Genomic DNA, 114,051 nt, shown 5'->3' with positions numbered 1-114,051 from the left:
GCCCTCGGGGGTGCCGGTGAGGAGGACGTCACCCGGCAGCAGCGTGAACGCCTGCGACGCGTGCGAGATGAGCTGCGCGACGTCGTGGATCATGTCGGACGTCGGCCCGTCCTGCATCACCTCGCCGTCGACGCGCGTCGTCACGCGCGTGGCGGACGGGTCGAGCTCGGTCTCGATCCACGGCCCGAGCGGGCAGAACGTGTCGAAGCCCTTGGCGCGCGACCACTGGCCGTCACTCTTCTGAAGGTCGCGGGCGGTGACATCGTTCGCGATCGTGTAACCGAAGACGACCTTCTTCGCCTCCTCGACGCTCACCTTCTTGCACATGCGCCCGATGACGACGGCGAGTTCGCCCTCGAAGTCGACGCGCTCGCTGATCGACGGCATGACGACGGGGTCGTTCGGGCCGACGACGGCGGTGTTCGGGATGAGGAACATGAGCGGTTCCTTCGGCGCCTCGCCGCCCATCTCACGCGCGTGCTCGGCGTAGTTCTTGCCGATGGCGACGATCTTGGAGCGCGGGATGACGGGCGCGAGCAGACGCACGTCGTCGACCTGGTGGACGGCACCCGTCAGCTCGATCTTCGTGTAGAGCGGGTCGCCCGTGATCTCGGCGATCTTCTCGCCCGCCCCGTCGACCAGACCGAACATCGGGTCATCACCCGTCGTGAACCTCGCGATACGCATGTGTCCATCCTATTTCGTCGTCGCCGGTCCGCTGACGGGGCGGTGCGGTGCGGCAGCAGGCTGTGGATCGCAGCGCCGTGGGTCGAGTTCTAGGATCGACGGGTGATGGAGCAGGTCGAGGTGATGACGCCGGCGCAGTGGCGCGAGGCGGTCGCCGCCCACGAGGCACGCGTGGCCCCGCACGTCGAACCGCATCTCGGACGTCGTAAGGAGCACCGCAAGCATCCCGTCGAGGATTTCCTCTTCGTCTACTACTCCTACTCCCCCGGCAAGCTGCGGCGCTGGCACCCGGGCGCAGGCGTCGCGTTGCTCGTCGACGAGCGCGGTCGCACGCCCATCACCGACGACCGGTCCACCCGCCGCATCACGACGGCCGTGGGAGATGCCGACGTCCTCGACCTCGAGGCGTTCGTCGAGGCACGCGACCGTACGATCGCGTTCGTCAGGTCGCTGCTCACCGCGACGCTCGCGCGCGCACCGCACCTGGGGTGCTTCGGGATGCACGAGTGGGCGATGGTCTACAAGCTCGCGCCGGGCGAGCAGCGCCACGAGCAGTTGCCGCTGCGCCTGAGCCAGGCCGCGACGGACGACGTCGTCGAGGCCGCCGACATCCGCTGCACGCATTTCGACGCGTACCGCTTCTTCACGCCCGACGCCGTCGAACTGAATCGCGAGCGCCCGACGCGCGAGCGTCAGGTCGAGTTCGAACAGCCTGCGTGCCTGCACGCAGGGATGGATGTCTACAAGTGGGCGCACAAACTCGCGCCTCTCGTCCCGAGTGACCTCGTGCTCAACGCGTTCGAACTCGCCAAGGAGATCCGCACGCTCGACATGGAGGCCAGCCCCTACGACGTGCGCGGCCTCGGCTACGGCATCGTCCCCGTCGAGACGCCGCGCGGCCGCGCCGAGTACGTTCGTCGTCAGCGCGAGTTCGCCGGGAGTTCGCAGGAGTTGCGACGACGCCTGCTCGACGTGCTGGACCGTGCCGCCCCCGCGCCCTGACACATCTGCGACTTACGTCCACTTCTGGAACCGTTCTCAGCCTGGTCGATGAATCGCGAATGTGAACGTAAGTCGCAGAGGGGGACGAGATTCGCCGACGTGAACAGGATTAGCCGCTGAGGATCAGGGGTGGGAATCGAGGGTGAGGCGGCGTTCGAGGTAGCGGGCGACGCCGTCGGCATCGTGGGGGCCACAGGTGTCGTCGGCGATCGCGAGCACCTCGTCGTGAGCGTTCTCGACAGCGACGCCGCGCCCGGCCCATGTCAGCATCGGGATGTCGTTGGGCATGTCGCCGAAGGCCCACGCGTCGTTCGCGTCGATGCCCCGCTCCCCGCACCAGGCCTCGAGGCGGGCCGCTTTCGTCACGCCCGGGGCGCTGATCTCGGCAAGCCCTGCCGCTCCTGAGTATGCCAGCACTCCACGCCCACCGAGGCACTCCGTCAACGCCTCGACGAACGCATCGCCGCGCCACGCCTCGTCGCGCAGCAGAATCTTGCCGACGACGACGTCGGGCGGCAGCGCGGTCAGCTCACAGTCGCGGACGCCGGCGTCGTGCGCCGGCATGCCGGCGTGGGCGTCCGGGTAGGCGGCGCTTCGGAACATGCCACGATCGGTCTCGACGGCAGCTCCCGCATCCGGGAAGCGTCGCCGCAGATGCTCGACGACGGCGAGTGCCTCATCCGCGGTGAATCCGTCGGCCTCGATGACGCGCCGTGTCGCGAGGTCGTAGACGAACGCCCCGTTCGCGCAGATCGCCAGGGTGTGGGCGCCGACATCGTCGGCTGTCGACTCCGGCGATCCGGCAGCACCCACGAGTTCCGCGAGGTGATCGAGCCAGCGCGGTGGCCGCGCGGTGACGACGATCGTCTCGATGCCGCGCGCACCGAGCCCCGACCACACCGCGCGGGTGCGCTCGCTGACGCGTCCGTCGGCGTCGAGCAGCGTGCCGTCGAGGTCACTCGCGACGAGACGCGGCATCGGCCCGGCACCCGTCGCGCGGGATGCCGGGCCGTCGAGGCCAGCAGATGTCATGGGACGTGGCCCGCGGTCAGACGAGGCGCGTCATCCAGCCGCGCGTGTCCTCCGCGGTGCCCTTCTGGATCGCGAGGAGTGCCTCGCGGATCTTCGTCGCGTACGGGCCGGCCTCGCCCTCGGGTCCGGACGTCACCTCACCGTCCGTCCACACGAGACGCCCCACGGGCGTGACGACGGCGGCCGTGCCACACGCGAAGATCTCGCTGATCGTGCCGTCGTTGCAGCCCTCGATCCACTCCTCGATCGTCACGCGACGTTCGACGGGCGTGAGGCCCAGGTCCTTCGCGAGTTCGAGGATCGAGTCGCGCGTGACGCCCTCGAGGATCGTGCCGGTGAGCTGCGGCGTGACGAGCTCACCGTCCTTGGTCACGAAGAAGACGTTCATGCCGCCGAGCTCCTCGACGTACTTGCCCTCGACCGAGTCGAGGAAGACGCTCTGGTCGCAGCCGCGCTCGTTCGCCTCGATCTGTGCGGCGAGCGAGCTCGCGTAGTTGCCGCCGCACTTGGCGGCGCCCGTGCCACCGACGCCGGCACGCGAGTAGTCGCGCGACAGCCACAGCGACACCGGCTTCACGCCGCCCTTGAAGTACGCACCCGCGGGCGAGGCGATGACGCAGTAGGTCACCTCGCGGCTCGGACGCACCCCGAGGAACGCCTCGGACGCGAACATGAACGGGCGCAGGTAGAGGCTCGCCTCGCCGGCATCGAACGCGGGCACCCACGACTCGTCAGCCTTGACGAGCGCCTTCAGCGACTCGACGAAGTCGTTCTCGTCGATCTCCGGCAGCGCGAGACGGTTCGCCGAACGGTTGAAGCGCGCCGCGTTCTTCTCGGGGCGGAACGTCCAGACCGAGCCGTCCTCGTGACGGTAGGCCTTCATGCCCTCGAAGATCTCCTGCGCGTAGTGCAGGACGGCCGCCGCCGGGTCGAGCTGGAACGGGCCGTACGCCTTGACCTCGCCGTCACCCCACCCGGAGCCCTCGCGCCAGATCGAGACGACCATGTGGTCGCTGAACTTCTGCCCGAAACCGGGGTTGCTCAGGATCTCGGCGCGCTCCGCGTCAGCGCGCGGGGCGGGGTTCGGCGTCATCGGGAACGTCAGGGCCATGGTCTTCTCCAAGTTGGCACAAAAGTGGGATGCGTCACTGTGTGGCCCCAGGTTAACGCCGAAGCAGCACGGCGGGCGTCATCGGGTCCGGGGCGAGCGCGGAGCGTCGACGATGTTGCCCGGGTTTCGCGGCACCCTCGCCGCGAAACCCGGGCAGCATCGGGAAGATGTCAGAGGCGGGCGCCGATCGCGTCACCGATCTGCGACGTCGAGCGGGTGGCGTCACCGCGTGACGCGAGATCCTCGGCGACGGCCTGTTCGACGCGGCGTGCCTCGTCGCCGCGCCCGAGGTGTTCGAGCAGCAGCGCGGTCGACAGGATCGTCGCGGTCGGGTCGGCCTTGCCCTGGCCGGCGATGTCGGGGGCCGAGCCGTGCACGGGCTCGAACATGCTCGGCGCATTTCCTTCGGGGTTGATGTTGCCCGATGCGGCGAGCCCGATGCCGCCGGTCACGGCCGCGGCAAGGTCGGTGACGACGTCGCCGAACAGGTTGTCGGTGACGATGACGTCGAAGCGCGAGGGATCGGTGACGAGGTAGATCATCGCCGCGTCGATGTGCGCGTAGTCGTGCGTGACGTCGGGGTATTCGGCACCGACCTCCTCGACGGTGCGGCGCCACAGGTGGCCCGCGTACGAGAGCACGTTGTGCTTGTGCAGCAGCGTCAGCTTCTTGCGCTCACGCTTGTTCGCGCGCTCGAACGCGTCGCGGACGGTGCGCTCGATGCCGAAGCGGCTGTTGACGCTCACCTCGGTTGCCATCTCGTGCGGCGTGCCGACGCGCAGCGCACCACCGTTGCCGGTGTACGGGCCCTCGGTGCCTTCACGGACGACGACGAAGTCGATGCCACCGCGCGCAATGTCCTCACGAAGCGGCGTCGAGACACCCGGCATCAGCTTGCTGGGGCGCAGGTTGATGTAGTGGTCGAGCTCGAACCGGATGCGCAGCAGCAGCTCGCGCTCCAGCAGGCCGCTCGGCGCGCTGGGGTCACCGATCGCCCCGAGCAGGATCGCCTCGTGGCCGCGGATCTCCTCGAGCACCGAGTCGGGCAGCGTCTCCCCCGTCGCGTGCCAACGCTTGGCACCGAGGTCGTACTGCGTCGTGCTCACCCCGCCGTCGGTCACGGCGTCGAGAACCTTGAGGCCTTCGGTGACGACCTCGGGGCCGATTCCGTCGCCTGCGATGACTGCGAGATCGATGTTGCTCATGCCCCGCAGATTAGCTGCTCGTCTTGCCATGCGAAACGCTGGTCTCGCGATACGAACCGCGCGGCAGGGCGCAACCGTCAGGCGCTCGCCACCAACGCAATCCCTGCGAGTACGACGAGCGCGCCGACGAGCTTGCGCGCCACCCCGCTCTCCTTGAACATCCACGCCCCGAGCAGCGCACCGACGACGATGCCGCTCTCCCGGGCCGGTGCGACGAGGGCCACGGGCGTCGACTGCATCGCGACGAGGACGAGGACGTACGCGAGCGGCGACAGCACGGCGATGACGGCGGCCTCCCGCCACCAGCGCCGACAGATGGGGGCGACCTCGGCGCCCGCGCGGCGCGAGCGTTCGAGCCCGGGCGTCAGCAGGACCGTCTGCCACGCGGTGCCGAGGGCGAAGTAGACGACCGGGTCGAGGCTCAGGTGCGTGACGCTCACGTCGTCCCACAGCGTGTACCCCGCGATCGCCGCGCCCGTCAGCGCGCCCCACTTCAACCCGTCCGCGACGCTGTGATGCCGCTCGCCACCCCGCGCGCTCGCGACGACGACGGTGCCCGCGATGATGACGAGCCCGCCGAGCAGCGCGGCCGGCCCGGGCCGTTCGCCCCCGAACACGACGGCGACGAGCATCGTCAGCAACGGTCCGACGCCGCGCGCGAGGGGGTAGACGACGCCGAGGTCGGCCCGGTCGTAGGCGGTCTGCAACCACAGTTGGTAGACGATGTGGATGACGCCGGAGACGATCGGCGCCCACAGCAGCGACCACGTCAGCGGCCACCCCTGGGAGGCGAGGACGGCCAACCCGATCGGCAGCCACACGATCGCCGACAGCACGTCGTAGAACCAGACGAAGACGTATCCGTCCCCCACGACGCGTTTCGCGGCGATGTTCCACACGGCGTGCAGGAGTGCTGCGGTCAGCACGAGAGCGAGGCTCGTAGCGCTCATGAAGTCCTTGCCATCACGCAGGTCCGCGCCGGAGCGGACATGCGAGGAGCCGACGAAGGCGCCCGCCGGGGCGAACCGATCGGTTCGGCGCGGCGGGCGTCGCCGGGGAGGGAAGTGGTCAGTCCACCTTGCGCGCGGCGCCCTTGTCGGCGCTCTGCGCGAAGCGCGCGAAGATCTTGAGTGCCGCCGAGACGGGGCGGTGACGGTCGACGGGCTCCCAGCCGCGCTCGTCCTGCTCGGCGCGACGGCGCACGAGTTCGGCGTCGTCGACGAGCAGGTTGACGCGACGGTTGGGGATGTCGAACTCGATGACGTCACCGTTCTTCACGAGACCGATGGCGCCACCGGCCGCAGCCTCCGGCGACACGTGCCCGACGGACAGACCCGAGGAGCCCCCGGAGAAACGACCGTCGGTGATGAGGGCGCACTTCGGGCCGAGCCCGACGCCCTTGAGGTAGCTCGTCGGGTACAGCATCTCCTGCATGCCGGGGCCGCCCTTGGGGCCCTCGTAGCGCACGACGACGACGTCGCCGGCGTCGATCTCGCCCTTGAGGATCATCTCGACGGCCTGCTCCTGGCTCTCGGCCACCTTGGCCGGGCCGGAGAAGTTCCACTGGTGCTCGGGCACGCCGGCCGTCTTGACGATGCACCCGTCGGGGGCGAGGTTGCCGCTGAGCACCGCCAGCCCACCCTCGCTCGTGTAGGCGTGCTCGACGGAGTGGATGCAGCCGTTCTCCGGGTCGGTGTCAAGGCTCTTCCAGCGGTTCGTCGAGCTGAACGCCTCCGTCGTGCGCACCCCGCCCGGCGCGGCGTGGAACAGTTCGGTGGCCTTCTCGGTGGCTGAACCCGAGCGGATGTCCCAGTCCGCGAGCCACTGCTCGAGCGATGGGCTGTGCACCGAACGGACGTCGCGGTTGAGCATGCCACCGCGATCCAGCTCACCGAGGATGGCGGGGATGCCACCGGCGCGATGCACGTCCTCCATGTAGAACTGGTTGCTGTTCGGCGCGACCTTGACGAGGCACGGCGTGACGCGCGAGAGCTCGTCGATGTCCTCCTGGTCGAAGTCGACACCCGCCTCCTGCGCCGCGGCCAGCAGGTGCAGGATCGTGTTCGTCGAACCACCCATCGCGATGTCGAGACGCATGGCGTTCTCGAACGCCGGCTTCGCGGCGATCGCGCGCGGAAGCACCGAGTCGTCGTCGCCGTCGTAGTAGGTGCGGCACAGGTCGACGACGAGTCGGCCCGCGTCGAGGAAGAGTTCCTTGCGCGCGGCGGCCGTCGCCAGCGTCGAACCGTTGCCCGGCAGCGACAGACCGAGCGCCTCCGTCAGGCAGTTCATCGAGTTCGCCGTGAACATGCCCGAGCACGAGCCGCACGTCGGGCATGCGCTCTGCTCGATCTTCGTGATCTCCTCGTCTGAGACCGTGTCGTCGACCGACTTGATCATCGCGTCGATGAGGTCGAGACGCGTCTCAGCCGTGCCGTCCTCCCCGATGACGGCCTTGCCGGCCTCCATCGGCCCGCCGGAGACGAACACCGTCGGGATGTTGAGACGCAGCGCGGCGAGCAGCATGCCCGGCGTGATCTTGTCGCAGTTGCTGATGCAGACGAGCGCGTCGGCCTGATGCGCGTTGACCATGTACTCGACGGAGTCGGCGATCACCTCGCGACTCGGCAGCGAGTACAGCATGCCCGAGTGACCCATCGCGATGCCGTCGTCGACGGCGATCGTGTTGAACTCACGCCCGACGCCGCCGGCCTCCTCGATGGCGCCAGCGACGAGCTGACCCATGTCCTTGAGGTGGACGTGACCCGGCACGAACTGCGTGAAGCTGTTCGCGATCGCGACGATCGGTTTACCGAAGTCGCCCTCCCCCATGCCGGTCGCGCGCCACAGGGCACGCGCACCCGCCATGTTGCGTCCGTGAGTCGTCGTGCGTGAGCGAAGTTCAGGCATGCGTTCAGTCTCCCAAGTTCGAGCAAGCGGTGCGAGAGGCGTTCAGAGAATGACCGAACCCGGCCACCTCGAAGGGTGTCCGGGCCCGGCTCAGCAGCGGCTAAGGCTTCAGGATCAACGGCCATCTTCTTTCGGCCGCTTCGTCAACGCTCGCTCCGGCAGGATCCTCACTACGTTCCGGTCCTACCGCCGCTCGCTCGATCCTCAGCGGCCAGCCGAACCCTCGACATAGTCCGAATCCGTGTCCGAGTCCTTCAGCCACGACATGAGGCCACGCAGTTCCTTGCCCGTCTTCTCGATCGGGTGCGAGGCGCCCTTCTCGCGCAGCTTCTTGAACTCCGGCGCGCCAGCGTCCTGGTCGTCGATGAAGCGCTTGGCGAAGTTGCCGTTCTGGATGTCGGTGAGAACGGCCTTCATGTTCTCCTTGACGCGCTCGTCGATGACCCGCGGGCCCGAGACGTAGTCGCCGAACTCGGCCGTGTCGGAGATCGACCAACGCTGCTTCGCGAGGCCACCTTCGACCATGAGGTCGACGATGAGCTTCAGTTCGTGCAGGCACTCGAAGTACGCGACCTCCGGCTGGTAGCCGGCCTCCGTCAGCGTCTCGAAGCCGTACATGACGAGCTGGCTCGCGCCACCGCACAGGACGGCCTGCTCACCGAACAGGTCCGTCTCGGTCTCCTCGGTGAACGTCGTCTTGATGCCGCCGGCACGCAGGCCGCCGATGGCCTTCGCGTACGCCTTCGCGAGATCCCAGGCCGAACCCGAGGCGTCCTGCTCGACGGCGACGATGACGGGCACGCCGCGACCGTCGACGTACTCACGACGCACGAGATGGCCGGGGCCCTTCGGCGCGACCATGACGACGTCGGCGTCCGACTCGGGCGTGATGTAGCCGAAGCGGATGTTGAAGCCGTGGCCGAACAGCAGCGTCGTGCCGGGCTTGAGGTTGGGCTTGATGTCGTTCGCGTAGACCGTGCGCTGCACCTGGTCGGGCGTGAGGATGACGACCACGTCGGCTTCCTTCACCGCGTCGGCGACCGAGAGAACCGTGAGGCCCTCGTTCTCGGCCTTCTGCTTCGACTTGCTGCCCTCGGCGAGGCCGATGCGCACGTCGACGCCCGAGTCGCGCAGGTTGAGCGCGTGGGCGTGGCCCTGCGAGCCATAGCCGATGACGGCAACCTTCTTGCCCTGGATGATCGACAGGTCGGCGTCGTCGTCGTAGAACATGTCAGCCACGGGAGAAACTCCTCTTCATCACGTCCGCCGCATCGAAGCGGCGGCCTGTTCGGTTCGATTCTGCCCGAGCACTCACTCGGGCGGAAAGTTCAGTTCTTCTTCTTGTCGCGCGCCGAGATGGCCTTGGAGCCGCGACCCAGACCGACGACGCCGGACTGCACGAGCTCGCGGATCCCGAACGGCTCGAGCGTCGTGAGCAGCGCCTCGAGCTTCGTGAGCGTGCCCGTCGCCTCGATGACGACCGACTCGTTGGTCACGTCGATGATGTTGGCGCGGAACATCGTCACGAGATCGATGATCTGCGAGCGCGTCGCGGCGTCAGCCTTCACCTTGAACAGCACGAGCTGACGTTCGATGGCGCTCGCGTGGTCGAGTTCGACGACCTTGAGCACCTCGACGAGCTTGTTGAGCTGCTTGACGACCTGCTCGAGCGCGACGTCGTCGGCGTCGACCGTGACCGTCATGCGCGAGACGTGCGGATCCTCCGTCTCCCCCACGGCGAGGGAGTGGATGTTGAACCCGCGTCGCGAGATCAGCCCGGAGATGCGCGCGAGCACACCCGACTTGTTCTCGACGAGCACGGACAGGATGTGGCGGTTCGTCGTCATCGCTGCTGCTCCTTCGTCTGCGCGGCGTCGGCTGTGGCAGCGCCATCCTCGCGGGCCGCTTCGACCGCCTCGTCCTCGTCCGGGATGTTGACGTCGTCGGCGTCGTCCTCGTCGCGATCCCAGACGGGCGTGATGTCGCGCGCCATCGTGATGAGGTCGTTGCTCACGCCGGCGGGCACCATCGGCCACACCATCGCGTCGCGCTCCACGACGAAGTCGATGACGACGGGACGGTCGTTGATCTCGAGCGCCTGCTTGATCGTCGCGTCGACGTCCTCGGGCCGCTCGCAGCGCAGGCCCACGCAGCCGTAGGCGTCGGCGAGCTTGACGAAGTCGGGGATGCGGCTGCCGCCGTGCGAGGTGTGCAGGTCGGTGTTCGAGTAGCGCTCGTTGTAGAACAGCGTCTGCCACTGGCGCACCATGCCGAGGCTCGAGTTGTTGATGACGGCGACCTTGATCGGGATGTCGTTGATGACGCAGGTCGCGAGTTCCTGGTTCGTCATCTGGAAGCAGCCGTCGCCGTCGATCGCCCAGACGGTGCGCTCCGGCTCGGCGGCCTTCGCACCCATCGCGGCGGGCACCGAGTAGCCCATCGTGCCGAGGCCGCCGGAGTTGATCCACGCGTTCGGACGGTCGTACGTCACGAACTGGGCCGCCCACATCTGGTGCTGGCCGACGCCGGCGACGTACGTGCCCTCGGCCCCGGTGAGCGCCGAGATGCGTTCGATGACGTACTGCGGCGCGAGCTTGTCGTCCTCCGGCGTCGCGTAGCCGAGCGGGAACTGCTCCTTCCACGACGCCGTCGTCTCACGCCACGTCGCGTAGCGCGAGGTGTCGACGTCGTCGAGCGCACGCGCCAGCTCGAGCAGCACCTCGCGCGCGTCGCCCACGATCGGGACGTCGGCGTATCGGTTCTTGCTGATCTCGGCCGGGTCGATGTCGGCGTGGATGACCTTGGCCTCGGGCGCGAAGCTGTCGAGCGCACCGGTGACGCGGTCGTCGAAGCGGGCGCCGATCGTGATGAGCAGGTCGGCGCGCTGCAGCGCCGTCACGGCGGGGACGCTGCCGTGCATGCCCGGCATGCCGAGATGCAGCTCGTGGCTGTCGGGGAAGGCGCCGCGCGCCATGAGCGTCGTCACGACGGGGATCTGCGTCTGCTCGGCGAGCGCCTTCAGCTCCTTGCTCGCCTCGGCGCGGATGACGCCGCCGCCGATGTAGAGCACCGGGCGCTCCGCTGCGCGGATCATCTCGGCGGCCGCCTTGATCTGCTTGGCGTGCGGCGTCGTGACGGGGCGGTAACCGGGCAGTTCGAAGCGCGGCGGCCACGAGAATGTCGTCTTCGACACGAGCGCGTCCTTCGTGATGTCGACGAGGACCGGGCCCGGGCGGCCGCTGCGCGCCACGTGGAACGCCTCGGCGATGGCGCGCGGGATGTCGGCCGGGTCCGTCACGAGGTAGTTGTGCTTCGTGATCGGCATCGTGATGCCGCGGATGTCCGCTTCCTGGAACGCGTCCGTACCGATGGTCTTGGAGCTGACCTGGCCGGTGATGGCGACGATCGGCACGGAGTCCATGTACGCGTCGGCCAGGGGCGTGACGAGGTTCGTCGCGCCGGGGCCGGAGGTCGCCATGCAGACGCCGACCTTGCCGGTGGCGGCGGCATAACCCTGCGCCGCGTGACCGGCGCCCTGCTCGTGGCGGACGAGGATGTGGCGGACGGAGACCGAGTCGAGCAGCGGGTCGTAGGCCGGCAGGATCGCACCGCCGGGCAGGCCGAAGACGGTCTCGACGCCCTGCGCCTCGAGCGCGAGGACGAGGCTCTGCGCGCCGGTGACGCTCACCTGCTCGCCTGCGCGCTTCGCCGCGACGTCACCCGGGGTGGGTGTGCGATCGGTCGTCGCCGTATCGCTCATCAGTACTCACCACTTTCACCTGGAGGTCGTGCACGAGGGTCTGGCATCAAAAAATCCCCCAGCCTGTGCGGCGATGAGGGATCAGCGTGCGTCGTGTCGGTCGAACCGATCAGAACGCACGCTGCGTGAGTACGAGAACCTGTGCCATGTCACATAGTTTTGTCGCGGGGTTACTCATGGGTCAACATCGTGAGACGCGCATCTCACGATGCGGTCAGCGAAGGGCGGCGTTCGGTGTCCGCGTCAGCCCGCCGTCCCGGGGCGAGCGGTGGTGAGGCTCGCGCCGCCGGGCAGGAACGAGGTCCACGCTCCGGTGGTCTCGAGCACGGCAGCCGAGGCCGGCACGAATCCGCGCGTGACGACATCGATGTCCGCGCCCTCGCCGGCACACAGGTCATGGGCAAGCTGCGGCAAACCCGGCGCGTGGCCGACGACGATCGCGCTCGTCGCCTCGGGCGCCGTCGCGTCGAGTTCGTGGACGACGGCCAGCAGCGCCTGCGTGTCGGCTTCGCAGACGGCGGGCTCCATCGTGATGATGACGCCATGGCCCGTCTCGTCCTGGATGGCGGCCCACGTCTCGCGGGTGCGCAGCGCCGGCGAGCACACGACGACATCGCCGAGCAGCCCCTCGTTCTTGAGCCACCGGCCGACGGCGCGGGCCTCGCTCACGCCACCGTCACTGAGGTGGCGCGCTTCGTCACCGTCAGGGCCGGCCGGTTCGGCGGTGGCGTGACGAAGGAGTACGAGACGTCGGGTGGTTTCACTCACCTGCTCATCTTCGTCGCCGCGTACGCCTCACGCCAAACGCGGCCACGCGGCCCGCATGAGGCCTCGACGCTCTGGCCGCCATCGTCGCTCGGCGTGGCCATCGACGATCGCATCGGCGTCGGCCGTTCGGCCTTCGGTCGGAGGTCCGTGCCGGACCGATCTCAGGCGGGGCTCGCCCAGACGACGAAGTTGTTGGTGTGGTGCTGCGCGTTGGCCCAGCCGCTCGAGGAGTCGCAAGTGACGAGTGCGAGGACCGGGGCGGCGCTCGCGCCCCACACGCGCGAGTCGTTCTGCAGCGCGTTCTTGTCGACGCTGGCCTTCGAGGTGATGACGAAGTCCTTGTGCGTGCCGTCGGCGTAGGAGATCGTGACCCGGCCACCGACCGGGGCGCTCGACAGCTTGTAGAACACGTCGGGCCCGTTGTAGGTGACGTGGCCCGCGAGCACACTGATGCCCGGCTTGCCCGGGGTCACACGCCCGTATCCGGTGAACTGCTGGATGACGCCGCTCGGCGGGTTCAGCACGCCCCCGTTGAGCCCGCCGGGCACGATGCTGTGATCGAGCCCGATGCTCGGGATCGAGATGTTGACCGCGGCGGACCTCGGAACCGCGACGCTCGCGCCACCGCTTCCTCCGCCGGGTTTGGAGACGCCGCTCGATGCGCTCGCACGCGGCGTGGCCGAGCCGCTGGGACGACCGGCTGACGATGGGCCGCTGGTCTGAGGGGCCGGGGCAGCCGACGACGACGCGGCCGACGTGCTCGACGCTGCCGTGCCCGACGGCGAGGGCGCGGAGCTGGACGACGTGACCGAGACGGACGACGGCGATGTCGACGATGCTGAGACGGAGACGGACTTGTCCGAGCTTCCCCCACCGCTACCACACGCACTCAGACAGAGCGCGACCGAGACCGCGCCGACACACTTCCCCAAGGTGTTCTTCATGGCGTCAGTCTAGGTCGCCCTGGACGCGGTGACGCCGGGATCCGTCGAGGACCCCGGCGTCACCGTGCATCGCGAGACGCTCGTCAGCGGCGCGCGCGACGCGCCACGACGAGCCCGCCACCCGCGAGGGCGAGGGCGCCCAGGCCGGCCGCGGCAGCGGTGGTGTCGTTCTGGTTCGTGACGACGCGGTCCGTCTCGACCTTCGGGCCCTGACCCGTGGTGGTCGGGGCCGACGTGGTGGGAGCCGGCTTCGTCGGCGCGGGCTTGGTCGGAGCCGGCTTGGTCGGCGCGGGCTTGGTCGGGGCCGGCTTCGTCGGGGCCGGCTTCGTCGGGGCCGGCTTCGTCGGCACCGGCTGCGCGGTGGGCTTGCCTGCGGCGGACCAGTCCGTGAACGGAAGGACAGTGGGCAGGCCGGCACAGCTCGACGGAACGCGACCCGAGACGCTGAAGGAGGAACCGGTCGAGGCAGCGTGTGCCGTCACCGTGATCGGCTTGCCTGCGTAACCCCCGACGGCGTAGACGGTACGGCTCGCCGTGTAGGGCGAGACGTTCTTCGTCACGAGCGGCTTGAAGCCCGAAGCCGTGAACGTGACCTGCGACTCCGTCTTGTTCAGCGTGCGGTAGCCGAATGCGAAGTTCGGCTTGCCCTTGTCGCACCAGTAGGTCATCGACGTGTACTGCAGGTTACCGCTGATGTGCGTCTCAGCCGCCTGCGATGCGCCTGCACCTGTGAAGGCGAGCGCGCCGACGCCGACCGCTGCGAGACCAGCAAACTTCTTCATGATGGCACCTTTCGAGATTTCCTTTGGACTCGGCGGTGCGTCATGCTCTGCGCGGCCCCCGCAGGGATCGCGGTGAACGCTGACCCCTCCCCGCCTGTGATTCAGCTAAGCACAGGCTGGGAGGATTGTCAGTGGTACTGCGCAGTAATGCAGGTGAATCATCCGGAAACGGGTTTCGTCCACACGACGAAGTTGTTGAGGTGGTGCTGGCCGACGAGCTTGGATTCGGCGTCGCACGTGATGAGCACGAGGCTGGGTGTGCTCGAGGAGCCCCACACGCTCTGGTCGGTGCGTAGGGCCTGCTTGTCGACCGACTTCTCCCGCACCACGACGAACTTCTTCGACGAACCATCGGCGAACCCGACGCTGAGCTGATCGCCGACCTTGACCTTCTCGAGGTTGGCGAACACGTCGGGGCCGTCATAGGTGACGTGCCCGGCGATGACCGAGATGCCGTTCTGGCCCGGGCTGACGGTGGCGTTGTACCACTGCGTCACGCCGGGGGGCGGCGAGATCTCGCCGTCGTCCGTGAGACCCATGCCCGTGAGCTTGCGGTCGAAATCAATCGACGGGATCGTCAGCTTCACCGGCACGCTGCCGCCGCCCTTCGACGCCTTCGCGGTCGGCGCCACGGACGTCGTGGGCACTGAAGCGGTGTGGTCCGACGACGAGCCGCCCGAGCCACCCGATGAGCACGCCGTGGCGCCGAACAGCGCGGCGCCGGCTACCGTCAGAAATCCTCGACGATCCATGGGCGTCCCTTCGTCCGTCACATGCCCGCTCGCGCTCAGGCCTGTCCGAGCTGGGTCAGGATGATCGTACGGGCCTTGGCCGCGTCGGCCTGGCCCTTCATCTCCTTCATCACCTGGCCGATGAGCGCGCCGGCGGCCTGCACCTTGCCGTCACGCACCTTCTGCGCAACGTCTGGGTTGGCGTCGATGACCTTGGCGACCGCGGCCTCGAGCGCGCCGTCGTCCTGCACGAGTTCGAGGCCGCGGGCATCGGCCACCTGGGTCGGCTGACCCTCGCCGGCGAGCACGCCTTCGAGCGTCTGACGGGCCATCGAGTCGTTGAGGCGCCCCGACGTCACGAGTCCGTCGAGCTCGGCGATCGTCGCCGGCGTCACGTTGCGCTCAGTGGCGAACTCGACGAACGGCAGGCCGGCCTTGTTGGCCAGGCGGGCGATCTCGCCCGTCCACCACTTGCGGGCACCGGCCGGCGTCGCGCCGGCAGCGATCGTCTCCTCGATCGTCTCGACGGCGCCGGCGTTGTAGACGTCGCGCATCTCGAGGTCGGAGAAACCCCACTCGCCCTGCAGACGCTTGCGGCGCTCCGCGGGCGGTTCGGGCAGCGTCGCGCGCAGCTCCTCGACCCATTCGCGGCTCGGCGCGACGGGGACGAGGTCGGGCTCGGGGAAGTAGCGGTAGTCGTCGGCGTCCGACTTCGGGCGCCCGGAGGTCGTGACGCCCGTGTCCTCGTGCCAGTGGCGCGTCTCCTGCAGGATGGAGCCACCGTCGTCGAGGATGGCGGCCTGGCGCGTGATCTCGTAGCGCACCGCGCGCTCGACGGAACGCAACGAGTTGACGTTCTTCGTCTCCGTGCGGGTGCCGAACTCGTCGGCGCCCTTGCGCATGAGCGAGACGTTGGCGTCGCACCGCATCGATCCCTGCTCCATGCGGGCGTCCGAGACGTCGAGGGCGCGCATCAGCTCACGGATCGCGGCGACGTACGCCTTTGCGATCTCGGGCGCGCGCTCCCCCGCTCCGACGAGCGGCTTCGTCACGATCTCGATGAGCGGGATGCCCGCGCGGTTGTAGTCGAGCAGCGAGTGGTCGGCGCCCTGGATGCGACCGGTCGCACCACCGACGTGCAGCGACTTGCCCGTGTCCTCCTCCATGTGCGCGCGCTCGATCTCGACGCGCCACGGGGTGCCGTCCTCGAGCTCCACGTCGAGGTAGCCGTCGAACGCGATCGGCTCGTCGTACTGCGACGTCTGGAAGTTCTTCGGCATGTCCGGGTAGAAGTAGTTCTTCCGGGCGAAGCGGCACCACTCGGCGATCTCGCAGTTGAGCGCGAGACCGATGCGGATGGCCGACTCGACGCCCTTGGCGTTCACGACAGGCAGCGCGCCCGGCAGACCGAGGCAGACGGGGCACGTCTGCGTGTTGGGCTCGGCGCCGAACTCGGTGGCGCAGCCGCAGAACATCTTCGTGTTCGTGTTCAGCTCGACGTGCACCTCGAACCCCATGACGGGGTCGTACGTCGCGAGGGCCTCGTCGTAGTCGAGGACGGCGTCCATCAGTTGTTCTCCTTCAGTGCCGGAGCCTTCGCGAGCAGCGGCCCGCCCCAGGTCTTCTCGAGTGCCTTCTCCAGCGCGGCCCCGACCTCGTACATGCGCTCGTCCTTCGTCGCGGGTGCGAGGATCTGGAAGCCGACGGGAAGCCCGTCGTCCGACAGACCGGCGGGCAGCGACATGCCGGGCAGACCGGCGAGGTTGGCGGGGATCGTCGCGACGTCGTTGAGGTACATCGCCATCGGGTCCTCGAGCTTCTCGCCGAGCTTGAACGCCGTCGTCGGGCACGTCGGACTGACGAGGACGTCGGCCGTCTCGAACGCCTTGGCGAAGTCGCGTGCGATGAGCGTGCGCACCTTCTGCGCCTGGCCGTAGTAGGCGTCGTAGTAACCGCTCGAGAGGGCATAGGTACCGAGGATGATGCGTCGCTTCACCTCGCTGCCGAAGCCCGCGTCACGGCTGGCGGCCATGACCTGCTCGGCCGACGGAGCCTCGACGCCCTCGGGCGAGACGCGCAGGCCGTAGCGCATGGCGTCGAACTTCGCGAGGTTGGAGCTGACCTCCGACGGCATGACGAGGTAGTAGGCGGCGAGCGCCTGTTCGAAGCTCGGGCACGAGACGGTCACGACCTCAGCGCCGGCGTCGACGAGGGCCGCAACTGCCTCGTCGAAGCGCGCTTTGACGCCGCTCTGATAACCCTCACCGTCGAGCTGCTCGATGATGCCGATCTTCATGCCGGAGACGTCGCCGCGCTTCGCCGCCTCGACGACGGGCGGGACGGGGGCGTCGATCGACGTCGAGTCCATCCCGTCGTGCCCGCCCATGACGTCGTGCAGCAGCGCGGCGTCGAGGACGGAACGGGTGCACGGGCCGGCCTGGTCGAGCGAGCTCGCCATGGCGATGAGGCCGTAACGGCTGATGCCGCCGTACGTCGGCTTCGTGCCGACGGTGCCGGTGACGGACGCGGGCTGACGGATCGAGCCGCCCGTGTCGGTGCCGACCGCAAGGGGCGCCTCGAAAGCCGCGACGGCGGCGGCCGAACCGCCACCGGAGCCGCCCGGGATGCGCTCGAGATCCCACGGGTTGTGCGTCGGACCGTAGGCGCTGTGCTCGGTCGAGGAACCCATCGCGAACTCGTCCATGTTCGTCTTGCCGAGGATCGGCATGCCGGCAGCGCGCAGCTTCGTGACGATCGTTGCGTCGTACGGCGGGATCCAGCCCTCGAGCATCTTCGAACCGGCCGTCGTCGGCTGGCCCTTCGTCGTCACGACGTCCTTGACGGCGACGGGGACACCGGCGAGGGGGTGCAGCGTCTTGCCGGCGGCGCGGTCGGCGTCGACCTGCGCGGCCGTGGCGAGCGCCTCCTCGGCGTTGACGCGGAGGAAGGCGTGGACGTCACCGTCGACCGCCGCGATGCGGTCGAGGTGGGCCTGCGTCAGCTCGACGGAGGTGAGGCTGCCGTCGGCGAGCTTGCTCGCCATCTCGGCGGCGCTGAGGCGGATGATGTCGGTCACGGTCGAACCCTTGCTCGTCTCGTCGGTCGTGTCAGCACTCATGGATCAGTCCTCGCTGAGGATGCGCGGCACCGCGAAGCGCTGCTGCTCGCTCGCCGGGGCCATCGCGAGCGCCTCCTCGGCGCTCAACGACGCTCGCACCTCGTCAGCACGCGTCACGTTCGTCAGGGGCAGCGGGTGCGACATCGGCGGGATGTCATCGGCCGCGACCTCGCTGACGCTGGCCACGAAGCCGACGATCGAGTCGAGCTGGCCGGCGAACGTCTCCAGTTCGTCGTCCGAGAGCTGGATGCGGGCCAGGCCGGCGACGTGCGCCACCTCATCGCGGGAGAGAGAAGACATGGGCGTCATCCTATGTGGTGTGTGGATCGGCGTGCTCGGGTGGGCACTCAGCCCACGAGCGCCTTCTTGACCAGGGCCGGGTCGGGGTTGGTGTGGGGACGGCCGTCGATGACGACGGTGGGCACGACCTCGTTGCCGTCATTGACCATCGCGACGAACTCGCGAGCCTCCTCGTCCTCCCAGATGTTGCGCCACGTCGCGCGCGTGCCGTCGGCGCCCAGCGCGCGCTCGAGGCGGGTGCAGAACGGGCAACCCGGCCGCCAGTAGATCGTCACGTCACTCATCGTCAGGTTCCTTCGTCGTGGTGTCGGCCGGTGCGGTTCCACCGTCCGTGGTTTCATCGTCCGTGGCGGCGGGCTCCGGATCGACCGGAGCGTGAGCTTCTTCGAGCGCGTCGTCGACGGCAAGCTCGGACACTTCGTCACCCGCTGCGCCTTCGTCGTCGCCCACTCCGTCACCGAGAGCGGCCGCGCCGCCCTCGAGCAGGCGCGTGAACTGGGCCTCGTCGAGGATGCGCAGACCCAGCTCCTCGGCCTTCGTCGCCTTCGACCCCGCGTTCTCGCCGAGCACGACGTAGTCGGTCTTCTTGCTCACGCTGCCGGATGCCTTGCCGCCGCGCGCGATGATCGCCTCCTTGACGCCGTCACGCGTGAAGTTCTCGAGCGAACCGGTCGCGACGATCGTCAGACCGGCGAGGGTCTGCTCTATCGACTCGTCGCGTTCGTCCTCCATGCGCACGCCGCTCGCGGCCCACCCGGCGACGATGTTCTCGTGCCAGTCGACGGCGAACCACTCCTTGATCGAGTGGGCGATGACGGCGCCGACGCCGTCGGTCGCGGCGAGCGTCGCCTCGTCGGCGTCACGGATTGCGTCGATCGAACCGAACTGGGTCGCGAGCGCGCGCGCCGCCGTCGGGCCGACGTGTCGGATCGACAGGGCGACGATGACGCGCCACAACGGTTGCGTCTTGGCGACTTCGAGGTTGGCGAGCAGTTTCTCCCCCGTCGCCGAGACGATGCGTCCGTCGCGCACCTTGGCCTCCGGGTCGCTCTTCTTCGCGACGCGCGTGTAGAGGGGCACCCGGGCGAGGTCGTCGTAGGTGAGGTCGAACAGGGTGGATTCGTCCGTCAGCACCCCCGATTCGAGCAGCGAGATGGCGCCCTCCCAGCCGAGGGCCTCGATGTCGAAGGCGCCACGGCTTGCGAGCGAGAACAGGCGTTCACGCAACTGGGAGGGACAGGTGCGGCCGTTCGGGCAGCGGATGTCCTTGTTGCCCTCACGTTCGTAGGCGAGCTCAGTGCCGCAGGCCGGGCAGTGCGTCGGCATGACGAACTCCCGCTCGTCGCCCGTGCGCGCCTCGACGACGGGCCCGACGATCTCTGGGATGACGTCGCCCGCCTTGCGCAGCACCACGGTGTCGCCGATCAGCACGCCCTTGCGCTTGACCTCGAACGCGTTGTGCAGCGTCGCCATCGACACCGTCGAGCCGGCGACCTTGACGGGCTGCATCATGCCGAACGGGGTGACGCGGCCGGTGCGTCCGACGTTGACCTCGATGTCGAGCAGCTTCGTGTTGACCTCTTCGGGCGGGTACTTGTAGGCGATGGCCCAGCGGGGCGCGCGTGACGTCGCGCCGAGGGCGCGCTGCACCGCGATCTCGTCGACCTTGACGACGACACCGTCGATCTCGTGCGTGACGGAGTGCCGGTGCTCCCCGTAGTGGGCGACGAACTTCTGCACCTCGTCCATCGTGTCGAGGACCTCGGCGTAGGGCGACGTCGGCAGCCCCCAGTCGGCGAGCAGTTCATAGGCCTCGCTCTGGCGGGTGATGTCGAACCCGGTGCGCGCACCGATGCCGTGGACCAGCATCCGCAGCGGCCGCTTGGCCGTCTTCGCCGGGTCCTTCTGTCGCAGCGAGCCCGCCGCCGCGTTGCGCGGGTTGGCGAACGGCGACTTGCCTTCTTCGACGAGTGAGGCGTTGAGCGCCTCGAACTCCTTGACCGGGAAGAACACCTCACCGCGGATCTCGACGAGCTGAGGTAGGTCGTCGCCGTGCAGTTCGAGCGGGATGCCCTGGATCGTGCGGACGTTGAGCGTGACGTCCTCGCCCGTGCGCCCGTCGCCGCGCGTCACGCCGCGCACGAGCTTGCCGTTCTCGTAGAGCAGGTTGATGGCGAGCCCGTCGATCTTCAGCTCGCACAGGTAGTGGAAGCTCGTGTTGGCCTCGCGCACGACGCGGTCGCCCCATTCCGCGAGTTCCTCCGGGCTGAACGCGTTGTCGAGGCTCAGCATGCGCTCGACGTGGTCGACGGCCGTGAACTCCGTCGAGTACGTGCCCCCCACTCGCTGCGTCGGCGACTCCGGCGAACGCAGCTCGGGGTAGCTCTCCTCGACGCCCTGCAGTTCGCGCAACAACTCGTCGTACTCGCCATCGCTGATCGTGGGCGCATCCTTCACGTAGTACGCGAACTGGTGGCCGTCGATCTGCTCGGTCAGTTCCGCCGCGCGGTGGCGCACCGCGTCGGGTACGTCGGTGCGCAGCGTGTCCGCCTTCGCCTGGCGGCCCTTCCTGGGCGTCGTCTCGCTCACGTGCTCCATCCTGCACCACCGGCACGACAACCCCGGAATTCCGCGGCTGAGGCCACGCGAGGCCGGTGTGCTGCTTGCGTCAGGTTCGACGCTCTCGTCGGCAGGACGAGCTATGGCACCAGATGCGTCGACGACGTCAGCCGACGCTTTCTCGCAGCATCGTGGCCGCTTCGATCGCGAGGCGCTGAATGCGAAGGGCGTCCTTGGGCGGCAGCGTCGCCAGACCACACGCGGGGGTGACGACGAGACGGTCGAACTCCTCAGCCCCGAATCCGATGCGGTTCCACATCGCGAGGAACCGTTCGACGTGGACGCGCGGGTGACGCTCGGTCGACGTGGTTGGCACGAGCCCGGCCCACAGCGTCATCCCGCCGTCGATCGCCTCACCCAGGGCGTCGAACTGGGGCTCGGCGACGAGCGACGTGTCGAGCGCGACACCGTCGAGGCCCGCGCGACGCAGGAGCGCGATCGGCGCGTCGGGCGCGCAGCAGTGCGCCGTCACGCTCGCCCCGCTCGCCCTGACCGCGTCGACGACGTCGCGCAGAACCTCACCGGCCCGCCCCTCGTCGACGGGATGCAGCCGGCGCATGCCGGACAGCGAGCGAATCGAGCCGGCGAGCACGGCGGGCAGGCTCGGTTCGTCGAGCTGGACGACGACGTCGGCGCCGGGCACGAGACGTCGCAGGTGCTCGACGTGGCCGACGGCGCCCGCGGCCAGCGACTGTGCCAGATCTCGCGACGCCCCGGCGTCGCTGACGACGCGTTCCCCGCGGGGCAACCACAGCGACGCGGCCAGCGTCCACGGACCGCACACCTGCGTCTTGAGCGGTCCGACATAGCCGTCGTAGGCCTCGGCGACCTCGTCGAGATCCTGTTGCAAAAACCCTTGAGCGCGGCGCAGGTCGCGCCCGCGAGCCGAGCCCGGGGGCGTGAGGCGCCAGCCACTGGGCTGCAGGTCGACCGGCATCTCGACGAGCAGGTCGGCAGCTCGGCCGATCATGTCGGCGCCCGGCCCACGCGCCGGTTGCTCGGGAACGTACGGGATGCCGAAGCCGTCGGGAACATCCCCGACGAGCAGGTCGCGCACCTGCCGCACGGCGTCGCGCGACCCGACGTCGGGCAGCGAACCGACGCCGCTCGTGCGAGGCCCGAGAAGATCTGCCACGGCCTACTCACTCGCCCCCGACGCTCGGGGAACCGTCAGAGCTTGTCGTCGAATCTCCCACCGTAACAACAGAACTCGACTGACGCGGCGCACGTGACGTAGCGGTGATCGTCGCCGACCCGACGACGCGCGTGCCCTCGTACAGCACGACCGACTGCCCCGGCGCCACGCCGCGTGTGCGCGCGTCGAGCCGCACGACGACGCGGTCATCGTCAGCGGTCACGGTCGCAGGAAACTCCTCGCCGTGCGCCCGAAGCTGCGCGCCGAGCCGCACCTCACCGACGGGCGGCGGGCCGGGCCAGCGGGCGTGCAAGCCTTCGATGACGTCGACGCCGAGCAGATCGGCCGTTCCGACGACGACGGTGTTCGTCTTCGGCTGGACGTCGACGACGTACCGCTTCGCGTGGTCGTCGCGCGGCACCTTGAGTCCGAGCCCGCGACGCTGACCGACGGTGTACGCGTACGCGCCCTCGTGCCGGCCGACGACCTCACCGTCGGTGTCGACGATGTCGCCGGGCTTCTCACCGAGCCGCTTCGTCAGCCACGCCTTGGTGTCGCCGTCGGCGATGAAGCAGATGTCGTGGCTGTCGGGCTTGTTCGCCACGTAGAAGCCCTTGGCCGCGGCCTCCTCACGAATCTGCGGCTTCGTCGTGTCGCCGAGCGGGAAGAACGAGTGCGCGAGCTGCTCGGCGTCGAGCACCCCGAGGACGTACGACTGGTCCTTCGCCATGTCGACGGCCCGATGCAGCTCCTTGCCGTTCGGGCCCTCGACGATCTGCGCATAGTGACCGGTCGCGACGGCGTCGAAACCGAGCGCGAGCGCCTTGTCGAGCAGCGCCGCGAACTTGATCTTCTCGTTGCAGCGCAGACACGGGTTGGGGGTACGTCCGGCTTCGTACTCGGCGACGAAATCCTCGACGACATCGGCCTTGAACCGCTCGGCCATGTCCCACACGTAGAACGGGATGCCGAGGCGATCAGCGACGCGGCGCGCGTCACCGGCGTCCTCGATCGTGCAGCAGCCGCGAGCGCTCTCGCGCAGCGTGGCAGCGGACTGGGACAACGCGAGGTGGACCCCGACGACGTCGTGGCCCGCCTCGAGCATGCGCGAGGCGGCCACGGCGGAATCGACTCCACCGCTCATCGCGGCGACGACGCGCATCACGACACCTTCCTGGTAGCTTCCTGGGCTCTGCGGGCGCGTTCGGCGACGGCCGGCAGCGCCTCCAGAAAGGCGTCAACGTCGGCCTGCGTCGAGGTATGCCCGAGGGTGAGGCGCAATGCGCCGCGCGCTCGTTCCTCGGGGATGCCCATGGCGAGCAGGACGTGGCTGGGACGCGGCACGCCGGCCTGGCACGCCGAGCCCGTCGAGCACTCGACGCCCGCGGCGTCGAGCAGGTAGAGCATCGAGTCGCCGTCACAACCGGGAACACGCAGGTGGGCGTTGCCGGGGAGCCGTGACGTGCTGTCGCCGCGCGTCCAGGCGCCGCTGATCTCGATACCGAGGTCGAGCGCGAGGGCGCCGTCGATGAGGGCGTCACGCAGGCCGACGAGACGCACGGCCTCATCTTCGCGTGCGGCACAGGCGAGTTCGACGGCGATGGCCAAGCCCCGGATGCCGGCGACGTCGAGCGTTCCGCTACGCACCTGACGCTCCTGGCCGCCGCCGTGGGTCAGCGGGTCGAGCTTCGCGTCGCGGGCGAGCAGCAGCGCTCCGACGCCTTGTGGCCCGCCGAGCTTGTGGCCGGTGAGCGCGAGCATCGTCGTGTTCGATGCGGCGAAGTCGACGTCGACGTGGCCGATCGCCTGCACCGCGTCGGTGTGGAACGGGATCGCGAACTCCGCGCAGACGGCACCGATCTCGGCGATGGGCTGCACGGTGCCGACCTCGTTGTTCGCCCACATGACGCTGACGAGCGCGACGGTCTGCGGCCCACCGTCAGCCTCGATCGCGGCACGGACGGCTGCTGCCGTGATGACACCGTCGCTCGTGGGTTCGACCCAGGTGACGGCCGCACCCTCGTGCGCGACGAGCGCCTCGACGGCGTCGAGGACGGCGTGGTGCTCGATGCCACTGACGACGAGCCGGCGCCGCGCGTCATCGATGCGGCGCGTCGCGCGGTAGGTGCCCTTGATGGCCATGTTGTCGCTCTCGGTGCCGCCGGAGGTGAAGATGACCTCCGACGGACGCGCCCCCAGAGCCGCTGCGATCCGCTCGCGCGACTCCTCGACGACGCCGCGCGCATTGCGGCCACTCGTATGCAGGCTGGACGCATTGCCCACGATTGCCATCTGTTTCGCCATCGCGTCGATCACCTCGGGGTGGATCGGCGAGGTGGCAGCATGGTCGAGATACACGCGATTCGGCACCCGCCAAGCTTAGTCCCGCCCGCCGACAGCGCCATGTCGCGCCCGATGAGCCTGGTGAACGCCTGGCGCGCAGGCCCGGTGTGGTCCCTGGAAATTCGGATGCATGCGGCGGACCTCACGGGTCACACTGACGGCGATGACCACCTCACCTGAATCCTCAGTCGGCCTCCACGACGCCATCACGACCGCTGCCCTGCGCGACGTCCACCCCCGATTGCGCGACTGGTACGACGAACCGACGCTGGCCACGAACATGCGGGCCCACCTCGCCGAAGGTGCCGAGTGGGTCGGAGACGAGGAGTTCGGCGCCGCCTACCGCGACGGCGTCGCCGTCATCGACGTGCCCGATGCCGTCGACTGGGCCAATCGCCTCCTCACCCTGCCCTGCGGTGGCTGGGCCGTCACCGGGATCCGGTTTCGAGGTCGCGACCTCACCAAGCCGTTCGTGGAGATCGCGGCGCACGACGTCGGCGACGCGTCGTCGGGCGATCACTGGCACGCCATGGCCGACGAGATCGCGCGGGCCTACGCCCCGTTCGCGCCCGGGAGGCTCCAGGTCTTCACGTCGTCGCCGGACTCGGCGCGCGTTTCCCTTGAAGCCTTCGGGTTTCAGACAGAGGTGGACACCTACCTCGTGGCCGGTCTCATTCGCGAGTTGCGAGAGCGTCCTCGGAGCACGAGGTTCGACGACGTGACCCTCGCGCCCATCTCGGCATCGGCGGCGTCGCGGCTCGCGGAGCGGGTCCACGACGATCTGGCGGAACAGAACCCCGAGACGCGTCTGTGGTCCACGCCCCAGACCCTGGAGGAATTCGACGAACACGCCGCGGCGGGAACGCTCTTCGGCATCCACCTCGCCGGCCGACTCGTCGGGATCATCGCCGCCTTTCGCTGGAACGCCCATGGCATGACGGGATTCACCGTCGCCGAGAACGTCATCGACGCGCCGCACCGCGGCCAAAAGCTCGCCCCCGCTGCGATGCAGCACCTCTTCGAGATGCTGCCGGCCGCCGACGGCGACGTGCTGTGGGGCACCATCCACCCCGACAACACACCGTCACTGCACAACGCGTTGCGCGTCGGCCGCGAGATAGTCGGGGCTCACCTATGGCTCACGCCGGCGGGGTGGCCCGGCTGGTGACGCCGCCCCGACATCACCCTGCGCTCTCAGCATCGGGTGCCGGGATGTTGCGTACGGCATCTGAGAACGTCCCAACGGCTGCCGCGAGCAACAACAGGACGGCCACGCCCCCGGCGAGCGCCTCGAAGCCTGCCCAGTCGAGCACCAGACCGGACAATGCTTGCGCGCTGGAGCTGAACACGAGAGAAGCGAGGCCCGCGGCCGTCAGCACGCGTCCCCGCAGCTCGTCCGGAATGAGGCCGAGCAGGTAGGGCTGCGCCGCCACAGCGACGGTGGGCACGGGCATGAAGAGAAAGAGTGCGAGACCCACCATCCACCTGAAACTATGCGTGACGGCGAGAACGCTGGCGATCACCGCCATGGTGAGCATGGCTCCTGCTATGAGTTCACGAGCCGGCCAGCGTCCCATGACCCGGTGGGCGAGCATCCCGCCCAGCACGAGGCCGATTCCAGCGACGCCGTCCACCACACCCACACGCCAGGCGCCCTGACCCGTTGCCTGCAGGTGCAGGTTGAGCCCGATGGCGAGTGAGATGACCGCGCAGTTCCCGATGAGCCCGAGTAGCAGGAGCGTCTGGGCCGCGCGAACGCCGCAGCCACCCGAACCCTGCGAACAGCGCGGCACGCAGAGGCTCGGTGGGCCGCTCGCGGTCAAGTGTGCCGAGCCGGCGAGGCAAGCGCGTCGTGAATGCCCACTCCATTGCCGAGAGCACCATGTTGGACACGAACGGCACTACGGGCCCGATGCCGTAGAGCACACCACCGAGGGGCGGGCCGAGGGTGGCGATCACCGCGTCCCTCGTCTGCATGCGCGCGACGGCCTCTCCTAATTCATCCTCCTCGACGAGGTCAGGCAGAACGGTGTGGCGCACCGAGCCCAGTGCCCCACTGCACGCGCCTTGGATGACGGCCAGCGCTGCGAGCAGCCCGAGACTCAGCACGTCGGTGACGATGAAGGCAGCGAGCACGCCGTAGAGGAGCACCTCTACCCCGGCGTCGAGGAGGAGCAGGCTGCGACGGTCAAGGCGATCCGAGATCAGCCCGCCCGGTAGCACGGTGACGATCTGAGTGGCGGTGCGCAATGCACCCACCAGCGCCGCGGCCCTGACGTCGTGCGTCACGGAGTAGGCGAGGAGCGTCCACCCAAGCATCGCCAAAGACGTGCCCAGCTGCGACACGGTCTCGCCCGCGAACCACAGGGAAAAAGCAGAGCGACCTTTGGTAATCGTCATAGAACAGCTTCCCCGAGGACACTTTTGCAGACATCGATCGACAGTCTTCTCAGCGACAGGTCGAGGGCGCCAAGCCCATGCTCAGCCCCCCATACTCCGCGAGCCGTATGCGCAGGGGAGGACGTTCCCAAATCCAAGCGGCGGCCCAGCTGCGCGCGGTTGGCGGCGAGCCACGCCTGCGCGCTCGACGCATCGAGAGTTCTCAGCAAACCCGCCAAGCCGGCGTGCCACCCGAGACTGTGACTGTAAACGGGTCGAGAAAGACGATTTCGGAACATATCCAGACCGTGACTCACGCGGCGCCCGCCCACCTCAAGAGCTTTGGCGGCAAGAAGGAGGCCAGCAGCTCCCTCGACGAGATGAGGACTGCGCGCATCTGCCTGAGCGATAGATGGGAGTGAGTCTTGACTCACATTCAACATATTCAAACGACGCGAGACGTGGCGCGTGCAGGCGTCCAAAACATCATTCGTGAGCCGGCCGACGATCGGTGGGTTTGCCGGAAGTAGAGAGCAGACAATCTTCTCTTCACCCTGAGCCTCGAAACATGTATTTTCCAACCAGAAACCGGCAGCCCCTCGGAACTGCCCCAGTAGTCCCACATGGGCACCCCACCCCACGACGCGAGCCCCACCGCTCCAAATCAGTGATCCGACTCGGTCTGGATCAGAAGCGAGCTGATCACTGAGAAACAGGTCTTACTCGGGTGCCCTTCAGCGCGTCGACAGTCGGCGCGGACTCGATGGACTGCATTTCAATCGGTTGTATGGTGCTCTCCCAGAGTTTACACAATGTCAACTCTGGGAGGCTTGACTTCCTTGAGTATACTCGTAGAACTTTTCAAAGTTCGCTTTATGAGGCAGCCAGTTCTCGCGGTCGGCAGCGAAGCACGGTTCGCTGATCGTCGGACCCCCGCCGCGCGAGGCAGACCCCGGCAAGGATGAGTCAACGCTCGACGCCCCCGGTGTCGCACGTGTCGACGATCAGGCGCCTCGCGTTCTGGAAGGTGCAGCGACGACCAGCGAGCACTCCCCCGGCGACGAGGGTGGATCATGTCCCAACAGCGATCAGCAACCCACCGGGTGATGCCGCACCGGCGGCCCAGGACGGACCAAACGGCTCGCGGGCAACGGTTGGTATGACGAAGGCGCCCGGCCTCCCTGATGGGAAGCCGGGCGCCTTCGACGCGCGAGAGGTGCGTCAGGTCAGTTGTTGGCCTTCGCGACGGCCTCGGTGGCCTGCGGCAGCACGTTGAACAGGTCGCCGACGACGCCGAAGTCGACGAGCTCGAAGATCGGCGCCTCCTCGTCCTTGTTGACGGCGACGATCGTCTTGGACGTCTGCATACCGGCGCGGTGCTGGATGGCACCGGAGATGCCGGCGGCGACGTACAGCTGCGGCGAGACCTGCTTGCCCGTCTGGCCGACCTGATTGGTGTGCGGGTACCAGCCAGCGTCGACGGCGGCGCGCGAAGCACCGACAGCCGCACCGAGCGAGTCGGCGAACGCCTCGACGGGCGAGAAGTCACCGTTCGTGCCGCGACCACCGGAGACGACGATGCGCGCCTCGCTGAGCTCGGGACGACCCGACTTCTGCTTCTCCTTGCGGTCGGTGATCTGGGCGCTCTTCGCCGCGTCCGAGACGGACACGGTGACGGCGACCGGAGCAGCCTGCGACTGCGACGCCTGCGGCGTCGCCGAGTTCGGCTTCACCGTGATGATCGACATCGGCGTCGTGGCCTGTGCCTTGAGCGTCCAGGAACCGGCGAACACGGACTGCGTCGTCACCGGCGCACCACCGTCGCCGGCCTCGACGTTGACGGCGTCCGTCGTCAGACCTGAGTTGGTCTTGACGGCGAGGCGCGCCGCGGCCTCGTTGTTCGTGCCCGACGAGGGCAGCAGAACGGCGGCCGGCGAGGCCTGCTCGACGACGGCGGCGAGCGCCTCGGCGAGCGGGGCCGGGTGACCGTCGACCTCGGCGGAGTCGATGACGTAGACCTTCTCGGCGCCGAACTGCGCGAGACGCGGGCGTGCGGCGTCGACGTTCGAACCGACGAAGACGGCGGACGGCGTGCCGAGGCTGCGCGCGAGCGTCAGCAACTCAGCGGTGACCTTGCGGACCTGGCCATCGACGTGGTCGACCAGGACGAGAACTTCAGCCATGGTGTGTTTCTCCTCAGTCAGAAAGTGTCGGTGGCGATCAGATGAGCTTGGCGCCGGAGAGGAACTCGACGAGCTTCGTGCCGCCGTCGCCCTCGTCGGTGACGATCTGGCCCTGCTCGCGCGGGGGGCGCTTCGTCGTGTCGAGCACCTTGGTGGCCGCGGCGTCGAGACCGACCTGGCCGGCGTCGACACCGAGGTCGGCGAGGCTCATCTCCTCGACCGGCTTCTTCTTGGCCGCCATGATGCCCTTGAAGGACGGGTAGCGCGGCTCGTTGATCTGGTCGGTCACCGACACGACGGCCGGCAGCGACGCGACGACCGTCTCGGACGCGACGTCGGAGTCACGACGACCCGTCGCCTGAGCGCCGGAGACCTCGAGGGTCGAGACCTGCGTGAGCTGCGGCAGGCCGAGGCGCTCGGCGACCATGGCCGGGATGACACTCATGCCGCCGTCGGTCGAGGCGAGACCGAACATCACGATGTCGGGCTGGCCGACCTTCTTGACGGCCTCGGCGATGACGAGCGACGTCGCGAGGGCGTCGGAGCCGGCGATGGCGTCGTCGCTGATGTGGATGCCCTTGTCGGCGCCCATCTGCAGCGCCTTCTTGACTGCTTCGGCTGCGTCGGCGGGGCCGACGGTCAGCGCCGTCACCTCGCCGCCTTCGGACTCGACGATCTTGAGTGCTTCTTCGACCGCGTACTCGTCGAGCTCCGACAGGAGGCCGTCGACGTTCTCGCGGTCGGTGGTGTTGTCCTCGGAGAAGCCGCGCTCGCCCTGGGCGTCGGGCACGTGCTTGACACAGACGACGATGTTCATGCGTCTACCGTCCTTTTCGTAGGAGCTTGTCCGTCCGAGATTACGTTACCCGTCGGTAACGTCGGCGTCGAGCCCTCGCACGGATCGTGGATGTGAGGAAGTGAATCAGCCGTGCGTCAGCTTGACGACGAGCAGACCGATCAACGTCAGCGCGACGATGATCCAGGGCAGCAGACGGTTGACGAGAGTCGAGGCGGCACCCGTCTCCCCCTGTGTGAAGTCGGCCTTGCGGCCGAGGAGCGTGTCGACGATCGCGGCCGCGATCGCGATGACGAGGCCGACGACGAACCAGATCGTGGGGTTCGCGCCCCACACCTTGTCGACGTCGCGCACCATGCCGGTCCAGCCCAGCAGGGCGAAGAACATGCCGACGAGCCCGGCCAGGGCCAGCACGATGGCGCGCGTGCGCGCCTGGCCCGCCTCGCGGGCGGTCAAGGGCGATGACACGGGGTAGTCCTTTCCGTAGGCGACGGGATCTCCGAAGATCTCGCGTGCCGTCTTGTTCTGGCGGATGCAGGCGTCGTCGACGTCGCCGAGGGCGTCGTCACGCTGCGCGGGGGTCGCGCCCCGATCGGCGAGAGCCGCGAGGAACGGCTCCTGCCAATCGGGTTCGACCTTCCACTGCTTGATCATGCTCAGCGGCCTTCGAACTGCGCCTTGCCCGGCCCCTGCTCGACGAACGAACGCATGCCGATCTCGCGGTCCTTCGTGGCGAACAGGCCGGTGAACAGCTGCGACTCGATGGCGAGCCCCGTCGCGAGGTCGCCGTCGAGGCCACGGTTGATGGCCTCCTTCGCGGCGCGCAGGGCGACACGCGGGCCGTTGACGAACGGCTTGACCTTCGCGAGCGCCGCCTCGTACGTCGTGCCGGGCTCGACGAGTTCGTCGACGAGACCGATCTCCAGCGCCTCGTCAGCCTTGACGAAGCGACCGGAGAAGACGATGTCCTTCGCCTTCGACGGCCCGACGAGACGAGCGAGCCGCTGCGTGCCGCCCGCACCCGGGATGACGCCGAGCAGAATCTCGGGCTGGCCGAGCGTCGCGTCGTTCGCGGCGATGCGGAAGTCCGCCGTCATGGCGAGTTCGCAGCCGCCGCCGAGGGCGTACCCCTCGATGGCGGCGACCGTCGGGAACGGCAGCTCGGCGAGCGCGCGGAACGCGTTCTGCAGCTTCGTGCCACGTTCGACCATGTCGACGTAGTCGAGCTGCTGCATCTCCTTGATGTCGGCGCCAGCCGCGAACACCTTGTCTCCACCGGTGATGATGGCGGCGCGCACGTCGGCGTCGTCGAGCAGGTCGGCCGCGACACGCGCGAGCGAATCCTGGATCTCCGCGTCGAGCGGGTTCATCTTGGGTCGATCGATGCGGATGGTGGCGACACCGTCCGTCACATCCAGCTTGACCCACTGGCCGTAGGCGACCTGCTCAGCCATGGCTCAGGCCTGCCCGCCGGCGGGCGCGTCACCCTCGCCGGGCTGCGCGAACGCGGGGACGCCGCCCTCGGCCGCGTGCGGGCCGTCGGAGCTGGCGCTCTGGTGCCACAACTGCGTCGCCTGCAGGATCATCTGCGTCGTCGACGGCAGCACCATCTCGAGGTCGAGATCCGGCGTCACGAGGTGCTCACCGGAGACGACGACCATGTCGCGCGCGATGCCGACCTTGACGATGTTGAGGCTGAGGGTGACGTCGTTGGCCGCGTTGAGGCGCTTGGTCAGGTCGGACGTGATGTCGTCCGTGATCTGCCACTGACCGAACAGGCGAATCAGAGCGATCTCACCCTCCATGACGCGCACGAAGAGGTTCTGGTCCTCGACGGAGTACATGATGTCGCCGTCGGAGTCGATCTGCGGGTTGAAACCGAAACCGCCGAGGATGCCGACGATCTTGTCCGTGAGGGAGGCCGCGCCGGAGGTGTCGCCGGCGCCCGTGCCGGGCGCCGGAGCGGGCTGGCCGAAGTTGGGCAGAGCTGTGGGATCAGTCATGTGGCCAACCTACCGACTCTTATCCTGGTTCGCATGGCCGACCCGCAACGAGTCTTCGTCCGCACCCCTCGTCCGGGCGTCACGCTCGAGCGGGACGGCGCGATCTTCTGCGTCGTCGCGGCCCACGCGAGCGCAGTCGAACTGTGCCTGTTCGGCACGCAGGATGCCCCGGCGGGCGAGTCGCGCGTTTCGATGATGCGCCTCGACGGCGGCCATTGGGCGGCGTTCGTTCCGGCGGCCGGCCCCGGGACGACGTACGGGTACCGCGCGCACGGAGCGTGGGCGCCCGCGGCGGGCCTGCGTCACAACCCCGCGAAGCTGCTGCTCGACCCGTATGCGGGCGCCGTCAGCGCCGAGATGACGTGGCGGCCCGAAGTGTTTGGGCACGTCGTCGACGACGCGTTCGCGGGCGACGCCCGGGTGCGGGATGACCGCGATTCCGCGCCGTTCGTGCCGCGCGGCGTCGTCGTGAGCCACGATTTCGACTGGGGCGGCGACGCCCGCCCCCAGGTGCGTGACGCCGACCGCGTCATCTACGAGGCGCACGTCAAGGGTCTGACGGTGCAGCATCCCGACGTCCCCGAAGAACTGCGCGGCACCTACGCGGGGCTCGCGCACGCGTCGATGACGACGTACCTGCGCGATCTCGGCGTGACGAGCGTCGAACTGCTGCCGGTGCATGCGTTCGTCGACGAACCGCACCTGGTGAAGCTCGGGCTCAGCAACTACTGGGGTTACAACACGCTCGGTTTCTTCGCGCCGCACGCGGCGTATGCCCATGCGAGTGATGCGCAGGGGGTCGTCGACGAGGTCAAGTCGATGGTGAGGTCGCTGCACGCGGCGGGGCTCGAGGTCATCCTCGACGTCGTCTACAACCACACGTGCGAGCAGGGCGGCCACGAGGGCGCGATGTTGTCACTGCGCGGGCTCGACAATGCGACCGCCTACCGTCTCGGCGAGCACGGCGAGGACATCGACGTGACCGGCTGCGGCAACACCCTCGACGTGCGCGAACCCGCCGTCATGCGCCTCGTGCTCGATTCCCTGCGGCACTGGGTGAGCGAGTATCACGTCGACGGTTTTCGCTTCGACCTCGCCGTCGCACTCGGGCGGGCGCCCGGTGATGACTTCGACCCCCGGGCGGCGCTGCTCATGGCGATGCAGGCAGACCCGGTGCTGTCGCAGGTGACGCTGATCGCCGAGCCGTGGGACATCGGCCTCCACGGGTGGCGAACAGGGCAGTTTCCCGCCGGCTTCGCCGAGTGGAACGACCGGTTCCGCAACACGGTGCGTGACTTCTGGCTCGCCGACCTTGCGGCGGCATCACGAGGCGACGGTGGCGGCGGGCAGCACCCCGGCGGCGGGGTGGCGGATCTCGCGACGCGTTTGACCGGGTCGCAGGACCTGGTCGGCGGCCCGCTGCGCCGGCCGCAGGCGTCGATCAACTACGTCACGGCGCACGACGGTTTCACGCTCGCCGACCTGACGGCCTACGAGACGAAGCACAACGAGGCCAACGGGGAAGACAACCGCGACGGCACGAGTGACAACCGGTCGTGGAATCACGGTGTCGAGGGTTGGCCGAGTGACGCGGTCGACGAGTCGGGTGGTGAGCCGACGTCAGACGCCGCTGCCGGGAGCGTCTCGGGTGGTGCGGGCGATGTGGCAGCGGATCTCGCAGCCCGACGACTGCGCTCGATGCGCAACATGCTCGGCACGTTGCTGCTGTCGGCCGGCGTGCCGATGCTGACCGCAGGCGACGAGTTCGCTCGAACGCAGCATGGCAACAACAACGCCTATTGCCAGGATTCGCCGATCGGCTGGGTCGACTGGAATCACTCCCCGGCCCAGCGTGATCTGCTCGCGACGACGCGGCACCTGCTCGCCCTACGGCGCCGCTTCGGCGTGCTGCGCCATCCCGATTTCTATCCCGGCTCCCGCGCCGTGGCGGGTGAGCCTGACGTGCGCTGGTTCTCCGCGGCCGGGGTCGGGCTGAGTGACGCCGAGTGGACGTCCCCCTCGACGCGGACGCTGCAGGCCTTGTTCGACGCCAGCAGCACTGACGACGAGTCGGTGCTGCTCGTCCTGCACGGGGCGCTCGACGCTGCATCGGTGACGTTGCCGCCGTCACCGCACGGGGGCGGCTGGAGCGTCGTGTGGGATTCGGCGCAGCCGGCGCCGCTGTCAGGGGGCCGGTTCGTCGCGAGCGGTGACACGTGCGCCGTCGACGGCCCGTCGATGCTCGTGCTCACGCCGTCGCGCGGCTGAGCTCCCGGAAAGGGTCGAGGAGAAACGCGCTCCAAGAAGCGCGAATCTCCACAACCCCTACCTGTCGTCACGACGACGCCAGCCACAGCCGCTGCACGACGCAACGAGCAACAAGTGATTCGGCTGCGGGCGCTCGTCCGTCACGGAACGCGACCGCGGACGCAGCGTGACCGGGATGGCGCAGGTTCAGCGGGTGGCGTTGCGGCGCAGCCACCACAGGCCGACGATCGGCAGGATGAGCGGGACGAAGCCGTAGCCCTGGCCGAAGTGCGACCACACCGTCTTGTCGTGGAAGGCGCTGGGCTGCAGGACACTCCACAATCCGACGATGAGAACTCCGGCGAGCTCGAAGGTGATCGTCGCCCGTGCGAGGCGCACGGACGCGTGGTTGCCGCGCGCGAGCGCCACCGTCGCGACGATGTAGATGACGGCGGCAAGCGCCGATAGCAGGTACGGCACGGGCGCCTTGTCGAACGACTGCGCGATCTGCATGATCGAGCGCCCCGTCGCGGCGAGCGCGAACAACCCGTAGACGGCGACGAGCATGCGCCCCGGCCCGGTGTTGACGCGCCCGCGCGAACCCGACTCGTCGGGCGTCGGCGGCGTCGAATACGCCGCGCCGGGGGTGACGGGTGACGCGCCGTCAGGAAGTGCGTTCGTGGTCTTGCGAGGGGCTTCAGGCATCAGGCGTGTCCGTTCCACAGTTGCACGAGGCGGCCGATCATGACGGCGAGGCCGACGGCGCCGACGAGGAGCACCCCTGTACCCCAGCGCGATTCGCGTTCGGCGATGGCCCAGAACCCGGCGACGGGCAGCACGAAGATCAGACCGACGAGATAGGCGATGAAGACGCCGACGTTCATGTGCGGATCCGCCGAAGCCGACGTCGCGATGCCGACGATCAACTGGATGACGAGAAGAACCTCGATGGCGATCGTCAGGTAGAACATCGGGTTGTCGATCGGGCGTGCGCGGACGGTGGCGACGAGGGCCAGCAGGGCGAGGACGCACGTCGTCACGAGCAGCGCGACGGTCAACGGCAGAAACACCCGAACATCGTAGTCCCGCGGATGAGTACCAGCCCTACGACGCAGTCGCCGTCACCTCGCGGCGCGTGTCACTGTCCACGAAATCGCCGCCGGGAGGCGGTTGTCGGTGGCATTGGGTAGCGTGACGGACGTGACAGTTTCTCAGCCAGGTGAGATGCCCCCGTTCCCCGACTCAGAGCCCCTGACGTCAGATCTCACTGCCACGTCGGCCAGTGTCGACGACCTGGGCGCACCCGCCGCGTCCACCCCGGCGAGTTCCTCGCCCGAGACCGGCCGCTACACGCCCGACACCGAGGAGAAGCGTCCCGAACCGGACGCGCACGCACCCACCGTCGCGCGCGCGGATGACGCACCGCGCGGCATCGGCCGCATCCCCGTCACCGACGTCATGCCGATCGTCGACTGCGGCAACCTGCCGACGAAGTCGGTCGTCGACGAGCCGTTCACGGTGCGCGCCACCGTGTTCCGCGAGGGTCACGACGCCGTCAACGCCTCCCTCGTCATGACGTCGCCGCACGGCGTCGAGCGGATCGTCCCGATGACGTGCGTGAACCCGGGGCTCGACCTGTGGACGGGCGAGGCCGAAGCCGACCACGAGGGCGTCTGGCACTTCCGTGTCGAGGGCTGGAGCGACCCGTACGGGACGTGGGATCACGACGCGACGATCAAGGTCGCCGCGGGTGTCGACGTCGAGGTCATGTTCGAAGAGGGCGCCCGTGTGCTCGAGCGCGCGTGTGCGACCAACACCTACGACGACGCTGACGAGCGCGTCCTGCGCGACGCCGTCACGACCCTGCGCGACACCTCGCGCAGCGACGACGTGCGTCTCGCGGCCGGCACGTCCGCCGAGGTCAAGGACGTGCTCGAGCGGCTGCCGCTGCGCGACTTCGTCTCCCCCAGCCGCGACTACCCCTGGCTCGTCGAGCGCAAGCTGGCGCTGACGGGCGCGTGGTACGAGTTCTTCCCCCGCTCCGAGGGTGCTCACTTCGACGAGGAGACGCAGAAGTGGGTCTCGGGCACGCTGCGCACCGCCGCCGAGCGTCTGCCCGCCGTCGCCGACATGGGTTTCGACGTCGTCTACCTCACCCCGATCCACCCGATCGGCGAGGTCAACCGCAAGGGCCCGAACAACACGTTGACGGCTGGCCCGGAGGATCCTGGTTCGCCGTACGCCATCGGGTCGAAGGACGGCGGTCACGACGCCATCGAGCCGTCGCTCGGTGACTTCGACGACCTCGACGCGTTCGTCGCCCGCGCGAACGAACTGGGCCTCGAGGTGGCGCTCGACATCGCGCTGCAGTGCGCGCCCGACCACCCCTGGGTCACCTCGCACCCGGAGTGGTTCACCACGCGCAGCGACGGCACGATCGCCTACGCGGAGAACCCCCCGAAGAAGTACCAGGACATCTATCCGCTCAACTTCGACAACGACCCGGCCGGCATCTACGCCGAGGTGCGTCGCGTCATCCAGGTGTGGATCGACCACGGCATCACGATCTTCCGCGTCGACAACCCGCACACGAAGCCCGTCGAGTTCTGGCAGTGGCTGATCGCCGACGTCGCCAAGGACCACCCCGAGGTGATCTGGCTCGCGGAGGCCTTCACGAAGCCCGCGATGATGCACAACCTCGGCCGCATCGGCTTCCAGCAGAGCTACACGTACTACGCCTGGCGCCACCAGCCGTGGGAGATCCGCGAGTACCTCGACGAACTCATCGGCGACACGGCGAGTTACATGCGTCCGAGCTTCTGGCCGACGACGCACGACATCCTCACGCCGTACATGCAGTACGGCGGCCCGGCGGCCTGGAAGCTGCGCGCGGCGCTGGCTGCCACGCTCGTGCCGACCTACGGCATCTACGCCGGGTACGAGCTCATGGAGTCGGTGGCGCGCCCCGGCGCCCAGGAGCAGAACGACAACGAGAAGTACCAGTTCAAGGACCGTCGCTGGGCCGACTACGCCCCCGGCGGGCCCAAGGAGGGCCAGTCGATCGACTGGTACCTGCGCCGGCTCAACGAGATCCGCCGCGCCCACCCGGCGCTCGAGCACCTGCGCAACCTGCGATGGCACGGCGTCGACGACGAGAACTTCATCGTCTTCTCCAAGAGCCGCGACATCGGAGACGGCGCCAACGGCGGCCAGGACACGATCATCGTCATCGCCAACACAGACCCGCACGCGACGCGCGAGACCTGGGTGCACCTCGACATGGGCGCGCTCGGACTACGTGGGGACGAAGGGTTCGTCGCGCACGACCTGCTGAGCGACGCCACCTGGCACTGGGGCGAGCACAACTTCGTCCGGCTCGGGCCGGACGCCGAAAACGTCCACATCATCCACGTGAGGAAGTTCTGAGCATGCAAGGTCTTGGTCTGCACCAGCCGGGTCTGAAGCACGACCCGCAGTGGTTCCGTAAGGCCGTGTTCTACGAAGTCCTCGTGCGCGGTTTCAGCGACTCGACGGGCAACGGATCCGGCGACTTCTCGGGCCTCATGGCCCGACTCGACTACCTGCAGTGGCTCGGCGTCGACTGCCTGTGGCTGCCGCCGTTCTACGCCTCGCCGCTGCGCGACGGTGGATACGACATCGCCGACTACAAGCAGGTGCTGCCCGATTTCGGCACGCTGCCCGAGTTCCAGGAGCTCGTCGCGCAGGCGCATGCGCGCGGCATCCGCGTCATCACCGACTTCGTCATGAACCACACGAGCGACCAGCACGCGTGGTTCCAGGCGAGCCGAGAGGACCCGGAAGGCCCGTACGGCGACTACTACGTCTGGTCCGACACGGACGAGAAGTACGAGGACGCGCGCATCATCTTCGTCGACACCGAGGAGTCGAACTGGACCTTCGACCCGGTGCGTCGTCAGTTCTTCTGGCACCGCTTCTTCTCCCACCAGCCGGACCTCAACTTCGAGAACCCGGCCGTGCAGGAGGAGATGTTCGACATCGTCCGGTACTGGATGGACATGGGCATCGACGGCTTCCGCCTCGACGCCGTGCCGTACCTGTTCGAGGAGGAGGGGCACAACGGCGAGAACCACCCGAAGACGCACGAGTTCCTCGTCGAACTGCGCCGGATGGTCGACGAGGAGTACCCCGGCCGCGTCCTGCTCGCCGAGGCCAACCAGATGCCGCACGAGGTCGTCGACTACTTCGGCACCGAGGAAGAACCGGAATGCCACATGTGCTTCCACTTCCCCGTCATGCCGCGCATCTACTACTCGCTGCGCGAGGAGAAGGCGACGCCCATCATCGACGTGCTCGCCGAAACGCCCCCGATCCCCAAGGGCACCCAGTGGGGCACCTTCCTGCGCAACCACGACGAGCTGACGCTCGAGATGGTGACGCCGGAGGAGCGCGCCGCGATGTACGGCTGGTACTCCCCCGATCCGCGCATGCGCGCCAACGTCGGTATCCGTCGTCGCCTCGCGCCGCTGCTCGACAACAGTCGCGCCGAGATCGAGCTGATCAACGCCCTGCTGCTGTCGCTGCCCGGCTCGCCGTGCCTGTACTACGGCGACGAGATCGGCATGGGCGACAACATCTGGCTCGACGACCGTGACGCTGTGCGCACGCCGATGCAGTGGACGCCGGATCGCAACGCCGGTTTTTCGACGGCCGACCCGGGCAAGTTGTACCTGCCGGTCATCCAGAGCCTCGTGTACCACCACAACAACGTCAACGTCGAGGCGCAGATGGCCTCGAGCGCGTCGTTGCTGCACTGGACGCGCGGCATGCTCTCGGTGCGTTCGCGCTACCCCGCGTTCGGCATGGGCGACTTCGTCGTCGCCCCGGCCGACAACGACGCCGTCCTCGCGTTCACGCGCTCGATGTCGGACGAGGACGCGAAGGCCGAGAACACGACGACGAAGCACCTGCTGTGCATCAACAACCTGAGCTCGCGCCCGCAGGGCGCCCGGGTGCAGGTCGCTGCCAAGTTCGCCGGCGCGAAGCTCACCGACATCTTCGGCGGTCAGGGCTTCGGTCAGATCGGTGAGGACGGCACGGTCACCGTCATGCTCGGTTCGCGCGGCTTCTACTGGCTGGCGATCGAGTCCGACGTCAGCGCCGACGACGCGCTGCCCGCCGCGACCGGTACCCCGGAGGCCAACGCCTCCGAGGTGCTCGACGAGTTCAAGGACGACACCACCTCGGACGCTGAGGGAAAGGACCTCTGATGGTCGCCGAGATCCACTCCGGCGCCACGTTGTCACCCGGCAAGCTCGAACTGCTCACGCCGTGGGTGGCGACGCAGCGCTGGTTCCAGGCCAAGGGCCGTGAGCCGCACCTGCGCAAGGTGAGTGCCTTCCGCTTCGAGGACCCGGCAGGTGAGGTCGGCCTCGAGGTGTTGTTCCTGCGCGATCTCGACGCCGAGCACGAGACCACCTACCAGGTGCCCGTCACCTACCGTGGTGAGCGCGCGCCGGAGCTGGAGCACGCCTTCATCGGCACGATCGAGCACTCCGCGCTCGGCACGCGCTACGTCTACGACGGCCCGCACGACCCGGTGTTCGCCGCCGTCCTGCTCGCGACGATGGCGTCGGGCGGAACGCAGGCCGAGCGCAGCGACGGTGTCGTCGAGATGAGCGTCGCAGGCCGGCCCGCTCCGCAGAGCGCCGATCTCGCCGCGATGCGCAGCGCCACGGTGCTGCGTGGCGAGCAGTCGAACACGTCGATCATCTACACCCTCGACGACGGCGAGCAGCTCATCGCCAAGCTGTTCCGTGTGCTCAACGTCGGCGCCAACCCCGACATCGAGGTGACGGGGGCCCTGACGAGCGCGGGCAACACGCACGTGCCGGCGCTGCTGGCATCTCTCAGTGGTTCGTACACGGAGGGGCGTCACTCTCGCGAGCAGCTCGTCGCGGACCTCGCGTTCGCGCAGGAGTTCCTGCCCGACGTGCGGGACGCCTGGCGTGAGGCCCTCGACGCGGCTCGCGAGAACCGTGACTTCACCGACGGCGCCCGCGAACTCGGTCGTACGACGGCGCAGGTGCACCGCACCCTCGCCGAGGTGCTGCCGAGCGTCGAGGCCGACACCGACCGTGTCGATGCCCTCGTCGACGAGATGCACGAGCGAGCGGCAGCGGCCCTCAACGACGCGCCGCAGCTCGCGGAGCGCGCCACGCAGATCGCCCACCGCATCGACGCCGGGCGCAGCGCGCAGTGGCCGCGCTTCCAGCGCATCCACGGCGACTACCACCTCGGCCAGGTGCTCGACGTACGCGGGCGTGGGTGGGTCCTGCTCGACTTCGAGGGCGAGCCACTGCGTCCGCTCGAGGAGCGCTCGGCACCGGACGTCGCCGTGCGCGACGTCGCGGGCATGCTGCGTTCGTTCGACTACGCCGGTGGCACGATCGAGAACGAGATCGCCGGCGCCGACGGCGACCGCCGCGCGTGGGTCAGCGCCGCTCAGGACGCCTTCCTCGCGGGTTACGAGAGCGAACTCGGCGCCGTCGACCGCGACCTGCTCGACCTGTTCGTGCTCGACAAGGCGCTCTACGAGTGCTCGTACGAGGCCCGCAACCGCCCCGACTGGCTGAGCATCCCCGCCGACGCCGTCGGCCGCATCCTCACCACCTCCACCGACTCGTCCGCGACCCACGGCGAGGCGCCCACGATGACGCCCGCCGACGAGGACGACGCCGCGCCCACCGGCGCCGCGGAAAGGAGCACCATGACCTCCGACGACAGCACGACGCCTACTCCTGCCTCGATGAGCCCGTCCGACACGAACGGCGCTCCCCTCGTCTCGACGCAGGATGCCGACGCTCCCGGCGCCGCTCCGCTCGTCGCGCCGCAGGGCGCACCCGCGACGGGTGACACGACCGTCGCGGCTGCGGGAGACAAGCCCGAGGCGGCCGCGAGCGACGCGGGTTCTGGCGGTGGCCTGAGCGCCGCCGGTGAGACGAGCAGCGCTTCTACCACCGACGCGAGCGCCCTCGGCGCCGCCTCGCCCGCCGTCACGCCGTCGCGCGTCGAGGTGAGCGAACTCGACGCCGTCGTCGCCGGTGAGCACCGTGACCCGCACCGTGTGCTCGGCGCGCATGTCGAGAACGGCGTCATCACGTTCCGCGTCGTGCGCCCGATGGCGCGTGGCGTCGTCATCGACATGGGCGAGACTGTGCTCGAGCTCACGCACGAGCACGACGGCATCTGGGCCGGCGCGATCGCGGGTGAGTACATGCCCGACTACCGCGTCATCACGACGTATGACGACCGCAGCGAGCACCGCGGCGACGACCCGTACCGCTTCATGCCGACCCTCGGCGAGATCGACCTCCACCTCATCGGTGAGGGGCGCCACGAGGAGCTGTGGAACGTCCTCGGCGCCCACGTGCGCACCTACCCGAGCATCAAGGGTGACGTCACGGGCACCGCGTTCGCCGTCTGGGCGCCCAATGCCAAGGCCGTGCGCGTCGTCGGCGACTTCAACCACTGGGACGGTGTCGGCCACGGCATGCGCACGCTCGGGGAGTCGGGCGTGTGGGAGCTTTTCGTCCCCGACGTGCGCGAGGGCACCGCGTACAAGTTCGAGATCCTGTGCAGCGACGGCGTGCGTCGCGCGAAGGCCGACCCGATGGCGCGCCTCGCGGAGACGGCGCCCGCGACGGCGTCGAAGGTGACGAGCTCGCACTACGAGTGGAACGACGACGCGTGGATGACGAAGCGCGCCGAGACGAACGCGCACCACGGCCCGATGTCGACGTACGAGGTGCACCTCGGTTCGTGGCGTCAGGGGCTCAGCTACCGCGAGATGGCCGAGCACCTCGTCAACTACGTCAAGGATCTGGGCTTCACGCACGTCGAGTTCATGCCCGTGATGGAGCACCCGTACCCGCCGAGCTGGGGCTATCACGTCACGAGCTACTACGCGCCGAACAGCCGCTTCGGCGACCCGGACGACTTCAAGTTCCTCGTCGACCGCCTCCATCAGGAGGGCATCGGCGTCATCCTCGACTGGGTTCCCGGCCACTTCGCCACCGACGAGTGGGCGCTCGCCCGTTTCGACGGCCAGGCGCTCTACGAGCACCCGGACCCGCGCAAGGGCTGGCACCCCGAGTGGGGTTCGAACATCTTCGACTACGGCCGCCCGCAGGTGCGCAACTTCCTCGTCGCCAACGCGCTGTACTGGCTCGAGGAGTTCCACGCCGACGGTCTGCGCGTCGACGGTGTCGCCTCGATGCTGTACCTCAACTACGCCCGCAAGGACGGCGAATGGGTGCCGAACAAGTTCGGCGGCCAGGAGAACCTCGAAGCCGTGCAGCTGCTGCAGGAGACGAACGCGACGGCGTACAAGCGCACGCCGGGTGCCGTCATCATCGCCGAGGAGTCGACGTCGTGGCCGGGCATCACCCGCTCGACGGACACCGGCGGCCTGGGCTTCGGGCTCAAGTGGAACATGGGCTGGATGCACGACTCGCTCGACTACGTCGCACGTGAGCCGATCTACCGTCAGCATCATCACCACGACCTGACGTTCGCGCTCGTCTACGCGTTCAGCGAGCAGTTCGTGCTGCCCGTCAGCCACGACGAGGTCGTTCACGGCAAGGGCAGCCTGCTGCGCAAGATGCCCGGTGATCGCTGGCAGCAGCTCGCCAACGTGCGCGCCTACCTCGCGTACATGTGGGCCCACCCCGGCAAGCAGCTGCTCTTCATGGGTTCGGAGTTCGCGCAGGAGGCCGAGTGGGCCGACGGTCGCAGCCTCGATTGGTGGTTGCTCGACCAGCCCGCGCACTACGGCGTGCACGCGATGATGAAGGACCTCAACCGCGCCTACCGCGAGCGCCCGGCCCTGTGGGCTCTCGACCACTCGGAGGAGGGCTTCTCGTGGATCAACGCCGACGACGCGGGCCGCAACGCCTACACGTGGCTGCGATTCGCGCCCGCCGAAGCTGACGGGTACCGCCCCGTCGTCGCGATCGCCGCGAACTTCGCCGGCAACCCGCACCACGGCGTCCGCGTGGGCCTTCCCCACCTTGGTACGTGGAACGAGATCGTCAACACCGACGCCGAGGCGTACGGCGGCTCGGGCGTCGGTAACCTGGGTTCGGTCGAGGCCGAGGAGATCCCCTGGGACGGTCAGCCGTACTCGGCCGAGATCACGATGCCGCCGCTCGGTGTCGTGTGGTTCGAGCCGGCGACGCGCCCCGACATGACGCAGGTGGCTGCGCACACCGCTACCGAGCAGGCCGGTGGCGCCGATTCATCGTCCACCGCAACGGCACGACAGGAGAACACGATGAGCGACCAGAACGCAGCGACGAGTTCGTCCGACAAGCAGCCGTCCGAGGCCCTCATCGCGGGCGCGCCGCTCGAGGACGCCGCAGGCAACCCGGGCGCACTCGATCAGCCGCTCGACGGTTCGCGAGGCGGCGCGCAGGCCGAGGACGCTCAGGGAGAGGCCGGCGACCAGCAGGCGCGCTCGCGCACCGGCATCCCGGCGACGCACCCCGTCGACCACGCGGACGAGGGTGGTTTCGACGTCGAGCAGACCGAGTCGAAGGCGCACGAGCGTGCCTTCACGCCGGCCGGCGAGGACGAGACGGGTGACGAGCCCGTCGAGCACCTCAAGGGCATCACCGGCACGCCCGGTGGCGGCCTCGACGAGGACGTCGAGGGTGGCCGCTGGGGCGCCGACGACGAGGCTCGCGACGCCGCCGACCAGACGCGTCAGCGCGACTGACGACCCGCTCGATCGAGCGCATGAGGCCGGCCGTACCCGCCAGGGGTGCCGCCGGCCTCGTCACGTCTGCCCCGCCTCGCTCGAGGCATCGGTTCGGGCGTTTACGTCGCCGCTCAAAGAGGGCAGGATGAAGGCATGAGCAACCGCGCGGGCCAGTTGGCCGAACCTCGTGACCTGATCGACGTCCCCCACCTCGTCACGGCGTACTACACGCTGACGCCCGACCCTGAGAACGTCGACCAGCAGGTGGCGTTCGGCACGTCGGGGCACCGCGGTTCGAGCCTCAAGACCGCGTTCAACGAGGCGCACATCCTCGCCACGACGCAGGCGATCGTCGACTACCGCCGCTCGCAGGGCTTCGACGGGCCGTTGTTCCTCGGCCGCGACACCCACGCCTTGTCCGAGCCCGCATGGGCGAGCGCCATCGAGGTGCTCGTCGCCAATGACGTCCTCGTCCTCATCGACGATCGTGACGGTTACACGCCGACGCCCGCCGTCAGCCACGCCATCCTGCGCGCGAACAAGGGCAAGGATCTGACGAACGGCTCGGGTCTCGCCGACGGCATCGTCGTGACGCCCTCGCACAACCCGCCCGCCGACGGCGGGTTCAAGTACAACCCGCCGCACGGTGGCCCGGCCGACTCGGACGCGACGAAGGTCATCGCGGCCGCGGCGAACGAGCACATCCGTGACGGGCTCAAGCGTGTCAAGCGCGTGCCGCTGACGCAGGCGATGGGCAAGGTCCAGCGCTACGACTTCCTCGGCACGTACGTCGACGACCTGCCGAACGTCGTCGACCTCGACGCGATCAAGCGCGCCGGCGTGCGCATAGGCGCCGACCCGCTCGGCGGCGCCGCCGTCGCGTACTGGGGTGAGATCGCGGAGCGTCACGGGCTCGACCTCACCGTCGTCAACCCGCTCGTCGACCCGACGTGGCGCTTCATGACGCTCGACTGGGACGAGAAGATCCGCATGGACTGCTCCTCCCCCAACGCGATGGCGTCGCTCATCGGCGAGCGCGACAAGTACGACATCGCGACGGGCAACGACGCCGATTCGGACCGCCACGGCATCGTCACGCCCGACGCGGGGCTCATGAACCCCAACCACTTCCTGTCGGTCGCGATCCAGTACCTCTACGGTGGCGCGCGCCCTCAGTGGCGCCAGGACGGGTTCATCGGCAAGACGCTCGTCAGCAGTTCGATGATCGACCGCGTCGCCGATGACCTCGGCCGCACGCTCGTCGAGGTGCCCGTCGGGTTCAAGTGGTTCGTGCCGGGCCTGCTCGACGGTTCGGGCCCGTTCGGCGGTGAGGAGTCGGCGGGCGCGTCGTTCTGCCGCTTCGACGGCTCCGTCTGGACGACGGACAAGGACGGCATCCTGCTCGCGCTGCTCGCCTCGGAGATCAAGGCGACGAAGGGCAAGTCGCCGTCGCAGCTCTATGGCGAGCTGACGGCGAAGCACGGCGAACCCGCCTACGCGCGCGTCGACGCCCCCGCCACGCGCGAGGAGAAGGCCAAGCTCGGTGCACTGACGCCCGAGGCCGTCACGGCGGACACGCTGGCCGGCGAGCCCATCATCGCCAAGCTCACGGAGGCGCCCGGGAACGGCGCGAAAATCGGCGGCCTCAAGGTCGTCACTGATTCGGCCTGGTTCGCCGCGCGCCCGTCGGGGACCGAGGACGTCTACAAGATCTACGCCGAGTCGTTCCAGGGCCCCGAGCACCTTGCACAGGTGCAGGCTGAGGCGAAGGACGTCGTCGCGGCAGCCCTGGGCAACTGAGGCTCGGTTCCGTCACAACACGAACGAAGGGCTCGCTCTAGGTGGAGCGAGCCCTTCGCGTCCGTCACCCACCGCCGACAGCAGGGCGGCTACGTGCCTGCGTGCAAGTGCACCCGGGGCACTTGCACGCAAGGGGTCAGTGCGTCGTTGCCAGACGTCGCCCGGCCCGCCGGGGCTGTCAGTACAGCGCCGACATCAGCGCCGTGCGTGCCTTCTTGACGCGCGGGTCGGTGGCGCCGACGACGTCGAACAGCCCGATGAGGTGCTCGCGCGCGGCGTTGCGCTCGTCGCCGGAGGTCGCCTTGACGACGTCGACGAGACGCGCGAACGCGTCTTCGACGTGGCCACCGAGGACATCGAGGTCGGCGACCTGCGTCTGCGCGGTGACGTCGCCCGGGTTCTTCGCGGCGGCGTCACGTGCAGCCTGGAGGTCGACGCTTTGCGTGCGCTGCATGAGCTTGACCTGGCCGAGGGCGAGACGCGCCTCCTCGTCCTTCGGGTTCTCCGTCAGTGCCTGCTCGAACGCGGCGATGGCGCCGTCGTAGTCGCCCTTGTCGATCGACTCGTACGCGAGCTGGTGCAGCGGCGGCAGCTCGGGCTCGGCCTGCTCGCCGCCCTCAGCGCCGGCCTGGCCCGTTGCGTTCGGGTCGTAGTTCGCCACGCGGCCCGCAAGACCGTTCTGCACAGCGATCTGGACGATCTGGTCGACGAGCTCGCGCGTCTGCGCGTCTTCGACGACAGGCGGAATCGGGATCGGCTGGCCCTGGACGAAGGCCGCCGCGAGAATCTGCCCCGGCTGGCCCTGCTGCGCGGCCTGCTGCGAAAGCTGAGCGAAGACCTGACCGATCTCGGGCGCGGTGTCGAGGTCGGCGACGCCCATGAGGACGCGCCCTTCTTGCGCGCGCACCGCGCGCGCGAGCGAAGCGACGGGCGCCAGGGACGCCGGCTGCGAACCCGCCCAGATCGCGATGATGACGGGGTGCTGCACCGACTGCTGCACGAGGCCCTGGAAGTTCGCGGCTGTCACGTCGACGACAAGACCGTCGTGACGGAACGTCTCGGCGATGACGGCGTCGTCGGCGCCCTGCGGCATGGGGGCCTGCCCGGGATTCGCAGCGCTCGGCGCGTTTGCCGGCGCCGCAGCGCCGGCGCTGCCGGTCGGTGCGCCAGCGGCCGATGCGGGGCGCCCGGCAGGAGCGCCGCCCTGCGGCTTCTTGAGCGAGGACAGGTCAACGGCACCGCGCAGCGACGCGGCGTTCAACGGCTGATTCGACATGCCCTCATTGTTGCAGGGCGCACCGGGGCGGGCGACGCATGATCGCGCACAGCGAACACCTGGCCACACGTGGCGAGGCGCGTCCCTCGGGTCGGACCGTCACTCCGCGGCGGGTCCTCGCGCCCGGGCCGTCAGCCCCGCGGGCGCACCATCCGCAGGTCGTACGAACCCGAGGTGTCGTCCTTGCCGACGCCGTCGAGTTCGAACCCGTGCTTGCGGTAGAAAGCCTGCGCACGCTCGTTGCCGTCGACGACCCAGAGGTAGGCCTCTTGGTCGCCGAGTTCGCGTGTCATGAGTTCGTGCGCGAGGCCCGTGCCGTGGTGCGCCGTGTCGAGATTGAGCACCTGCAGTTCGACGTCCGCGGGCGCGTCGTCGTCGCGGGCCTTGCCGATGCAGATCCACCCGACGAGCGCACCGCTCGAGCGGTCGAATGCCCCGACGACCCGAGGCGCCTCGGCGGAGGTCAACCACGCGCGCCAGCGCTTCGCACCGTCGACGGGATCGAGCCCGTCGAGCTTCTCCTGCGGGATGAGCCCGGTGTAGGTGTCGCGCCAGATCGTGACGTGGAGCTGGGCGAGCTCGTCGGCGTCATCGCTTGTCAGGCCACGGATCTCGTAGCGCTCGTCGATGGTCATGTCGACGTCCTCTCTCGTGGTCATTATCCGCGCCCGGCGAGGCCCGGGCGTCAGTTCGACTCGGCGAGCCGGGCTTCGACGCGCTCGACCTTCGCGTCGAGCTGGCCGGTGTAGCCCGGGCGGATGTCGGCCTTCAGCACGAGCGAGACGCGCGGGGACGCGACTTGGACGGCCTCGCAGGCGCGCTTGATGACGTCCATGCACTCGTCCCACTCCCCCTCGAGGGTCGTGAACATCGAGTCGGTGCGGTTCGAGATGCCCGACTCACGCACGACGCGGATGGCTGCGGCCACCGCCTCGCTGACGGAACCGTCCGGGTCGTCCGTCGTCGACGGTGCGACGGAGAAAGCGACGAGCATGATGATCTCCTCGAAGGTGATGGGAACGATGCAGTCAGGTTCGCACGTCGGCCACCGCGCGCGGCGTGCGACGAGCGTCGCGTCTTGGGCCCGGCAGGATCAGCTCGCGCAGGCGTCCGGGTCGCAGGTCCCCGTCACGACGGCCTCGAGCCAGTGGTGAACGAGCGTCACGGCCCCCGCGCCCTCACCCGACGCCGCGGCGACGCGCTTCATCGACCCGGCGCGGATGTCGCCTGCGGCGAACACGCCAGGCACGCTCGTCGCGAGCGCTTCCGGGGGCAGCCCGTCACGCCAGAACTCCTGCGGCACGTCACGACCGGTGAGCACGAAACCCTTGGCGTCACGCGCCACGGTGCCGTCGAGCCAGTCGACGCACGGGTGCGCGCCGAGCAGGAGGAACAGCCCGCAGGCGGGAACCGTCAGCTCCTGGTCCTTCTCGTTGAAGCGGATCGTCACGTGCTGCAGCCGATCGGTGCCGCTCGCCCCGACGATCTCCGCATTCGTCTTGACGACGATTCGCGGGTTCGCCTCGATCTCGCGGATGAGGTAATCCGACATCGTCTCCGCGAGCCCGTCGCGACGCACGACGATGCTGACGGAGCGCGCGAAGCGTGAGAGGTGGATGGCGGCCTGGCCCGCCGAGTTGCCGCCGCCGACGACGAGGACGTGCCCGCCCTCGCACTCGCGGGCAGCCGACGACGCCGCGCCGTAGTACACGCCGCGTCCGACGAAGCCTTCGACCTCCTCGACGCCCAGGCGACGGTAGGCCACGCCCGTCGAGATGAGAACGGCGCGGGCGCAGACCGGCCCATCGTCGGTCTCGAGCACGTGCGGTTCGCCGCGATAGCCGGGCGTGAAACCGGTGACCTCGGTGGCCGAGTAGATGCCCGCGCCGAACCGAGTGGCCTGGAACCGTGCGCGCTGCGCGAGGCGCATGCCCGAGATGCCGCGGGGAAAGCCCAGATAGTTGCGGATCATCGCGCTCGTGCCGGCCTGCCCGCCCACGGCGTCGGCCTCGATGACGGCTGTGCTCAGCCCCTCGCTCGCGCCGTACACCGCGGCAGCGAGGCCGGCCGGGCCCGCACCGACGATCGCAAGGTCGACGACGTGGCCCTCACCCAACTCGTCGACGGTGGCGCCGAAGGCGCGCCCGAGCACACGGACGTCAGGGTTGGCGTGAACCTCGCGCTCGGCGATGCGCACGAGCGGATAGGCGATCTCGATGCCCTGCGAACGCGCCATCTCGAGCGTCTTGGCTGCGTGCGGAGCCTCCGGCGGCCAGACCCCCGTCGGGATGCCCTGGCGATCGAGGAAGTCGCGCAGCACCCCGACGTTGGGGTCGCCTGGGGGCGCCACGATGTTGACGAGCTCGATCTCGGGGCCACCCGCCGACCACCCCCAGTCCGAGAGCAGCTCGGTGACGGCGGTGTGAAACTCCTCGTCGCGCGGGCCGCTCGGCAGCAGGAGCGCGGCCTCGATCTGGCCGCTGATCTGCGCGACGCGCTGCTCCTCGACCGCCCACGGTTCGCTGCGCAGGCGCACCATGACCCGCTTGGCCGCCGGCATGACGGCATGCAGGCACTGCAGCGTGACGAGGCCCGTCGCGTCGCCCACCTGCGTCGTCGCGGCGAACATCGCGACCGGGAGGCCGCGCGCGTTGAGGCCCTGCGCCATCGTCATCGATTCGCTGAGCGTCGTGGCGAGTTGCAGGTCGTAGTCGGCAGCGTAGCGGTGGTCGAATTCTTCCCGCATCTCTTCGGCGTGCTCAGCGGCCGCGATGAGCATGATGACGGGCGTAGGAGGCTTCATGTTCCGAGTGTAGGCACCGGCGCCGACAACCCCGATATTCCGCGGAATCAGAGCTGATACCGGCCGTCGACGCACGTCAGAACTCGCTCTGGCGACGCCTCGCCGCCATGGGCTCTCGCGCGGTTTCGGGACGCGCATCGAGCCCCTCACCCTCAACCCGCGACGGCCTGCGCCGCGGCGTAGGGGTCCAGAACCCCTCGAGCGACAGCCTCAGCGAGATCCTCGAGCTTCACCTCGGCGTTGGGGCGTTCCCAGCGCTCACGCAGTCGCCGCACCGCGAGCTCTTCGATCTCGCCCGCGGCCCGACGTCGGCGGCGCAGGCTCAGCTCGTCGTGCTCGCTCAGCCACGCTCGGTGGGTCGCGATGGCGTCGATGACGTCCGTCGCCCCTTCGCCGCGTTCTGCGACCGTCGTGACGATCGGTGGGCGCCACTGCCCCGGCTCCCCCGTCTGGCCGAGCGAGATCATGGCGCGCAGGTCGCGCACGGTCGCCGCCGCGCCGTCGTGATCGGCCTTGTTGACGACGAAGACGTCAGCGATCTCGAGGACCCCGGCCTTCGCGGCCTGGATGGAATCTCCGGCCCCGGGCGCGAGCAGGACGATCGTCGTGTCGGCGAGCGAGGCGATGTGCACCTCCGACTGGCCGACGCCCACCGTCTCGACGAGCACGATGTCGAAGCCGGCAGCGTCGAGCAGCCGCAGTGCAGCGGGCGCCGCCGCCGACAGCCCGCCGAGGTGGCCGCGGGTCGCCATCGAGCGGACGAACACCCCGGAATCACCCGAGTGACCGACCATGCGGATGCGGTCGCCGAGCAGCGCGCCACCGGAGAACGGCGACGAGGGGTCGACCGCGAGCACCGCGACGCTGAGGCCCTGCGCGCGATAGGCCGCGACGAGTGCGTCCGTCGACGTCGACTTGCCGACGCCGGGCGGTCCCGTCAGACCGATGATCTGGGCGTGGCCCGTGAACTGGGCGATGGCTGCACCCAGTTCCGGCAGCGCCGGGTGGTCGTTCTCGATGGCCGTGAGCAACCGCGCGAGGGCGCGCCGGTCACCGTCACGCATCCGCGTGACGAGTGGGTCGACGACGATCTCACGCGGCATGCTCGGGCCGTGTCCTGGTCAGCGCTCAGGCGTCGACGCGCACGATGAGCGCGTCACCCTGGCCGCCACCGCCGCACAGGGCGGCAGCACCGACGCCACCACCGCGGCGTTTGAGTTCGTGGGCGAGGGTCAGCACGAGACGCGCGCCCGACATGCCGATCGGGTGGCCAATCGCGATGGCGCCGCCGTTGGGGTTGACCTTCTCCGCGTCGAGGCCGAGTTCCTTCGTCGAGGCCAGGCCGACGGCGGCGAACGCCTCGTTGATCTCGACCACGTCGAGGTCGGCCGGCGTGAGGCCCTCCTTCTCGCAGGCCTTCGCGATTGCGCGCGCCGGCTGGCTCTGCAGCGTCGAGTCGGGGCCGGCGACGACGCCGTGCGCGCCGACCTCGGCGATCCAGGTCAGGCCCAGCTCCTGGGCCTTCGTCTTGCTCATGACGACGAGCGCCGCGGCACCGTCGCTGATCTGGGAGGCGGAGCCTGCCGTGATCGTGCCGTCCTTGCTGAAGGCGGGGCGCAGCTTGCCGAGCGACTCAGTCGTCGTGTCGGCGCGGATACCCTCGTCGTTCTTGAACACGACTGGCTCGCCCTTGCGCTGCGGGATCTCGACGGGGATGACCTCGTCGTCGAAGAGGCCCTTCTCCCAGGCCGCGGCGGCCTTCTGGTGAGAGGCGGCCGAGAACGAGTCCTGCTCTTCGCGGCTGAACTCGACGTCGCCGGCGTTGGCCTGCTCGGTGAGGTTGCCCATCGCCTGGTCGGTGAAAGCGTCCCACAGTCCGTCGAAGGCCATGTGGTCGCGCATCGTCACGTCGCCGTACTTGTAGCCCTCGCGCGACTTCTCGAGCAGGTGCGGCGCGTTCGTCATCGACTCCTGGCCGCCCGCGACGACGACGTCGAACTCGCCCGCGCGGATCAGCTGGGCCGCGAGCGCCACGGCGTCGAGCCCGGACAGGCAGACCTTGTTGATCGTCAGCGCCGGCACGTCCATCGGGATGCCGCCCTTGACGGCGGCCTGGCGCGCGGGGATCTGGCCGGCGCCGGCCGTCAGCACCTGGCCCATGATGACGTAGTCGACCTGGTCGCCCTTGACGCCGGCCTTCTCGAGCGCACCCTTGATGGCGAGGCCACCGAGGTCGGCACCTGAGAAGCTCTTGAGCGAGCCGAGCAGGCGACCCATCGGGGTGCGCGCTCCGGCGACGATGACGGCGGTGGTGTCGGTCATGGTTCCTCCAGTGAGCGGGCGGGCGTGGGTCACGGTGCCGCACGGCCGCCGGTTCGTGTCGATCGCCCGAGTTAATCGTCGTTAACCCGGCTTCCTCGTCCAAGCAAACCATAGAGTGACGTCATGACCGGCGAAATCACGCACTTGTTCGAGGCCATCGACCACGTCGGCATCGCGGTGTCCGACCTCGATGCCGCCATCCGTTTCTACGAGTCGACGTACGGCATGACGTGCGCGCACACCGAGACGAACGACGAGCAGGGCGTGCGTGAGGCGATGATGACGGTCGGCCCGGCCGATGCCCCGCACAGCCACATCCAGCTGCTCGCGCCGCTGTCGCCGGAGTCGAGCATCGCGAAGTTCCTCGACCGCTCCGGCCCCGGCATGCAGCAGCTCGCCTACCGCGTCCGCGATCTCGACGCCGTGTGCGCGACGCTGCGCGAGCGCGGCATGCGGTTGCTCTACGACGCGCCGAAGATCGGCACCGGCGGCAGCCGCATCAACTTCATCCACCCCAAGGATGCCGGCGGCGTGCTCGTCGAACTCGTCGAGCCGGCGGCTGAAGGACACTGAGGCAGCCCATCGTTTCTACCCCAAGGCTCGGCGTCGTATCAAGAACGTTCGTTTGAGCTACGTCGCGATGGGTGTGCGTAGCTCGTCAGGTGCTGCTGCCCCGGAGGGGTGTGACGTGTTCAGGCGCGCAGCGTCGTCGCCCGACGACCGTGCCCCGCAAAGGCTGCGCCTAGGCAAGCGGCGCGGACAGTGTGCTGGAACGTGCGTATGGGGCAGGACTACCGTTGTGACGGCGACGGACATGGCGCTACGCAGCTTCACACGTCTCGCTTGGCCAGGGCGCCGCAAGAATCTCACGCCCGATGACACGAAGGAAACATGCTGGTGAGCACTCTTTCCACCTCAGACGCCCATCTCGACTCGGGCCGTGATGGACGCCAAGGCCCGAGTCGTAGCGTGACCATCGTGGGGGTAGGCCTGACCCTGGTAATCGTTGTGATCGGGCTGGCGTGGGCCAAGTGGATCCCGTATGACGACAAAGCTCACGCCCTCGCGAAATCGGGTGCGTGGAGTGGCAAGGCCATCTTCGGCGAGGCCGGCCACCCCGGTGACGCGCCAAGCTGGCATGGAGCCCTCGATTTCACCCGCGCCTACGTCAAAGCCGTGTGGAAGGCCGCGCTCGTCGCGATCTTGGTGGCCTCAGCACTCGAAGCATTCATCCCGAAACGGCTCCTGTTGAACGCCATGAACCGCCGCAGCTCATGGGGCCAAGGCCTCAGTGGCGGGCTACTCGCCCTGCCGAGCATGATGTGTACCTGCTGTACCGCGCCGGTGGCAATCGGTTTGCGTCGCCGCGGTGCACCCCCGGGTGCGGTGATGGCGTACTGGCTCGCTAACCCGCTACTCAACCCCGCTGTCATGCTTTTCCTCGGTCTGACGATGTCCTGGCAAGTGGTCTCCACCCGTGCCGTCGTAGGCGTCGTCGTCGTCCTGGGTGCCGCCTTCATTGCTCAACGTCAAGCACGCGAGGTCGATGCCGACGAACTCATCGACGTCGACCACGACCCGCAGGGCGTCGCTGACATGCCGTGGCGCTTCGCTAAAGCCCTCACGCGTTATGTCGCCATCGTTGTGCCTGAGTACCTGATCCTCGTCGCACTGACCGGTTTGTTCTCCGGGTGGCTGTCCGACTTCACCCACCTAGGGAACGTGTCTGGCCTTTTGGCCTTGCTCCTCGTCGGTGTGGTCGGCGCCCTGCTCGTCATCCCCACCGGTGGGGAGATTCCCGTCGTCGCCGGTTTGAGTGCCGCCGGCGCGAGTCTTGGTGTTGCGGGGGTTCTGCTCATCACCTTGCCGGCGCTCAGCATCCCGTCGCTGGTCATGGTGGCACGCAGCTTCGGCACTCGGACCACCATGAGCGTCATCGCTTGGGTCATCGCCGGGGGGCTGTTGTCAGCCGCTTTGCTCACCGCCCTCACCTGAGGGCCGCAGGCGGGGTGTAGGAGCCAGGGACGGGATCACTGAGATCAGGGATGCCGATGCGAAAACGGTGGGTTGAGCCACCAGGTCGACCCGATGGTGCAAAAACCTTCGTTTGAGCTACAGCAGGACTTGCGCTCAGACCGGGCGGCGGCGTTTGAGCTGCACGGAAAGAGCTCCGACCTAGGATTGCCGCATGAGCCCCGACCAACTAGACGCCACGGCGCAGGCGTGCCGCGTGCTGATCGAAGACCGCTTCCCTGAAGGGGGGCACGATGGTGCCGCAGCCATGCTCCTGGCCGACGGCACGATCGTCACAGGTACAGCGCCAAGCGCGGCCAACCCCTCAGTCGAGGTGTGCCACGAAATCGAACCTTACGCAGCGGCATACCGGCTCAATCAGGGAATCAAAGCGTCCATCTGCTTGCACCGACATGAAGATGGACGATTCCTCGTCCTGAGCCCCTGCGGAGTCTGCCGAGAGCGACTCGCCGTTCACGGCCCAGACGTCCTCGTTGCTGTCGCTGACCGTGAGGACGCAACACGGATCATATGGAAGTCACTGCGTGACGTCCTGCCCGACTATTGGATGACGGCCTTCCCCGAAGAACTCTCCGACCGCTGGTAAGTACGCGCTTGCTGTCGGTGCAGAAACGGTCGTTTCTGCACCACTCAAACTGGGGTGGGTCTGCACGTGGTTATGCCCCGGTCAGGGGGTAGCAGAACGACGTGCAAAACCTCGCGGCGCCGAACGTCAGTGTCGACAACCGGTCCGAGACAGCCACCAAGGGTGCCCGGGCTCACAGAGGCGCCCACCGCTTGCGTGTCAACTCAGCCCTCGACCACGAGCGAAGCGTCGACCTCGGTCGGCAGGCCACCCTCGGGCAGCTTCGACGGCGCGACGATGCGCACGATCTCGTCGAGCACGCGCCGCACGTACTTCTCCCCCACCCACAGGTGCTTCGCGCCATCGACGCCGATGACGTCAGCCTGCGGAATGGCCGCGAACCGCTCGCGCGCCTCGTCGGGGCGCAGGTTGTCATCCAGTTCGGGCACGAGCGCCGTCACCGGCTTGCGCGATTCGGCCCACGCCGCCAGGTGCTCGGGCTGCGACCACCGCAGCGGCGGCGACAGCAGGATCGCGCCCTCGATCGACGGATCGAGCCCGTGCATGAGCGCCAGATCCGTGCCGAAGCTCCACCCCACCAGCCAACGATTGGTCAGCGCCGGCGACTCGTGGAACTCCGCGAACTCGATGGCGGCGGCGACGTCGAAACGCTCGCCGTCAGCCGAGTCGAACGCACCCTCCGACGTCCCGCGCGGCGACGACGTGCCACGCGTGTTGAACCGCAGCACCGCGATGTCCGCGAGCGCCGGCAGCCGGTTGGCGGCCTTCTTGTAGACATGGCTGTCCATGAAACCGCCGTGCGTCGGCAGCGGATGCAGCGTGACGAGCGTGGCCACCGGGTCTCGCTCGAGCGGCAGCGCCAACTCACCGACGAGCGTCAACCCGTCGGCGGTGTGCAGTTCGACGTCCTGACGGCGCGCAGCGAGCACCGTGTTCGAGCGAATCTCCTGCAGGCTCAACGCCCCTCCTCGACGATCACGACGAAACCCGGACTTCGTCGTCCGCCCTCGACCCTATGCGACCGCGAGCGCACACTCACCGCCACGAACCCCGCGGCGGACGGCGATCTCGCGCTCGCCAGCAACTCGTGTGCCAGTGACGACGATCCGTCACGTCACCCAGCCGATCATTCGGCCACACGACGACGTGCGGCAGCGATGACGCCAACTGCTGCTGACACCCCGGGCACGTGTAGATCTTGCCGTCGGCGTTGCCGCGCAGGACCCGCACCGTCCACTGGCCGCCCGCGTAGGTCTGCACCGTGTCGACAGGACGAAACGCGCGGCTCACGTCGCCGCGCGTCTCGTCCTGCGCTCTGTTGTTGCGCCGTGGCATCAGCCTCGGAAGGACCGCTCCGCGAGCAGGTGCTCCGTCAGCAGCGGCGACGGCACGAGGTGCGTCTCCCCCGCCTCGAAGTACATCTCCGACAGCACACCGGAGACGTCGTCGTAGCTGGCCTCGTCAAGCAACTCGAATGGGCCCTTCGGGTAACCGCAGCCGGCCTTCATCGCCGTGTCGATGTCCTCGACGCTCGCGTAGCCCGAGTCCAACATCTTCACCGCGTCGTTGAGGTGTGGGTAGAGCAGCGCGTCGACGACGAGGCCCGCGCGGTCCTTGCCGACGACCGGCGTCCAGCCCGCAGCCGCGGCGAACGAGCGAACGGCCTCGACCGCGTCGTCCGCGATGGCGACGCTGCGGCCGATCTCGAGCACCTGGCCGGCGCGCTGCTTCTCACGCAGGACGACGGGAACGACGCACGCATCGAGCGACGGCTCACCGGTCGCGGCCTCCGACGCCGCGCCCTCACCGAGCGTGGCGATGACGCCGCCGTCACCGATCGCGTCGCGCACGGCGCGCATGAGCGGCTTCTCCTCGATCTGCAGCGCGTGCTCGGAGACGTCGCCCTCGACATGACCGCACGAGCACTCGTCACCACAGGCGCACGAGCCGCCGCAGCACCCGTCATCCTCGACGCCGCCGTCGACGGCGAAGACGAACGTGACGCCCTCGAGCGCCGACGCCTCGTCAGCCGCCGTGACCCGCACGAGCTCGAGGCCCGCTGACGACATCTCCTCGGCGAGCGAGTCGACGAGCTCACCCTCGCCGACGAGACCGACACGGCCACTGTGCGCCTTGCTCGCACCGGGCGTGCGCTCGTCGGCGACGAGGGTGCCCGAACCGGCCGCTTCGTACGTGTAGAAGCCCTTGCCACTCTTGCGACCGAGGTAGCCGGCCGCCACCATCTGACGCAGCAGCGGCGGCGACGCGACGCTCGGGTCATGTGTCGCGTCGTACAGCACGCCGCAGACCTCGTGGACGACGTCGAGGCCGATGAGGTCGCACAGCGTCAGCGGGCCCATCGGGAAGCCGACACCGGCCGCCATCGCAGCATCGAGGTCCTCACGGGAGGCGAGACCCGTCTCGTACGCGCGGATCGAACGCGCGAGATAGGCGATGAGCAGCGCGTTCGCGACGAAGCCCGCACGGTCGCCGACGACGACCGGCTTCTTGCCCAGGCGGACGGCGAGTTCGCGGACGTCCTCGACGAGCTTCACGTCGGTCAGCAGCGAGTGGATGACCTCGACGAGCGGCAGCACCGGCGCCGGGTTGAAGAAGTGCATGCCGATGACGCGCGACGGCTCCTTCGTCGACTTCGCGATCTCGGTGATCGACAGCGACGACGTGTTCGTCGCGAGCACGCAGTCGTCACGAACGATGTCGTCTAGCGTCGTGAAGATCGACGTCTTGATCTCGAGCAGCTCCGGCACCGCCTCGATGACGAGGTCGGCGTCCTTCATCGCGGCGAGGTCGTCGCCGAACGCGACACGGCCGACGATCTCGTCACGCTCACTCTCGGAGAGCTTGCCCTTGCTCACGGCACGCCCGAGGGACTTCGTGAGGAACCCCTTGCCGCGCTCGGCGAGCTCCGCCGAACCGTCGACGGCGATTACGCTGAGCCCCGCCTTGGCGAAGACTTCGACGATGCCGGCACCCATCGTGCCGAGCCCGATGACACCCACTGTGTTGATCATGCGCCCAGTCTTTCAGATGCGACGACCAACCGCTCGTGGGACGATCTACCGCGTGATGACCTCATGATCTTCGGATTGCTCGGCGCCCTCGTCGCCGCCCTCGCCTACGGCGGAGCGACGATCGTCCAGGCGATCGGCGTGGCGCGCATGAGGGAGGCGCCCGACGGCGCCGACCTCATCACCCGTGCGCGCTTCGGCTGGCTGTACGGCGTCGGCCTCGCGCTCGACGGTGTGGCCTTCCTCGCCTCGAGCGGTGCCCTGCGCACCCTGCCACTGTTCCTCGTGCAGTCGGTCATCGCCGGGTCGGTCGCGGTGACGGCCGTGCTCGCCGTCGTCGTCCTGCACGCCAAGCTGACGCGACGCGAGATCATGGCGCTCGTCGGAGTCGGCGTCGGTCTCGTCATGCTCGCCGTCTGCGCCAAGGAGGGTCACGCCACCGGGGTGCCGACCTGGCTGGCACCCGCCGCGCTCGTGGTCGCGGCCCTCCTCGTTCCGTTCGGGTACACGGCGTATCGCGCCCGCAACAGCGCGCTTCTCGCCGTCACCGCGGGGCTCGGATTCGCAGGTATCGCGATCGGCGCGCGCATCCTGCCGTGGGACGGCAACGTCCTGCACACGATCGCGAGCTGGCCGTTCTGGGCGCTCATCGCCCACGGCATCATCGCGATGACCGCCTACGGCTTCGCCCTCGACGCGGGAGAGGCGACGTCCGTCGCCGCCATCACCTTCGCCATCGAGACGGTGGTGCCCGCTGCCATCGGCCTCGCCCTGCTCGGTGACGCCGTGCGCGGCGGCACGTGGCCGCTGGCCATCGCGGGGTTCGTCGTCACGCTCGGCAGCTGCTTCGTCCTGGCCGGGCAGTCGGAGCCCGACGCGTAAGGTTGTCCGGTGCGAATCGTGATTGCCGAATGCAGCGTCGACTACGAGGGACGCCTGCAGGCCCACCTCCCCCTCGCCAAGCGCCTGCTCATGGTCAAGGCCGACGGCTCGGTGCTCGTCCACTCCGACGGCGGCTCCTACAAGCCGCTCAACTGGATGGCGCCGCCGTGCACGATGGCCGAGGTCGAACCCGAGGACGTCGAGGTCGCCGACGGCGTGACGAGCGTGTGGCTCGTGCAGCACGGCAAGTCGGACGACCGGCTGCGCATCCGCTTGCACACCGTCCATCACGACTCGGCCCATGACCTCGGCGTCGACCCGGGCCTCGTCAAGGACGGCGTCGAGGCGCAGCTGCAGAAGCTGCTCGCGCAGCACATCGAGACCCTCGGTGAGGGCTACACGTTGATGCGGCGCGAATACATGACGGCGATCGGGCCGGTCGACATCATGTGCAAGGACTCGGGCGGAGCCACCGTCGCCGTCGAACTCAAGCGCCACGGCACGATCGACGGCGTCGAGCAACTGACGCGCTACCTCGAACTACTCAACCGCGACCCGCACCTCGCCCCCGTCAGCGGCGTCTTCGCCGCCCAGACGATCAAACCGCAGGCCCGCACGCTCGCAGAGGATCGCGGCATCCGCTGCGTCGTGCTCGACTACGACGCGCTCAAGGGCATCGACGACTCCGAACGCCGGCTGTTCTGATCCGCCTCGAGGTTCCGGGTGCTCAGGTCGCTAGGCCGGCCGCACGCGTGCGTCGTGGCTCCCAGGCGTCAGGCCGTGCGCGCCAGCGGGACGTAGCCGCAGGCGCCGGAGACGTTCATGACACGGTCGAGCCGGGTACCCGCGAGCAAACGGCACAGACGCGGCGAGGCATCGGCGACCACGAGGCGGCGCCCCCGACGCTCGGCCCGGTGATGCGCGCCGACGATGACGCCCAGCCCGGCCGCATCCCACACCTGCGCGTCGGCCAGGTGGACGACGAGGTCGCCGTCACCGCACGCCAGTGCGGTGTGCCATGCCGTGCGGACGCGGTCGCTCGTGCGTGCGCTGACGGGGCCGTCGATGATGATCTCCCGCCCGGGGACGGGGTGGTCGATGACCAAACGCGCACCCGTCGCGAGTGTCTCGGAGCGGGACGCGTGCGTGCGCCTCGTCGTCTCGGCCATGATCGTCCCCCTCGCCACTCGCCCGTGCGGGCCGAGCTGTTCGTGGACGGCCGGCGCGTTGCGCGCCCCACCCGGCGTGGAGGCGTCGCCTCCGGCGGGTGCCGTCACTGGTGAAGACGCGCGGCGCCGGGTGAAGGTTCGCCGCACGGCATAACGAAGTGGTAGCGGTCTGAACGCCTCCGATCGGGCGCACGTGACACAGTGGGGGCATGGTGGTTCTCAGCACGATCTACACCCGCACCGGTGACGACGGGAGCACGGGCCTCGGCGACTTCAGCCGGACGTCGAAGAACGACCCGCGCCTCGTCGCCTACGCCGACACGGACGAAGCGGGCGCCGCGCTCGGCCTCGCGCTCACGTGTGCCCCCGATCTGCCTGAGCGGCTGCGCCCAGTGCTCCTGCGCATCCAGAACGACCTGTTCGACGTCGGCGCCGACCTGTCGACACCCCTCGTGACACAGCCCGCGCACCCTCCCCTGCGCGTCCAGCAGGAGTGGATCGACGAACTCGAGACCGCCTGCGACGAGTTCGGTGCCGACCTGCCGACGCTGCGTTCCTTCGTCCTCGCCGGCGGCACTCAGGCGGCGGCCTATCTCCACCTCGCGCGGACGGTCGTGCGGCGCGCCGAGCGTGCCTGTTGGGCGGCCATCGACGCCCACGGGAGCGAGAGCGCCGAGCCCGACGACGAGCGTCCCGGCGGCGTCAACCCGCTGACGGCCAGGTACCTCAACCGGCTCTCGGACGCCCTGTTCGTGTTCGCGCGCTACGCCAACGCCCAAGGCCCCGGCGACGTGTTGTGGCAGCCCGGCGGGGGGCGCTGAGCCCCAGCCCGCTCTAGACGTGGGATGCGGCCGACAGGGCGGCCATGGGAAGGAGGCGCGCTCTCCGTGCCGAACCCGACCATCGCGGCGGTCGAGGCCGCGAAAGCAATGCCGCTGGGCGGGGTGTCGACCGTCAGAGACGCCGGACGGGGGTCTCAGACCAGGGCGTCCGCGTGCAATCCGGGCGGTGCGGACTCGCTCCACGAGCGCATCGCGGTGTAGTCACCGGGCGCCATGGCGATGGTGAAGGCCTCTTCACCGCAGCGCACGTCGACGCTCACCGCGTCACCCGACAGGGCCGCCGGGCGGTCACCGTCCGCGAGCTGAGCGCGCGAACCGAGGAAGAAGTCGCCGCGCGCCCAGGTGCGCCGCGGCGACATCGTCATCGAGCGGAACGAGAACCACTCGAGACGATCGTGGCGGTACCGCACCATCCCGGTGCGCCACGACGCGCCGGGGTAGCGAACCGCCATGACGGCGAGGTTGCCGTCGCGGCCGATGGCGCGCGTGCGCAGCACCATCGCCGCCAGAGCCAGCAAGACCAGGATGACGGCCAGCGCGAGAGTGATCTCGCCGGCCGTCATCGCTGAATCCATGGTTCGAAACCGCCTCAGACCCCGGCCATCTCGACGTGCTGAGCGACGACCGTCACCACGTCCTTGTCGACGGAGAGGAATCCGCCGTCGATCTTGACCGTACGACGCTCGCCCTGCGCGGGCACGACGACGACGTCGCCCTCGACGAGGACGGACAGGATCGGTTGGTGACCCGGCAGGATGCCGATCTCACCTTCGGTGGTCCGTGCGATCAGGCGGCTCGCCTCGCCCTCCCAGACCTCACGGTCGGCAGCGACGAACTTGACGTTCAGGGTGCTCATGCGGGCTTCCTCTTCGAGTCGGTGATTTCCCCCATGATAGCGGGCGAATCGGGCCGGGGCGCGCGGCCCACCCGGTGGGTGTGCACGCCCGTGCGACAGGGGTCGTCAGCGACGCCCGTCCGCGTGCGCGTCGGCGTCGGCCGACGCGCACGCGACGGACGCACCTTCGTGCGGCGCCGGCGCGAGCGGATCGGCGAGCGCCCCCGAAACCCGCGCCCCGGCGCGCATGAGGTGGAACACGACGACCGCCGCGAACGTACCGAGGGCGATGCCGGCAAAGGCGACGTCACCGATCGTCCACGTGTAGTCGGCGATGCCGACGATGAGCGCGACCGCAGCCGTCATGAGGTTGACGGGGTTGGCGAAGTCGACGCGGTTCTCCATCCAGATGCGCACGCCGAGCATGCCGATCATGCCGTAGAGGACCGTCGCCGCTCCCCCGAGGACGCCGGGCGGGATCGTCGAGATGATCGCGCCGAACTTCGGCAGGAACGACAGCCCGATCGCCGTGATGGCCGCGACCCAGTAGGCCGCCGTTGAATACACCTTCGTCGCCGCCATGACGCCGATGTTCTCGGCATACGTCGTCGTGCCCGAGCCGCCACCGAAGCCGGCGAGCGTCGTGGCGAGGCCGTCACCGAGCAGCGCACGCCCCGAGACGTCGTCGAGGTTGCGGTCCGTCATCTGCGCGACCGACTTCACGTGGCCGATGTTCTCCGCGATCAGCACGAGCACGACCGGCACGAACAGCCCGACGACCGACCACGAGAACGACGGCGACGCGAAGTGCGGCAGTCCGATCCAGGCGGCGGAATCCACGGCGTCGAAGTCGACCTCACCGCGCAGGCACGCGACGAGATACCCGGTGAGCACACCGATGAGGATGCTGAGGCGCCCGAGCAGCCCCTTCGCGAGCACCGTCACCGCGAGGATGACGACCAGGGTGACGAGCGCCGTCACAGGCGCCTTCATGAAGTTGCCCTTGGCCGCAGGCGCGAGGTTGAGGCCGATGAGCGCGACGATCGTGCCCGTGACGACCGGCGGCATGAGCGCACGCAACCAGCCGTCGCCGGCGACCTGGACGACGAGCCCGACGAGCGCCAGAGCCAGGCCCGCCATGACGACGCCGCCCAGCGCCGTCGCCATGTCGTGCGCCTTCGTCGCGGCCGTCAGCGGCGCGATGAACGCGAACGACGAGCCGAGGTAGCTCGGCACGCGCCCCGCCGTCAGCAGCAGGAAGACGACCGTGCCGACGCCGGAGAAGAACAGCGTCGTCGACGGTGGGAAGCCCGTCAGCAGCGGCACGAGGAACGTCGCACCGAACATGGCGACGACGTGCTGCATGCCGATGCCGATCGTCTTCGGCCACGCCAAGCGCTCGTCCGGCGCGACGACCGCGTCACCGCGCGTGAGGTCGTCCTCACGCACCCGCCACTTCAGACCCAGATCCATCCCTGCTCCTCATTCCTGCGCGCCGCGACTCAACGACGCGCCCTGCTCACGATGCACGACGAAGGGCCGGGGGTCGAAAACCCCCAGCCCTTCGTCGTTCTCACTCGCCGCCTCGGGTCATCCCCGCCGCGGCGCGCGAATCAGTCCTGCTTGGCCAGCTCCGCGGCCTGACGCTCGACGTCGTCGAGGCCACCACACATGAAGAAGGCCTGCTCGGGGACGTGGTCGTAGTCGCCGTCCGCGATCTTCGTGAAGGCCTCGATCGAGTCCTGCAGCGACACCGTCGAACCCTCGATGCCGGTGAACTGCTTGGCGACGTAGGTGTTCTGCGACAGGAAGCGCTGGATACGGCGAGCGCGGTTGACGAGGATCTTGTCCTCTTCGGAGAGCTCATCGATACCGAGGATCGCGATGATGTCCTGCAATTCCTTGTTGCGCTGCAGGATCGACTTGATGCGAACCGCCGTCTCGTAGTGCTCCTTCGAGATGTAACGCGGGTCGAGGATGCGCGACGTCGACGTCAGCGGGTCCACGGCCGGGTAGATACCCATCGACGCGATGTCACGCGAGAGCTCGGTCGTCGCATCGAGGTGCGCGAACGTCGTCGCCGGGGCCGGGTCGGTGTAGTCGTCGGCCGGCACGTAGATGGCCTGCATCGACGTGATCGAGTGACCACGCGTCGAGGTGATGCGCTCCTGGAGCACACCCATCTCGTCAGCCAGCGTCGGCTGGTAACCCACGGCGGACGGCATGCGGCCGAGCAGCGTGGAGACCTCGGAACCGGCCTGCGTGAAGCGGAAGATGTTGTCGATGAACAGCAACACGTCCTGCTTCTGCACGTCGCGGAAGTACTCCGCCATCGTCAGAGCCGACAGGGCGACGCGAAGACGCGTTCCCGGCGGCTCGTCCATCTGGCCGAACACGAGCGCGGTCTGGCCGAGGACGCCGGCCTCTTCCATCTCGACCATGAGGTCGTTGCCCTCACGGGTGCGCTCACCGACACCGGCGAACACGGACACACCACCGTGGTTGCGAGCGACTCGAGCGATCATCTCCTGGATCAGAACGGTCTTGCCGACACCGGCACCACCGAACAGACCGATCTTTCCGCCCTGGACGTACGGGGTCAGCAGGTCGATGACCTTGATGCCCGTCTCGAACATCGTCGTCTTGGACTCGAGCTGGTCGAACGCGGGCGCCGTGCGGTGGATGCCCCAGCGCTCGTTGACCTCGAGCTTCTCGCCCTCCTCGAGGTCGAGGCAGTCACCCGTCGCGTTGAAGACGTGACCGAGGGTGACGTCGCCGACCGGCACGGAGATCGGCCCGCCGGAGTCGCGCACCTCGGAGCCGCGGACGATGCCGTCCGTCGGCTGCAGCGAGATGGCGCGAACCATCGAGTCACCGATGTGCTGGGCGACCTCGAGGTTGATGTTCTTCTTCTCGCCGTTGAGCGAGACCTCGAGCGTCAGAAGGTTGTAGACCTCCGGCATCGTGTCGGCCGAGAACTCGACGTCGACGACCGGGCCGATGACGCGCGAGACGCGGCCCACGCCGCCCGCGGCCGGGGCCGCGGTTGCGCTTTCGTTGATGGTGGCAGTCATGAGGATTCCTTTACGTGAAGGCGGTCAGCTGGCATCGGCGAGGGCGCTGGCGCCACCCACGATCTCGCTGATCTCTTGCGTAATCTCGGCCTGACGGGCCTGGTTGGCCAGTCGGGTGTAGGTCTTGATGAGTTCGGTCGCGTTGTCCGTGGCGGACTTCATCGCTCGCTGGCGGGCAGCGAGCTCAGAAGCGGCCGACTGCAGGAGCGCGTTGAAGATGCGAGCCGTGACGTACTTCGGCAGCAGCGCATCGAGCACGCCCTCGGCGTTCGGCTCGAAGTCGTAGAGCGGAAGCGGTCCGTCGGGCTTGCCGTCGCCGTCGAGGTCGAGCTGACCCTCGGCCACCTCGAGCGGCAGCAGACGGATGACGCGGGCCTGCTGCGTCACCATCGACTGGAACTCGGTGTAGACGACGTGCAGTTCGTCGACCCCGCCACCCTCGGCACCGGCATGGAAGTCGGCGGTCAGACGCTCACCGATCTCCTCGGCGTTCTCGAACTTGGGGCTGTCGGTGAAGCCGGTCCACTCTGCCTCGTACTCGCGACGGCGGAACTTGTAGTAGCTCACGCCCTTGCGGCCGACGAGGTAGGGGACGACCTCCTTGCCCTCGTGCTCGAGCTTGGTGATGAGCTGCTGGGCTTCCTTCATCGCGTTGACCGAGTACGAGCCGGCGAGGCCGCGGTCAGCGGTGACGATGAGGACGCCGGCGCGCTTGACGTTCTCGCGCTCCGTCGTCAGTGCGTGGTCGATGTCCGACGTGGAGGACGCGACCGAGGAGACGGCTCGGGTCAGGGCCACGGCGTAGGGCGTCGACTTCGCGACGGCCTCGCGCGCCTTGACCACGCGCGAGGCAGCGATGAGCTCCATCGCGCGCGTGATCTTCTTGGTCGCCTGGACGGACCGGATGCGCTGGCGGTAGACCCGCTGCTGCGCTCCCATAGCTTTCCGCCTCTCTGTACTGGTGCTGGCTTGGGTGGTGGTGTCGACCTGGCGGCCGACCTCGGCGGGTGCTCGTCACACCCGCCGAGGTGCGATCACGAAGATCACGGCTTGTGCTTGGTGATCTTCTCCTGGTTGATGTGGTCCGCAGCGATCTCGTCGAACTGCTCGGAACCCTCACCACCGTGGTCGGACGACGCCTGGAACTGCTTGCGGAAGTCGTCCATCGCACCGGCGAAGACGTCCTTGCCGTCGTCGGCCAGCTTGCCGCTCTCGCGGATCGCCATCATGAACTCGCCGTGGTTGCGGTGCATGTACTCGAGCCACTCGGCCTCGAAGCGCTGCACGTCCTCGGTCTTGACATCGTCGAACTTGCCCGTCGTACCGGCCCACAGCGACGCGACCTGGTCCTCGACCGGGTACGGGCTGTTCTGCGGCTGCTTGAACATCTCCATGAGACGCTCACCGCGAGCGAGCTGACGGCGCGACGCGGCGTCGAGGTCGGAGGCGAACATGGCGAACGCCTGCATCTCGCGGAACTGCGCGAGGTCGACCTTGATCGAACCGGTGACGGCCTTCATGGCCTTCGTCATGGCCGCACCACCGACACGCGACACGGAGATACCCACGTCGACAGCCGGGCGCTGGTTGGCGTTGAACAGGTCGGCCTGGAGGAAGATCTGGCCGTCCGTGATCGAGATGACGTTCGTCGGGATGTAGGCCGAGACGTCGCCGGCCTTCGTCTCGATGATCGGCAGACCCGTCATCGAACCGGCGCCCAGGTCGTCCGACAGCTTCGCGCAACGCTCGAGCAGACGCGAGTGCAGGTAGAACACGTCACCCGGGTAGGCCTCGCGGCCCGGCGGACGGCGCAGCAGCAGCGACATGGCGCGGTAGGCCTCAGCCTGCTTGCTCAGGTCGTCGAACACGATGAGGACGTGCTTGCCCTGGTACATCCAGTGCTGGCCGATGGCCGAACCGGTGAACGGAGCGAGGTACTTGAAGCCCGCCGCGTCACCCGCCGGAGCGTTGACGATCGTCGTGTACTCCATCGCGCCGGCCTCTTCGAGCGTGGCGCGGACCTCGGCGACAGTCGAGTTCTTCTGACCGACGGCGACGTAGATGCAGCGAACCTGCTTCGACGGGTCGCCCGTCTCCCAGTTCTGCTTCTGGTTGATGATCGTGTCGGTGGCGATCGTCGTCTTGCCCGTCTTGCGGTCACCGATGATCAGCTGACGCTGACCGCGTCCGACCGGCGTCATGGCGTCGATCGCCTTGATGCCCGTCATGAGCGGCTCGTGGACCGACTTGCGCTGGACGACGGTGGGCGCCTGCAGCTCGAGGGCGCGACGGCCTTCGGCCTCGATGTCGCCCAGGCCGTCGATCGGCTGACCGAGCGGGTTGACGACGCGGCCCATGAACGCGTCACCGACGGGAACCGAGAGGACCTCGCCCGTGCGCTTGACGCTCTGGCCTTCTTCGATGCCGCCGAACTCACCCAGGATGACGACGCCGATCTCGTGGACGTCGAGGTTCTGGGCGATACCGAGCGTGCCGTCTTCGAACTGAAGCAGCTCGTTGGTCATGGCCGAGGGAAGACCCTCGACGTGTGCGATGCCGTCAGCGGCATCGACGACGCGGCCGACCTCTTCACGGGAGGCCGCGCCGGGCTCGTAGGACTGAACGTAACCGTTCAGTGCATCCCGGATCTCCTCCGGACGGATCGAAAGCTCCGTCATCATCACTCCTTGTCATGGGCCCGCATCGGGCGCCGTGCTTCTTGGCTCAGGGCCGCGGATGCGGCAGTTCTTTGGGCGTCGATCAGCCGGACAGGTGCGCGCGGGCCTCGTCGAGGCGACGCGCGATCGTTCCGTCGATGACGTCGTCACCGACAGCCACCTTGATGCCGCCGACAACCGAGGGGTCGATGACGACGTTCGTCTGCACGGGCTTGCCGTACATCTTCGTCAGAGCCGCGCGCAGCCGCTCGTTCTGCTCCGGGGTCAGCTCGACCGCGCTCGTGACGATCGCGCTCGACTGGCCGCGGCGCCCGGCCACGCCCTCGAGGAACTCCTCGATGGCCCGGTCGAAACGGCGCCCACGGGGGGAGCCTGCGGCGCGAGTGGCGAGCAGCGCCGTCTCGGGGGCGACCTTGCCCTCGAGCAGACGAGCGACGAGCCCAGCCTTGTCCGCACCGCTGCGAGAGCGGTCGGACAGGGCATTGCTGAGGCCCGCGTCGGAGGCGACGGTCCGCTCGAAGCGGAACAGCTCGTTCTCGAAAGCATCCGCGCGACCGGCCTTCTCCGCCGAAGCGGTGGCGGCCTCGACCGCAAGACGCTCCAGAGCGTCACTGAGGTCGCGCTCGCTCGACCAGCGTTCACCGGCGACAGCCGTCACGACCGCCATCGCGTCGTGGCCAATCTTGCCGCTGAACAGACGCTGGACAAGGCCACGCTTGGCCTCGCTCTCGCGCGACGGGTCACCCAGCGCGCGACGCAGCGTCGCGTTGGAATCGATGACGTCGACGACCGCGAAGAGCTCACGAGCCGTGTTCATCGGGTCACCGGGGCCGGACAGGGTGCCGTTGAGCACCTGCCGGGCCGCGGAGAGAGCCGTCCTCGACGAACCCTGCATCAGGCTTCGACCCGCGTGCTGCCCGCGCTCGAGGCGGCGGCCTCGGAGCCAGCGGTGGCGGACTCGGGACGGATCTTGCCCGCCTCGAGCTCGGCGAGGAACCGGTCGACGATCCCCTTCTGACGGGCTTCGTCGTGCAGCGACTCACCGACGATGCGGCTGGCGAGCTCGGTGGACAGGCCACCGACCTCGCTGCGCAGCTGGACAAAGGCCTGCTGACGCTCGGCCGCGATCTGCTTCGTCGCGTTCTCGGTGATGCGGGCGGCTTCGGCGCCGGCCTGCTCACGGCTCTCCGCGATGATGGCCGCACCCTGGGCGCGGGCGTCCTCGCGGATCTTGGCCGCCTCAGCACGCGCGTCGGCGAGCTGCGACTCGTACTGCTGCTTCGCGGCGGCGGCCTCCTTCTGGGCCTCCTCCGCCTTGGCGATGCCGCCCTCGATGGACGCCGTACGCTCCGCGTACATGCGCTCCATGTTCGGAACGACCTTCGTCTTGTACAGCCAGTACAGGATCGCGAAGGCGATGAGCCCGATGATCATCTCGGCGGGGTGCGGGAGCAGCGGCAGCTTCTCCGGCCAACCTGCACCTTCAGATGCGAGGAACACCTTGGCTTCCTATCTGTTGGGGGGACTGGTCAGTTCGAGGAAAGAGCTCAGCCCTTGAAGACGAACGCGAAGACCAGACCAAGGATGGCGAGGGCCTCCGTGAGTGCCATGCCGGTGAAGGCGATGGTCTGCAGCATGTTGCGAGCCTCGGGCTGACGCGCCACACCGTTGATGTAGGCGGCGAAGATCAGACCGATACCGATGCCGGGGCCGATCGCAGCGAGGCCGTAGCCGAGGAACGCGAGGTTACCGATGTTGCCGGTCATGTGCTTTTCCTTTCGAGTGGCACCGGGACCTGTTCCCGGTGTCGCTGAGGTTCAGAAGGGGTACAGAGTGCCGATCAGTGGTGATCGGAGACCGCGTCTGCGATGTACAGGGCGGCAAGCATGGTGAAGATGAAGGCCTGCAGGAACTCGATGAGCAGCTCGAAGAAGGTCATCACGATGGCAGCCGCGAACGAGAGGACGCCGGCTCCGTTGAGGCCGATGTTGCCGCCGTGCAGGAGGAGGTACTCACCGCCGACGATGAACACGAGGAGCATGAGGTGTCCGGCCATCATGTTGCCGAAGAGTCGCAGCGCGAGCGTCAGCGGGCGGATGATGAAGTAGGTGAGGAACTCGAGCACGAACATGATCGGCTTGAGCCACCCCGGCAGGCCCGGGGGGATGAGCGAGCCCATGTACTTGCCGAAGCCACCCTTCGCCTTGACCGCCGCGACGTGGTACGTGATGTACACGATGACCGTGAGGACGATCGGGAACGCGATGCGACCCGTGCTCGGGTACTGGATGAAGGGGATGATGCCGGCCACGTTGTTGAACAGGATCAGCGTAAAGCAGGTCAGCAGCAGCGGTAGAAAGCGCAGGAAGTCCTTCGAGCCGATGATGTCGCGGCCGATCGTGTTGCGCACGAAGCCGTAGACGCCCTCGGCCATGAACTGGCGCTTGCTGGGCACGACCGAGAGCTTCTTGCCCGTTACGCTGACGAAGAACCAGCCGATGAGCAGCGCCGACACAAGGAGGACCACGGCGGGGCGCGTGATGGCCCAGTTGCTGTCGCCACCGATCAGGGGCCACCAGAAATCGCTCGTGCCCGGGGACTTGAACGACTCCCCGTCGGCAACCAGGGCAGCGCCCGCGATGAAGCTCACAAATTCTCCTCAGTCAGCATCCAGCAAAAAAGTTCAGTGTGTCTGTTGCAGTGGCACCGCCCCTGCCCTCTCGGGCTGGTCGGCGGCTCGAGGTGCACGCCGGAGACACTGCGTATCTTACCCGACGCTGTGCCGCGGTTCACTGGGAGCCGCCGCTCGTCGTCGCAGCGCCTGACGCGTCCGGGTCGTAGACGTACTGCCGCGTCCGCATGAACGAGCGCACCTGGAAGATCTGCCAGGCCACGACCACGATGGCGACGGTGATGCCCGTTGCAGGCCCGTCGAGGGATTCGACCTTCGTCGCGAGGACGAGGACGACGCCGAGCACGATCACCTGGGCGAAGAAGACCGCCATCGCCGCAGCCATGATGGCGACCGGGCTGAGCGTGCGCAGCGTACGAAGGACGAGCAGACCGCTCGCGAAGAAGGCGAGGGCGAGAACCGTGCCGAACAGTGACGACACTCCCCCGGCCACGCCGTTGAGCACCGCGAACACGACCGCGCAGACGACGCCCACTGCGGCACTCGGCAAGAGCGAATCCCGCAGCATCGCAGCAAACGGCGACACGTCGGTCACCGGGTGCGAGGTGGAGGCGGAGTCCATGGAGGAAGGGCTCACAATCTGCGCTGGCGCGGGGATCACGTCGTCGGGTTCGGGCTCGTCACCAGGGTGAATCCATCACCTGAACCTGCTTGTGAAAACTATCACAAGGCCTTGCGGCGTCGCCAACGGGGCAGCCCCCACGTCAGCGCGAAGGCAAGAACCGTCAGCCCCGTGAGGGCGGCGAGCGAGCGCTCGACGGGCCAGTACGCCATCGAGACGAGGCCGAGGGCGATGCCGATCGACCACAGGTAGAGGATGAGCACGGCCGCGCGGTGCGTGTGCCCGATCTTCAGCATGCGGTGGTGCAGGTGGCGACCGTCCGCCTCCCACGGTTTCTGCCCGGAGCGCAGGCGACGCACGATGGCCGCGGCGAAATCCCACAGCGGCACCGCGAGGATCGCGAGGGGCACGAGCAGCGGCAGCAGGAACGCGACGGAGGCGTCACCCGAACCGGAGACGGCCGCCGGGTCGAGGTTACCGGCGAACGAGATCGTGGCGGCCGCGATGAGCGTGCCGAGGAGCAACGAGCCGGCGTCCCCCATGAACAACCGCGCCGGATGAAAGTTGTGCGGCAGGAAGCCGACGCAGACACCCACCGTCGCCGCCGCGATGAAGGCTGACGTCGTGAACACCGACTTGTCGCCCCACTGCACGGCCTGTTGGTAGGCGTAGACGAAGAACGAGAACGAGGCGATGCCCACCATGCCGGCTGCGAGACCGTCGAGACCGTCAACCCAGTTCACGGCGTTGACGATGACGAGAATGACGAGCACCGACAGCACGACGAGCACCGGCGTCGGCAGGACGGTCTGCTCCCCCAGCGGCAGGAAGAGGAACTGCACCCCCGAGACGACGAGGACGCAGGCCGCGAGCGCCTGACCACCGAACTTGATGGCCCAGTTGAGCTCGGCGAAGTCGTCCCACGCGCCGAGTCCGCACATCATGGCCGCGGCGATCGTCGTGCCGATGGCTTCGCGACTGTCGAACACGTGCGACAGGTACGGCAGCCGCGAGGCGACACCGACGGCCGCGAGGAAGCCGACGAACAGCGCCACTCCCCCGAGCCGCGGGATCGGCAGGGCGTGCACGTCACGCGCACGCACCTGCGTCACCGCCCCGAAGCGAACTGCCGCCCACCGTGCGAGCGGCGTCATCACGAACGTGACGATCGCAGCGACGACGCTGATGAGGACGTACTCACGCACGGCAGGCGGTCAGATTTCAGCGGGGGTAGGCGGGGAAACGCGTGACGAGATCGGTGACCTGCTCGCGGATCTCCTGCGCGACGGGGTGCTCGGGCGTGCCGTCCGTCTCGGTGACGGCGCGGTGGATGACGTCGGCGATGACGTCCATCTCGGCAAGGCCCATGCCCTGCGTCGTGACGGACGGGGTGCCGACGCGGATGCCCGAGGCGATGTTCGGCTTCTGCGGGTCGAACGGGATCGCGTTCTTGTTGAGCGTGATGCCCGCGACGTCGCAGCGCAGTTCGGCGTCGGCGCCGGTGACGTCGACGTCACGCAGATCGAGCAGCGACAGGTGCGTGTCGGTGCCGCCCGTCGTCGGACGGACGCCCTTGGCCTTGAGCCCCTCGGCGAGACGCTGCGAGTTGGCGATGACGTCCTTCGCGTACTGCTGGTACTCGGGCGTCGCGCATTCCTTGAAGTTCACGGCCTTCGCCGCGATCGTGTGCATCTGCGGGCCACCCTGCATCATCGGGAAGACGGCCTTGTCGATCGCCTTCGCGTGCTCTTCCTTGCAGACGATGGCGCCCGAGCGGGGGCCGCGCAGCACCTTGTGCGTCGTGAACGAGACGACGTCGGCGTGCGGCACCGGCGACGGGATCGCCTTGCCTGCGACGAGACCGATGAAGTGAGCCGCGTCGACCCAGAAGATCGCGCCGACCTCGTCGGCGATGGCGCGGAAGCGCTCGAAGTCGATGAGACGCGGGATGGCGGAGCCGCCCGCGAGGATGACCTTCGGCTTGTACTCCTTGGCGAGACGCTCGACCTCGTCGTAGTCGATGTCCTCCGTCTCGGGGTCGACGCCGTAGCCGACGGCGTTGAACCACTTGCCCGAGAAGGACACCTTCGTGCCGTGCGTGAGGTGGCCGCCCATGGGCAGGCTCATCGCGAGGATCGTGTCACCGGGGTTCATGAACGCGCCGTACACGGCCTGGTTCGCCGAGGCACCCGAGTGGGGCTGGACGTTGGCGTGCTCGGCGTCGAACAGCGCCTTCGCACGCTCGATGGCGATCGTCTCGGCCTTGTCGACCTCGGCGCAGCCACCGTAGTAGCGACGGCCGGGGTAACCCTCGGCGTACTTGTTGCTCAGCGTCGAACCGAGCGCGGTGAGGACGGCCGGGCTGGACATGTTCTCACTCGCGATGAGCTGCAGGCCGCCGCGCAGGCGGTCGAGCTCGGAGATGAGGACACCGGCGATGTCGGGGTCGAAGGATTCGAGGGCGGCGTAGTCGGAGCCGTAGAACGGGGTCGTCATGCTCGCAACCTTAGTGGTTCTGCTCGCCCGGGCGGCCAGGAAGCTCCACGCTCGTCACGCTCTCGGGCTCGAACGGCGGTTCCGCACCGATGCCGCCGAGCGGGATGGCCTGCGTCGCCTCGCCCGCCCGCGCGCGAGCTCCCATGGCCTCGAGACGCTGACGTTCGGCCGTGCGCTCGTCGTCGGTCGACTCGGGCGCGGGGTTCGAGGCCGACTCGTGCTGCTGCGGGTTGTCCGTTTCCGGGGCATCCTGGGGTGTCTCGGACAGCGGCGCACCCGTCGAGTCGAGCAGGTCGATGGGCCCGAGCACCTCACGCAGCTGTGCCGGAGTGATCGTGCCGCGGCGCAGCATGACGGGGTCGGGCTTGGTGCAGTCGAGGATCGTGCTGGGCAACCCGTCGTCGCACGTGCCCCCGTCGAGATAGACCTCGACCGCCGGGCCGAACGCGAAACCGGCCTCCGTGATCGTCGTGACCGGCGGCTGGCCCGTGCGGTTCGCCGAGCTGACCGCGAGCGGCCCCGTCGCCTGCAGCAGTTCGAGCGCGATCTCGTGATCGGGCATGCGCAACCCGACCGTGCCGTTCGTGTCACCCAGATCCCACATGAGCGACGGCTGCGCACGGAAGATCAACGTCAGCCCGCCCGGCCAGAAGCGATCCATGAGGCGACGCGCGTAGGACGGCACGCTCATCGCGAGGCCCTCGACCGTCGCCGGGTTCGGCACGAGGACGGCCGGCGGCTTGTCGCGCCCACGCCCCTTCGCCGCGAGCAGCGCCGCGACGCCGTCAGGGTTGAAGGGGTCGGCGCCGACGCCGTACACCGTGTCGGTGGGCAGGACGACGAGTTTGCCCTCGCCGACGGCAGCGTGCGCCGCCTCGATGGCGGGGTCGCGCTCATCCGAACCGGAAACGTCGAAAACGGGGCTCACGCCACTCTCCTAGAAGTCGAAACCACCCATGTCGCCCCCGAAGTCTCCCCCACCGAAGTCGCCCCCGTCGAACCCGCCGAAGTCGCTGCCCCCGGCGAAGTCCTGGCCGCCGTCGAATCCGCCACCGTCGGCAACGTCGTTTCCGCCGCCGTCGCCCCCACCGTCCTGGTAGCCATCCTGATATGCGTCCTGCATGTCGCGGGAATCGAAGTCGTTGCCCCAGTCGTCGAACATCGCATCGGCGATGGCGGTGCCGACGAAGGCGCCGGCGACGCTCGTGAGCAGCATCGAGCCCATGCCGCCCATCCCCATCCCCATGCCGCCGCGACCGAAGCCGCCGCCCATGCCGTAACCACCGAACGAGCTCTGGAGGAACCCGGGCTGACGCATCTCGGCCCGAGTCGCAGCCCGCGCCAGCGCCTGCGGGTCTGCGCTCTTCGGAGCATCCTGCGGGCTGTCGGTCGCGAGACGCGTGAGCACCTGCTGACGCTGCTCCGGCGTCAACTTGGCGAACGCCTCGGCGTGCGCCTTCTCGATCTCCTCCGGCGGAGCCGTCTTGAGCATGTACTCGTAGCGGGCGATGGCGCGCTCGTCCTCGCTCATCGACGCGCCCGGCGTCTGTCGAGGCGCGCTCGACGCCTGCCGCGGGTAGCCCTGCTGGGCATACCCCTGCTGCTGGTTGCCCTGCGCCGGATACGCGGGCTGCCCGTATCCCTGCTGCTGACCGAAGCCCGGCTGGGCTCCCCCACGGCCGAAGAGACGATCGAAGATCCCCATGGTGCGTTCCTCACGTCCGAGGCCGCCCAGCACGCTGCGGGCGGCGCGATTCGGCTCCCACTCTAAGCCCGGGCCCGTGGCGGACACACGTCCTCGCCGCCGGCCGGCGAGGCCGCACCAGCGCGCTGACGCGGCGTCCTCGCCCAACAGCGTGGCGGTGGCCGAGACGCAGGGCGGGGCGGTGCGAGACCGACATCAGAAGAGGCGCAGGCCCTGACGCCGACCTCGCGGTGTGTGCCTCAGCGGTGGCCGAGGGCGACGGGGACGGTCGACTCCTCGACGTCGTCGAGTGCGACGGTGTCGTCGGGCTGCAGTTCGTCGACAGACGTGGCGCTACCCGCTGTCGCGTCCGGCGTCGCCCGGGCGCTGACGAGGGCCGCGAGCTCGCGCGGCCACACTCGTTCGCTCGTCGTCTCGAGGTCGCGAACCGACCACCAGCGCCAGCGCTGCATCGTCACCTGCTCCTCGGGCGTGAGCGCCCCCGGGTCGGGCTCGAAGCGTGTCGTGCGCACGGCGTAGAACACGTCGTCCTGACGCACGACCGAATCGGAGTACCCGTGGACGACGCGGCGCCGCGCGATCGGCCCGACGAAGGCATCGGCCTCGACCTGCAAACCGGTCTCCTCGAACAACTCACGCACCGCGGCGTCGCGTTCGCTCTCTCCGGGGTCGATGCCGCCACCCGGGGTCGACCACCACGTCGCGGGCGGGGTGAGGCCCTGGTCGGAATCCTCGTAGAGGAGCACGTCGCCGACGTGGTCGAGCACGAGCAGCCTGACGGTCGCGCGGCGCCTCACCGGGCGTTCTGCGGGGCTTGTGGGCACCTCGAAGCGCGAACCGCCCTCACGGCGGGCCAGCGTCATGCGGGGCTTGCCGGCGAGGTCGGCCTCGTCCCGCGCCCACTCGAAACCACGCCGATCGAGCAGCGCCTCGGGCAGGGATTCGCCCTGGGCGTCTGCATGCTCCATGACGAGCAGACCGCCGGGCTTCAGCAGGTGCGCGGCGCGTTCGGCGATCTCGAGCGGAAAGCGAAGGCCGTCCTCGCTACCGCCGTACAGCGCAATCTCAGGGTCGTGCTCGGCAACCTCGGGGTCGATCGGCACCATGCCGGTGGGCACGTACGGCGGGTTGCTCACGACGACGTCGAAACTACCCTCGAGCTCAGGTAGAGCCTGGCGCGCATCCTCAACGCTCAAGTTGACAGTGAGGCCAATCTGCTTGCAGTTCAACGCTGCCCACGCCGCCGCTTCTTCGGAGAGCTCGACGGCGTAGACCTCGAGGTCGGGACGCTCGGCCTTGATCGCCAGGGCGATGGCGCCCGATCCGGTACACAGATCGACGATGCGCCCCCCGTGCGGGGCCGCCTCGAGGGCGGCATCGACGAGCATCTCCGTCTCGGGGCGCGGCACGAACACGCCAGGGCCGACACGCAACTCCAGGCTGCGGAAAGGCGCCCGACCCGTCAGGTGCTGCAGCGGAACACGCCGTGCGCGTTCGTCGATGAGCGCCTCGAAGCGGGCCATGTCCTCGTCGTTGAGCTCGTGGCCGAGCACCTCGCGACGGCGCACCTCGCCCAGCTCGCACCCGAGAACATGAGCGAGCAGCAGCGCCGCATCACGATCCGCGGATTCGATGCCGGCGTCCGCGAGCCGCGCCGCAGCACGACGCAGCGTCGTGCGCAACGCCGTCACGCCCCCGACTCCCCCACTGCTGCGAGACGCGCCGCCTCGTCGGCGTCGAGCGCCGACTGGACGACAGCGTCGAGATCGCCGTCGAGCACCGCGTCGAGGTTGTACGACTTGTAGCCCGTGCGGTGATCTGCGATCCGGTTCTCGGGGAAGTTGTACGTGCGGATGCGCTCACTGCGGTCGACCGTGCGCACCTGCGACTTGCGCGCGGCCGAGGCCTCCGCTTCCTTGCGCTCGATCTCCATCTGACGCAGCCGCGCCTTGAGCACGCGCAGCGCGGACTCCTTGTTCTGCAGCTGCGACTTCTCGTTCTGGCAGCTGACGACGACACCCGTCGGCAGGTGGGTGATGCGCACGGCCGAGTCGGTCGTGTTGACACTCTGCCCACCCGGGCCGGAGCTGCGATAGACGTCGATCTTGAGGTCGTTCGGGCCGAACTCGATCTCGTCGTCGTCCTCGTCGAGATCCGGCATGACGAGGACGCCCGCCGCGCTCGTGTGGATGCGGCCCTGACTCTCGGTGACGGGCACGCGCTGCACGCGGTGCACGCCGCCTTCGTACTTGAGGCGCGCCCACGGGGCCTCGCCCGGTTCGGGCAGCCCCTTCGCGCGGACCGTGATGCGGGCGTCTTTGTACCCGCCGAGATCGGCGTCGGTCGCGTCGGCAATCTCGGCCTTCCAACCGCGGCGTTCCGCGTAACGCAGGTACATGCGGACGAGGTCGCCGGCGAACAGCGCCGACTCGGCGCCGCCCTCGCCGGCCTTGACCTCGAGGACGACGTCGCGCTCATCGTCCTCGTCGCGCGGCAGCAGGAGCGTGCGCAGTTTGTCGGCGCTCGCATCCAGATGGGTCTGCAACGCCGGCAGCTCCGCGGCGAACGCGGCGTCCTCGTCGGCCAGCTCTTCTGCCGCACCGAGGTCGTCCTGCGCGCGCTTCCAAGCGTGATAAGCGGCGACGGTCGGTGCGAGGGCCGCGTAACGCTTGTTGAGGCGGCGCATCAGCGTCGGGTCCGCATGCGTCGCCGGTTCGGCCAGCTGCTTCTCGAGATCGTCGTACTCGGCGACGATCGTGGCGGCGGAATCAAGCATGACGCTCCTCGCGGACTGAGGTGATGGGGGCGCAGCGCCGGCAGGCGGCGTCCACGGGGATGCAAAACGCCGACCCCGCCCTGATGGGCTGGGGTCGGCGCGGTGCGAAGACTACTTGGCGTCCTTCTTGCCGTAGCGAGCCTGGAAGCGGGCGACACGACCACCCGTGTCCATGAGCTTCTGCTTGCCGGTGTAGAAGGGGTGGCAGTTGGAGCACACTTCGACGTTCATCTTGTCGCTCTTCGACGTGCTGCGCGTCTCGAACGTGTTGCCGCAGGTGCAGGACACCGTCGTGGCGGTGTACTCGGGGTGAAGGTTCTTCTTCACGGGGTTCTCCTAGCTGTTGAGGATGCCGCCGGGTCGTCATCACCGGGATGGTGGACGTGAACCGGAAGCCAACAAACAATCTTGCCAGATCGCCTGACATGGTTCAAAACATCGAGGTGGGACGAATCATTCCCGCCGCCACCCCGCCCGACACGAGCGCCCCCGTGACCACTCGCCGCAGGGGCGTCGGGTCTCGGGGGCGTCGTCAGGTGACGTCGTCCGGTGACGTCGTCAGGCGCCTTCAGACGTGGATCAGTTGTCCTCGTCGTCGAGCTTGATGTTCGACGTCTGCTGCACCTGCATGAGGAACTCGACGTTGCTCTTCGTCTTCTTGAGGCGGTCGATGAGCAGTTCGACAGCCTGCTGCTGGTCGAGGGCGGCGAGCACGCGACGCAGCTTCCACATGATCTTGAGCTCTTCGCCCGACAGCAGGATCTCCTCGCGACGCGTCGACGAGTTGTTGACGTCGACGGCCGGGAAGATGCGGCGGTTCGCGAGCTGACGGTCGAGCTTGAGCTCCATGTTGCCGGTGCCCTTGAACTCCTCGAAGATGACCTCGTCCATCTTCGAACCCGTCTCGACGAGAGCCGTCGCGAGGATCGTCAACGAGCCGCCGTTCTCGATGTTGCGCGCCGCACCGAAGAACTTCTTCGGCGGGTACAGCGCGGCCGAGTCGACACCACCGGACAGGATGCGACCGCTCGCCGGGGCGGCGAGGTTGTAGGCACGCCCGAGCTTCGTGATCGAGTCGAGCAGCACGACGACGTCATGGCCCATCTCGACGAGGCGCTTGGCACGCTCGATGGCGAGCTCCGCGACCGTCGTGTGGTCCGTCGCCGGACGGTCGAAGGTGGAGGCGATGACCTCACCCTTGACCGCGCGCTGCATGTCTGTGACCTCTTCGGGACGCTCGTCGACGAGGACGACCATGAGGTGGCACTCGGGGTTGTTCGTCGTGATCGCGTTGGCGATCGACTGCATGACCATCGTCTTGCCCGCCTTCGCCGGGGCGACGATGAGGCCACGCTGGCCCTTGCCGACAGGCGAGACGAGGTCGATCATGCGAGTCGTCAGCACGTTCGGGGTCGTCTCGAGACGCAGGCGCTCCTGCGGGTACAGCGGCGTCAGCTTGCCGAACTCGACACGCTTCTTCGCCTGCTCCACCGTCATGCCGTTGACGGAGTCGAGACGCACGAGCGCGTTGAACTTCTGACGCGCCGGCAACTGCTCACCCTCGCGCAGCGCACGCACCGCGCCGGTGACGGCGTCACCCTTGCGCAGCCCGTTCTTCTTCACGATGTTCATCGGGACGTAGACGTCCGTCGGGCCGGCGAGGTAACCGGTCGTGCGCACGAAGGCGTAGTTGTCGAGGACGTCGACGATGCCCGCGACGGGGATGAGGACGTCGTCCTCGCGCACCTCGGGAGCGTCGTCGTCGTAGTCGCGGTTGCGCCCGCGACGGTTGTTGCCGCGCTCGCCCCGGTCGCGGTCGCGGTCGCGGCCGCGCTGACGGCGACGACGGCCACCGCGCTCGTCGTCATCGTTGTTGTGGTTGCGCTCGTTGTTGCGCTCGCGACGGTTGGAGCCGCCGTTGCCGCTGTTGTTGCCGGAGTCGCGGTTGTCGCGCTTGTCGCGGCCGTTCTCGCCCGAGGCGCTGTCGCTGTTGTCGCGACGCTCGCGGCGAACGTCGCCGTCGGAGTTCTTGTCACCGGAGGGCTCGTTCGAGCCGTTCTCGCGGCGCTGACGACGCTCGTCGCGTTCGCCGTCACGACGGCCACGGCTCTCGCCGTTCGAGGCGTCGTCCTTGGCGTCGACGTTCTTGCCATCGACGGTCTTGCCATCGGCGTCGTTCTCGGAGCCGGTGTCCTGCGCGGCACCTTCACGCTGAGCGTCGCCCTGGTCGGAACCTGAGTTCTCGGAGGCGCGCTTGCGCTCCTCGCCACCGCGGCGGCCACGACGGGTGCGCTGCTCGCGCGGCTGCTCCTGTTCGTCGCGCGTGGAACGCTCACCCTCGCGGGAGGCAGCGTCGCCTTCGCGGGCGCCGGCGTCACGAGTGGCGCGGCCGGGCTCGTCATCCTGCGGCGCCGGAGCGTCGCCCTGCTCACGGCGGGGCGCCTCGGTGGCAGACGGCGCAGCCTCGGCCTGCTCGCTCGTGGCGCGACGGGCCGTCGGAGCGGTCGAGGTGACGCCCGCGGCCTTGGCGCGGCTGCCGCCGACACCGTTGGCCTCGGCGCGCGCGGCGCGGATCGCCGTCACGAGGTCGACCTTGCGCATCTTGGAGATGCCGGGAATGCCCATGCTCTGCGCGAGCTGCTTGAGTTCGTCGAGACGCATCGCGGAGAGCGCTCCGCGCGGGCTGCTCTGGGCCGGGGCGGGCGCAGACGGTTGTTCTGACACGAAGGTTCCTTCCCCCTCGTTCGGCCCGCGACGAAGAGCGCGGGCGGGATGAAGTTCAGGGGCCGTTCAGATCAGACCCCTGGTTCCCGCCGTCGGAATGACAGCACAGACGGGAACAGCGCACCTGGAAGCGAATGATGACCTGCAGCGAGGCTGAGGCGAGAACGGTGACCCAGAGGTCACGGGCCTGGCGCGACGACAGCGTCGCGTCGTGTGGCATGGTCGAACTCGAGCACCACCCGGGTGCACCAAAACGGTACACCCGGCGGCGGATCAGCGCGACATGGGGGTGATTCCGCGCGTCGGAACGCTCAGTTCGAGCACCTCGCCGCCCCCAGCGACATCGTGCACCGCGCTCAGGGCGAAACGTGATGCCAGCGCGAGCACCGTCGGACCCGCGCCCGAGATGACGGCGGGGACGCCGGCGTCACGCAGCGCGTCGACGAGCGCCATCGAATCCGGGTAGGCCGAACGGCGCTGCTCCTGGTGCAGGGCATCGAGCGTCGCGGGCATGAGTAGCGACGGCTCGGTGGTGATCGCGTGAGCCAGCAGCGCTGCGCGCCCCGAATTGCGCGCTGCCACGGCGAGCGGGACGCTCTCGGGCAACGCGGTGCGAGCCGTCGCCGTCGACAGGCGCTGCGCCGGGACGATGACGACGGGCACGACATCGGGGTGCGGGCGCAGGACGGCGGTGTGCCAGTCGCGCGGCGCGTCGGGGCCCTCGAGCACGTCGGCCCAGCTCACCGTCACGCTGCCGTAGACGGAGGCCGACGCGTTGTCGGGGTGGCCCTCGATGCTCGAGGCGACGTCATTGACGAACGCGAGCGTCGCGGCGTCGTCGAGATCGTGCCCGGCGAGCGCCGTCGCGAGCGCGACGCCCGCGACGATCGCCGTCGCCGAACTGCCCAGGCCGCGCGAGTGCGGCACGGCGCCTGTGTACCTCAGCTCCAGCCCTGCGGGCGGCGCGACGTCGAGCGCTTCCCATGCCGCCCCCATCGAGCGCACGACAAGGTGCGAGCCGTCGAGCGGCACCTCACCGGCGCCGCTGCCGCGCGCGTCGACGACGAGGCCGCCGTCCGTCACCTCGGCGCGCGCGTCGTCCCAGACGTCGAGGGCCATGCCGATCGAGTCGAAACCCGGCCCGAGGTTCGCCGTGCTCGCGGGCACGCGAACGTGCGCCGTCGACCCGACCTGAGGCGTGCGGCTCGGCCGGAGGCGGGAGGCGCTGAGCGAACGGGCCATCGTCAGGCGTCGAGGCCGAGCGCGCGCGCCACGGAGTAGGCGTCGGCGGAGACGCGCTCGGGCTGGATGTCGTCGCCGTCGGCGCCGCGCAGGGCCCACTGCGGATCCTTCAGGCCGTGCCCGGTGACGGTGCAGACGATCGTCGCGCCCGCGGGCACGCGGCCCGCGTCACTCATCTTGAGCAACCCGGCGATCGAGGCGGCCGACGCCGGTTCGACGAAGATGCCCTCCTCGCTCGACAGGATGCGGTGCGCGGCGAGGATCTCGTCGTCGCTGACGGCGTCGATGACGCCGCCCGAGTCGTCGCGGGCCTGCTCGGCCTGCCTCCACGATGCGGGGTTGCCGATGCGGATGGCCGTTGCGATCGTCTCCGGCTCGTCGAACGGGTGGCCCGCGACGAGCGGCGCGGCGCCCTCGGCCTGGAAGCCCCACATCGCCGGGGTCTTCGTCGCGACGGCGGCGAGCTCGCGGCCGTTGGCGGTCGTGAACGGCGCCGCGTACTCGCGGTAGCCCTTCCAATAACCCGTGATGTTGCCGGCGTTGCCGACGGGCAGGACATGGATGTCGGGCGCGTCGCCGAGCGCGTCGACGATCTCGAAGCTGGCCGTCTTCTGGCCCTCGATGCGGGCCGGGTTGACGGAGTTGACGAGCTCTACGGGGTAGCTCTCGGCAAGCTTGCGCGCGACGTCGAGGCAGTTGTCGAAGTTGCCGTCGACCTGCAGCAGCTGCGCGCCGTGCGCGATAGCCTGGCTGAGCTTGCCCATCGCGATCTTGCCGTCGGGCACGAGGACGGCGCACGTCATGCCGGCCTTCGTCGCGTAGGCCGCGGCGGAGGCGGACGTGTTGCCCGTGGAGGCACAGATGACGGCCTTCGCGCCGTTCTTCGCGGCCATCGACATCGCCGTCGTCATGCCGCGGTCCTTGAACGAACCGGTCGGGTTGAGGCCCTCGTACTTGACGAACACGCGCGCACCGACCCGCTCGCTCAGCTTCTCCGCCGGGATGAGCGGAGTGCCGCCCTCCCCGAGCGTGACGACGGGAGCACCGTCGAGCATCGGAAGTCGTTCGGCGTACTCGGTGATGACGCCGCGCCACAGGTGAGCCATGTCAGTTTCCTTCTGCGCGAAGCACGGACGAGACGCAGTCGACGTCCGCGAGCTTCTTGATCGAGTCGACCGTGGCCGCGAGCGCGGCCTCCGGTGCCTGGTGGGTCATGAAGGTGAGGGAGGCGAGGCCATCCTCGGAGCGGCGCACGCCCTGGCGCATGCTCTCGATGGAGACGCCATGCTCGCCGAACGCGCTCGTCACGCGCCCGAGAACGCCCGGTTCGTCGGCGACCTCGACGCGCACGACGTAACGCGTCAGGGATTCGCCGATCGGCAGGATCGGCAGGTCGGCATAGGCCGATTCCCCCGAACCGCGCCCGCCGGTGACGCGGTGGTGCGCGGCCTGGACGATGTCGCCGAGGACGGCTGACGCCGTCGGGTCGCCGCCCGCCCCGCGGCCGTAGAACATCAGCTCCCCGGCGAGCTTCGTCTCGACGAAGACCGCGTTGAAAGCTTCATGCACGCTCGCGAGCGGGTGCGAGCGCGACAGCAGGACGGGGTGGACGCGGACGTTGACGCCCGCTCCCCCGTCTGCCTCGCCGCGTTCGACCTTCTCGGCGATCGCGAGCAGCTTGATGACGCAGCCCGCGCGGCGTGCGGCGGTGATGTCCTCCGCCGTGATGTTCATGATGCCCTCGACGTGCACGTCACTCGTGCGCACGCGCGTGTGGAACGCGAGGGAGGCGAGGATGGCGGCCTTCGCCTGCGCGTCGTAACCCTCGACGTCGGCCGTCGGGTCCGCCTCGGCGTAACCGAGCTCCTGCGCCTCGGCGAGCACGTCCCGCAGGTCGGCGCCGGTGCGGTGCATCTTGTCGAGGATGAAGTTCGTCGTGCCGTTGACGATGCCGAGCACCTTCGTCACCCCATCGCCCGCGAGCGACTCGCGCAACGGACGGATGAGCGGGATGGCGCCCGCGACGGCGGCCTCGTAGGACAGGTCGACGCCGTGATCCATCGCGAGCTGGTACAGCTCCGGGCCATCGCTGCCGAGCAGGGCCTTGTTGGCCGTGACGACGCTCGAGCCGTTGCTCAGAGCGCGCGTGATGAGGCTCTTGGCGGGCTCGTCACCACCCATGAGCTCGACGACGATGTCGGCACCGTCGACGAGCGCCTGCGCGTCCGTCGTGAAGGCGTCGGCCGGCAGGCCCGTCTCCGAGCGGTCCTTGCGCGTGTCGCGCACCGCGACGCCGACGATCTGCAGCGGCGCACCGATACGGGCCTCGAAATCGGCGGCGTTCTGGGTCAGCTCGCGGGCGACGGACGTGCCGACGACGCCGCTGCCGAGCAGCGCGATCGTGATCGGCTCGCGCGGGGTCGTCGAGTCGGACGGCATGGCGAATGCGGTGGTGGTCATGTCATTCCCCTTCGAGGGCGAGCAGGTCGTCGATCGTCTCGCGGCGCAGCAGCACGCGAGCGTCGCCGTCCGCGACCGCGATGACGGGTGGGCGCGGGACGTGGTTGTACTGCGAGGCCAGCGCACGACAGTAGGCGCCGGTCGCGGCGACGACGACGAGGTCGCCGTCACGGGTGTCGGACGGGAAGTCGATGTCGCGCACGACGACGTCGCCGCTCTCACAGTGCTTGCCGACGACGCGGGTCGGCGTCAGCTCGTCGCTGCCGCCGCGGTTCGCGAGCGCCGCGTGATAGTCGGCCTGGTAGAGCGCGGGGCGCGCGTTGTCGCTCATGCCACCGTCGACGCTGACGTACGTGCGCACGAGGTCGTCGCTCGCCTGAACGAGCTTCACCGTGCCGACGCGGTAGAGCGTCACGCCGCCGGGGCCGACGATGCTGCGGCCCGGCTCGATCGAGACGCGCGGCACCGGGACGTCGGCGTTCTGGCACGCCTCGCGCACGATGCCGGCGAGCTGCGTCGCCATCTCGGCGGGGTCGAGCGGTGCGTCGCTGGGCAGGTAGGCGATGCCGAAACCGCCGCCGAGGTCGAGCTCCGGCAGTTCGACGCCGTGCTCCTTCGCGACCTGCAACTGCAGGGCGATGAGGCGCGTCGCGGCCTCCTTGAAGCCGGCGGACTCGAAGATCTGGCTGCCGATGTGGCTGTGGAAGCCGAGCAGGTGAAGCTCCGGGCGGGCGAGGACGCGGGCGACGGCGTCACCGATCTGGCCGTCGGCGGCGGAGAAACCGAACTTCTGGTCCTCGTGCGCCGTCGCGATGAACTCGTGAGTGTGCGCCTCGACGCCGAGCTTGACGCGGATCATGACAGGCGCCGTGATGTGGTGGCGCGCAGCGGCGTCGGCGACGCGGTCGATCTCCTCGAACGAGTCGACGACGATGCGCCCGACGCCGTACGCGAGGGCGTCGTCGATCTCGGCGACGCCCTTGTTGTTGCCGTGCATGCCGATGTTCTCGCCCGGCACGCCCGCCTTCTTCGCGATCGCGAGCTCACCCCCCGAGCAGACGTCGAGGCGCAGCCCCTCCTCGGTGACCCACTGCGCGACGTGCGACGACAGGAACGCCTTGCCCGCGTAGTACACGTCCGCCTGGGTGCCGATGGCCGCGAACGCACGCGCGAACGCCTCACGGTAGGCACGGGCTCGGCTGCGGACGTCGGCCTCGTCGATGACGTACGCCGGCGTGCCGAAGCGTTCGGCGATCTCGTCGAGGCCGATGCCGGCGATCTCGACGACGCCGTCATCACGGCGGCGCGCGGTGCGCGGCCACACGATCTGCTCGAGGGCGCCCGTGGGGGCGGCCGACCTGACGCTCACGTGGTCTCCTTGCTGCCTTCTCGCGAGGGGGACGGCGCTGCGCCGAGACGGCCCGGCAGCCCCCGCTGCGCGCGGATCGGACCCGCAGCGATCGCACGCCCACTGCCGCCGGCCGCATCGAGGATCGACGCGTTCAGTACGGCACGGGCGCTGCGACGCCGGCAGCATCCAGGGTTTCTCGCACGATGCTACGGGCCGCGCTCAGCGCGGGCACATCCGTCCGCGTGACGGGCGCAGCCTCGACGTGACGCAGCATCCCCACCGCCAGATCGTCGATCGCGAGCAACGCAGGACGGGTGCGGCCGGTGCGCGCCGCGTCGTGAAACGCCCGCGAGGTGAGGAAAACAGCCACCCGCAACGGTGCGGGGGTGACGTGGTCCCCACCGTCCGGCGAACGAGAGAGAGCGGCAGAACCGTCGACGGCGAGGTCGTCGCGGGCCGGGGTGTCGGCGCCGTCTCCGTAGGCCAGGGGCTCTACGTCGAAGGTGTCGGCGTCAAGGGCGCCGCTGTCGAGCAGTCCGGTCGCGGCCTCGAGCCGTCTCATCGCGGCTGCCTGGGCACGGCGGGCACGAGCGAGGGGGTTCGCGTCGCGGCGGCTCGACAGGTCGTCGAGGCGCTGCCCCAACGTCAGCGGTGGCGTCTTGGACGCACTGAGCAGCGACGCCCACACGAGCGCGTCGAGGCCGATGTCCTGTGCGACGGCGTCCCAGGTGAGGCTCTGGCCGAAGGAGCGCAGCGGCGGGCGGGCGCGGCGGACGTCTGTGGCCGCGCCGGCGATGATGCCCGTCTCGGCCCCGCAGCGACCGAGCCACCCGTCCGACGACAGGTCGACCTCGACGTTTCCGCCAGAGGGTCGAGCCACAGCCGATAGCCCCAGGTGCGCGGTGATGAGTGCGGCGATCCGCTGAGCCCTGCCCAAGTCATCTCGATCGGTGGCGGAGCGCTCACGCGACGCCGCGACACGCGGCGCAGGGGTGACGACCCGCCCGTCGGCATCCACGGAAAAAAAGACAGACACCCCGACGTCGCGATCCAGCGCTACCCAAGGATCTGCCGACATCACCGGGCCAGGGTATGCCACGCCGGCTTGATCGCAGGCCGCGACAACGCCCCCTGCAGGACCCGCCCTCCTCGCTACGCTCGTCGTCCTCCCGAATCCTTCGAGCTTGATACAAGACGAACGGAGGCCCGATCCGGCCGCGCTTCGCGCGGATGGATCGGGCCTCCGTTCGTCTTGTGCCCCCTGCAGGATTCGAACCTGCGCTCCCGCCTCCGGAGGGCGGTGCTCTATCCCCTGAGCTAAGGGGGCATGCGCTCCAGGAGCGCGAGACGAAACCTTACCAGCAGTTCCCGGCGACGGCGGGCACCATCACGCGCGCGGGCGCGCCTGGTCAGCCCGGACGACCGACGCCGACTCGGCCCGCGACGCTCCGGCCAACGCGCGCGCGTCGAAGCGCTGCGTCGCGTCCGCGACCTCGCCGACGAGTTCCTCGAGCACGTCCTCGAGGAACACGACACCGCTCGTGCGCCCGTCGTCACCGACGACGCGCGCGAGGTGCGCGCCCGAGTTCTGCATCGTGACGAGCACGTCCTCGACCTCGTCCCCGGGACGCACCGTCGCGAGCAGCCGGATGCGGCGCGGCGGAACAGGCTCGGTGTACGCCTCGTCCTGCGCGTACAGCACGTCCTTGAGGTGGATGTAACCGCGCAGCTCCCCCGACGTCGTCATGACCGGGAAGCGCGAGAACCCGTGCTTGGCGACCATCGCGTCGACATCGGCGGGCGTCGCGCCCAACGAGAGCGTGACGAGCGAGTCGAGCGGCACGGCCACGTCGCTCGCGACCTTGTCGGTGAACTCCAGCGCCTCACGCACGCGGCGCTCCTGCCCCGACTCGAGCAGACCCTCTCGGTGCGACTCCTCGACGATCATCTCGACCTCCTCGGTCGAGAACGTCGAGGCCGCCTCGTCCTGCGGTTCGATGCCCATGCGTCGCACGATGGCCTTGCTGACGTTCTCGAGCACCGTGACGAGCGGGCGGATCGCCTTCGTCACCCACAGCAGTGCGGGCGCGAGCAGCAACGCTGCCCGGTCGGGCCCGGCGATGGCGAGGTTCTTCGGCACCATCTCACCGAGCACGACGTGGAAGTACGCGACGATGAGCAGCGCGAGCAGCAGGCTGACGACGTGCGTCAGCCCGTCCGGCATGCCCGTCGCCTCGAGGGGGCCGGCGATGAGGTGGTGCACCGCGTCCTCGGCGACGGCACCCAGCAGCACCGAGCAGACCGTGATGCCGAGCTGCGCGCAGGCGAGCAGCGAGGCGACGTTCTCGAGGGCCTCCAACGCCGCAGAGGCGCGCTTCGAGCCCTCCGCGGCCATCGGTTCGAGCTGCGAGCGCCGCGCTGCCATGACGGCGAACTCGGCGCCCACGAAGAACGCGTTGCCGAGCAGCAGCAGGAGCGAGATCCAGAGCATCATCGGGCCTCACCGGCCCGGGTTGCGCCGCCGATGACATCGTCCATCGACTGCCCCTGCACCGCCGGGGTGAACCGGACGCGGTTGACGCGCCGGCCGTCCATCGACACGACGCGCAGGCGCCATCCCGGCAGCATGAGTTCGTCCCCGACCTCGGGAATGCGGCCGACCTGTTGCATGACGTAACCACCGAGCGTCTCGTAGGCGCGATCGTCGGGCACGGGCGCGCCGATGCGATCGACGACCTCGTCGGGGCGCCACAGCCCGGGCACCGTCCAGGACCCGTCGGGCAGGTGACGGCTCGCGTCGTGCAGCTTGTCGTGCTCGTCGCTGACCTCACCGACGATCTCTTCGATGACGTCCTCGAGCGACACCAGGCCCGAGGTTCCGGAGTACTCATCGATGACGATGGCGAGCTGCAGCCCCGCGCCACGCAGGAGCACGAGCAGCGGTTCGAGCGTGATCGTCTCGGGCACGAAAGTCGGCTTGACCATGAGAGCGGTGACGGGCACATCGCCGCGGCGTTCGACGGGCACGGCGATGGCCTTCTTGACGTGGACGACACCGTGGACGTCGTCCCAGTCCTCCCCCAGCACCGGGAAGCGCGAGTGGCCCGTCGACCTCGCTAGCCGGACGACGTCATCCGCCGTCGCGTCGCGATCGACGGCCTCGCAGCGCACGCGCGGGCTCATGACGTCGGACGCGGTGCGCTCACCGAAGTTGAGCGAGCGCGTCAGCAGGTGCGCGGTGCCCTCCTCGATCGTGCCGGCCTCGGCGCTGCGACGCACCATGGAGCTCAGCTCCTGCGGCGTGCGGGCGGCGGACAGTTCCTCCTGCGGTTCGATGCCCATGGAGCGCAGCAGCAGGTTCGCCGATCCGTTGAGCACGACGATGAGCGGCTTGAAGAGGGCGGCGAACACCTGTACGGGCCGCGCGACGATCTTGGCGACGCGAAGAGGCGCGGAGATACCAAGGAACTGCGGGACGAGTTCACCGAAGATCATCGAGAAGGCGGAGGCGAGAACCATCGCGAGGACGGTCGAGGTCGCCGAGGCCGCGCCGCCGGTGACGCCGATGGCCGCCAACGGGGTGCGCAGCAACGCACCGACGCTGGGTTCGACGATGAAGCCGAGGATCAGCGTCGTGAGGGTGATGCCGACCTGCGCGGCCGACAGCTGCGTCGACAGCCCGCGCAGCGAGGCGAGGACGGGGCGGGCGCGTTCGTCGCCGTCGTCGATGGCGCGCTGGACGGAGTGACGATCCAGCGCGACGAGAGAGAACTCGGTGGCGACGAACAGTGCCGTTCCGAGCGTGAGGACAACTCCGAGGAGGATCAATATCCACTGCGTCATGACGCAGTGAAATTACCACGGGCGCAGCCGTTCACCGGGCTCGTTCCACCTCCCGGGCTGGCCTCGACCGGCGAGGCCCGCGCAGTCTCGCGCCGGGGTGGGCCACCTCACCACCGACCGCCTCTCGCGGCGGCGGCGCGGGAGCGATAGGGTGGCAACGTATGCCGTGTACCACACGGCAGTGGAGTGGTTCACCTCGCTCCTGCCTGACACGGCCACGCGCCGCGTCATGGCGGGGGCAACGGGACGCCTCCCGCACGTGTACGTGAATCGACGCGAATGAAAGAGGCGCATCTGCGTGTCATCCCAGTCCCCCAGCTCTGAGCACGACGACTTCGGCGCGAACGAGTGGCTCGTCGAGGAACTCTTCGAGCAGTACAGCAAGGACAAGAACTCCGTGGATGCCGCATGGCAGGAGTTCTTCGCGACCTATCAGCCGGGCTCGTCGAACTCCTCGGCGCCGGCCTCCACGTCCACGTCGGGCTCGGGCGCGAAGGCCGCTCCCCGAACCGAGAAGCCGATGGCCGCCGAGGCACCGCGCGACCAGCAGGAGGCGCCTGCACAGCAGGCCGCCGAGCCGACGCGCACCGCCGAGAGCGAGCCGCAGAAGCTCGACCCGAAGCAGGCCGAGGGCCACACACCGCTGCCGACGCCGCGCGACCAGGGCGACGGCGCCCTCGGTGACGTGCCGGCGGCGGACGACAAGGACACCCCGCTCAAGGGCATCGCCGCCAAGATCGTGCAGAACATGGAGGCCTCGATCGAGGTCCCGACCGCGACGTCGGTCCGCGCCGTCCCTGCGAAGGCGCTGATCGACAACCGCATCGTCATCAACTCGAACCTCGCCCGCGGCCGCGGCGGCAAGGTGAGCTTCACCCACATCATCGGCTACGCCATCATCAAGGCGCTGCGCGTCATGCCGGAGATGAACGCTTCCCTCTCGGTCGACGAGAAGGGCAAGCCCGTCCTGCACCAGCCGGGGCACATCAACTTCGGCCTCGCCATCGACCTGCAGAAGCCCGACGGTTCGCGCACGCTCGTCGTGCCGTCGATCAAGGGCGCCGAGGCGATGACGTTCGCGCAGTTCTGGGCCGCGTACGAAGAGATGGTCAAGAAGGCGCGCAACAACAAGCTGACGCTCGAGGACTACGCGGGCACGACGATCTCGCTGACCAACCCCGGGGGCATCGGCACGGTGCACTCGGTGCCGCGTCTGATGAAGGGCGCGGGCGCCATCATCGGTGTCGGCGCGCTCGACTACCCCGCCGAGTGGCAGGGCGCGAGCGAGGAGACGCTCAACCGTAACGCCGTCAGCAAGATCCTGACGATCACCTCGACCTACGACCACCGCATCATCCAAGGTGCGACGTCCGGGGAGTTCCTGCGTCAGATCCACCAGCTGCTGCTCGGTGAGAACAACTTCTACGACGAGATCTTCGAGTCGCTGCGCATCCCCTACGAGCCGGTGCGCTGGGTGCAGGACATCTCCGCCAACCACGACGACGACATCAACAAGGTCGCGCGCGTGCAGGAGCTCATCCACGCCTACCGCGTGCGCGGTCACCTCATGGCCGACACCGACCCGCTCGAGTACAAGCAGCGTCGTCACCCCGACCTCGACGTCACGAGCCACGGCCTGACGCTGTGGGATCTCGACCGCACGTTCGCCACGGGCGGTTTCGGCGGCGCCAACTTCCTCAAGCTGCGCAAGATCCTCGGCATCCTGCGTGACTCGTACTGCCGCACGGTCGGCGTCGAGTACATGCACATCCAGAACCCCGAGGAGCGGGCCTGGATGCAGAACAAGCTGGAGAAGACGTACTCGAAGCCGACGTCGGACGAGCAGGAGCGCATCCTGCGCAAGCTCAACCAGGCCGAGGCGTTCGAGACGTTCCTGCAGACGAAGTTCGTCGGCCAGAAGCGCTTCAGCCTCGAAGGCGGCGAGTCCGTCATCGCGATCCTCGACCGCATCCTGTCGGAGGCCGCGGACGCCGGCCTCGAAGAGGCCGCGATCGGCATGCCGCACCGTGGCCGTCTCAACGTGCTCGCCAACATCGCGGGCAAGTCGTACGGCCAGATCTTCCGCGAGTTCGAGGGCACCGCCGCTCCCAACTCGGTGCAGGGCTCCGGTGACGTCAAGTACCACCTCGGCACCGAGGGCGAGTTCGTCTCCGATGAGGGCAACCACACGAAGGTCTACCTCGCCGCCAACCCGAGCCACCTCGAGGCCGTCGACCCGGTGCTCGAGGGCATCGCCCGTGCCAAGCAGGACCGCATCAACCTCGCCGGCACGGCGTTCACGGTGCTGCCGATCCTGCTCCACGGCGACGCCGCGTTCGCGGGCCAGGGCATCGTCGCCGAGACGTTGAACCTGTCGCAGCTGCGCGGCTACCGAACCGGCGGCACGATCCACGTCGTCATCAACAACCAGGTCGGCTTCACGACCGCGCCGAGCTCGTCGCGTTCATCGACGTACTCGACGGACGTCGCGCGCATGGTGCAGGCGCCGATCTTCCACGTCAACGGTGACGACCCGGAGGCCTGCGTCCGCGTCGCGGAACTCGCGTTCGAGTACCGCCAGACGTTCAACAAGGACGTCGTCATCGACATGGTGTGCTACCGCCGCCGCGGTCACAACGAGGGCGACGACCCGTCGATGACGCAGCCGCTCATGTACAAGCTGATCGAGGCGAAGAAGTCCGTGCGTCGCCTGTACGCCGAGGCCCTCGTCGGCCGCGGCGACATGGACCAGGAGCGTGCCGACGAACTGCTCAAGGACTACCAGCAGCAGCTCGAGCGCGTCTTCGTCGAGACGAAGGAGGCGACGAAGAAGGCCGCTGCCGACAGCGCCGCGCAGAGCGCTTCGTCCGATTCCAGCCAGGGCACCGACGCCGAGGGCCACGGCGGCCTCGAGCGCCCGTCCGCTCAGCTCGAGGACGACGCGAAGAGCGCCTACTCCTCGGGCCGTTCCTCCGCGATCACCGAGGCCGCTCTCGAGCGCATCGGCGCGGTGTGGACGAACCCGCCGGAGGGCTTCACGCTGCACCCGAAGCTCAAGCAGCTGCTCGAGCGTCGCACGGCGATGGTCAAGGACGGCGGCATCGACTGGGCCATGGGCGAGCTCATCGCGTTCGGTTCGCTACTCATGGACGGCACGCCGGTGCGTCTGTCCGGTCAGGACACCCGACGCGGCACGTTCGTGCAGCGTCACGCCGTCCTCATCGACAAGGCGAACGGCAACGAGTGGACGCCGCTGCGTTACCTCACGGATGACCAGGCGTGGCTGTGGATCTACGACTCGCTGCTCAGCGAGTACGCCGCGATGGGCTTCGAGTATGGCTACTCGGTCGAGCGTCCCGACGCGCTCGTGCTGTGGGAGGCGCAGTTCGGTGACTTCGTCGACGGTGCGCAGACCATCATCGACGAATTCATCTCGAGCTCGGAGCAGAAGTGGGCGCAGCGCAGCTCCGTCGTGCTGCTGCTGCCGCACGGCTACGAGGGTCAGGGTCCGGACCACAGCTCGGCGCGCATCGAGCGCTTCCTGCAGCTGTTCGCCGAGGACAACATGACGATCGCTTACCCGTCGACGCCGGCGTCGTACTTCCACCTGCTGCGTCGCCAGGCGCACGCGCGACCGCGCAAGCCGCTCATCGTCTTCACGCCGAAGCAGCTGCTGCGCGTGAAGGCCGCGACGAGCTCGCCGGCCGACTTCACCTCGGGCCAGTTCGAGCCGGTGCTGAAGGACCAGAAGCAGCTCGACGGTTCGAAGGTCGAGCGGGTGCTGCTCGCCTCGAGCCGCGTGGTCTACGACCTCGAGGCGGAACGTGAGAAGCGCGGTGACGACACGACCGCCATCGTGCGTGTCGAGCAGCTCGCGCCGATCCCGGCCAAGGAGATCGCCGAGGCGGTCTCGGCGTACCCGAACGCCGAGATCGTGTGGGTGCAGGACGAGCCGAAGAACCAGGGCGCCTGGCCGTTCATGTACTTCAACCTGCCCGACCTGCTCGAGAGCCACGGCGAGACGCGACGTCTGCGCGTCGTGTCGCGTCCGGCGTCCGCGTCGCCCGCGACCGGCAACAACAAGCGTCACGCCGCGCAGAACGCGGAGCTCATGGAGCAGGCGTTCGCGCGCTGAGGTTCACGTGAGCAGCCGTTGATGGTGCGTTCCTGATGAAGCGGTGCCCTCCCCCACGCGGGGTGGGCACCGCTTCGTCGTGGGCGCGCGACGCCTGCGGGGTGGGCACCGAGCTGACGGACGATAAGCTGGGCGCGTGTATTTCACGGATCGGGGTATCGAGGAGCTCGCGGCGCGCCGCGGCGAAGAAGACGTGACGTTCGAGTGGCTCGCGGAGCAGCTGCGTCATTTCGTCGACCTCAACCCGGAGTTCGAGATCCCCGTCGAGCGCCTCGCCACATGGTTGGCACGGCTCGACGACGACGATGACGAGTGAGTGAAGGCGGTCGTAGCGTGTCCTACCCCACCGAAGGCAGCGAGCCCGAGTTCCGGCCGAGCGCCGATTTCCACGTCGCCGAGGGTGAGCGCCGTGTCGGCCTCGTCTTCGTCGGCGACAGCTTCGTCAACGGCTACGGCGACCCGAAGGCCCTGGGGTGGGTCTCGCGGGTCGTCGCGCGTACGCCGCACGAGGGCGTCAGGCTGACGACGTACAACCTCGGCGTGCGCGGCGACAGTTCCTCGGACGTCCTCGCGCGCTGGCGGGGTGAGGCGGCGCTGCGGTGGAAGAACTGCAACGAGCGCCGACTCGTCATCGGCTTCGGCACGAACGACGCCGCGCAGGGTCTGACGACGGCACGTTCGCGCCTCAACCTCGCGAACATCCTCGACGATGCGTCGACGAACGGCATCGCGACGTTCGTCGTCGGCCCGCCGCCCACGAGCGACCCGGAGATGAACGCGAAGCTCGAGGTGCTCGTCGACGCGCACGCAGACGTCTGCGCGCGTCGTGGCGTGACGTATGTCGACTGCTTCCGCCCGCTGCTCGGGCACGATCAGTGGCAGTCGGATCTTGCCGCCAGCGACGGCTACCACCCCGGCCAGGCGGGCTACGGCCTCATGGCGTGGCTCGTGCTTCACGCCGGTTGGCAGGACTGGCTCTCCGTCTGACGGCCCTCATCGCACCTTCGAGCGCCTCACGTCGTCGACGTGGGGCGCTCGTCGTCCCGACAACCACGTTCTGACCGCCCTCTGCGCAGGCAACCGATCGCACCGCAGACGCAGACCCTTCGGTCCCCAACCGCTCCCTGCGCAGGCAACCTTGCGGGCAGCGGACGTGGACGCGCCGGTGCCGTCTCGGGCCGGGACGGCATCGCCCGCAGGCTCGCCGCACCGAGACGGCCCCTTCGGGGCCGGCCGGAAGGCGAGACAAGGGAATGTCAGTACGCGCCGTCGCGCGCGAGGACGGCGCGGAGGGTCTTGAACATGATGACGAGGTCGCCGGACAGGGACCAGTTCTCGACGTAGTAGAGGTCCTTGCGCACGGATTCTTCCCAGGAGAGGTTCGAGCGTCCGCCGACCTGCCAGGGTCCAGTGATGCCTGGTTTGACGTTGAGGCGGCGGTGGACGTGGTGGTCATAGGCTTCGACCTCGCGGGGCAGTGGGGGGCGTGGTCCGACGAGTGACATGCTGCCGGCGATGACGTCGAACAGTTGCGGCAGTTCGTCGAGGCTGTAGCGGCGGATGAAGGCGCCGACGCGGGTGGTGCGGGGGTCGTCTTTCATCTTGAACAGTAGGCCGGAGCCGTCGTTCTGTCGTTCGAGTCCGGCGAGGCGCGCTTCGGCGTCGACGGCCATCGAGCGGAACTTGGTCATCTTGAACAGCGTTCCGTTGACGCCTACTCGGGTCTGGCGGAAGAAGATGGGCCCGGGGCTGTCGAGGCGGACGGCGATGGCGATGGCGAACAGGATCGGGGCGACGAGGACGACCATCCCGGTGGCGATGACGAGGTCGAAGGCCCGTTTGAGGGAGTACTTGACGCCGCTGTAGCGGGGCATCTCAACGCTCATGAGCGGCAACCCTTCGATGGGGTGCCAGTGGATGCGGGGGCCTGCGACGTCCGTCATGCGGCTGGCGAGGGCGAGACGGATGGTGGTGTCCTCGAGCTGCCAGCCGAGTTCGCGCAGCTGCTTGCGGTTGATGCGGTTATGGCCGGCGACGATGATCGTGCTGGCCTCGTAGCGGTGCACGGCGTCGACGACGTCGGCGATCGCGCCGGCCTGGGGCACGACCACTCCGTTGGCGAGCTCGAACGTCGGAGCATCGGTCGTGTCCGTCGCGACGGCGCGCACTACTAGGCCCGCAGCCGGGTTGCGGGCTATGCCTTCGGCGACGTAGCGCACCTCATGCGGTGAGCCGACGACGACGACGCCGTCGACGAGCATCGCGCGGCGGCGTCGCGCGAGCACCCAGCGGCGGACCAGGAGACGTTCGATGAGAAGCAGGACGAGCCCGAGTGGGAGGGCGACGGCCAGGAAGCCGCGCGCTACCTGCCAGCGCAGCAGGACGAGGACGATCGCGAGCGCGCCGAACGTGAAGAACGTGGCGCGCACGACACGACGATATTCGTCGGTGCCGATCGCGATGATCTCCATGTTGTACGCCTGATTGAGAAGCAGCGAGGCCTGCCATCCGAGGATGAGGGCGGGCACGACGACGAGGTAGAGGTTGCCCTGCGAGCGGACGGTGTCGAGCGACGCCTCCGCCATTGCGAAGCGCGCGAAGAACCCGGCAGCCACGGCGAGTGTGATGACGCCCAGGTCGAGGACAAACAGCAGCAGGAACAGGTTGCGCCGCCAGTTGCCACGCATCCTGCCGAGCAGGTCGCGCCTGCCTCTCGCCCCGTCAGTCATGCTCGCCGGCGCCTTTCCCACAAAACCCTGTTTCCCCTTCGTCGGACGCGTCCGAATTCCCCTCGTTCCCGTTCGGCTGCGTCCCCCGCACCGCGGTCGTCTCGAGCCTGCTCCTCAGGCCCGCGCGCGCTCTGCAGCGCGCTCCTGCTGAACGACGCCGGACGCGGCGAGTCGTGCACGCCAGTCACCGATGCTCGGCCCGCGCGGTGAGCGTGCGAGCACGCTGTAGGCGGGCCTCGGCGCGGGCCGCTGGAACGCCTCCGACGTCGTCGGGCGCACGCGCTCAGGATCCAGGCCTGTGAGGCGGAAGGCCTCCTGGGCGAGGTCGAACCACGACCCTTGCCCGGAGCTCGTGCCGTGGTAGAAACCGCCCGGGCATTCCTGCTCGACGAGGCCGATGATCGTCTCGGCGAGATCACCCGTCCACGTCGGCTGGCCGATCTGGTCGGCGACGACGTCGAGCGTCTCGCGCTTGCCGGCCAGCGTCAGCATTGTCGCGACGAAGTTCGGCCCGTGGGCCCCGTAGAGCCAGGCGGTCCGCACGACGAGCGCGTCGGGGTGCGTGGCGCGCACGGCCCACTCCCCTGCAGCCTTCGTGCGGCCGTAGGCCGAGCGCGGGTCCTGAGGATGATCGACGTCGTACGGAGTCGTGCCCCGGCCGTCGAAGACGTAGTCGGTCGAGACGTGCACGAGCTGTGCCGCAGCAGATCGCGCGGCGCGCGCGACGTTGAAGGCACCCGTCGCGTTGAGGGCGAAGGCCGCCGCCTCCTCCGTCTCGGCGGCATCGACCGCGGTGTGCGCGGCACAGTTCACGACGACGTCCGGCCCCTGCTCGGCGACGACGCGCTCGACCTCGGCCCGATCGGTGATGTCGCACCCCGCCGATCCGAGGGCGACGACCGTCACACCACGCCGCTGCAGCAGCGCCACCAGATCCTGACCGAGCATGCCTGTGCCGCCGAGGACCAGCCAGGTGCGCCCCATCTCAGGCTCCCGGCCCGTCGACGGGCGTGGGCACGATCCGCTGATCGGCGTACTTCGCCTCCGTCTCGTCCTTGAACGGGCGCCACCACGACTCGTTGTCGCGATACCACTGGATCGTCGCGGCCAGGCCCTCCTCGAACGACGTGTAGCGCGGACTCCAGCCGAGTTCCTCGCGCAGCTTCGTCGAGTCGATCGCGTAGCGGCGGTCGTGGCCGGGCCGATCGGTGACGTGGTCGAAGTCGTCGGCGTCACGCCCCATCCCGGTGAGGATGGCCTGCACGACGGTCTTGTTGTCGAGCTCACCGTCGGCGCCGATGAGGTAGGTCTCCCCGATGCGCCCGCGCTCGATGATGGCCCAGACGGCCGCGTTGTGGTCGTCGACGTGGATCCAGTCGCGCACGTTGAGCCCGTCACCGTAGAGCTTGGGGCGCACGCCGTCGATGAGGTTAGTGATCTGGCGCGGGATGAACTTCTCGATGTGCTGGCGCGGACCGTAGTTGTTCGAGCAGTTCGAGATCGTCGCCCTGACGCCGAAGCTGCGCACGCAGGCACGCACGAGCATGTCGCTGCCAGCCTTGGTTGAGCTGTACGGGCTCGACGGGTTGTACGCCGTCGCCTCGGTGAAACGCTCCGGGTCATCGAGCTCGAGGTCGCCATACACCTCGTCGGTGGAGATGTGGTGGTACCGGACGTCGTGCTTGCGCGCCGCCTCGAGCAGCGTGTAGGTGCCGACGATGTTGGTCTGGACGAACGGCCACGGCTCGGCGAGGGAGTTGTCGTTGTGCGACTCGGCGGCGAAGTGGACGACGAGGTCGGACGCGGCGACGAGACGGTCGACGAGCGCGGCGTCGGCGATGTCGCCGCGCACCAGCTCGACGTGCTCCCCCAGCCCGTCGAGAGATCTCTCGTTGCCCGCATACGTCATGGCGTCGAGAACGACGATGCGCGCCTCTGGGCGCTCCTTCACCGTCAGGTGGACGAAGTTGCCGCCGATGAAGCCGGCTCCGCCGGTGACCAGGATCTGCACCCTGCCAGCATAAGGTAGGCCTATGAAGGGAATCATTCTCGCGGGGGGATCGGGAACGCGACTTCACCCGATCACACGGGGCATCAGCAAGCAGCTCATGCCGGTGTACGACAAGCCGATGATCTACTACCCGATCTCGACGCTCATGATGGCCGGAGTCCGCGAGATCCTCATCATCACGACGCCGCACGACAGCAAGCAGTTCCAGCGGCTGCTGGGCGAGGGATCCGACTGGGGTGTCGAGATCAGCTACGCCGTGCAGCCCTCGCCCGACGGCCTCGCGCAGGCGTTCATCATCGGCGAGGAGTTCATCGGCGACGACTCGGTCGCCCTCGTCCTCGGCGACAACATCTTCCACGGCGCCGGCATGGGGACGGCGCTGCAGGGCCACGCTGAGCTCACCGGTGGCCACGTCTTCGCTCATCACGTGACGAACCCGAGCGCCTACGGCGTCGTCGAGTTCGACGCGGACGGCAACGTCGTCTCGATCGAGGAGAAGCCGGAGCAGCCGAAGTCGCGTTACGCCGTGCCCGGCCTGTACTTCTACGACAACGACGTCGTCGACATCGCGAAGAACCTCGAGCCCTCCCCGCGTGGCGAGCTGGAGATCACGGGCGTCAACGACGAGTACCTGCGCCGCGGCAACCTCACGGTGACGGTGCTGCCGCGCGGCACCGCGTGGTTCGACACGGGCACCTTCAAGGGCCTCATGGACGCCTCGCAGTTCGTCCACGTCCTCGAGGAGCAGCAGGATCTGAAGGTCGGCTGCGTCGAGGAGATCGCGTGGCGTCAGGGCTGGATCGACGACGCGCAGTTCTCCGCCCTCGCCGACTCCCTCGTCAAGTCCGGTTACGGCGCCTACATGCACCGCGTCCTCGCCGAAGGCCACATCACCCCCGCCGTCCGCAAGGCCCTGTGATGGACATCCAGCCGCTGAAGATCGACGGCGCCTACGTCGTCACGCCCCGCCAGTTCCCCGACGGGCGCGGCGTGTTCATGGAGGGCTTCCGCGGCGACAAGCTCGCCGAGCACCTCGGCCACCGCATGGACGTCGTCCAGTCGAACATCTCGGTCAGCAGCCGCGGCACGGTGCGCGGCATCCACTTCGCCGACGTGCCACCGAGCCAGGCGAAGTACATCACCGTCCTGTCGGGCTCGATCATCGACTTCATCGTCGACATCCGCGTCGGGTCGCCGACGTTCGGGCAGTGGGAATCGGTCGTGCTCGACACGAGCGAACGCAAGGCGGTCTACCTCGCCGAGGGGCTCGGCCACGCGTTCTGCGCCCTCGAGGACGATTCGACGGCGATGTACCTGTGCAGCGCGCCTTACACCCCCGAGCGCGAGCACGGCATCAACCCCCTCGACACGACGGTGGGGCTGACCCTGCCCGACGACATCGAACCGCTGCTGTCCCCCAAGGACGAGGCTGCGCCGTCGCTGGCGGAGGCCGAGGCGTCGGGTCTGCTGCCGCGATACGACGACTGCGTGCGCTTCTACGACTCGTTGCGCTCGGCCTGATCGCAGCGGCCCGCGTCCTGCATGATCACGCGTGACGCACGTCTCACGAGGCGGCTCCAAGGTCGCTGCACGGGCATGGTGTCGCGCGCACGAGGCGGGCCGTAGGTCACGATCCCGCATACTTATGTCGTGTCGCTCGCCCGGGGCGAGGCGCGGTGGCATGCTGTGGCCATCGTCTCCGACGGCTCGCGCCGTCCCCATGCCGAAAGGCCCGCCCATGCGTCGTACCACCGCCCCCGCCCTCGCCGGCCTGAGTGCCACCGCCCTGCTGCTGTCGGGTTGTGGCTCCGACTCCCTCGACGACTCCAAGAGCTCTGCCTCCTCGGGCGCTGCGGGCGCGTCGAGCAAGGCCGCCGAGGTGACGAAGGACGACTCGCTCGCCAAGCTCGTCCCCGCCGCCATCGCCAAAGAGGGCACCCTGACGATCGGTTCGGACGCCTCATACGCCCCGAACGAGTTCACGGCTGCCGACGGCAAGACGATCCAGGGCATGGACATCGACCTGCTCAACGCCGTCGCCGCGAAGCTCGGTCTCAAGCTCACCTTCCAGAACGGCGACTTCGGCACCCTCATCGGCGGCGTCAACGCCGGCAAGTACCCGGCGGCGATCAGCTCGTTCACCATCAACGCCGAGCGCCTCAAGACCGCGAACATGGTGCAGTACTACAGCGCGGGCACCGCCTGGGTCACCGCCAAGGGCAACCCGAAGAAGCTCGACCCCGACAACGCGTGCGGCCTGACGATCGGCGTCCAGAAGGACACCGTGCAGCAGACCGACGACCTGCCCGCACGCAACAAGAAGTGCACCGCCGCGGGCAAGAAGCCGATCACGATCGTCAGCGAGGTCGCCCAGTCGAAGGTGACCGCCGACCTCATCGCCGGCAAGGTCGACGGCTTCGCGGCCGACTCCCCCGTCGCCAACTGGGCCGTCGCGAAGAACGACGCGAAGCTCGAGAAGGTCGGCTCGAAGTACGCCTCGGCCCCGTACGGCATCGTCGTCAAGAAGGACAACACGGCGTTCGCCGAGGCCATCTCGAAGGCCCTTGAGGCCCTCGACAAGGACGGCACCTACAAGAAGATCCTCGACGCCTGGAGCAACGGTGACGGCGCCGTCACCTCGTTCCCGGTCAACCCCAAGCCCTGATCGCGAACGACATGACCGACACCACCACCACCGAGCGGCCGGGCGTCATCGACGCCCGGCCGGTCCGGCATCCCGGCCGATGGGTCGCCCTCGCCGTCATCGCCGTCCTCGTCGCGATGATGATCAGCTCCGTCGTCACCAACAAGGCCTGGGACTGGCCGTTCGTGCTCAAGGTGATGAACTACTCGCCCGTGCTCGACGGACTGCTCAAGGGCACGATCATCGTGACGATCGTGTCGATGATCCTGGGCGTCGTGCTCGGCGTCATCCTCGCGATCATGCGCCTGTCGGACAACCCCGTGCTGCGCGGCGTGGCGTTCGTCTACATCTGGTTCTTCCGGGCCGTGCCACGCTACGTCCTCATGACGATCCTCGGTCTCGGCGTCCTGACCCTCTACCCGACCCTCGATCTCGGCGTGCCGTTCGGCAAGGACCTCGGGCTGACGTTCTACACCCTGGACGTCAAGACGATCAGCTCCGGCATCACCGTCGGCATCATCGGCCTCGGACTGTCCGAAGCCGCCTACATGGCGGAGATCGCGCGCGCCGGCATCCTGTCCGTCGACAACGGTCAGCGTGAGGCCGCCCAGGCCCTCGGCATGAGCAACGGCAAGGCCATGCGCCGCATCATCCTGCCGCAGGCGATGCGCGTCATCGTGCCGCCGACCGGCAACGAGGCCATCTCGATGGTCAAGGACACGTCGCTGCTGACGGCCGTGCCCGTCACCGCCGAACTGTTCAACCAGGCGCAGAACGTCGCCAACAACACGTACAAGGTGATGCCGAGCTACGTCGGCGCCCTCATGTGGTACCTCATCCTCTGCACGCTGCTCATGCTGCTGCAGAGCTGGCTGGAGCGACGCTTCGCGCGCGGCTTCGGGGCGCAGGGCACCACGACCGGCGGGTTCCGCTCACGTCTGTCCTCGATCGGAAGTGACCACTGATGAGCACCGCCGCCGCCGGGGCGAGCAACGCCCAGCCGCGACCGTCCGCCACCACGGCCCCCGTGGCCTCACGCTCCGATGAGCCACTCGTGCGCGCCGTCAACGTCATGAAGTCGTTCGGCAAGCACGAGGTGCTCAAGGGCATCGACCTCGACGTCCACCCCGGCGAGGTCGTCGTGCTGCTCGGCCCGTCGGGCTCGGGAAAGACGACGTTCCTGCGCTGCATCAACCAGCTCGAGACGATCGACGGCGGGCGCATCTGGGTCGACGGCGACCTCATGGGTTACGCCGACAAGGGAGGGCAACTGCACCGCCTCACGGACAGGAAGATCGCCGCGCAGCGTCGTGAGATCGGCATGGTCTTCCAGCGCTTCAACCTCTTCCCACACATGACGGCCCTCGAGAACGTCATGGAGGCGCCCGTCCAGGTCAAGGGCGTGGGCAAGGCCGAGGCGAAGGCGGAGGCCGAGCGGCTGCTCGAACGGGTCGGGCTCGGCGACAAGACGAAGCACTACCCCAGCCAGCTCTCGGGCGGCCAGCAGCAGCGCGTCGCCATCGCCCGCGCGCTCGCGATGCAGCCGAAGCTCATGCTGTTCGACGAGCCGACGTCCGCCCTCGACCCCGAACTGGTCGGCGAGGTGCTCGCCGTCATGAAGGAACTGGCCAAGGACGGGATGACGATGGTCGTCGTCACGCACGAGATGAGCTTCGCGCGGGACGTCGCGGACCGTGTCGTGTTCATGGACGCCGGCGTCGTCGTCGAGACCGGCGCGCCGCGCGACGTCATCAACAACCCGCAGCACGAGCGCACCAAGAGCTTCCTGTCGCGCATTCGCAGCGAGCACGAGGCGATCGCCGCCCTCGTCGACGACGAACTGCTCTGACGCTCGCCCAGCTGCACCCCACTACCCTGGTGGGATGCAGCTGGGCTTCGTCGTCGTCAGGGGTCGCTCGATGGAACCGACCTACGTCGACGGCGACGTCGTCCTCGTCGCCTGGGGTGCGTCGCCCCGGGTCGGGCGCTGCCACGTCGTCCGCCTCCCTGACGGCGACGACGGCCCCCGCCCGCTCGCGATCAAACGGGTGACGAGGCGCGAACGCCTCGCCGACGGCGCGTCGGGCTGGTGGGTGGAGCGTGACAACCCCCGTGAGGGGGTCGACTCATGGCTCGTCGGGGCGCTGGGGGACGAGGCGATGCGGGGGCGGGTCGTCAGTCCCGACTCCCCAGTGATGACGCAGATTCTGCGACGTTGTCGCACCTGCGTCAGCACCTTTCGCCGGGGCCGTGTCGCGCGATAGGTTGAGAGCAGTGCTGCCGTTCGGCAGCTGATCACCAGCAGCAAGGAGTCCCTCATGCTGAAGCGTTTCTTCACCCCCACCGTCGAGGTCTCGGCTCACTGCGACCTGCCCTGCGGCGTCTACGACCCTGCCCAGGCCCGCATCGAGGCCGAGTCGGTCAAGGCCATCATCGCCAAGGTCGCCGACAAGCCCGGCGACGAAGACTTCAAGATGCGCGCCACGATCATCAAGGAGCAGCGCAGCCAGCTCGTCAAGGAGCACCTGTGGGTGCTGTGGACGGACTACTTCAAGCCCCCGCACTTCGAGAAGTACCCGCAGCTTCACACCCTCGTCAACGAGGCGACGAAGCTCGCCGGTGCCAGCGGCACCAAGGGCGAGTGGGACATCGCCAAGGCTGACGAGTTGCTCGGCAAGATCGATGAGATCGCTCGCATCTTCGCGGAGACGAAGCAGGCCTGAGCCTCCCTCCCGCAACGAGAACGGCCCGGCATCCCCCTTGGATGCCGGGCCGTTCTCGCTGCCTCACCTGCGATTCTCGTTCACCGTCGCGAATCCCGTCCCCTCCTGCGATTTCCGTCCACATCGGCGGTTCTCGTCCACCTTCATGACGTCAGGTGCGTCAGTGCACGAGGCGGAGGATGACGTCGAGCAACGCCACCCCGACCACGGTGTACACGCCGACCCAGATGAGGCTGCCGACGGCGACGGCCGGCAGGTAGCGCACGAGCGGCATCCGGCCGGCCCCGGCCATGAGGTTGACGGCCGTCTGCACGCCGACCGTCAGGAACGACAGCGGGACGGCGAGCGGGCCGAAGCGGTGCACCATGCCCTCGGCGCGCTTGACGGAGCGCGCGTCGAGGTGGTGGGCGTACTTCGGATGCCGACGCCAGCCGCCGATCGCGCCGCGGCCGATCCAGTATGTCGCGTTGGCTCGCGCCATGACGATGCAGAACAGGATGCCGAACGCGAGCGCCACGGGCATCTCACGGATCGATTCCATGCGTTCAGACGGCCTCGGCCCGAGCGTTCGCACCCGCGGGGTAGCAGGCGTCCAGCGCGTCGAAGACGGCGGCGTTGAGGGCGAAGGCGCGACCGGCGGCGTCGAGGGCCTCGTCCTGCTCCTGCGTCGTGAGGGCCAACTCATCGAGGCGGGCGCGGTAGGCGTCCTTGTACGTCTTCGGCTTGGCGATGTCGAAGCGGTAGAAGGTGAGGACATCGTCAGGCGCGTCGTAGTGGCGGCGCATAAGCGTCGCGATGATCTGCCCGCCGGACAGATCCCCGAGGTAGCGCGTGTAGTGGTGGCCGATGAGCGTGGCCGGCGAGGCGGCGCAGGCGACGAGGTCGTCGACGTAGCGCTGCGTGGCGGGCAGGATCGCCGTGGCGTCCGCATAGCCGAGGCGTTCCAGCGCGGCGAGGTCGTGACGCAGCGATGCGGCGCGCTCGAGTGCCGGGTCCAGCAGCGGCGCGAGGCGGGGGTCATCGCGGTGCGTCGCGCACGCCGACTCGAGGTGGTCGTACACCGGCAGCAGCTGACGCTGCAGCCCCTGGTGCGCGCCGATGCTGCTCTCGCCGCCCATGAGGCGGGTCATGAAGCCGCGGTTCTCGGCGTGCTCGTGCGCGGCACGGGTGTGGTCGCGCAGCGCGGCCGACAGGGGCGGGGTGAGGGTCGTCGTCATGGATCCGAGCCTTTCTGATGAGGTAAGGCTCACCTTAAGAAAGGTCCACCTCCGCTCGGATCAATCGAACGGTTGATCCGAGACTCCACCTCCCCACCACGCCAGGCCGACGAGGGCGAGCCGCCTCTCGCTGCGCGGATGCGCGCAGGGGGCACGAGCGCGATGTGACAGAATGGGGAGGTTGGCCCCCGACGTACCGGGGGGAAGACCCCGAACCAGGGAGCAAGACCATGAGCAAGCGCGCACGCAAGCGTCGCAGCCGCAAGGGCAAGGGCGCGAACCACGGCAAGAAGCCCAACGCCTGAGCATCTGCCGCAGACGCGAACGAAGGCCGACCACCCTCACGGGATGGTCGGCCTTCGTCATGCTCGGTTCGGCGTCAGGCCTCGTAGCGCACCTCGGTGCGCTCGTAGGTGATGCGCGTGAGGATCGACGAGCGCAGTTGCTCCGGCGCCTGCTCACAGGCGCAAGCGCGCTTGATGAGCTTCTTGAGCAGCATGTCGCGCTCGTACTCCGTCAAACACGGGGGGCAGTCGAGCAGGTGAGCCTTGATCTCCTCGTACTGCTCGGCCGTCAGCTCACCGTCGATGTAGGCGTAGAGACGATCGACGTACTCGGGGCACTTGTCGCTCATTTCTTCGCCCCCTTCGCGGTGTCCGCCTCACCCTTGAGGAAGCCGCGCCCACGCGCGTAGTCCTCGAGTTGTTCACGCAGCAGCTTGCGTCCGCGGTGCAGGCGCGACATCACGGTGCCGATCGGCGTGTCCATGATCTTGGCGATCTCCTTGTAGGGGAAACCCTCGACGTCGGCGTAGTACACCGCGAGACGGAAGTCCTCCGGCAAGGCCTGCAGCGCCTTCTTGATGTCGCTGTCGGGCAGGTGATCGAGCGCTTCGTTCTCGGCCGACTTCAACCCCGTCGACGAGTGCGCCTCGGCCCGCGCGAGCTGGTAGTCCTCCACCTCGGCGGCGTCGGACTCGAGCGGCTGACGCTGCTTCTTGCGGTAAGAGTTGATGTACGTGTTCGTCTGGATGCGGTACAGCCACGCCTTGAGGTTCGTGCCCGGCTTGTACTGGTGGAAGGCTGCGAACGCCTTCGCGAACGTCTCCTGCACGAGATCCTCGGCGTCGCTCGGGTTGCGCGTCGTGCGCAGGGCGGCGCTGTAGAGCTGATCGAGGTACGGCATCGCGTCACGCTCGAAGCGCGCGGCCCGCTCGGCCGGGGTCTCGGTACTCGGGTCGAAATCCTTGGAATCGGTGACGCTGCGTGACGCCGCGCCGCCGTCTGGCTGCGGCGCGCCGAGGGCGTCGACCGTCGTGTTGTCTGTCATCGCGCTCAACCCTAGCGCGGGGTGCGGCGCGACACGAGACGCGCGCGTGCCCGCGCCACCGAAACCGGTGGTGAGGCTCAGCGCGGACGGTTCGACCGGAACCACGGGTGCTACCAGCATCGTGCTCACTTTCGACGTTCGAATGGCCCTCGTGGGCTTTCTGATTCGCCGTCGTCAACACGATGAGTGGGCTGCGCTATTCCCCGCCCCGCTCTCGATATGAGTCAGGACGCGGCGGCCAGCCACCTGCGCACGGCGTCGACGACATCCTGCGGCTGCTTGCTGAATCCGTGCGGGCCCGCGACGGCGGCGACGTCGGCGCCGGGCAGCGCGGCGCGGATCGCGTCGGGGCCGCCGAAGGTGTCCGTGGCGCCTTGCACGACGAGCAGGGGAACGACCGCATCGAGCACGGCTTGCGCCTCGTCCGTGCGCCATTTCGACGGGTCGTCCGCCTTGCCCGGCGGCGCGAGCGGAAAAGCCAGCGCGACGACGGCGTCAGCGCCCGTCTCGACGGCGGTGCGGCACGCGACGCGGGCACCGGCCGAACGACCACCCTGCACGAAGCGGCCCGTGATCTCGTCCGCCTCGCGCAAGTGACTCACGACGGCGCGCCAACCCTCGTCGAGGGTCTTCGGGGGCGTGGCGATCTTGCGGCCCGCGAGCACCCAGGGCTGGTCGACGAGGACGACACGCCACCCGTCATCGGCGAGGTGGAGCAAGCCCCACAGGTCGGGCGTGTTCGTGCCCTTGCCGGCGCCGTGTCCGAGGACGAGTGTTCCGACGGGCTGGTGTTTGCCGGTCGTCGTGACCGCCGCAGTCTCAGCGTTCGCAGACTCGGTACTCGAGGACTCGGAGTTCTTCACCTCCGTGTTCGCGCGACCACCGACGGGATCGATGACGTAGGCGCGTGCCGGCCCGGCGTCCGTCTCGATGTCAAGAACGCGGTGCGCTCGTTCCGGCGCGACAGACCGGGAGGGACGTGGTTCGGCGGTCACTTCTCGGCCCCGATGATCTCGCCGGTCGCGGGGTCGACGACGCCCACGAGGTCGGATTCGGGCGCGGGTTCGATGAGGCCTGGGCCGTTCGTCCGGTTCGAACTCACCGCGCGTGAGACGGGGTAGGCCTCGAAGGGGCTCGAATCGCCGGGCGTGAGGAACGTCGCGACGTCGGCGTCGTCGGTCAGCGTCGGGTCGAGCCACTCGGCCCATTGCTCGCGTTCGAGCGCGAGGGGCTGGCGATCGTGGATGCGGTCGAGGCCCTGCCCCGCGCTCGTCGTGATGATGGCGAACGTCGTCAGCCACGCGGCCGGGTCGCCGTCGGGCAGCGAACGATCGCACCAAAACTCGTAGAGGCCGGCGAATGCGACGTCCGTGCCGTCGACGCGGCGCATGTAGAACGGCTGCTTGCGCGGTTTGCCCTTGGCGTCGAGCGCCGTCGGTGACAGCTGCCACTCGTACCAACCCGACGCGGGCACGAGGCAGCGACGCGCGCGGGCGGCCTTCGCGAACGACGGTTTCTCGAGCAACGTCTCAGCGCGCGCGTTGATCATGCGCACGCCACCCTTGGTGTCCTTCGACCACGAGGGCACGAGCCCCCACGTGAGGTGACGCAGCTGACGTTTCGCCTCGCCGCGCGAGCCGTCGTCGAGCCGCTCGGGACGGGTCAGGACGACGGGCGCCTGCTTCGTCGGCGCCATGTTGTAGTCGGGCTCACCGACAGGCGGGTTCTGCGGCGACGCGAGCAGCGACCGCGTCTGCTCGCCCGTCGCGTCGACGTCGACCTCGAACTCCTCGACCAACTCACCCGTGCTCGCACTGGCTGCGTATCTGCCGCACATGCGAGAAAGCCTAGACCGCTGGGGCGTGCCCCCGTCTCGTCAGCGTCGTCGACGATCCGCGGCGGCGGCGCGGGTACTCCCCCTGGGGCCATGACGCGGCCTGCGCGATGTCGTCCTCACCGAGCCCGTGCTTGAACGCGCTGGGGTGCAGCTTCACGCGGCGTAGTTGTTCAGTGCCCGGCGAATCGCCTCTGAACGGGAGAGGTGCTCGCGTTCGACGACACGATCGAGCGCAGCGAGCTCGTCGGACGTCAGCCTGACCGCGACGACCAGCACCGGCCTGGCTCCCCGTCCGGGCCGACCGCGTCCTCGACGCTTCAACGGCTCGACGGCGTAGCCGGCTTCAGCCTCGGCAACCATGGACTCGATCATCGCATCGGTGACCTGATCCTCATGCATGCGTTTCTCGTAAACGACATCTTCGGTTCGCCTGCAGGGTGGAGGGACCGGCCGCTGCCCAGGATCGCGCGGTCTGTTGCCCTCGGTGCTCGCATGTTGTCGGTGGCGCCGACTAACGTGGGAGGCCAAGGCGTCGACGATCGACGCCGACCTTCACAGGAGGAGGAATCATGATCCGTCGCATCGCGCGTACCGCGCTCGCCAGCTACTTCCTCAACGAGGCGGCCAAGGCGTTCACCAACACGAAGTCGCAGGCCGCCGAGGCCGCGCCGTTCGTCGAGTTCGTCAGCCGCGAGAGCGGCAGCAAGGTGCCGAACGACCCCGAGATGATCGTCAAGGGCCAGGGCGCGCTCATGGGTGCCGCCGGCACCGCCCTCGCGCTCGGCAAGCTCCCGCGCCTGTCCGCGGCTCTGCTCGCCCCGACGGTCGGCGCGAACGCCTACATGCACGAGGCGTTCTGGGCCGAGAAGGACCCGGAGGTGAAGGCACGCAAGCAGTCCAACTTCTTCCGCACTGCCGCCATCGTCGGTGGCGTGCTGCTCGCCGCCGCCGACACCGCGGGCAAGCCGGGCCTCGCCTGGCGTACCTCGCACGGCGTCGACGTCACGCGCCGTGAGGCCAAACGCGCCGCGAAGACGGCTCGTCGCGAGGCCAAGCTCATGGCCGCCGTCGCCGGGAGCAAGCTGCCCTCATGACCTCCGGCAGTACGAGCGCTCGCGCAGCGGGCCTCGACATGAAGAACTCCGACATGACGACCACCGCCGCGACGAGCGCCGCTTCCGCGAACCCGACGACCGACTGGCCCGCGCCTCGCGCGGACCGGCCGGTCGTCGGCGCGTTCAGCGTCCCCGGCTCGAAATCCCTGACGAACCGCTACCTCGTCCTCGCCGCCCTCGCCGACGACGACTCTCTCCTGCGGGCGCCGTTGCGCTCGCGCGACACCCTCCTCATGGCGCAAGCACTGCGCGCGATGGGCGTCCAGGTCGAGGACGTGCCCGGAGACTCCCCCGAGGGCGACGACTGGCACGTCACTCCTGCACCCTTTCGGGGCCCCGCACAGGTCGACTGCGGCCTCGCCGGCACCGTCATGCGCTTCCTCCCGCCGGTCGCCGCCCTCGCGGACGGGCCGGTCGCCTTCGACGGCGACGAGCACGCCCGCAATCGCCCCATGGGTCCTGTCCTGCAGGCCCTCGCCGACCTCGGCGTCCGCATCGACGACGACAGCCGCCGCGCACTGCCGTTCACCGTCCACGGCACCGGAGCCGTCACGGGCGGGCGCGTCGAGGTCAACGCCTCGACGAGTTCGCAGTTCGTCTCCGCACTGCTGCTCTCCGGCGCGCGCTTCGACGAGGGCGTGACGATCGTCCACACCGGCGCAACGCTGCCGAGCATCCCCCACATCGACATGACGGTCGAGGTGCTGCGTGACGCGGGCGTCGTCATCGAGGTCGGTGACGACGTCGACGCCGACGGGCGCGGCAGCTACGCGTGGAGCGTCGAACCCAGCGACATCCGCGCGCTCGACGTCATGGTCGAGCCCGACCTGTCGAACGCTGCCCCCTTCCTCGCGGCGGCCGCCGTCACGGGTGGCGAGGTGTTCATGGCCGACTGGCCGACGTTCACGACGCAGCCGGGCGATCACATCCGTGGCGTTCTCGAGCGCATGGGCTGCAAGGTGACGCTCGATCGTGACGGTCTGCGTGTGCGCGGCCCCGAAAGCGGTCGTCTGCGGGGCATCGACGTCGACCTCACCGAAGCGTCCGAGCTGACGCCCGTCGTCGTCGCCCTGTGCGCGCTCGCCGACGGTGGCAGCCGCATCCGCGGCGTCGCCCACATCCGCGGCCACGAGACCGATCGACTCGCGGCGCTCTCGCGCGAGTTCACGGCGATCGGGGCGCAGGTGCACGAGACCGAGGACGGTCTTGTCATCACCCCGGTGCCGCGAGAAGTGCTGCACGGCGGGCTGTTCCACACGTACGACGATCACCGCATGGCGATGGCGGCTGCGGTCGTCGGGCTCGTCGTTGACGGCATCGTCGTCGAGAACGTCGGCACGACCGCCAAGACGCTGCCGCACTTCGACCGGCGGTGGGAGGCGCTGCTCGACGGCACGAGTGCGGCGCACGAGCCGGCGCTGCAGCGGACGGTCTGAGATGGCGAGTCGCAACTGGAGTGAGTCCGACGTGCGCGTGCGCCCCAACCGCAAGGGATCTCGGCCCCGCACGAAGGATCGCCCCAAGCACGCCGACGCCGTCATCGGCATGGTGACGGGTGTCGACCGCGGCCGCTGGTCGGTCCTGCTCGACGGACGGCAGATCACGGCGATGCGCGCCCGCGAGCTGACGCGCACGCCCATCGTCGTCGGTGACCGTGTTGCGCTCGTCGGCGACACGAGCGGTCACGAGGGCTCGCTCGCGCGCATCGTGCGCGTCGAGGAACGCTCGAGCGTGCTGCGCCGCACCGCCGACGACACCGACCCGTACGAGCGCGTCATCGTCGCGAACGCCGACCAGCTCGTCATGGTGACGGCGGTCGCGAACCCCGAGCCGCGGACCGGCCTCATCGACCGCTGCCTCGTCGCCGCCTACGACGCGGGGCTCGACCCGCTGCTCGCGCTGACGAAGGCCGACCTTGGCGACCCGGCGCCGTTCCTCGCGAACTACGCCGACCTCGACGTGCCGCACAGCGTCACGTCGGCGCACGAGCTGAGCGACGCCCAACGGGACGAGCTGATCGCGTCCGGTGGTCGTGTCGCCCGTGACCTCGACGGTCTCGACGACCTGCGCGCCCGCCTCGCCGGGCGTGTCAGCGTCCTCGTCGGGCACTCCGGCGTCGGCAAGTCGACACTCGTCAACGCCCTCGTTCCGGATGCCGCGCGCACGACCGGCCACGTCAACGACGTGACGGGACGCGGGCGCCACACCTCGACGTCGGCGATCGCCCTCGAACTTCCCGGGCCGGAGGGCGGCTGGATCATCGACACCCCCGGCATTCGTTCGTTCGGCCTCGCACACATCGACCCGACGACGATCGTCGACCACTTCCCTGAGCTCGCCCCCGGCACTGCCGAATGCCCACGCGGCTGCTCGCACGACGAGGCAGACTGCGCGCTCGACGCCTACGTCGCCGCGGGTCACGCCGGCACGACGGGCCCGGCGCGCCTGGCGTCGTTGCGTCGTCTGCTGCGCTCGCGCCACGTGCCCGACAAGGACGAGCACCTCGAGCGACGCTGAACCCGACCGCGGGGTAGACGAGTGAGCACTCACTCGCCTACCCCGCTACCGCGTGCTCGCGGTGCCGGCGAGCCGGTAGCGTGGGCGCAATGAGCGACACCCTGCGCGACCCCAGCCCGTACCACGACGACCTGCGCCTGGCCCACGTCCTCGCCGACTCGGTCGAAGAGATCACGATGTCGCGCTTCGGCGCCGCCGACCTGCAGGTCGAGTCGAAACCCGACCTCACCCCCGTGACGGAGGCCGACCGCGAGGCCGAACGCGTCATCCGCGAGAACCTCAAGCGCGCGCGCCCGCGCGACGCCATCAAGGGTGAGGAATTCGGCACGAGCGGCGACGCCGATCGGCTGTGGATCATCGACCCCATCGACGGGACGAAGAACTACGTGCGCGGTGTGCCCGTCTGGGCGACCCTCATCGCCCTCGTCGACGCGGGCACGCCCGTCGTCGGTCTCGTCGCCGCACCCGCACTGCACCGCCGCTGGTGGGCCGCGCAGGGCACCGGCGCGTGGACCGGACGCAGCCTCACGAGCGCGACGTCGATCAGCGTCTCGAAGGTCGACAGGCTGGCGGACGCCTCTCTCAGCTATTCCTCGTTCAACGGCTGGGCCGAACGTGGCAAGGACATGGACCTGTTCCGCCTGTCGAAGGAATGCTGGCGTTCACGCGCCTACGGCGACTTCTTCTCGCACATGCTCGTCGCGCAGGGAAGCGTCGACATCGCGCCCGAACCGGAGCTCGAGGACTACGACATGGCGGCGCTCGTGCCCATCGTCACCGAGGCGGGCGGCCGCTTCACCGGCCTCGACGGACGCCCCGGCTGCTGGAGCGGCAACGGCGTCTCGACGAACGGCCTGCTCCACGACGAGGTGCTCGCTCGTCTCGGCGACGACTCCCCCGCGCCGTCCCTCATCCCGGGCGAGTGACGACGACGGCGCCCCGCTCGCGTGAGCGGGGCGCCGTCGCGCATCGCACGGATTCGTGCGACCGGAATCAGGCCTTCGGCGTCTCAGACTGCTTCTCGAGCGCCGGCGCGTCCGCACCGTCAACGGCTTCGAGCTGCGCGCTGCCCTTCGACAGCTCGAGCAGGCCGGGCACGTCGACGCTCGGGTGGTACTTCTCCCCGAGTTCGGCGATCGCGAGACGCGCGTGGACCTGCTGCTCCGTGGTGGTGCGCTCGTCGCGGCTGTCGCTCGCGAACGCGACGGCCCAGCTCAGCATCGTCGACAGGCGCGACTTGAAGCCGATGATGTAGACGAGGTGAACGCCGAGCCACATGAGCCACGCGATGAACCCCTCCGTCTCGAGGCGGCCCACCTTCGTCACGGCCGAAAAACGGGAGATCGTCGCCATCGAGCCCTTGTCGAAGTACTTGAACTTCGCCGGGGCCGGCTCACCCTTGACGCCCGCGAGGATCGACTTGGCCGCGAACTTTCCGCCCTGGATCGCCACCTGCGCGACGCCGGGCAGCTTGTCGAGGCTCATCATGTCGCCGACGACGAAGATCTCCGGGTGGCCGGGCAGCGTCAGGTCGGGCTGCACGGAGATGCGCCCGGCGCGGTCGACCTCGGCGCCCGTCTTGTCACCGAGCAGCTTGCCGAGCGGGCTCGCGGCGACGCCTGCGGCCCACACCTTGCACGCGGAGTCGATGCGGGTGACGGTGCCGTCCTGCGTCTTCATCTCGATGCCCGTGGCGTCGACATTCGTCACCATCTGCCCGAGCAGCACCTCGACGCCCATGCTCTCGAGCTGCTTCTTCGCCTTCTCGCCGAGGTTCTTGCCGAACGGTGGCAGCACCTGCGGCGCCGCATCGACGAGGACGATGCGCGCGTCCTTGGGGTTGATGTGGCGGAAGTCCTCGGCGAGGGTGCGGTTGGCGAGTTCGCTGATCTGCCCGGCCATCTCGACGCCCGTCGGGCCGGCCCCGACGACGACGAACGTCAGCAGCGTGCGCACGTCGTCCCACTCGCCGGCGGCCGCGGCCACTTCCGCTGTCTCGAAGGCACCGAAGATGCGACCTCGCAGCTCGAGCGCGTCGTCGATGCTCTTCATGCCGGGCGCGAACTCGGCGAAGTGGTCATTGCCGAAGTACGACTGCCCCGCGCCGGCCGCGACGATGAGCGAGTCGTAGTCGTACGTCTGGGTCGAGTCCAGCAGTTGCGCGAAGACGCGCTTGTTCTGGACGTCGATGTCGCTGACCGTCCCCTGGAATACCTCGACGTTCTTGACCTTCTTGAGCACCTCGCGCGTGCTCGGGGCGATGACGCCCTCGCTGAGGATGCCGGTCGCGACCTGGTACAGCAGCGGCTGGAACAGGTGATGCGTCGTCGAGGAGATGAGGACGACGTCGACGTCCTCGTCCTTGAACTGGGTCGCGGCGAACAGACCGCCGAAGCCGGAGCCGATGATGACGACGCGGTGGCGCGTGGCGCTCTTGTGTGCAATACCCATGGATTCCTCGCAGATCTCGCGTGCGTGTCGCCTGGCCCGATCACGCTTGGACGCTGCCCCCAGCTTACTCATTCCCGACGCCCACCCATGGGTGTGTCGCGGCCGGTAGGCTGCCCCATGACACGGGCGCGCCCGACCACCGACATCGGCGGGCCGGCACCCGGATGACAACGACGGATCGACGTAGGACGGGACGGCGCACCGCGCCGCGAACGGAGTGGACGATGAGCGAACGAGGCCGCGAGCCGTACCCCATCCAGTGGAACGCGCCCGCCACGGGCACCGCGCAGCCGGCGTGGGCCGGGCCGCGACCAGATGCTCAGCTCGACGCGCCCGCCGGCCAGGCTGACGCTCCGGCTGCCGCCGGC

At 68.8% G+C, this 114,051-nt stretch carries 107 protein-coding genes and 1 tRNA gene (1 of these 108 only partly in view); 29 read left to right on the top strand and 79 right to left on the bottom strand.

The annotated features are described in order from the left end of the window. A protein-coding gene (locus HMPREF0321_RS09125) for a fumarylacetoacetate hydrolase family protein (RefSeq protein WP_006945908.1) crosses the window boundary here: on the bottom strand, window positions 1–687 show its 5' portion. Its footprint begins 96 nt before the window's first position; the window shows 687 of its 783 coding nt (coding positions 1–687); its start codon is at window positions 685–687; its stop codon lies off the left edge, out of view. Between the two features lie 105 nt (window positions 688–792). Between HMPREF0321_RS09125 and HMPREF0321_RS09120 the strand changes: the two genes are divergently transcribed. Then, on the top strand, window positions 793–1,689 hold the full coding sequence (locus HMPREF0321_RS09120) for a hypothetical protein (protein ID WP_006946017.1): 897 nt from the start codon (window positions 793–795) through the stop codon (window positions 1,687–1,689). Between the two features lie 123 nt (window positions 1,690–1,812). On the opposite strand, the gene HMPREF0321_RS09115 is transcribed toward HMPREF0321_RS09120, so the two are convergent. The 10 genes from HMPREF0321_RS09115 to HMPREF0321_RS16520 all read right to left on the bottom strand — a co-directional run bounded on the left by HMPREF0321_RS09115 (window position 1,813) and on the right by HMPREF0321_RS16520 (window position 13,053). Continuing rightward, window positions 1,813–2,721: an HAD family hydrolase gene (locus HMPREF0321_RS09115; protein WP_235006119.1), complete on the bottom strand. Its 909-nt coding sequence runs from the start codon at window positions 2,719–2,721 to the stop codon at window positions 1,813–1,815. 16 nt (window positions 2,722–2,737) lie between these two features. Next, complete coding sequence (locus HMPREF0321_RS09110; protein WP_006945941.1) at window positions 2,738–3,832, bottom strand: branched-chain amino acid aminotransferase; 1,095 nt, start codon at window positions 3,830–3,832, stop codon at window positions 2,738–2,740. A 170-nt stretch (window positions 3,833–4,002) separates the two neighbouring features. Beyond that, window positions 4,003–5,037 (bottom strand): 3-isopropylmalate dehydrogenase, encoded by a 1,035-nt coding sequence (locus HMPREF0321_RS09105; RefSeq protein ID WP_006945931.1) that lies wholly within the window; start codon window positions 5,035–5,037, stop codon window positions 4,003–4,005. 77 nt (window positions 5,038–5,114) lie between these two features. Next, on the bottom strand, window positions 5,115–5,987 hold the full coding sequence (locus HMPREF0321_RS09100) for a hypothetical protein (protein ID WP_006945989.1): 873 nt from the start codon (window positions 5,985–5,987) through the stop codon (window positions 5,115–5,117). A gap of 118 nt (window positions 5,988–6,105) precedes the next feature. Further along, entirely contained in the window at window positions 6,106–7,947 is a 1,842-nt protein-coding gene (ilvD, locus tag HMPREF0321_RS09095; protein ID WP_006945871.1) for a dihydroxy-acid dehydratase, read from the bottom strand. Between the two features lie 204 nt (window positions 7,948–8,151). Beyond that, a complete protein-coding gene (ilvC, locus tag HMPREF0321_RS09090) occupies window positions 8,152–9,186 on the bottom strand; it encodes a ketol-acid reductoisomerase (RefSeq protein WP_006945953.1) in 1,035 nt (344 codons plus the stop codon). 89 nt (window positions 9,187–9,275) lie between these two features. Further along, window positions 9,276–9,794 (bottom strand): acetolactate synthase small subunit, encoded by a 519-nt coding sequence (gene ilvN, locus HMPREF0321_RS09085; protein ID WP_006946034.1) that lies wholly within the window; start codon window positions 9,792–9,794, stop codon window positions 9,276–9,278. Continuing rightward, window positions 9,791–11,707, bottom strand: coding sequence for an acetolactate synthase large subunit (locus HMPREF0321_RS09080; RefSeq protein WP_006946012.1), 1,917 nt, complete (start codon window positions 11,705–11,707; stop codon window positions 9,791–9,793). Before HMPREF0321_RS09080 ends, ilvN begins: the two co-directional genes overlap by 4 nt. A 243-nt stretch (window positions 11,708–11,950) precedes the next feature. Next, on the bottom strand, window positions 11,951–12,475 hold the full coding sequence (locus HMPREF0321_RS09075) for a histidine phosphatase family protein (RefSeq protein WP_006945936.1): 525 nt from the start codon (window positions 12,473–12,475) through the stop codon (window positions 11,951–11,953). 161 nt (window positions 12,476–12,636) lie between these two features. Then, window positions 12,637–13,053 (bottom strand): class F sortase, encoded by a 417-nt coding sequence (locus tag HMPREF0321_RS16520; RefSeq protein ID WP_255569627.1) that lies wholly within the window; start codon window positions 13,051–13,053, stop codon window positions 12,637–12,639. A gap of 178 nt (window positions 13,054–13,231) precedes the next feature. On the opposite strand from HMPREF0321_RS16520, the gene HMPREF0321_RS16515 reads away from it, so the two are divergent. Then, window positions 13,232–13,432: a hypothetical protein gene (locus HMPREF0321_RS16515; RefSeq protein WP_050786539.1), complete on the top strand. Its 201-nt coding sequence runs from the start codon at window positions 13,232–13,234 to the stop codon at window positions 13,430–13,432. A gap of 70 nt (window positions 13,433–13,502) precedes the next feature. On the opposite strand, the gene HMPREF0321_RS16510 is transcribed toward HMPREF0321_RS16515, so the two are convergent. From HMPREF0321_RS16510 to HMPREF0321_RS09020, 10 genes are all read right to left on the bottom strand, one after another. After that, complete coding sequence (locus tag HMPREF0321_RS16510; protein ID WP_006945951.1) at window positions 13,503–14,201, bottom strand: hypothetical protein; 699 nt, start codon at window positions 14,199–14,201, stop codon at window positions 13,503–13,505. Between the two features lie 158 nt (window positions 14,202–14,359). Beyond that, on the bottom strand, window positions 14,360–14,953 hold the full coding sequence (locus HMPREF0321_RS09060) for a class F sortase (protein ID WP_006945996.1): 594 nt from the start codon (window positions 14,951–14,953) through the stop codon (window positions 14,360–14,362). Between the two features lie 35 nt (window positions 14,954–14,988). Further along, on the bottom strand, window positions 14,989–16,500 hold the full coding sequence (gatB, locus tag HMPREF0321_RS09055) for an Asp-tRNA(Asn)/Glu-tRNA(Gln) amidotransferase subunit GatB (RefSeq protein WP_006945911.1): 1,512 nt from the start codon (window positions 16,498–16,500) through the stop codon (window positions 14,989–14,991). Continuing rightward, entirely contained in the window at window positions 16,500–18,050 is a 1,551-nt protein-coding gene (gatA, locus tag HMPREF0321_RS09050; protein WP_006945944.1) for an Asp-tRNA(Asn)/Glu-tRNA(Gln) amidotransferase subunit GatA, read from the bottom strand. The genes gatB and gatA overlap by 1 nt, the downstream gene beginning before the upstream one ends. Window positions 18,051–18,053: 3 nt before the next feature. Then, the gene (gatC, locus tag HMPREF0321_RS09045) at window positions 18,054–18,350 is read right to left on the bottom strand and encodes an Asp-tRNA(Asn)/Glu-tRNA(Gln) amidotransferase subunit GatC (protein WP_006946031.1); all 297 of its coding nucleotides are present in this window, start codon (window positions 18,348–18,350) and stop codon (window positions 18,054–18,056) included. Between the two features lie 47 nt (window positions 18,351–18,397). Next, complete coding sequence (locus HMPREF0321_RS09040) at window positions 18,398–18,634, bottom strand: glutaredoxin domain-containing protein (protein WP_006945997.1); 237 nt, start codon at window positions 18,632–18,634, stop codon at window positions 18,398–18,400. Further along, window positions 18,627–20,948 carry an NAD-dependent DNA ligase LigA gene (ligA, locus tag HMPREF0321_RS09035; RefSeq protein ID WP_083803250.1) on the bottom strand — a complete coding sequence of 774 codons (2,322 nt, stop codon included), beginning with the start codon at window positions 20,946–20,948 and terminating at the stop codon, window positions 18,627–18,629. The genes HMPREF0321_RS09040 and ligA overlap by 8 nt, the downstream gene beginning before the upstream one ends. A gap of 127 nt (window positions 20,949–21,075) precedes the next feature. After that, window positions 21,076–22,104 (bottom strand): methionine synthase vitamin-B12 independent, encoded by a 1,029-nt coding sequence (locus HMPREF0321_RS09030; protein WP_006946016.1) that lies wholly within the window; start codon window positions 22,102–22,104, stop codon window positions 21,076–21,078. 7 nt (window positions 22,105–22,111) lie between these two features. Further along, entirely contained in the window at window positions 22,112–23,266 is a 1,155-nt protein-coding gene (mnmA, locus tag HMPREF0321_RS09025) for a tRNA 2-thiouridine(34) synthase MnmA (protein ID WP_006945938.1), read from the bottom strand. Then, window positions 23,266–24,408: a cysteine desulfurase family protein gene (locus tag HMPREF0321_RS09020; protein WP_235006282.1), complete on the bottom strand. Its 1,143-nt coding sequence runs from the start codon at window positions 24,406–24,408 to the stop codon at window positions 23,266–23,268. The genes mnmA and HMPREF0321_RS09020 overlap by 1 nt, the downstream gene beginning before the upstream one ends. A 202-nt stretch (window positions 24,409–24,610) precedes the next feature. Here HMPREF0321_RS09020 and HMPREF0321_RS09015 point away from each other — a divergent pair, with 202 nt between their 5' ends. Then, entirely contained in the window at window positions 24,611–25,615 is a 1,005-nt protein-coding gene (locus HMPREF0321_RS09015; protein WP_040014775.1) for a GNAT family N-acetyltransferase, read from the top strand. Window positions 25,616–25,628: 13 nt separating this feature from the next. On the opposite strand, the gene HMPREF0321_RS15600 is transcribed toward HMPREF0321_RS09015, so the two are convergent. The 7 genes from HMPREF0321_RS15600 to HMPREF0321_RS08980 form a co-directional block, all read right to left on the bottom strand. Further along, window positions 25,629–25,985, bottom strand: a complete 357-nt coding sequence (locus tag HMPREF0321_RS15600) for a hypothetical protein (protein WP_083803249.1) — start codon at window positions 25,983–25,985, stop codon at window positions 25,629–25,631. Between the two features lie 16 nt (window positions 25,986–26,001). Further along, window positions 26,002–26,847, bottom strand: coding sequence for an MFS transporter (locus tag HMPREF0321_RS15595; RefSeq protein ID WP_006945969.1), 846 nt, complete (start codon window positions 26,845–26,847; stop codon window positions 26,002–26,004). Between the two features lie 1,205 nt (window positions 26,848–28,052). Next, window positions 28,053–29,009 (bottom strand): electron transfer flavoprotein subunit alpha/FixB family protein, encoded by a 957-nt coding sequence (locus HMPREF0321_RS09000; RefSeq protein WP_006945925.1) that lies wholly within the window; start codon window positions 29,007–29,009, stop codon window positions 28,053–28,055. 37 nt (window positions 29,010–29,046) lie between these two features. Beyond that, window positions 29,047–29,826 carry an electron transfer flavoprotein subunit beta/FixA family protein gene (locus HMPREF0321_RS08995; RefSeq protein WP_006945995.1) on the bottom strand — a complete coding sequence of 260 codons (780 nt, stop codon included), beginning with the start codon at window positions 29,824–29,826 and terminating at the stop codon, window positions 29,047–29,049. 105 nt (window positions 29,827–29,931) lie between these two features. Beyond that, window positions 29,932–30,459, bottom strand: a complete 528-nt coding sequence (locus tag HMPREF0321_RS08990) for a hypothetical protein (protein WP_006945992.1) — start codon at window positions 30,457–30,459, stop codon at window positions 29,932–29,934. A 2-nt stretch (window positions 30,460–30,461) separates the two neighbouring features. Further along, a complete protein-coding gene (locus HMPREF0321_RS08985; RefSeq protein ID WP_006946011.1) occupies window positions 30,462–31,259 on the bottom strand; it encodes an enoyl-CoA hydratase/isomerase family protein in 798 nt (265 codons plus the stop codon). Between the two features lie 3 nt (window positions 31,260–31,262). Then, window positions 31,263–31,808: a hypothetical protein gene (locus tag HMPREF0321_RS08980; RefSeq protein ID WP_006945928.1), complete on the bottom strand. Its 546-nt coding sequence runs from the start codon at window positions 31,806–31,808 to the stop codon at window positions 31,263–31,265. Between the two features lie 33 nt (window positions 31,809–31,841). Between HMPREF0321_RS08980 and glgX the strand changes: the two genes are divergently transcribed. After that, window positions 31,842–34,076, top strand: coding sequence for a glycogen debranching protein GlgX (gene glgX, locus HMPREF0321_RS08975; RefSeq protein WP_006946008.1), 2,235 nt, complete (start codon window positions 31,842–31,844; stop codon window positions 34,074–34,076). Window positions 34,077–34,262: 186 nt separating this feature from the next. Here the strand turns inward: glgX and HMPREF0321_RS08970 are convergent, their stop codons facing one another. Beyond that, entirely contained in the window at window positions 34,263–34,760 is a 498-nt protein-coding gene (locus HMPREF0321_RS08970; protein WP_006945960.1) for a hypothetical protein, read from the bottom strand. Further along, window positions 34,760–35,125, bottom strand: a complete 366-nt coding sequence (locus HMPREF0321_RS08965) for a hypothetical protein (protein WP_006946006.1) — start codon at window positions 35,123–35,125, stop codon at window positions 34,760–34,762. Before HMPREF0321_RS08965 ends, HMPREF0321_RS08970 begins: the two co-directional genes overlap by 1 nt. A gap of 154 nt (window positions 35,126–35,279) precedes the next feature. Here HMPREF0321_RS08965 and HMPREF0321_RS08960 point away from each other — a divergent pair, with 154 nt between their 5' ends. The 4 genes from HMPREF0321_RS08960 to pgm all read left to right on the top strand — a co-directional run bounded on the left by HMPREF0321_RS08960 (window position 35,280) and on the right by pgm (window position 45,594). Then, complete coding sequence (locus HMPREF0321_RS08960; protein WP_083803248.1) at window positions 35,280–37,481, top strand: alpha-1,4-glucan--maltose-1-phosphate maltosyltransferase; 2,202 nt, start codon at window positions 35,280–35,282, stop codon at window positions 37,479–37,481. A 2-nt stretch (window positions 37,482–37,483) separates the two neighbouring features. Next, the gene (treS, locus tag HMPREF0321_RS08955) at window positions 37,484–39,304 is read left to right on the top strand and encodes a maltose alpha-D-glucosyltransferase (protein ID WP_006945942.1); all 1,821 of its coding nucleotides are present in this window, start codon (window positions 37,484–37,486) and stop codon (window positions 39,302–39,304) included. Continuing rightward, complete coding sequence (gene glgB / locus HMPREF0321_RS14925; protein ID WP_006945895.1) at window positions 39,304–43,812, top strand: 1,4-alpha-glucan branching protein GlgB; 4,509 nt, start codon at window positions 39,304–39,306, stop codon at window positions 43,810–43,812. Before treS ends, glgB begins: the two co-directional genes overlap by 1 nt. 135 nt (window positions 43,813–43,947) lie before the next feature. Beyond that, complete coding sequence (pgm, locus tag HMPREF0321_RS08940; RefSeq protein ID WP_006945922.1) at window positions 43,948–45,594, top strand: phosphoglucomutase (alpha-D-glucose-1,6-bisphosphate-dependent); 1,647 nt, start codon at window positions 43,948–43,950, stop codon at window positions 45,592–45,594. A 178-nt stretch (window positions 45,595–45,772) separates the two neighbouring features. On the opposite strand, the gene HMPREF0321_RS08935 is transcribed toward pgm, so the two are convergent. From HMPREF0321_RS08935 to HMPREF0321_RS08910, 6 genes are all read right to left on the bottom strand, one after another. Further along, on the bottom strand, window positions 45,773–46,870 hold the full coding sequence (locus HMPREF0321_RS08935; protein ID WP_006946036.1) for a co-chaperone YbbN: 1,098 nt from the start codon (window positions 46,868–46,870) through the stop codon (window positions 45,773–45,775). 131 nt (window positions 46,871–47,001) lie between these two features. Continuing rightward, window positions 47,002–47,505: a GNAT family N-acetyltransferase gene (locus tag HMPREF0321_RS08930; protein WP_006946004.1), complete on the bottom strand. Its 504-nt coding sequence runs from the start codon at window positions 47,503–47,505 to the stop codon at window positions 47,002–47,004. 50 nt (window positions 47,506–47,555) lie between these two features. Next, window positions 47,556–47,864 (bottom strand): thiamine-binding protein, encoded by a 309-nt coding sequence (locus HMPREF0321_RS08925; RefSeq protein ID WP_006945955.1) that lies wholly within the window; start codon window positions 47,862–47,864, stop codon window positions 47,556–47,558. A gap of 99 nt (window positions 47,865–47,963) precedes the next feature. Then, window positions 47,964–49,673: an FAD-dependent oxidoreductase gene (locus HMPREF0321_RS08920; RefSeq protein WP_006946003.1), complete on the bottom strand. Its 1,710-nt coding sequence runs from the start codon at window positions 49,671–49,673 to the stop codon at window positions 47,964–47,966. 152 nt (window positions 49,674–49,825) lie between these two features. Next, entirely contained in the window at window positions 49,826–50,776 is a 951-nt protein-coding gene (gene meaB / locus HMPREF0321_RS08915; RefSeq protein WP_006945924.1) for a methylmalonyl Co-A mutase-associated GTPase MeaB, read from the bottom strand. A 25-nt stretch (window positions 50,777–50,801) separates the two neighbouring features. Then, window positions 50,802–51,995 carry an acetyl-CoA C-acetyltransferase gene (locus HMPREF0321_RS08910; protein WP_006946002.1) on the bottom strand — a complete coding sequence of 398 codons (1,194 nt, stop codon included), beginning with the start codon at window positions 51,993–51,995 and terminating at the stop codon, window positions 50,802–50,804. 123 nt (window positions 51,996–52,118) lie between these two features. On the opposite strand from HMPREF0321_RS08910, the gene mce reads away from it, so the two are divergent. The 3 genes from mce (at window position 52,119) to HMPREF0321_RS15590 (ending at window position 54,615) form a co-directional block, all read left to right on the top strand. Next, window positions 52,119–52,568 (top strand): methylmalonyl-CoA epimerase, encoded by a 450-nt coding sequence (gene mce, locus HMPREF0321_RS08905; RefSeq protein WP_040014772.1) that lies wholly within the window; start codon window positions 52,119–52,121, stop codon window positions 52,566–52,568. Window positions 52,569–52,964: 396 nt separating this feature from the next. Beyond that, window positions 52,965–53,990 carry a permease gene (locus HMPREF0321_RS08900; protein ID WP_254653984.1) on the top strand — a complete coding sequence of 342 codons (1,026 nt, stop codon included), beginning with the start codon at window positions 52,965–52,967 and terminating at the stop codon, window positions 53,988–53,990. 193 nt (window positions 53,991–54,183) lie between these two features. Continuing rightward, entirely contained in the window at window positions 54,184–54,615 is a 432-nt protein-coding gene (locus HMPREF0321_RS15590) for a cytidine deaminase (RefSeq protein WP_083803247.1), read from the top strand. Between the two features lie 203 nt (window positions 54,616–54,818). Here the strand turns inward: HMPREF0321_RS15590 and HMPREF0321_RS08895 are convergent, their stop codons facing one another. The 3 genes from HMPREF0321_RS08895 to HMPREF0321_RS08885 all read right to left on the bottom strand — a co-directional run bounded on the left by HMPREF0321_RS08895 (window position 54,819) and on the right by HMPREF0321_RS08885 (window position 57,647). After that, complete coding sequence (locus HMPREF0321_RS08895) at window positions 54,819–55,574, bottom strand: alpha/beta hydrolase (RefSeq protein WP_006946044.1); 756 nt, start codon at window positions 55,572–55,574, stop codon at window positions 54,819–54,821. A gap of 76 nt (window positions 55,575–55,650) precedes the next feature. Next, window positions 55,651–55,905: a hypothetical protein gene (locus HMPREF0321_RS08890; RefSeq protein WP_231729374.1), complete on the bottom strand. Its 255-nt coding sequence runs from the start codon at window positions 55,903–55,905 to the stop codon at window positions 55,651–55,653. Window positions 55,906–55,949: 44 nt separating this feature from the next. Continuing rightward, window positions 55,950–57,647: a 3-hydroxybutyryl-CoA dehydrogenase gene (locus tag HMPREF0321_RS08885; protein WP_006945899.1), complete on the bottom strand. Its 1,698-nt coding sequence runs from the start codon at window positions 57,645–57,647 to the stop codon at window positions 55,950–55,952. A 63-nt stretch (window positions 57,648–57,710) separates the two neighbouring features. Between HMPREF0321_RS08885 and HMPREF0321_RS08880 the strand changes: the two genes are divergently transcribed. Next, complete coding sequence (locus tag HMPREF0321_RS08880; protein WP_006945983.1) at window positions 57,711–58,526, top strand: hypothetical protein; 816 nt, start codon at window positions 57,711–57,713, stop codon at window positions 58,524–58,526. 9 nt (window positions 58,527–58,535) lie between these two features. Further along, window positions 58,536–59,231 carry an endonuclease NucS gene (gene nucS / locus HMPREF0321_RS08875; RefSeq protein WP_006945990.1) on the top strand — a complete coding sequence of 232 codons (696 nt, stop codon included), beginning with the start codon at window positions 58,536–58,538 and terminating at the stop codon, window positions 59,229–59,231. Between the two features lie 68 nt (window positions 59,232–59,299). Here nucS and HMPREF0321_RS08870 read toward each other — a convergent pair whose 3' ends face one another. Next, window positions 59,300–59,695, bottom strand: coding sequence for an STAS domain-containing protein (locus HMPREF0321_RS08870; RefSeq protein ID WP_050786537.1), 396 nt, complete (start codon window positions 59,693–59,695; stop codon window positions 59,300–59,302). Between the two features lie 209 nt (window positions 59,696–59,904). Here HMPREF0321_RS08870 and HMPREF0321_RS08865 point away from each other — a divergent pair, with 209 nt between their 5' ends. Continuing rightward, window positions 59,905–60,516, top strand: a complete 612-nt coding sequence (locus HMPREF0321_RS08865; protein WP_006945872.1) for a cob(I)yrinic acid a,c-diamide adenosyltransferase — start codon at window positions 59,905–59,907, stop codon at window positions 60,514–60,516. A gap of 155 nt (window positions 60,517–60,671) precedes the next feature. Here the strand turns inward: HMPREF0321_RS08865 and HMPREF0321_RS08860 are convergent, their stop codons facing one another. The 27 genes from HMPREF0321_RS08860 to HMPREF0321_RS08730 all read right to left on the bottom strand — a co-directional run bounded on the left by HMPREF0321_RS08860 (window position 60,672) and on the right by HMPREF0321_RS08730 (window position 88,975). Beyond that, window positions 60,672–61,112, bottom strand: a complete 441-nt coding sequence (locus HMPREF0321_RS08860) for a DUF2550 family protein (RefSeq protein ID WP_006945926.1) — start codon at window positions 61,110–61,112, stop codon at window positions 60,672–60,674. Window positions 61,113–61,126: 14 nt separating this feature from the next. Then, the gene (locus tag HMPREF0321_RS08855; protein WP_006945873.1) at window positions 61,127–61,393 is read right to left on the bottom strand and encodes a F0F1 ATP synthase subunit epsilon; all 267 of its coding nucleotides are present in this window, start codon (window positions 61,391–61,393) and stop codon (window positions 61,127–61,129) included. Between the two features lie 105 nt (window positions 61,394–61,498). Further along, on the bottom strand, window positions 61,499–62,845 hold the full coding sequence (locus tag HMPREF0321_RS08850) for a uracil-xanthine permease family protein (protein ID WP_006945903.1): 1,347 nt from the start codon (window positions 62,843–62,845) through the stop codon (window positions 61,499–61,501). A 140-nt stretch (window positions 62,846–62,985) separates the two neighbouring features. After that, window positions 62,986–64,446 carry a F0F1 ATP synthase subunit beta gene (atpD, locus tag HMPREF0321_RS08845; RefSeq protein ID WP_006945923.1) on the bottom strand — a complete coding sequence of 487 codons (1,461 nt, stop codon included), beginning with the start codon at window positions 64,444–64,446 and terminating at the stop codon, window positions 62,986–62,988. Between the two features lie 24 nt (window positions 64,447–64,470). Beyond that, complete coding sequence (locus HMPREF0321_RS08840) at window positions 64,471–65,385, bottom strand: F0F1 ATP synthase subunit gamma (RefSeq protein WP_006946039.1); 915 nt, start codon at window positions 65,383–65,385, stop codon at window positions 64,471–64,473. Between the two features lie 104 nt (window positions 65,386–65,489). Next, entirely contained in the window at window positions 65,490–67,124 is a 1,635-nt protein-coding gene (gene atpA / locus HMPREF0321_RS08835; protein ID WP_038570542.1) for a F0F1 ATP synthase subunit alpha, read from the bottom strand. 82 nt (window positions 67,125–67,206) lie between these two features. Next, a complete protein-coding gene (locus HMPREF0321_RS08830; protein WP_006946018.1) occupies window positions 67,207–68,019 on the bottom strand; it encodes a F0F1 ATP synthase subunit delta in 813 nt (270 codons plus the stop codon). Then, window positions 68,019–68,624 (bottom strand): F0F1 ATP synthase subunit B, encoded by a 606-nt coding sequence (locus tag HMPREF0321_RS08825; protein ID WP_006945917.1) that lies wholly within the window; start codon window positions 68,622–68,624, stop codon window positions 68,019–68,021. Before HMPREF0321_RS08825 ends, HMPREF0321_RS08830 begins: the two co-directional genes overlap by 1 nt. 47 nt (window positions 68,625–68,671) lie before the next feature. Next, window positions 68,672–68,890 carry an ATP synthase F0 subunit C gene (atpE, locus tag HMPREF0321_RS08820; protein ID WP_006945976.1) on the bottom strand — a complete coding sequence of 73 codons (219 nt, stop codon included), beginning with the start codon at window positions 68,888–68,890 and terminating at the stop codon, window positions 68,672–68,674. 74 nt (window positions 68,891–68,964) lie between these two features. Further along, window positions 68,965–69,774 carry a F0F1 ATP synthase subunit A gene (gene atpB, locus HMPREF0321_RS08815; protein WP_006945865.1) on the bottom strand — a complete coding sequence of 270 codons (810 nt, stop codon included), beginning with the start codon at window positions 69,772–69,774 and terminating at the stop codon, window positions 68,965–68,967. 139 nt (window positions 69,775–69,913) lie between these two features. After that, on the bottom strand, window positions 69,914–70,378 hold the full coding sequence (locus HMPREF0321_RS08810) for a hypothetical protein (protein WP_006945920.1): 465 nt from the start codon (window positions 70,376–70,378) through the stop codon (window positions 69,914–69,916). Window positions 70,379–70,479: 101 nt separating this feature from the next. Continuing rightward, a complete protein-coding gene (locus HMPREF0321_RS08805) occupies window positions 70,480–71,583 on the bottom strand; it encodes an MraY family glycosyltransferase (RefSeq protein WP_006945880.1) in 1,104 nt (367 codons plus the stop codon). Window positions 71,584–71,599: 16 nt separating this feature from the next. Continuing rightward, the gene (gene glyA / locus HMPREF0321_RS08800) at window positions 71,600–72,874 is read right to left on the bottom strand and encodes a serine hydroxymethyltransferase (RefSeq protein ID WP_006945972.1); all 1,275 of its coding nucleotides are present in this window, start codon (window positions 72,872–72,874) and stop codon (window positions 71,600–71,602) included. A gap of 10 nt (window positions 72,875–72,884) precedes the next feature. Continuing rightward, the gene (locus HMPREF0321_RS08795; RefSeq protein ID WP_006945876.1) at window positions 72,885–73,802 is read right to left on the bottom strand and encodes an L-threonylcarbamoyladenylate synthase; all 918 of its coding nucleotides are present in this window, start codon (window positions 73,800–73,802) and stop codon (window positions 72,885–72,887) included. A 9-nt stretch (window positions 73,803–73,811) separates the two neighbouring features. After that, entirely contained in the window at window positions 73,812–74,579 is a 768-nt protein-coding gene (locus HMPREF0321_RS08790; protein WP_006946032.1) for a hypothetical protein, read from the bottom strand. A gap of 239 nt (window positions 74,580–74,818) precedes the next feature. After that, window positions 74,819–76,270 carry a peptide chain release factor N(5)-glutamine methyltransferase gene (gene prmC, locus HMPREF0321_RS17425; protein ID WP_006945994.1) on the bottom strand — a complete coding sequence of 484 codons (1,452 nt, stop codon included), beginning with the start codon at window positions 76,268–76,270 and terminating at the stop codon, window positions 74,819–74,821. Next, complete coding sequence (gene prfA / locus HMPREF0321_RS08780) at window positions 76,267–77,355, bottom strand: peptide chain release factor 1 (RefSeq protein WP_006945860.1); 1,089 nt, start codon at window positions 77,353–77,355, stop codon at window positions 76,267–76,269. The genes prmC and prfA overlap by 4 nt, the downstream gene beginning before the upstream one ends. A gap of 111 nt (window positions 77,356–77,466) precedes the next feature. Continuing rightward, the gene (gene rpmE, locus HMPREF0321_RS08775; protein WP_006945964.1) at window positions 77,467–77,682 is read right to left on the bottom strand and encodes a 50S ribosomal protein L31; all 216 of its coding nucleotides are present in this window, start codon (window positions 77,680–77,682) and stop codon (window positions 77,467–77,469) included. A gap of 252 nt (window positions 77,683–77,934) precedes the next feature. Continuing rightward, complete coding sequence (rho, locus tag HMPREF0321_RS08770; protein ID WP_006945901.1) at window positions 77,935–80,016, bottom strand: transcription termination factor Rho; 2,082 nt, start codon at window positions 80,014–80,016, stop codon at window positions 77,935–77,937. 336 nt (window positions 80,017–80,352) lie between these two features. Beyond that, entirely contained in the window at window positions 80,353–81,321 is a 969-nt protein-coding gene (locus tag HMPREF0321_RS08765; RefSeq protein WP_006946043.1) for a homoserine kinase, read from the bottom strand. Window positions 81,322–81,323: 2 nt separating this feature from the next. Beyond that, window positions 81,324–82,427: a threonine synthase gene (gene thrC, locus HMPREF0321_RS08760; protein WP_006945957.1), complete on the bottom strand. Its 1,104-nt coding sequence runs from the start codon at window positions 82,425–82,427 to the stop codon at window positions 81,324–81,326. A gap of 1 nt (window position 82,428) precedes the next feature. Continuing rightward, on the bottom strand, window positions 82,429–83,781 hold the full coding sequence (locus HMPREF0321_RS08755) for a homoserine dehydrogenase (RefSeq protein ID WP_006945877.1): 1,353 nt from the start codon (window positions 83,779–83,781) through the stop codon (window positions 82,429–82,431). Between the two features lies 1 nt (window position 83,782). Next, a complete protein-coding gene (lysA, locus tag HMPREF0321_RS08750; protein ID WP_006945981.1) occupies window positions 83,783–85,150 on the bottom strand; it encodes a diaminopimelate decarboxylase in 1,368 nt (455 codons plus the stop codon). A 133-nt stretch (window positions 85,151–85,283) separates the two neighbouring features. Next, the gene (locus HMPREF0321_RS08745) at window positions 85,284–86,012 is read right to left on the bottom strand and encodes a hypothetical protein (protein WP_139023615.1); all 729 of its coding nucleotides are present in this window, start codon (window positions 86,010–86,012) and stop codon (window positions 85,284–85,286) included. Between the two features lie 375 nt (window positions 86,013–86,387). Continuing rightward, window positions 86,388–86,459, bottom strand: a tRNA-Arg gene (locus HMPREF0321_RS08740). A 60-nt stretch (window positions 86,460–86,519) separates the two neighbouring features. Continuing rightward, a complete protein-coding gene (locus tag HMPREF0321_RS08735) occupies window positions 86,520–87,626 on the bottom strand; it encodes a hemolysin family protein (protein ID WP_006945979.1) in 1,107 nt (368 codons plus the stop codon). Then, window positions 87,623–88,975: a hemolysin family protein gene (locus HMPREF0321_RS08730; RefSeq protein WP_006946029.1), complete on the bottom strand. Its 1,353-nt coding sequence runs from the start codon at window positions 88,973–88,975 to the stop codon at window positions 87,623–87,625. Before HMPREF0321_RS08730 ends, HMPREF0321_RS08735 begins: the two co-directional genes overlap by 4 nt. 298 nt (window positions 88,976–89,273) lie before the next feature. Between HMPREF0321_RS08730 and HMPREF0321_RS08725 the strand changes: the two genes are divergently transcribed. From HMPREF0321_RS08725 to HMPREF0321_RS08715, 3 genes are all read left to right on the top strand, one after another. Next, complete coding sequence (locus HMPREF0321_RS08725) at window positions 89,274–93,110, top strand: multifunctional oxoglutarate decarboxylase/oxoglutarate dehydrogenase thiamine pyrophosphate-binding subunit/dihydrolipoyllysine-residue succinyltransferase subunit (protein WP_006946024.1); 3,837 nt, start codon at window positions 89,274–89,276, stop codon at window positions 93,108–93,110. A 136-nt stretch (window positions 93,111–93,246) separates the two neighbouring features. Next, window positions 93,247–93,426 carry a DUF6104 family protein gene (locus tag HMPREF0321_RS08720; RefSeq protein WP_006946035.1) on the top strand — a complete coding sequence of 60 codons (180 nt, stop codon included), beginning with the start codon at window positions 93,247–93,249 and terminating at the stop codon, window positions 93,424–93,426. Between the two features lie 17 nt (window positions 93,427–93,443). Then, window positions 93,444–94,097: a GDSL-type esterase/lipase family protein gene (locus tag HMPREF0321_RS08715; protein ID WP_006945919.1), complete on the top strand. Its 654-nt coding sequence runs from the start codon at window positions 93,444–93,446 to the stop codon at window positions 94,095–94,097. Window positions 94,098–94,366: 269 nt separating this feature from the next. Here the strand turns inward: HMPREF0321_RS08715 and HMPREF0321_RS08710 are convergent, their stop codons facing one another. From HMPREF0321_RS08710 to rfbB, 3 genes are all read right to left on the bottom strand, one after another. After that, window positions 94,367–95,839: a sugar transferase gene (locus tag HMPREF0321_RS08710; RefSeq protein ID WP_139023614.1), complete on the bottom strand. Its 1,473-nt coding sequence runs from the start codon at window positions 95,837–95,839 to the stop codon at window positions 94,367–94,369. A 114-nt stretch (window positions 95,840–95,953) separates the two neighbouring features. Beyond that, window positions 95,954–96,823: a dTDP-4-dehydrorhamnose reductase gene (gene rfbD / locus HMPREF0321_RS08705; RefSeq protein ID WP_006945878.1), complete on the bottom strand. Its 870-nt coding sequence runs from the start codon at window positions 96,821–96,823 to the stop codon at window positions 95,954–95,956. Window position 96,824: 1 nt separating this feature from the next. Next, window positions 96,825–97,850, bottom strand: coding sequence for a dTDP-glucose 4,6-dehydratase (gene rfbB, locus HMPREF0321_RS08700; RefSeq protein ID WP_006946009.1), 1,026 nt, complete (start codon window positions 97,848–97,850; stop codon window positions 96,825–96,827). 22 nt (window positions 97,851–97,872) lie between these two features. On the opposite strand from rfbB, the gene rfbA reads away from it, so the two are divergent. From rfbA to sodN, 7 genes are all read left to right on the top strand, one after another. Continuing rightward, window positions 97,873–98,769, top strand: a complete 897-nt coding sequence (gene rfbA, locus HMPREF0321_RS08695; protein WP_006945868.1) for a glucose-1-phosphate thymidylyltransferase RfbA — start codon at window positions 97,873–97,875, stop codon at window positions 98,767–98,769. Next, window positions 98,769–99,371 (top strand): dTDP-4-dehydrorhamnose 3,5-epimerase family protein, encoded by a 603-nt coding sequence (locus HMPREF0321_RS08690; RefSeq protein WP_006945956.1) that lies wholly within the window; start codon window positions 98,769–98,771, stop codon window positions 99,369–99,371. Before rfbA ends, HMPREF0321_RS08690 begins: the two co-directional genes overlap by 1 nt. A 217-nt stretch (window positions 99,372–99,588) precedes the next feature. Then, on the top strand, window positions 99,589–100,515 hold the full coding sequence (locus HMPREF0321_RS08685; protein ID WP_006945918.1) for an ABC transporter substrate-binding protein: 927 nt from the start codon (window positions 99,589–99,591) through the stop codon (window positions 100,513–100,515). Window positions 100,516–100,526: 11 nt separating this feature from the next. Continuing rightward, window positions 100,527–101,459: an amino acid ABC transporter permease gene (locus HMPREF0321_RS08680; RefSeq protein WP_006945891.1), complete on the top strand. Its 933-nt coding sequence runs from the start codon at window positions 100,527–100,529 to the stop codon at window positions 101,457–101,459. Window positions 101,460–101,566: 107 nt separating this feature from the next. Continuing rightward, window positions 101,567–102,343, top strand: coding sequence for an amino acid ABC transporter ATP-binding protein (locus HMPREF0321_RS08675; protein ID WP_156444936.1), 777 nt, complete (start codon window positions 101,567–101,569; stop codon window positions 102,341–102,343). Between the two features lie 34 nt (window positions 102,344–102,377). After that, window positions 102,378–102,758, top strand: coding sequence for a S24/S26 family peptidase (locus HMPREF0321_RS08670; protein ID WP_006945900.1), 381 nt, complete (start codon window positions 102,378–102,380; stop codon window positions 102,756–102,758). Window positions 102,759–102,812: 54 nt separating this feature from the next. Further along, entirely contained in the window at window positions 102,813–103,217 is a 405-nt protein-coding gene (gene sodN, locus HMPREF0321_RS08665; protein ID WP_006945950.1) for a superoxide dismutase, Ni, read from the top strand. A 160-nt stretch (window positions 103,218–103,377) separates the two neighbouring features. On the opposite strand, the gene HMPREF0321_RS08660 is transcribed toward sodN, so the two are convergent. After that, on the bottom strand, window positions 103,378–103,758 hold the full coding sequence (locus HMPREF0321_RS08660) for a DedA family protein (protein ID WP_006946040.1): 381 nt from the start codon (window positions 103,756–103,758) through the stop codon (window positions 103,378–103,380). Window positions 103,759–103,762: 4 nt separating this feature from the next. Beyond that, complete coding sequence (locus HMPREF0321_RS08655) at window positions 103,763–104,434, bottom strand: heme oxygenase (biliverdin-producing) (RefSeq protein WP_006945879.1); 672 nt, start codon at window positions 104,432–104,434, stop codon at window positions 103,763–103,765. A 230-nt stretch (window positions 104,435–104,664) separates the two neighbouring features. On the opposite strand from HMPREF0321_RS08655, the gene HMPREF0321_RS17420 reads away from it, so the two are divergent. Further along, a complete protein-coding gene (locus HMPREF0321_RS17420) occupies window positions 104,665–104,739 on the top strand; it encodes a 50S ribosomal protein bL37 (RefSeq protein WP_369798754.1) in 75 nt (24 codons plus the stop codon). Between the two features lie 74 nt (window positions 104,740–104,813). Here HMPREF0321_RS17420 and rsrA read toward each other — a convergent pair whose 3' ends face one another. The 6 genes from rsrA to HMPREF0321_RS08630 form a co-directional block, all read right to left on the bottom strand. Beyond that, entirely contained in the window at window positions 104,814–105,068 is a 255-nt protein-coding gene (rsrA, locus tag HMPREF0321_RS08650; protein WP_006945939.1) for a mycothiol system anti-sigma-R factor, read from the bottom strand. Next, a complete protein-coding gene (locus HMPREF0321_RS08645; protein WP_254653983.1) occupies window positions 105,065–105,883 on the bottom strand; it encodes a sigma-70 family RNA polymerase sigma factor in 819 nt (272 codons plus the stop codon). Before HMPREF0321_RS08645 ends, rsrA begins: the two co-directional genes overlap by 4 nt. 104 nt (window positions 105,884–105,987) lie before the next feature. Then, window positions 105,988–106,758, bottom strand: a complete 771-nt coding sequence (locus HMPREF0321_RS08640; RefSeq protein WP_006945940.1) for an alpha/beta family hydrolase — start codon at window positions 106,756–106,758, stop codon at window positions 105,988–105,990. Continuing rightward, window positions 106,755–107,600: an SOS response-associated peptidase gene (locus HMPREF0321_RS08635; protein ID WP_006945914.1), complete on the bottom strand. Its 846-nt coding sequence runs from the start codon at window positions 107,598–107,600 to the stop codon at window positions 106,755–106,757. The genes HMPREF0321_RS08640 and HMPREF0321_RS08635 overlap by 4 nt, the downstream gene beginning before the upstream one ends. 10 nt (window positions 107,601–107,610) lie before the next feature. Beyond that, on the bottom strand, window positions 107,611–107,757 hold the full coding sequence (locus HMPREF0321_RS16495) for a hypothetical protein (protein ID WP_172462939.1): 147 nt from the start codon (window positions 107,755–107,757) through the stop codon (window positions 107,611–107,613). Then, window positions 107,754–107,999 carry a ribbon-helix-helix protein, CopG family gene (locus HMPREF0321_RS08630; protein WP_006945986.1) on the bottom strand — a complete coding sequence of 82 codons (246 nt, stop codon included), beginning with the start codon at window positions 107,997–107,999 and terminating at the stop codon, window positions 107,754–107,756. Before HMPREF0321_RS08630 ends, HMPREF0321_RS16495 begins: the two co-directional genes overlap by 4 nt. Before the next feature lie 170 nt (window positions 108,000–108,169). On the opposite strand from HMPREF0321_RS08630, the gene HMPREF0321_RS08625 reads away from it, so the two are divergent. From HMPREF0321_RS08625 to hisN, 4 genes are all read left to right on the top strand, one after another. Beyond that, complete coding sequence (locus tag HMPREF0321_RS08625; protein ID WP_006945882.1) at window positions 108,170–108,694, top strand: hypothetical protein; 525 nt, start codon at window positions 108,170–108,172, stop codon at window positions 108,692–108,694. Further along, window positions 108,691–110,151 carry a 3-phosphoshikimate 1-carboxyvinyltransferase gene (gene aroA / locus HMPREF0321_RS08620; RefSeq protein ID WP_006945952.1) on the top strand — a complete coding sequence of 487 codons (1,461 nt, stop codon included), beginning with the start codon at window positions 108,691–108,693 and terminating at the stop codon, window positions 110,149–110,151. Before HMPREF0321_RS08625 ends, aroA begins: the two co-directional genes overlap by 4 nt. Window position 110,152: 1 nt before the next feature. Further along, a complete protein-coding gene (gene rsgA / locus HMPREF0321_RS08615) occupies window positions 110,153–111,232 on the top strand; it encodes a ribosome small subunit-dependent GTPase A (RefSeq protein WP_006945866.1) in 1,080 nt (359 codons plus the stop codon). Between the two features lie 89 nt (window positions 111,233–111,321). Further along, complete coding sequence (gene hisN, locus HMPREF0321_RS08610; protein WP_040014769.1) at window positions 111,322–112,158, top strand: histidinol-phosphatase; 837 nt, start codon at window positions 111,322–111,324, stop codon at window positions 112,156–112,158. A 67-nt stretch (window positions 112,159–112,225) separates the two neighbouring features. Here the strand turns inward: hisN and HMPREF0321_RS08605 are convergent, their stop codons facing one another. Further along, window positions 112,226–113,683, bottom strand: a complete 1,458-nt coding sequence (locus HMPREF0321_RS08605; RefSeq protein WP_006945907.1) for an NAD(P)/FAD-dependent oxidoreductase — start codon at window positions 113,681–113,683, stop codon at window positions 112,226–112,228. Between the last annotated feature and the right edge of the window lie 368 nt (window positions 113,684–114,051).

It is taken from the genome of Dermacoccus sp. Ellin185 (genome assembly GCF_000152185.1).
In the GTDB taxonomy this organism is placed as follows: Bacteria; Actinomycetota; Actinomycetes; order Actinomycetales; family Dermatophilaceae; genus Dermacoccus; species Dermacoccus nishinomiyaensis.
Note: the sequence above shows the minus strand (reverse complement) of the source record. Positions and strands in the feature narration are given on the sequence as shown.

Bases quoted from the DNA above. Each gene is read 5' to 3' on its own strand.
- HMPREF0321_RS09120 (WP_006946017.1), top strand. From the start codon at position 793: ATGGAGCAGGTCGAGGTGATGACGCCGGCGCAGTGGCGCGAGGCGGTC.
- HMPREF0321_RS09115 (WP_235006119.1), bottom strand. From the start codon at position 2,721: ATGACATCTGCTGGCCTCGACGGCCCGGCATCCCGCGCGACGGGTGCC.
- HMPREF0321_RS09110 (WP_006945941.1), bottom strand. From the start codon at position 3,832: ATGGCCCTGACGTTCCCGATGACGCCGAACCCCGCCCCGCGCGCTGAC.
- HMPREF0321_RS09105 (WP_006945931.1), bottom strand. From the start codon at position 5,037: ATGAGCAACATCGATCTCGCAGTCATCGCAGGCGACGGAATCGGCCCC.
- HMPREF0321_RS09100 (WP_006945989.1), bottom strand. From the start codon at position 5,987: ATGAGCGCTACGAGCCTCGCTCTCGTGCTGACCGCAGCACTCCTGCAC.
- ilvD (WP_006945871.1), bottom strand. From the start codon at position 7,947: ATGCCTGAACTTCGCTCACGCACGACGACTCACGGACGCAACATGGCG.
- ilvN (WP_006946034.1), bottom strand. From the start codon at position 9,794: ATGACGACGAACCGCCACATCCTGTCCGTGCTCGTCGAGAACAAGTCG.
- HMPREF0321_RS09080 (WP_006946012.1), bottom strand. From the start codon at position 11,707: ATGAGCGATACGGCGACGACCGATCGCACACCCACCCCGGGTGACGTC.
- HMPREF0321_RS16510 (WP_006945951.1), bottom strand. From the start codon at position 14,201: ATGAAGAAGTTTGCTGGTCTCGCAGCGGTCGGCGTCGGCGCGCTCGCC.
- HMPREF0321_RS09060 (WP_006945996.1), bottom strand. From the start codon at position 14,953: ATGGATCGTCGAGGATTTCTGACGGTAGCCGGCGCCGCGCTGTTCGGC.
- gatB (WP_006945911.1), bottom strand. From the start codon at position 16,500: ATGGACGCCGTCCTCGACTACGACGAGGCCCTCGCGACGTACGACCCC.
- gatA (WP_006945944.1), bottom strand. From the start codon at position 18,050: ATGAGTGCTGACACGACCGACGAGACGAGCAAGGGTTCGACCGTGACC.
- gatC (WP_006946031.1), bottom strand. From the start codon at position 18,350: ATGTCTTCTCTCTCCCGCGATGAGGTGGCGCACGTCGCCGGCCTGGCC.
- HMPREF0321_RS09040 (WP_006945997.1), bottom strand. From the start codon at position 18,634: ATGAGTGACGTGACGATCTACTGGCGGCCGGGTTGCCCGTTCTGCACC.
- ligA (WP_083803250.1), bottom strand. From the start codon at position 20,948: ATGGAGCACGTGAGCGAGACGACGCCCAGGAAGGGCCGCCAGGCGAAG.
- mnmA (WP_006945938.1), bottom strand. From the start codon at position 23,266: ATGCGCGTCGTCGCCGCGATGAGCGGTGGAGTCGATTCCGCCGTGGCC.
- HMPREF0321_RS09020 (WP_235006282.1), bottom strand. From the start codon at position 24,408: ATGGCGAAACAGATGGCAATCGTGGGCAATGCGTCCAGCCTGCATACG.
- HMPREF0321_RS09015 (WP_040014775.1), top strand. From the start codon at position 24,611: ATGACCACCTCACCTGAATCCTCAGTCGGCCTCCACGACGCCATCACG.
- HMPREF0321_RS15600 (WP_083803249.1), bottom strand. From the start codon at position 25,985: ATGCTCACCATGGCGGTGATCGCCAGCGTTCTCGCCGTCACGCATAGT.
- HMPREF0321_RS15595 (WP_006945969.1), bottom strand. From the start codon at position 26,847: ATGACGATTACCAAAGGTCGCTCTGCTTTTTCCCTGTGGTTCGCGGGC.
- HMPREF0321_RS09000 (WP_006945925.1), bottom strand. From the start codon at position 29,009: ATGGCTGAAGTTCTCGTCCTGGTCGACCACGTCGATGGCCAGGTCCGC.
- HMPREF0321_RS08995 (WP_006945995.1), bottom strand. From the start codon at position 29,826: ATGAACATCGTCGTCTGTGTCAAGCACGTGCCCGACGCCCAGGGCGAG.
- HMPREF0321_RS08990 (WP_006945992.1), bottom strand. From the start codon at position 30,459: ATGATCAAGCAGTGGAAGGTCGAACCCGATTGGCAGGAGCCGTTCCTC.
- HMPREF0321_RS08985 (WP_006946011.1), bottom strand. From the start codon at position 31,259: ATGGCTGAGCAGGTCGCCTACGGCCAGTGGGTCAAGCTGGATGTGACG.
- HMPREF0321_RS08980 (WP_006945928.1), bottom strand. From the start codon at position 31,808: ATGACTGATCCCACAGCTCTGCCCAACTTCGGCCAGCCCGCTCCGGCG.
- glgX (WP_006946008.1), top strand. From the start codon at position 31,842: ATGGCCGACCCGCAACGAGTCTTCGTCCGCACCCCTCGTCCGGGCGTC.
- HMPREF0321_RS08970 (WP_006945960.1), bottom strand. From the start codon at position 34,760: ATGCCTGAAGCCCCTCGCAAGACCACGAACGCACTTCCTGACGGCGCG.
- HMPREF0321_RS08960 (WP_083803248.1), top strand. From the start codon at position 35,280: ATGCCCCCGTTCCCCGACTCAGAGCCCCTGACGTCAGATCTCACTGCC.
- treS (WP_006945942.1), top strand. From the start codon at position 37,484: ATGCAAGGTCTTGGTCTGCACCAGCCGGGTCTGAAGCACGACCCGCAG.
- glgB (WP_006945895.1), top strand. From the start codon at position 39,304: ATGGTCGCCGAGATCCACTCCGGCGCCACGTTGTCACCCGGCAAGCTC.
- pgm (WP_006945922.1), top strand. From the start codon at position 43,948: ATGAGCAACCGCGCGGGCCAGTTGGCCGAACCTCGTGACCTGATCGAC.
- HMPREF0321_RS08935 (WP_006946036.1), bottom strand. From the start codon at position 46,870: ATGTCGAATCAGCCGTTGAACGCCGCGTCGCTGCGCGGTGCCGTTGAC.
- HMPREF0321_RS08930 (WP_006946004.1), bottom strand. From the start codon at position 47,505: ATGACCATCGACGAGCGCTACGAGATCCGTGGCCTGACAAGCGATGAC.
- HMPREF0321_RS08925 (WP_006945955.1), bottom strand. From the start codon at position 47,864: ATGCTCGTCGCTTTCTCCGTCGCACCGTCGACGACGGACGACCCGGAC.
- HMPREF0321_RS08920 (WP_006946003.1), bottom strand. From the start codon at position 49,673: ATGAAGCCTCCTACGCCCGTCATCATGCTCATCGCGGCCGCTGAGCAC.
- meaB (WP_006945924.1), bottom strand. From the start codon at position 50,776: ATGCCGCGTGAGATCGTCGTCGACCCACTCGTCACGCGGATGCGTGAC.
- HMPREF0321_RS08910 (WP_006946002.1), bottom strand. From the start codon at position 51,995: ATGACCGACACCACCGCCGTCATCGTCGCCGGAGCGCGCACCCCGATG.
- mce (WP_040014772.1), top strand. From the start codon at position 52,119: ATGACCGGCGAAATCACGCACTTGTTCGAGGCCATCGACCACGTCGGC.
- HMPREF0321_RS15590 (WP_083803247.1), top strand. From the start codon at position 54,184: ATGAGCCCCGACCAACTAGACGCCACGGCGCAGGCGTGCCGCGTGCTG.
- HMPREF0321_RS08885 (WP_006945899.1), bottom strand. From the start codon at position 57,647: ATGATCAACACAGTGGGTGTCATCGGGCTCGGCACGATGGGTGCCGGC.
- HMPREF0321_RS08880 (WP_006945983.1), top strand. From the start codon at position 57,711: ATGATCTTCGGATTGCTCGGCGCCCTCGTCGCCGCCCTCGCCTACGGC.
- HMPREF0321_RS08870 (WP_050786537.1), bottom strand. From the start codon at position 59,695: ATGGCCGAGACGACGAGGCGCACGCACGCGTCCCGCTCCGAGACACTC.
- HMPREF0321_RS08865 (WP_006945872.1), top strand. From the start codon at position 59,905: ATGGTGGTTCTCAGCACGATCTACACCCGCACCGGTGACGACGGGAGC.
- HMPREF0321_RS08860 (WP_006945926.1), bottom strand. From the start codon at position 61,112: ATGGATTCAGCGATGACGGCCGGCGAGATCACTCTCGCGCTGGCCGTC.
- HMPREF0321_RS08855 (WP_006945873.1), bottom strand. From the start codon at position 61,393: ATGAGCACCCTGAACGTCAAGTTCGTCGCTGCCGACCGTGAGGTCTGG.
- HMPREF0321_RS08850 (WP_006945903.1), bottom strand. From the start codon at position 62,845: ATGGATCTGGGTCTGAAGTGGCGGGTGCGTGAGGACGACCTCACGCGC.
- atpD (WP_006945923.1), bottom strand. From the start codon at position 64,446: ATGACTGCCACCATCAACGAAAGCGCAACCGCGGCCCCGGCCGCGGGC.
- HMPREF0321_RS08840 (WP_006946039.1), bottom strand. From the start codon at position 65,385: ATGGGAGCGCAGCAGCGGGTCTACCGCCAGCGCATCCGGTCCGTCCAG.
- atpA (WP_038570542.1), bottom strand. From the start codon at position 67,124: ATGACGGAGCTTTCGATCCGTCCGGAGGAGATCCGGGATGCACTGAAC.
- HMPREF0321_RS08830 (WP_006946018.1), bottom strand. From the start codon at position 68,019: ATGCAGGGTTCGTCGAGGACGGCTCTCTCCGCGGCCCGGCAGGTGCTC.
- atpE (WP_006945976.1), bottom strand. From the start codon at position 68,890: ATGACCGGCAACATCGGTAACCTCGCGTTCCTCGGCTACGGCCTCGCT.
- HMPREF0321_RS08810 (WP_006945920.1), bottom strand. From the start codon at position 70,378: ATGGACTCCGCCTCCACCTCGCACCCGGTGACCGACGTGTCGCCGTTT.
- glyA (WP_006945972.1), bottom strand. From the start codon at position 72,874: ATGACGACCCCGTTCTACGGCTCCGACTACGCCGCCCTCGAATCCTTC.
- HMPREF0321_RS08790 (WP_006946032.1), bottom strand. From the start codon at position 74,579: ATGGGGATCTTCGATCGTCTCTTCGGCCGTGGGGGAGCCCAGCCGGGC.
- prfA (WP_006945860.1), bottom strand. From the start codon at position 77,355: ATGCTTGATTCCGCCGCCACGATCGTCGCCGAGTACGACGATCTCGAG.
- rho (WP_006945901.1), bottom strand. From the start codon at position 80,016: ATGCGTCTCGACGAACTCAAGCAGCTCGCGCAGAGCATGGGCATTCCC.
- HMPREF0321_RS08765 (WP_006946043.1), bottom strand. From the start codon at position 81,321: ATGGCCCGTTCGCTCAGCGCCTCCCGCCTCCGGCCGAGCCGCACGCCT.
- thrC (WP_006945957.1), bottom strand. From the start codon at position 82,427: ATGGCTCACCTGTGGCGCGGCGTCATCACCGAGTACGCCGAACGACTT.
- HMPREF0321_RS08755 (WP_006945877.1), bottom strand. From the start codon at position 83,781: ATGACCACCACCGCATTCGCCATGCCGTCCGACTCGACGACCCCGCGC.
- HMPREF0321_RS08735 (WP_006945979.1), bottom strand. From the start codon at position 87,626: ATGATGCTCTGGATCTCGCTCCTGCTGCTGCTCGGCAACGCGTTCTTC.
- HMPREF0321_RS08730 (WP_006946029.1), bottom strand. From the start codon at position 88,975: ATGACGCAGTGGATATTGATCCTCCTCGGAGTTGTCCTCACGCTCGGA.
- HMPREF0321_RS08710 (WP_139023614.1), bottom strand. From the start codon at position 95,839: ATGACTGACGGGGCGAGAGGCAGGCGCGACCTGCTCGGCAGGATGCGT.
- rfbD (WP_006945878.1), bottom strand. From the start codon at position 96,823: ATGGGGCGCACCTGGCTGGTCCTCGGCGGCACAGGCATGCTCGGTCAG.
- rfbA (WP_006945868.1), top strand. From the start codon at position 97,873: ATGAAGGGAATCATTCTCGCGGGGGGATCGGGAACGCGACTTCACCCG.
- HMPREF0321_RS08690 (WP_006945956.1), top strand. From the start codon at position 98,769: ATGGACATCCAGCCGCTGAAGATCGACGGCGCCTACGTCGTCACGCCC.
- HMPREF0321_RS08685 (WP_006945918.1), top strand. From the start codon at position 99,589: ATGCGTCGTACCACCGCCCCCGCCCTCGCCGGCCTGAGTGCCACCGCC.
- HMPREF0321_RS08680 (WP_006945891.1), top strand. From the start codon at position 100,527: ATGACCGACACCACCACCACCGAGCGGCCGGGCGTCATCGACGCCCGG.
- HMPREF0321_RS08675 (WP_156444936.1), top strand. From the start codon at position 101,567: ATGAAGTCGTTCGGCAAGCACGAGGTGCTCAAGGGCATCGACCTCGAC.
- HMPREF0321_RS08670 (WP_006945900.1), top strand. From the start codon at position 102,378: ATGCAGCTGGGCTTCGTCGTCGTCAGGGGTCGCTCGATGGAACCGACC.
- sodN (WP_006945950.1), top strand. From the start codon at position 102,813: ATGCTGAAGCGTTTCTTCACCCCCACCGTCGAGGTCTCGGCTCACTGC.
- HMPREF0321_RS08660 (WP_006946040.1), bottom strand. From the start codon at position 103,758: ATGGAATCGATCCGTGAGATGCCCGTGGCGCTCGCGTTCGGCATCCTG.
- HMPREF0321_RS08655 (WP_006945879.1), bottom strand. From the start codon at position 104,434: ATGACGACGACCCTCACCCCGCCCCTGTCGGCCGCGCTGCGCGACCAC.
- rsrA (WP_006945939.1), bottom strand. From the start codon at position 105,068: ATGAGCGACAAGTGCCCCGAGTACGTCGATCGTCTCTACGCCTACATC.
- HMPREF0321_RS08645 (WP_254653983.1), bottom strand. From the start codon at position 105,883: ATGCTGGTAGCACCCGTGGTTCCGGTCGAACCGTCCGCGCTGAGCCTC.
- HMPREF0321_RS08635 (WP_006945914.1), bottom strand. From the start codon at position 107,600: ATGTGCGGCAGATACGCAGCCAGTGCGAGCACGGGTGAGTTGGTCGAG.
- HMPREF0321_RS08630 (WP_006945986.1), bottom strand. From the start codon at position 107,999: ATGCATGAGGATCAGGTCACCGATGCGATGATCGAGTCCATGGTTGCC.
- HMPREF0321_RS08625 (WP_006945882.1), top strand. From the start codon at position 108,170: ATGATCCGTCGCATCGCGCGTACCGCGCTCGCCAGCTACTTCCTCAAC.
- aroA (WP_006945952.1), top strand. From the start codon at position 108,691: ATGACCTCCGGCAGTACGAGCGCTCGCGCAGCGGGCCTCGACATGAAG.
- rsgA (WP_006945866.1), top strand. From the start codon at position 110,153: ATGGCGAGTCGCAACTGGAGTGAGTCCGACGTGCGCGTGCGCCCCAAC.
- hisN (WP_040014769.1), top strand. From the start codon at position 111,322: ATGAGCGACACCCTGCGCGACCCCAGCCCGTACCACGACGACCTGCGC.
- HMPREF0321_RS08605 (WP_006945907.1), bottom strand. From the start codon at position 113,683: ATGGGTATTGCACACAAGAGCGCCACGCGCCACCGCGTCGTCATCATC.